The sequence below is a fragment of the Polaribacter sp. ALD11 genome (assembly GCF_002831685.1).
Lineage (GTDB): Bacteria > Bacteroidota > Bacteroidia > Flavobacteriales > Flavobacteriaceae > Polaribacter.
Genome location: NZ_CP025119.1, coordinates 2,281,371 through 2,396,713, shown reverse-complemented (window position 1 = coordinate 2,396,713; position 115,343 = coordinate 2,281,371). Strand labels below are relative to the sequence as shown.

Below are 115,343 nucleotides of genomic sequence, written 5' to 3'. Positions count from 1 at the left end.
ACAAATCATTAATTTCAATAATTGCAGATAAAAAATTATGCTTTGACTGAGAAAAATTTTCAATATTAGCTCTAATTATTAGTTCATCATTTTCAGATTTCACTCCATAATTAAGAAGTATAGAATCTAACAACTCCCTTCTTTTTTTTGATCCTTGAATTTGTAATCCTTGTAGTTCTAAATTAGACATGGTTTCACCATTGTCACTTAAAATCAAATTAGAACCTTTTTTTTTGGCATATATCTCAATAGTATCGTTAAAGGCCCCTATAAATGGTGTGTTTATTAGAAACCAATCCGTATGATCATCCTTTTGGATAAAAGTTTTCTCTTTTAACCAATTATAGTATTCATTTACATGTGTATTAACCCAATTCAAAGTATTGCCTGTTGTATGTTTAGTAAAGATTTTAAATTTATTTTTCGCGCAAAGTTAATTATTAATTCGGATAAGTCAGAGGGCTCGGTAATTTCTTTAATAGGAAAATCACTATCAATTAATGGAATAGCCCATGCCAAAGGTTTATACCCTTCAACATAAATATGCATATGAGATTCTGTTGGTTCAAACCACTTGTTAGCAAACGGTTCTAAGAAACTTGGTAAAGTGTTCTTAATCTCAGCAGGATTATGATGACCTCCTTTATAATCTATTCTTAGTAAACCGATAAAAGAATTACTCTCCATATGATGAATAGAAGTTTTTAGTATAATTTTTTGGTTAGTGGTTATTTCTAACCAAAACTCATAATCAGAATCTTGATGAGAAATTAATTCTATTCTATTTTTCTTTTTTGATAAATCTATTGTTTGATTTGGTTTACTTAAACTTTTTTCTAAATTCAACAGATATTGAGCTTCTTGATTTGATAGCATAATTATAATAAAAAGGATATAATCTATAAATATTACATTTTAGTGTACTGAAAATTAATATTGAATACAATTTTTTTTATAAATATAATAAAAATTAGATTAGCGAAAGAACTTATTAATAATTACGACCAACAAACCACAAAACAAAAGAGAGCAGTTAAAGACATTGTAAAATATTTCGTTAAAAAACCATACTGTATAACAAAATACCTATGCTATTTATTGGATTCAAGAAGAAAAAGGAATCTATAACATTGGTTTTGAATTAAATAAAAAAGGCAACACTATCTAAAATACATTATAGATAGTGTTGCCTTTTTTGTATGATAGTTTATAATAAAAACCCTAGTAAGTTACCTTTGCATTGTTCTTTAATTTATCTTTTATAATAGGGAATAGATTATAAGTTGGGTAAATTTCGGACTTAAAAGCTTTCCAAGCAGTTCTCTCAATTGCTAAATTTACAGCAGCTAATTTTGAAGCAGGAAGTTCTAGCACCACCATTTGACCAAGCCCCATAACCACAAACCAATTAACGACAGAAGTGCCTTCTGGTGGGAAGTTTTCATAAAAACCTTGATCTGTTCTTATCTTTTCAATCTCATGTAAATTCATGCTTTGATCATGTTTAAGAAAGATAGTTAATAACAACTTGTCATTACTTTTTTCAGAACTGAGTTTTACATCAGTAGATTGTGAATAACCAGTAAATTGTAATAAGAATAGCCCTAGTAATAATGCTTTTTTCATAATTTATAATTTTTAGATTTTATTCTACTCAAAGTTTCTTGTGAAATATTAATATAAGAAGCTACAATTTTGTTTGGTAAACGTTTCACAATGTTTGGGTTTACTTTAAATAACTGTTTATATCGTTCTGATGCATCTAACGTTGTAAATGATATTAATCTCTTAGAATTATTTACATATGCCTTTTCTAAATAGATGCTATAGAAATCTTTCCATTTAGGAACTATTGTCATAAGATGTCTAAAATCATCGTGAGTTATGTATAGAAGTTCACTGTTTTCAATAACTTGAATTGTTTCTTGTGCAGGTTCATTGGTTATAAAACTAACCAGCTCTGTAGCAAATTGATTTTCAAATGCAATATAACGTGTAACATCTTTCCCCTCTTCATTTATGTAATATAGTCTTAAACAACCTTTTTTTACAAAATAACTAACCTGACTATTTTTTCCACTGGAAAGTAAAATTTCATTTTTACTTTTTTTGATTGTTTTAAAATAAGACAACACTATTTTTAAATCTTCATCTTCAATATTAATATTCTTTTTTATGAAATTAATGAGTTCGATATTATTTGCCATTTATTTGTAGTCTCTTACAAATTTACGATAATGAATAATATCCTGTATAGATAGCACAATCAAATTATGCTCACTTGCAAATTGTGAAATCGTTTCAATTTTTGCCATTGTCCCATCTTCGTTCATTAATTCACACAGTACAGCTTCTGGCTTTAAACCCGCTAATTTCATTAAATCTATACTACCTTCAGTATGACCTTTTCTTTCCAAAACACCATTATCTTTGGCTCTTAAAGGAAAGATATGGCCAGGTTTTGCTAAATCGTTGCTTTTAGCATTTTCTTTACAAGCAGCTTTTATTGTTGTTAATCTATCTTTAGCAGAAACCCCTGTAGTAACGCCTTCTTTTGCTTCTATAGTAATTGTAAAAGGTGTTTGGTAGCTACTTGTATTTTCTTTTACCATATACGGTAATTCAAGGGCATCTGCTTTTTCATTCGGCAAACAAAGACAAACAATACCACTACATTTTCTAATCATTAGTGCCATCTGATTGTTTGTCATATTATGAGCAGAAAATATTAAATCTCCTTCATTTTCTCTATCCTCATCATCCATTAAGATAATTCCATTTCCATTTTGAAGATGTATAAATGCTTTTTCTAACCGTTCTTTACTATCATTACCAAACATTTTTAATGTATCTAATTCTGTAAGTACCATCTTAAATTATATTTAATTTTCGATAGCAAAACTAATGCTATCATAAGTCAAATAATTTGATGTAAGTCAATAAATTTGTTTTTTTAAAAATTGAATCAACTTTACATTTAGGTTTAATTTATGTAAATGATGTGCTATAGGTTTGGTCAATAGGGTTTAAAGAAGGGAAGGTTTGGTGAAAATCTAATTATCTTTGTTCTAACAAAAAAACTCTAAATTACATTTAGAAACAAAACGTAAAGTTCCCACCACTTTTTACGACCAACAAACTACAAAACAAAATATGGCAGTTCAAGACATCGTAAAATATTCTTTTAAGGAAACCTTTTCTGTAAGTACCGTTCAGTTTGAAAAAGCCTGTACCATAGACCATTCTGTGCAACAAAATACGTATTCTATTTATTGGATTCAAGAAGGAAAAGGAACGTATAATATCGATTTCGAACAATACACGTTTAATGATAATGTGCTATTTTTCTTGTCTCCAGGGCAAGTATTTACAGTAGATTCCGAGCAAATAAAAACCGCTTACAAATTAAGTTTTATAAAAGATTTTTACTGCATACAAACCCACGATCAAGAAGTGGCGTGTAACGGAATTCTATTCAACAATATCTACGAAACTCCGTTTGTAAAACCTTGCAAAAAAGACACGGCAAAACTCAACTTTATTTTAGATAGTTTAATCGAAGAATTTCAACAAAATGAAACGGCACAATACGATATGTTGCAATCGTATTTAAAGCAATTTATTATTTCTGCAGTTCGTGTAAAAAAGGAAAATCATGTGATTAAAGAAGATGTAGAAACCCGTCTTTTTAAAGATTTTAGTCTGTTGGTAGAACAGAATTTTAAAACCATGCACTCGGTAACGGACTATGCAAACAGATTAGGACTTTCGCCTAAATCTATTACCAAACACTTTCAGAAATTGGGGGCAAAAACGCCATCAGACTTTATTAAAAACCGCATTTTGTTAGAGGCTAAACGCCAATTGATTTACACAGATAAATCTGTAAAAGAAATCGCGTTCGAACTTGGTTTTAACGATCCTGCATATTTTACACGTTTCTTTACCAAGGCAATTTTAAAATCTCCGCTTCAGTTTAAAAAGGAATATTAGAAATCCGTTTAAATTAATAACTCTTCATTTATATTTTATTTGGGCGTGCCCTTATCAGGTCAGGCTTTCGCAACTCGCTTTTTAAAGTTTTATCAAACTTAAAAAGAGCTCAAACAATTTGCTCTATCCTTCACGCGTGCATTTTTGCCAACTATTTTTAGCTGTCCAAACAGAAGGAACTTTTGTCCAATTTTTAAGGTTGCTATCGGTTGCATCTTTGCAGCATCAAACAATAACAATTAAAAAAATAAGAATATGAAAACAATAGAAAACGTACAATGTCCGAACTGTTGGGGATATCAAACCTATGATGATCAAAACCCAGAGCAAGAACTTTGTGAATGCAAAGCATAAAATAAGAGTTAGAAATTAACAATAAAACAATTTAAAAATAGAACTTATGAGCACATTTAATGTTCCAACAAAAGAAGAAGTATCAGAAAATAACTAAGCAATTTTCACACAATTAGAAAAAGGATTGGGTTTTGTACCAAATTTATACGCAGCATTTGCACACAGTGAAACTGCATTGGGTAACTTTTTGGCTATCGGAAACGGTAAAACAAGTTTTTCAGCAAAAGAAAAAGAAGTTATCAATTTAGCAGTAAGTCAAGTAAACGAATGTGTGTATTGTTTGTCTGCACACACTGCAATTGGTAAAATGAACGGTTTTACAGAAGCGCAAATCTTAGAATTAAGAGCTGGTAACGCTTCTTTTGACTCAAAATTAAATGCACTAGCTAACTTCTCTAAAAGTGTAGCAGAAAATAGAGGTGCAGCAACACCAGAATCAGTAGAAAATTTATATGCAGTAGGTTATACAAAAGGAAACTTGGCAGATGCAATTATTTTAATAGGTGAAATTACAATTACCAATTACTTTCACAAAACAACAGATGTTGCAGTAGATTTTCCGGTAGCACAAGCAATATAAACAGCAACAACAATTTAATAAATAATCAATTTTTTAATAATTAGTAATACAGAGCAATCATGAAAAAAGTAATCGCAATTTTAGTAATCGTTTTAGGATTTGCATTTAACACAAATGCACAAGATGTAAAAACAGTTTCTTTAGAACAAACAAAAGGTGAATTTACTCAGAAACAAATTACGTTATCTGAAGGAACTTATATTTTTGAAATCGCAAACAACAATGTTGGTCATAATGTAGGTTTTGTTTTAGCACCAAAATCGGACGTAAAAGCACATCTTAAGAACGCCTACGTAACCGAACAAGTAAAGAACAACACAAAGCAGAACTCTAAAACAGTAACGCTTAAAAAAGGAGAATATGTTTATTTCTGTCCTTTAAACCCAACACCACAATACACTCTTATAGTAGAGTAGTTTTTTAAATTCAATTAATTAAAAAAGGCGAACATTACTGTTCGCCTTTTTTTATAAAATTATTTTTTTCGTTTGTAATTGTAAATTACTTCATCAATAGTAAACCAACAGAAATAGTAAATCCCTACAGAGAAAATAATGTCTCCAATCATTCTCATCCATTTTAAGGTTTGTATGGTTGGTGAGTATAAAAGATCAGATTCTCTTGCAAAAGAATACCCTTCTGTAATAGAAGTATACGCTTGTATAATTCCTATTGGTAATAAACTTAATACCACCATCGCTACCAAACCAATGTTTAGACACCAAAAGGCTCTTTTTAGTTTTTTACTATTCCAAACTCTATCAGAATAAAAACGCAAACAAATTATTATAAAGCCCATTCCTAGCATTCCGTACACGCCAAATAAAGCGGTATGTGCATGAACAGCAGTTGTGTTTAAACCTTGAATATAATACAATGCAATTGGTGGATTAATTAAGAAACCAAAAACTCCAGCTCCTAAAAAGTTCCAAAAAGAAACAGCAATAAAGAAGAATATTGGCCATTTATAATTCTGAATCCATTCTTTACTTTTTAAAAGGTTCCAATTTTCTCTAATTTCAAAACCCATTAAAGTTAATGGTACCACTTCTAAAGCACTAAAAGTTGCTCCCAAAGCAATTGCTTGAATTGGTGTGCCAGAATAATATAAATGATGTAAAGTACCTATAATTCCACCCGCTAAAAAGATAGAAGCTGATGCTACAGAAACTCTACCAGCAGTTTTTGGTGAAATTATTTCCATTCTAGAAAAAATAAATGCGATTACTACGGTTGCGAAAACTTCAAAAAATCCTTCTACCCATAAATGAACTAGCCACCATCTCCAATAATTAATTACAGGTAAACTACTGTTTTCGCCATACATTAATCCAGAAAAGAAAAACATACCAATTGCCATGACAGATATTAATAAGATGATTAACAAATGTTTCGATTCATCATTTTTACGAATCGCATAGATAATATGTCTACTTACCATTACCACCCATAAAACAAGTCCGATTCCTAAAAATATTTGCCAGAATCTACCTAAATCCATGTATTCATATCCTTGGTGGCCAAAGAAAAAGTTGGTTGTTAAATCTAAAAATTGATGAACGCCTAACCATTCACCCAACATAGAACCAAACACAATAACGATTAGTGCTACAAAAAGAAAGTTGATTCCAAAAAGTTGATATTTCATTTCTTTTTTAGAAATCATCGGTGCCAAAAATAATCCTGTTGCCAACCAAGTTGCAGCAATCCAGAAAACAGCTAATTGTGTATGCCAAGTTCTACTTACAGAATAAGGTAGATATTTTGATAAATCGAAGCCAAAGAAACTTTGCCCTTCAACGGTATAATGAACCGTTATAACGCCTAAAATTACTTGTAAACCAATTAGTAAAGAGATGACAAAAAAGTATTTTAAAACAGCTTTTTGAGATTTGAATAACTGCATGTTTGCCAAAGGATCTTTGTCTGGTTTTGTTAAAGCTTCTCCTTTTTCATGGTTTCTTAAATAGTAGAAAGTTAAGATTCCGATAAAAACAAGTAACAATACAATTGATAAACCAGACCAAATGATAGAACCATCTGTAATATTATTATCTATTAAAGGTTCGTGTGGCCAGTTAGAAGTATAGGTATAATCTTTTTCTGGTCTATTTGTACTGGCAGCCCAAGAAGTCCAAAAGAAAAAAGCGTTTAACTGCTTTAGTTTTGTTTCATCTTTTAAAGCGCCCTCTGGTATTGCGTATCGTTCATTTCCTTCAGAAAAAACCTTACTATAATGCTGAATATTATTATTTATTGCAGCAACCCTTTCTTTAGAAATAACGATTGTTTTTGTAGCAGAATTATAGGTGTTTGTTTTAATATCTTTTATTAAACGAGCCTTTATTGCTGCTTTTTGTTCTACATCTAATTGTTCATATTGCTTATTAAAATCTCTATTAGCCCAAAGTTCTAGCATAAAAACAGCTTCTCTATGAATCCAATCTGCAGACCAATCTGGTGCAACATAACTTCCATGGCCCCAAATTGAGCCAACTTCCATTCCTCCAATTGATTCCCATACATTTTGTCCGATCTGTATGTCTTCAATAGTATAGAACACTTCATTTGTATCTTTAACTAAAACCTTTTCAGGAATTGGTGGTTGTTTTTGATACACTTCTGTTCCCACCCAAATTAGTACTGCAAAAGAGAGTACGATTACGCTTATAAATGCGATCCAAATTTTTTTCATTTTATATTTATTTAAACATTAAGAAATAACATTATTTACCCTGTTTATTGAGTCTGCTTTTGCAATTGTAAGTCTAACAATTGCATCTTTTTCACAGAATAAGTTGTGCGGTACATTTGCGTCTAATGCAATTAAATCTCCTTTTTTTAATTGTAATTCTTTATTGTTAACACCAAAAAGGATTTCACCTTCAAAGATTTCTACAACAATTGGTTTTGGTGCAGAATGTTCTTTCATTTCTTGGCTTTTACGCATTACAATTCGTATTTCTTTTGTTGAGTTTGTTTCCATAAGCAGTGTAATTTCTGGCTTATCTTTCGTGTAATTTAAGTTTGCTGTTAATGAGGCTGTAATCATAATATTTGGTTTAAGTTATTTTAAATAAGAAAAAAGGGTCTTTTTATCCTTTATAAAGGTAATTTTTTTTTTAGTTCTTTAAGTAGTAGTCAGTTAGGTTTTTATCTGTTGAAAGCTCTAATAATGTAGTGTTTTCTAGCATTTTTTTTAGGTTTTCTCTAATTTCAATAAATTTGAAATGCAAAGGACAAGGTTTTTCTTCGTTGCATTGATGCAGTCCTAAGCCACAACCTGTGTAAATACTTTCTCCATCTAAAACCTGAACAATATTACTTAATGCAATTGTTTTTAAGTTTTCTTCTTCAATAAAAAAGCCGCCATAAGGACCTTTAATAGATTGTACTATTTTATTTTTTGTAAGCTGCTGTAAAATTTTTGCAGTAAAAGCTTGAGGCGAATCTATTGCTTCAGAAATAGCGCTAATACTTACTTTTTTATCTGTTTTGGCTTGTTGAGCAATAAAAATAACCGCTCTTAAACCATATTCACACGTTTTAGAAAACATACATTAATTTTAATAAAATGCAAAGTTACAATAAAAGATAAGTTTATCCTTTATAGATTTGGAAATATTTTTATTCAGTATAATTTTAATTTAGAAATCGTAAGTTTATTTATATAAAATAAGCAAGAAAGTTAAAGTTTTTAATGCTAAGTTTTAAATAGTTATTTTTGTTTGAAATTAAAATCGAAATAAGCTGTTAAATTACTATTCATATCCTCATGAAATTTCAAAAAAATGGGTAACTTTTGTTCACGGAGCAGGAGGAAGCAGCTCTATTTGGTTCAAACAAGTACGAGATTTTAAAAAGCATTTTAACGTTTTAATCTTAGATTTACGAGGTCATGGAAATAGCAAACCAAAGCTAAAAGATACCTTTAAAACAAAATACACGTTCGATTCTATTACTGCAGATATTGTTGAGGTTATTGATCATTTAAAAATTGAAAAGTCTCATTTTATTGGTATTTCTTTAGGAACAATACTAATTCGAAATCTTGCAGAAAAAAGACCAGAATTGGTACAAAGTATGATAATGGGTGGCGCAATTATAAAGATGAATTTTCGTTCTCAAGTTTTAATGAAAGTTGGTAACATCTTTAAGTCTGTGGTACCTTACATGATGCTTTACAAGCTCTTCGCATTTATTATAATGCCGAAGAAAAATCATAAAAATTCGAGACTGTTGTTTGTAAACGAAGCAAAGAAGTTATATCAAAAAGAATTTTTGCGTTGGTTTAAATTAACTTCAGAAATTAACCCACTTTTGCGTTTTTTTAGAACAAAAGAGATTGAGATTCCTACATTATATGTAATGGGTGCAGAAGATCATCTTTTTTTACCATCGATAAAAAATATTGTTTCGAAACATGTTACATCTTCACTTTACGTAATTGATAACTGTGGACATGTTGTAAACGTAGAGCAACCAGAAATTTTTAATAATCAAACCATTCGTTTTATTACATCTTTATAGGTTTAAGAAAATAATTCAATATAAAAATAACAAGAGGTTTTAAACTTTGGGGTATTTCTTTATATGAATGTAGAATTATATTTTGCAAACGCAAAAGTAAATATTAAAATTTCCGTGAGTAATTTTAAGTAAAGAATTGCAAGTAGTTTTATTGTGTAAAAATAATATATTACTAACCTTTGGTTGATTATAAATAACCGGAGGTTAGGTACATCAAAAAAAAAATAAGATATTTGCTTTGTGAAAACAGCAGCAATTTTTTTGTCTTTATTTTTGCTTTTAAAGCCTATCCTTCCATTATTGGAGTATGCTGCTTTTTATGATTTTATTAAAAATGAACTTTGTGAAAATATAGATAAGCCAGAATTAGAGTGTAACGGAAAATGCTACTTAGCAAAACAAATAGTTAAAGCAGGCGATTCTGAAAGCAGTAATAAAAAAGGCCAATCTTTTTCGTTAGAATATTCTGTTGTTTATTTTCAAGAGACTAATCTTAATTATGGTTTTCTTTTATCAAAAGAAGAAAATCTAAAAATAGAATCTTTATATAATAGAATTTACAAATTTCATTTTACAAGTTTTGTTTTCCACCCACCGCTCGTTTAATTTCTTTATCTCATAAGAGACTCTTAACTACAACTGTTGTTTAACTAAATAGATATATTTAGTTAGATGTTTAATATCCATTCTTTTGATTATAGATATTCAAAATAGAATAGAACAACATATTTTTTAAATAGTATTTAAAATACTATACACTTTTTAAGAGTTCCTTAATCTATTTCTTTTTAGTAGTAATGATGCAATTGTAACAATTGTATGTGCTAAATGATACCAGATGTTTTTTTAATCTCTGTTAGATCATTCATGCTACTATAATTTTAAACAATCAATAAATAATGAAACATTTACATTTAATTGTAATTGCAATTTTTATTGTGATTACTTCTTGTACCCTAGAAAAAACGGATTACGAAGCAGAATTAAACGTTGAAACTACCGAATATATAGAGTTCGAAGAAGTTACCTCAATAATTAGTGGAGATTATACCGTTAGTATAGAAGCTTTAAACGGTACTTTATATAAAGGTTATAACGAAGTGCGTCTAAAGATTAACAACACGCTAACTGATGTGTTTTTAGACAGTTCTAAAGTTACTTTTCTACCAATAATGACGGATGCCAACGGCAATAAAATTTCTTGTCCGCATGGGTATAATTTGTTCTATGATACAGCAGAAGCATATTATTTAGGATATGTTGTATTTACTAGTGAAAGTAGTTCTACAGTAGATTGGCAGTTATATATCGGTTTTACGGATAGCGATAAAACACATGCTGTAAATCAAATTATTTCTGTAGAAACACAAACAAATAAAAACCTGAACATGACTGCTTTTACAGGAAATGACAATGAACAATATTTTATTGCGCTTGTTGCTCCTCAAAGCCCAAGTGTTGCACAAAACGATTTGCTTGCAGGTATTTACAAGTACAATAAACCTACAGCTACGGCAGTTGTTTTTCCAGATGCTTCTCAGTTTTCGTATTCAATTGTAGATGCACATACGTTACTAATAGATCCTAGAATGCCAGAATCTTCTATGGGAAATCATTCATCTCTCAATAACCAAGATCTAGAACAACAAACCGATGGTTTATATCATGGTATTGTTAATTATACAATGACAGGAAATTGGACACTGAATTTCATCCTAAAAAATGAAAATAATGTAATCATAAAAGGAACTGAAGTTTCTAAAGAGTTTACTCCGGGGATTGAAGGTGAAAAAGGAGAACTTTTTATTGACATATTATTTTAAAGCGATGAAAAAAATAACAATACTATTACTCTTATTAGTAACATTTGTAAACGCGCAAACTGTACCCAAAAAAAGGGATAGTTTAGGAGGTGTCTTGGATGAAATTGTAATTATTGCTGCAAAAAAGAAGAAAATAGAAACAGATATGAAAATGGCTGTTTCTGTTGATGAGTTTTTGGCTTCTTCAGATAACATCAGTTTTATTAAACGTGGTGCTTATGCTTGGGAACCTTTGTTGAATAATATGAGTACGGAGCGTTCTATGGTTACCATAGATGGCATGCATGTTTTTGGTGCTTGTAGCGATAAAATGGATCCGATAACTTCTTATTTGGAAAGTAATAATATTTCTGAGGTTGATATAAAATCAGGTCAAGCAGGAAGTTTACATGGAGCAACTATAGCAGGAAGTATCGATTTGAAAAGAAAGAGTACTGCATTCGGTTTTGCAAGAAAATGGAGTGGTGCTTATCAAACAGGTTTTGAGTTTAATAATAGTCAGTTTTTTAACCTTGCCAATGTTTCTTATTCCAATGATAAATTGGTTGTGGATGGAAGTATTTCTAACCGAAAAGCAGAAAATTATAGCGACGGGAATAACCACGAAGTAAACCACTCTCAATACGAGAAATTAAATGCATCCTTAGGTGTTGCTTATAAAACAAGTGATTTATCCTCTGTAAGAGTAGATGCTATTTTTGATAGAGCAAAAGAGGTTGGTTTTCCTGCATTACCAATGGATTTATCTCTTTCTAGAGCTTTAATTACGTCTGTTGCCTACAAACAATTTTTTGAAAAAGGCATCATAAAAGTTTGGGATACCAAAGTCTATTTTAACGCTGTAGAGCATTACATGGATGATACCACACGTCCGGAAAACTTGGTGCACATGGACATGCCAGGTTGGAGCACCACCTATGGATTGGTTTCTAAAGTGAATCTAAACAGTGAAAATTATGCATCAGAAATACAGTTAAACGCCTACAATAATTTATCGATTGCAGAAATGCGAATGTATCCGCAAGACAGAAGCGAAAGAACCATGTTTGCCTATAGTTGGCCTTGGGTTACCACAACTTATGCTGGCCTTTCTATGAATAATTATTGGGATATTTCAGATAGCAGTCAATTGACTTTTGGAGGAACTTTAGGTGTCAATTACAATTATTCTAAATACGTAGAATTCAACTGGATTTTTCATCCAGGAACACCACAAGAAAAAACAAGGTTTCTACCAAGTTTACACGCGGGGTATAACGTAAATCTAGGTAATTTTAATCTTTCTGCTGGCGGAGGTTATGGGCACAGAGCTCCTTCTGTATCCGAAGGTTATGGGTATTATATCTACAATAGTTTCGATCGTTACGATTACATCGGAAATCCTGATTTAAGAAACGAGATTTCTTATGAAATGAATGCAAGCGCTGGTTTCGAAAACGAAAAAATAAGCATCAACACCAAAGTAAACTACTTCTATATTCAGAATTATATTATAGGAAGAATCTTAAGTTTAGGAAGCCCAATGAATTATCAATCTGTTGGTGTTAAAGGATATACATCGTTAGATTATGCAACACTTTTTAATTTCTCAATAAATACCAATTATACCATTTTACAGAATTTACATTGGAAAGGAACGATAACCTACGCGAGAGGTTTAGATGATAATCAAAAGAACTTACCATTTATCCGTCCGTTAAGTTATCAAACTTCATTGCATTTTTCTCATAAAAAATTCGGATTTAGAACTTCCTTAAATGGAGATTTAAAACAAAGTCATTACAGTCCGGAATACGGAGAAGATGAAACACCATCTTACAAAAATTGGAATGTTTCTGCAGATTACAATTTTAAAATTCAAGATTACAAAATGGTTTTTCAAGTGGGTGCAGAAAACCTATTTAACGAATATTATAGCACTTATGCAGATTGGGGAAATATCCCCAGAATGGGACGTAATATTTTTACATCCTTAAAAATAAATTTTTAAATATTAATAACTAAATAAAGTAATCATTATAACTAAATTAAAACAAATGAAAAATTTAAAAAAGTACCTTTTATTATCAGTAATCTCATTATCAATCGTCTCTTGTAATGAAGATAGTATCCCTGTTGCAAACAATGTAACATTAGAGTTTAACAACACGTTTAACGATACTACAATTATTGTGGGTGATGCTACTGCTGCAGATGCAACGGTAAATACTTCTACAGAGGGACAAGTTCATCATTTTTCTGAATTAAAATATGTAATTAGTAACATTCGTCTTATAAGAGCAGATGGAATAGAAATTCCTTACAATGTTAACAATTTAGATGAAGGTGCAACAGTAGTTGATCAATCTAAACCAGAAACATTACAATATGTTTTAAATGATATTCCTACGGCAAATTATACCCAAATAAAATTTGGATTAGGAGTGAAAACAGAATTAAACACTTTAAACCAAGAGAGTTTTCCTAATTTTTATGCAGCAGCTGGTGCAAATGACACAGAAATGCACTGGGAATGGGGAACTGGATACCGTTTTACAAAAATTGAAGGTTTTTACGGAAATGATAATGCAGCATTATCTTTCCATTCTGGTAGTACAATTGATGATAACCAAGGTGTAGATGCTTATAGAGATGTTACCTTAAATCTTACTACAAATGCTAAAGTAGGAAGCAACTCTCCTAAAATTACAATAAAAGTAGATTTCGATTATTTATTAAGTGGAGCAACAGACGTTGTATTAGGTGCTGATAATGCAACACCAAGTATGCATACTTCTAATAATATGATCGTTTTTGTCGAAAATATTAAAGAAATGTTTTCTGTTGAAAACGTAAACTAAATTTATAAACTTAAGTGCAGCTTCAATGAAACATTGCAAGCTGCATTTTTTTTAAGAGATAATTAAAATGAAAAAGTTATTAATGAGTATTTTAAGCTTATTTCTAATTTCATCTTGTACTAAAGAAGATGTTTATGAGCCTTTTATTTTCGATAATCCAGAAATTGAAGTAAATATACCTGTAGAGTTTCCAGAATTAAACAATTCATTTTACATCAATAAACCCACAAAATACGGAGTTGAATTAGGTAAAAAACTTTTTTTTGATAAAAAACTAAGTGCAAATAACACAATTTCTTGCGCTAGTTGCCACCTTCAAGAAAATGCGTTTACAGATAATACAACACAAGCCATCGGTATTTATGGAAGAGTTGGATTTAGAAATACGCCACCAATTCAAAACTTAGCATTTATGAAATTTTATAATTGGGATGGAAATAAACAAGTTTTAGAAAGTCAACCTCTAGTTCCTATTATTACACATGAAGAAATGGATTCTTCTATTTTAGAAGTAATTGGTAAGTTAGAAATTGAAGAAGATTATATCAATCTTTTTTACAATGCTTTTGGTGATGATAAAATAACAGGGGAAAGAATTTACAACAGTATTGCTCAATACGAATACACATTAATTTCTGCCAACAGTAAATATGATAAAGTACAACGAAATGAAGGTGAGTATTTTACAGATGATGAAGCAAGGGGTTATACCATTTTTAAAGAAAAATGTACAAGTTGTCATAGTTCAGAGTTGTTTACAGACCAGAGTTTTAGAAATATCGGATTTCCTATAAATCCTGATACAGAAGAAGGAGGAAGATCTAGAGTTACTGGAAAAATAGATGATTATATGCGTTTTCGCGTACCTTCATTAAGAAACATAGAGTATACTGCTCCTTATGGGAGTTTTGGGCAATTTACTAGCTTAAAAGAGGTTCTAGATTATTTAGACAATGGCGTTTTAGAAGCAAATAATTTAGATCCTTTTTTTAAAGATAATGAAAATAGAATTGCACTTACGGAAGAAGAGAAAAGTAACCTTATATCGTTTATGAAAACATTAAGTGATATTGAGTTTGTCGGTCAATAATTAAAATTTAGCACAAAAAAAAGCGAGTTTTTCAACTCGCTTTCAAAGATTTATTTCAAGATTTAACTATTCATTATATCTTCAATTTCATCTGCTTCAATAGGAATATTTCCCATTAAGTTAATCGGTTCTCCTTCTGCTTGCACAACTACATCATCTTCTAAACGAATTCCGAAACCTTCTTTAGGAATGTAAATTCCAGGTTCTACGGTAAATACATTATTTGCTTGCATTGGTTCATGTAAAAGTCCGTAATCATGTGTATCTAAACCAATATGATGCGAAGTTCCATGCATAAAATATTTCTTGTAAGCAGGCCAATTTTTATCTTCATTCTGAACATCAGCTTTGTCTAATAAACCTAATTTTAGTAATTCTGAAGTCATAATATTTCCAACCTCTACATGGTATTCTTTCCATAAAGTTCCTGGAACTAATAATTTTGTAGCTTCTTTTTTAACGTGATTTACTGCGTTGTAAACTGCTTTTTGTCTGTCAGAGAATTTACCAGAAACAGGTACTGTTCTAGATAAATCACTTTTATAATTTGCATATTCTGCGGCAACATCAAACAAAATTAAATCACCAGCTTTACATTGCTGATTATTCTCTATATAATGTAAAACATTTGCATTATTTCCAGAAGCAATAATTGGCGTGTATGCAAATCCTTTAGAACGGTTTCTTATAAACTCGTGTAATAATTCTGCTTCAATTTCATATTCCCAAACCCCTGGTTTTATAAAATCTAAAATTCTACGGAAACTTTTTTCTGTGATATTACAAGCATTTTGCATTAGATCTAACTCAATAGGATCTTTTACAGCACGTAATCTTTGTAAAATAGGATTACTTTTTGCTACAGAATGCGCAGGATATTTTGCTAATAACCATTTTGTAAAACGATCTTCACGTGTTTCTGTTGCGGTATTTGCTCTATAATGTTCGTTTGTGTTAATATAAAGAGTATCGCAATAAGAAGACATTTCGAACAATACTTTTTCTAAATCTTGTAACCAAAAAACAGTTTTTATTCCAGAAGTTTCTAAAGCTGCTTCTTTGGTTAATTTGGCTCCTTCCCAAACCGCAATATGGTCATTGGTTTCTGTTACAAATAAAACTTCACGTAAGTTTTCATTCGGACAATCTGGAAACAACATTAAAACACTTTCCTCTTGATCTACACCACTTAAATACAAAATATCTCTATGTTGCTCAAATGGCATCGTGCTATCTGCACTTATTGGGTAGGTATCATTAGAATTAAAAATTGCTAAACTATTTGGCTTCATTGCAGAAGCAAAGTTTTTACGATTTTTTATATATAATTGTGCGTCTATTTTATGGTATTTCATACTAAAAAATTTTGTTGAAATACAAAGGTATGAATAATTAAGAGGAACTTAGAATGAGATACAACTTAGCTAATAATTAAATACCCTTTTCTGTTTTTGAAAACAGAAAAGGGTATTTGTATAAAGTTAATTTTGTTTCTTATTTGTTAATAACGCTTCTTTTTAGGTGCGCTAGTTCTTCCTCTTCCAGAAGGCTCAGAAGGTTTGTTCCCTTTAAAATGAGGCTTGCTTTTTGGTTTGTTTCCTTGAGATTTAGTCTTCTTACCAAAAGAACCTTTACTTTGTGAAGCAGCTCTTTTAGGAGCATCTGTATCCGTAGGCTCAAAACCTTCTACAATAGTAGATTCTAATTTTTCTTTTAGTAATTTCTCAATTTCACTTTGGTATTCACTTTCTTCACTACAAACCAAAGAAATTGCCTCCCCAGCTGCACCAGCTCTTCCTGTTCTACCAATTCTGTGCACATAATCTTCTGGCACATTTGGCAATTCGAAATTAACTACATGAGGTAATAAAGGAATGTCTAAACCACGGGCAGCAATATCTGTTGCTACCAAAATTTTAATAGAATTGTCTTTAAAATTCTTTAAAGCTTTTGTTCTAGCACCTTGACTTTTATTTCCATGAATTGCTGCAGCAGAAATTCCAGATTTTATTAATTTTTCAGTCAATTTATTAGCACCGTGTTTTGTTCTTGTAAAGATTAAAACCTGGTTCCAATTATTGTCTTTAATTAATTTTATTGTAAACTCAGTTTTTTTGTTTTTATCAACCTTATAAACTTTGTGAGTTACTTTTTTTGCTGTTGAATTTTGCGGAGCCGTTTCAACAGAAACAGGATTTCTTAAAATTCCTGAAGCTAATTTTTTAATATCATTAGAAAACGTTGCAGAAAACATTAAATTCTGACGCTTTGTAGGCATAAAACTAATAATTTTGTTAATATCTCTAACAAAACCCATGTCTAGCATTCTGTCTGCTTCATCAAGAATTAAAATATCAACCCTTTTAAAAGAAACTGCTTTTCTATCGTGTAAGTCTAATAATCTACCAGGGGTTGCTACCAAAATATCCACACCGCTTCTTAGAGTCGCAATTTGTGGTTTTGCGTTCACTCCACCAAAAACTACAGCAGATTTTATGTCTACATATTTACTGTATTCTCTAACGTTGTCATGAACCTGTGCAGCCAATTCTCTGGTTGGTGTTAAAACCAATGCACGTAAAGGTCTGTATTTTGGGTGTTTTGTTTCTACTAAATGTTGTAAAACAGGCAATGTAAAACCGGCAGTTTTTCCTGTACCAGTTTGTGCCGAAGCTAAAATATCTTTTCCTTCTAATATATGTGGAATTGCCTTTTCTTGTATTGGTGATGGTTTGGTATATCCTTTCTCTTCAACTGCTTTTACCAATGCCGGAGATAAACCTAAATCTTTAAATGTCATAAATAATATTTATGAAAGCAACTTTATGTAGTTGTTTCAGCCTGCAAAGATACATTCTTTAAAATTGAAGAAGAATAGTTCTTAAAAATCCTTTTTATGTTAATTTTTTTGATATTGATTTTACAAGTAGTAATTTCATCGTTTCTTAATCAAATATTATTTCTTATGAAATCCATTTTCAAGTTTTTATTACTATGCTTTTCGGTAACATTAGTTGCTCAAAACCCTACAAGTTCAGAAATTATTCAACAATCTATACAGAAGAAATCTCAAATGATGAAATCTTCACTGGTAAAAAATGTAGCCTTTACTAGTATTGGACCAACAGTAATGAGTGGTCGTGTGGTAGATGTAGATGTAAACCCCAAGAATACCACAGAATTTTATGTTGGGTATGCTTCTGGTGGTTTATGGTATACAAATAATAATGGAACCACTTTTACGCCAGTTTTAGACAATGCGCCAACACAAAATATTGGTGATATTGCTGTAGATTGGAACTCAGAAACAATTTGGGTGGGTACAGGAGAAAATAATTCTTCTCGCTCTAGTTATGCCGGAATCGGTATTTTAAAATCTACAGATAAAGGGAAGACTTGGGTAAATGTTGGCTTGCCAGATTCGCATCATATTGGTAGAATTTTAATGAATCCAAATAATCCGGATGAAGTAGTTATTGGTGCAATTGGTCATTTATATTCTTCAAACGCAACTCGTGGTGTTTTTAAAACAACTGATGGTGGAAAATCATGGAATAAAACATTGTTTATTAATAATGATACCGGAATTATAGACGTGCAACATGCACCAAATAATTTTAATGTTATGTATGCTGCTGCTTGGGAAAGAGAACGTAAAGCGTGGGATTTTGTTGGAAACGGAAGTAACTCTGGAATTTACAAAAGTACAGATGCAGGAAGTTCTTGGACAAAAATTGCAGACAATAGTGGTTTTCCTACAGGAAGTGGTGTTGGTAGAATTGGTTTAGCTGTTTTTAATGAAAATACAGTATATGCTTTACATGATAGTCAATATAGAAGAGCGCCAGAAAGTGATAAAGCTGCGTTTAACTTTACAAAAGAACAATTTAAGAACCTTACTTCTGCAGATGTTTTAGCACTTAGAAATAAAACATTAGACAGCTATTTGAAAGCACATGGTTTTCAGGAGAAATTTAGAGCAGAAAATGCAAAACAACTTTTAAGACCAGGTGGTGTAAAACCAAAAGAATTAATGGCTTTTTTAGAAGATGAAATGGCTGTAGTTTTTGAAGAGCCAGTTATTGGCGCAGAGATTTTTAAAACCACCAACGGTGGTAAGAATTGGCAAAAAACACATACCAATTATTTAGATGGTATTTACAGTTCTTATGGATATTTTTTCGGAGAAATTAGAGTTGATTTACAAGATGAGAATGGTATTTATGTTTTAGGTGTTTCTATTATAAAATCGAAAGATGGTGGTAAATCATTTACGTCTATCAGTAAAGAAAATGTACATTCAGATCATCAAGCATTGTGGGTAAACCCTAAAAAAAGCGGTCATTTATTAGATGGTAATGATGGTGGTTTAAATATTTCTTATGATGATGGTGAAAGCTGGGTGAAATTAAATAACGCGGCTGTTGGGCAATTTTATTCTGTGTACGCAGACAATCAGAAAGACTATAATGTGTATGGTGGTATGCAAGATAATGGTGTTTGGTTTGGTTCACACAATGCAAAAATGGATAAAAGATGGCATCAATCTGGTCAAAACCCTTACAAGTCTATTATGGGCGGAGACGGAATGCAGGTGCAAGTAGATGACAGAAATCCTAATATTGTATATACAGGGTATCAATTTGGGAATTATTCTCGTTTAAATTTAGAAACTGAAAAAAGTACCTACATACAACCAGCACCAAAAAAAGACGAAAAACCTTACAGATTTAACTGGCAAACTCCAATTCATTTATCTAAACACAATCAAGATATTTTATATTTAGGAAGTAATAAATTACACAGATCTTTAAACAAAGGAGATGACTGGGAAGAAATTTCAGGAGATCTAACAACTGGCGGAAAGAAAGGAAATGTTGCGTACGGAACGTTAACTTCAATTTCTGAAAGTCCGTTTCAATTCGGTTTAATTTATGCGGGTTCAGATGATGGATATATCAATATAACTAAAAATGGTGGCGGAAGTTGGACGAGAGTTTCAGATAACTTGCCACAAGACTTATGGGTTTCTAGAGTTATTGCTTCAAAATTTAAAAAAGAACGTGTCTACGCAACTTTAAACGGTTATAGATATGATGATTTTATGCCTTATGTGTATGTTTCCGAGAATTACGGACAAACCTGGACTAGTATTAGCAATAATCTTCCTATTTCGGCAGTAAACGTAATTAAAGAAGATTCTGAAAATGAGCATATTTTATATTTAGGAACTGATAATGGTTTATTTATTTCTTTCAACAACGGAGAATCTTGGGAAGCATTTAGTAAGAATTTACCAAACGTTGCGGTACATGATTTGGTAATTCAACCAACGGCAAAAGATTTAATTATCGGTACGCATGGTAGAAGTTTATACAAAACAAATGTTGCGGCACTTCAAGAAATTACAACAGAAATTTTAGAAAAGGCTACACATATTTTTAAGGTTGATGATGTTAAAAAAAGTAAAGGTTGGGGACGTTCTTGGAGCCAATGGAGAACAGCGTATACACCAGAAGTTACAATTCCTTTTTATGTAAACTCTAATAGCGAAGTAACTGTAGCTATTTATGCGGGTAAAGTAAAGGTAAACGCAGTTTCTGTAACAGCAACAAAAGGTTTTAATGAAGCAATTTTTGATGTTTCTTTTTCTGATAAAGGGAAAAAAGCTTACAAAAGAGCCAATAAGAAAGTCGAGTTAATTGCTGCTAAAAACGGTGTTTTTTATCTTCCAAAAGGAAAATATACAATTAAAGTTGGTGACTCTGAAAGTGAGTTTGAAGTAAAATAAATAAGAGTCTAAAATAAACCTCACAGGTTTTTAAAATTTGTGAGGTTTTTATATTTGAAAATGAGGAAAACACTAATTCTTATATTCTTTTCTTTCTCAATTTCTGTGAGTGGACAGTCTGATTTTAAAAATTTTTTAAAATTATCTGGTCCCATAAAAAGATGGGTTTTGTTGCATCCTTTTAAAGCAAAATTGTCTTTAAAAATTTCTAATGAAACCAATAGCGTAGCAGATTCTGTTCGTAAATCGCACTTATTAGATAAAGATGCTGCGGGCGGGCAAGTAGATGCATTTAGACATGCATATTGGATGGCAAGATTGCGCCAAGAAATTGGTAAAAGAGCCGCTCGTTCTTTAGGAAAAGCACATGAGAAAGATAACTATCTTACGTATAAAAAATTAAAGTTAGAAGATGGTGTTGTGCCAGATGAAATTTCATCTGAAATGGACTTGCATAATAACGATGAGGGTTTAAAGTTAATTACAAAAGGAAGTGAGGTATCTAAAAATGGATTGATTTATAGAGTTATAAACGCTATTCATCAAGGAAAAATGAAAATTATTAAAAAAAATGAAAAAGGAAATTTCTTAACTTGTGAAGGTAAAATCATTTCCGCAAAAAAATTAAAAGGGAAGTGGAAGAATGAAAAATGTTTGGTTTCTTCTAATCAATCTATGAAGTAATTATTTAAAATAGTTCTAAATACGTATTAAAATAATCTAATTGCCTTGTAGCGCAACCACTTTAGCCGTATTTTTGTAGTATAATTTTAACTAACTTATACAATGAGCGGATTTTTTAAATCTTCAATTGGAAGAAAAGTAGCAATGGCGCTATCAGCGTTTTTCTTAATGTTCTTCTTACTTCAGCATTTAGCAATTAATATTTTATCGGTTTTTAGCCCAGATACTTTTAACGAAGTTTCGCATTTTATGGGCACAAATCCTTTGGTTCAATTTGCATTACAACCTGTTTTAATTTTTGCAGTTGTTTTTCATTTTGTAATGGGTTTTATCTTAGAATTAAAAAACTCTAGAGCTAGAAATGTTTCTTATGCAAAAAATAATGGTGCTGCAAATTCATCTTGGATGAGCAGAAATATGATTTGGAGCGGAATAACAATTCTTGCTTTTATTATTTTACACTTTATCGATTTTTGGTTTCCAGAAATCAACACAAAATTTATTCAAGGAGATTGGTCTGGTACTTTAGAAGGATTAGAAGGTTTCCGTTACCACGAAGAATTGGTGCATAAATTTGCAAACCCACTTAGAGTTGGCGCTTATGTAGTTGCTTTTGTTCTTTTAGGATTGCATTTAGCACACGGGTTTACATCTGCATTTCAATCTATGGGATCGAATGCAAGTAGAAGAAAAACATTACAAACAATTGGTAAAGCGTATTCAATTATAATTCCATTAGGTTTTATTTTTATTGCACTTTATCATCATTTTAATCCTAACCATTAATCTTAATAAACTATGGCTTTAGATTCAAAAGTACCAAAAGGTCCAATTAAAGATAAATGGACAGATTATAAAAATCATATAAACTTAGTAAATCCTGCAAACAAACGTCATATAGATGTTATTGTTGTAGGTACAGGTTTAGCAGGTGGTTCTGCAGCTGCAACTTTAGCAGAATTAGGTTACAATGTAAAAGCATTTGCTTATCAAGATTCTCCAAGAAGAGCGCATTCAATTGCAGCGCAAGGAGGAATTAATGCAGCAAAAAATTATCAAGGAGATGGAGATTCTACCTTCAGATTATTTTATGATACAGTAAAAGGAGGAGATTACCGTTCTCGTGAAGCAAACGTATACCGTTTAGCAGAGGTTTCTGCAAACATAATCGATCAATGTGTGGCACAAGGAGTTCCTTTTGCACGTGATTATGGTGGTTTGTTAGATAATCGTTCTTTTGGTGGAGTTTTAGTATCTAGAACTTTTTACGCAAAAGGACAAACAGGTCAGCAATTATTATTAGGAGCGTATTCTGCAATGAACAGACAAATTGCTCGTGGTAAAATAGAAATGTTTAACAGACATGAAATGTTAGATGTTGTTATTGTTGATGGTAAAGCAAGAGGAATTATTGCAAGAAATTTAATTACAGGAGAAATTGAGCGTCATTCTGCACATGCTGTAGTGATTGCTTCTGGTGGTTATGGAAATGTATATTTCTTATCTACCAATGCAATGGGGTCTAATGCAACTGCTGCTTGGAAAATTCATAAAAAAGGAGCGCACTTTGCAAACCCTTGTTACACACAAATTCACCCAACTTGTATTCCAAGATCTGGTGATTATCAATCGAAATTAACATTGATGTCAGAATCATTGAGAAACGATGGTAGAATTTGGGTTCCTAAAAGTATTGATGATGTAATGGCAATTAGAGAGGGTCGTAAAAAACCAACTGATTTGTCGGAAGAACAAAGAGATTATTATTTAGAAAGACGTTACCCAGCTTTTGGAAATTTAGTTCCAAGAGATGTTGCATCTAGAGCAGCAAAAGAACGTTGTGATGCTGGTTATGGAGTAAATGCTACAGGTGAAGCTGTATATTTAGATTTTAAATCTGCATTTACAAGATATGGTACAGAACAAGCAAAGATTCATAATATTAAAAACCCTTCAGAGGAAAAAATATACGAATTAGGACAAGCAATTGTTGAAGCAAAATATGGAAACTTATTTCAGATGTACGAGAAAATCGTAGATGAAAACCCGTATAAAACGCCAATGATGATTTATCCTGCAGTACACTATACAATGGGTGGTGTTTGGGTAGATTATAACTTAATGACAACTATTCCTGGATGTTATTGTATTGGAGAAGCAAATTTTTCTGATCACGGAGCAAACAGATTAGGAGCTTCTGCATTAATGCAAGGTTTAGCAGATGGTTATTTTGTGTTGCCTTATACTATTGGAGATTATTTATCTGATGATATTAGAACAGGAAAAATTTCAACTGAAAGTCCAGAATTTGAAGCCGCGGAAAAAGAAGTTACAGATAGAGTAAATTTCTTTGTAAATAATAAAGGAACAAAATCTGTAGATTATTTTCACAAGAAGCTTGGAAAAGTAATGTGGGACAAAGCAGGAATGTCTAGAAACGCGGAAGGTTTAACAGAAGCAATGGCAGAAATTAAAGCAATTCGTGAAGAATTTTGGAAAGAAGTTTCCGTTCCTGGAACAGCAAATGAAATGAATCCTGAATTAGAAAAAGCAGGAAGAGTTGCAGATTTCTTAGAGTTAGGAGAGTTATTTGCTAAAGATGCTCTAATGAGAGCAGAATCTTGTGGAGGTCACTTTAGAGAAGAGTCTGCAGAGCTAGATGGCCCTCAGAAAGGAGAAGCAAAAAGAAACGATGTAGATTTTGCTTTTGCAGCAGCTTGGGAATATAAAGGAGAACCTGCAGATGCAGTTTTACACAAAGAAGAATTAGAGTTTAACGATATTGAATTGAAACAACGTTCATACAAATAAAAGACAAAAATGAATTTAACACTTAAAATTTGGAGACAAAAAGACTCAAGTAGTAAGGGTCAAATGGTTGATTATAAAGTGACTGAGATTTCAGAACACATGTCTTTTTTAGAAATGATGGATGTTTTAAATGAACAGTTAATAAACTCTGGTGATGAACCAGTTGCTTTCGATCATGATTGTAGAGAAGGAATCTGCGGAATGTGTTCTATGTATATTAATGGTGAAGCACATGGCCCAGATAGAGGTGTAACAACTTGTCAATTGCACATGCGTATGTTTAAAGATGGAGATACGATTACAATAGAACCATTTAGAGCAGCAGCATTTCCTGTATTGAAAGATTTAGTTGTAGATAGAACTTCTTTTGAAAGAATACAACATGCTGGTGGATACATTTCTGTAAACACTTCAGGAAACACACAAGATGCAAACTCAATTCCTATTTCTAAGCACGCAGCAGACGAAGCGATGGATGCGGCAACTTGTATTGGTTGTGGTGCTTGTGTAGCTACGTGTAAAAACAGTTCTGCAATGTTATTTGTAGGAGCAAAAGTATCTCAGTATGCTTTATTACCACAAGGACAAGTAGAAGCAGCAGATAGAGTTAGAAACATGGTTGCTCAAATGGATTTAGAAGGTTTTGGAAACTGTACAAATACAGGCGCTTGTGAAGTAGAATGCCCAAAAGGAATTTCTTTAGACAACATTGCAAGAATGAATAGAGAGTTAATGAAAGCTTCTATATAATTCTCATCATTTCGAGGAGGAACAACGAAGCAATCTCAGACGGATTCTTTTATTTTTTTGAAATAAAAACATAAAAACATAAAAACCCAAAACTATTTTAGTTTTGGGTTTTTACTTTATATATAATTTTAACTGTGCTATTTAATACCTTTAAAAAATTCTTCTGGGCTTATTTCTAAGTATTCTAAAATTTCAAACAACCTTTTTAAGTCTAATTTACTTCTTCCTTTTTCTAGTTTGAAATAACCACCTTCACCCAATTTAAGGTGATCTGCAATATTCATTTGAGTAATTCCATACTCAACTCTTGTGGCAATAATTTTTTCTAATACTGCAAAATACTTAGAATTTGCATTTGATTTTTCTTTCATTTTTCTTTTTTTTATCAAAAGTAATAAAATAATAATACGTCGACCCGTCCATTTTGGACTAGCTGAAAACAGTATGTTTCGGGTATCCCTGAATTCAGCTAGTCCAAATCGGATGGGTTGTTTTTTAGGTTATTAGAAAAAAGTTTCTCAAATTTGGAAGGAGAAAAAGAAAAAATAAAAAAGAAAAAGGTATTTTGAAAAATCAATTAACAGAGATTATTAGCAAATTATTAAGTCTTAATAAGATTTCATTTGATAGAAAAGAGCTGTTCTTCCAAGTTCAAAGTCATCCTTCTTATCCTAGTTTACACGCAATAACAGGAGTTCTAGATCATTTTAACATAGAAAATGTAGCTGCAGATGTTCCTGTTAGCATAGAAACATTAAAGCAATTGCCAGATTGCTTTATTGCACAGATTATTGATGATAATGGTAAAGAAATAGTTACCGTAGAAAAAGGCAAAAGTAATTACACAGTTATTAAAGGAGCGCGAAAAAAAGAAAAATTAAGTACCAGTCAATTTATTAAGAAATTTACAGGTATAATAGTTGCCGTTGAGAAACCAGAGCATAAAGAGGTTACAACTCACTTAAACTTATTAAATAATAATTTTTTATTAATAGGGCTTGCAATTGCCCTTGTTTTATTTCTCTTCAATTTAGAGGTATCTCTTCCAAACATTTTTTATTTTTTATTATCATTAATAGGTATATTTATTAGCATCGCAATAATAAAGCAAGAATTAGGTTTGGAAACTGCGATAGGAAATGCTTTTTGTTCTGGAGGTACAGAAAAAAAAGATTGTGACGCTGTTTTAACTTCTAAAGGGGCAGAACTTCTAAAAGGTTATAAGCTAAGTGACTTTAGTTTATTATACTTTATAATTTTATCCTTTTTAACCCTTGTCCAAATTCAAAACCCAAACACTTCATTTATTATAAGTGTTATAGCGCTTCCAATAACAATTTATTCTATTTATTACCAATATTTCATTTTAAAAAAATGGTGTTTGCTTTGCTTAACTATTGTGGGTGTTTTGTGGATTCAATCATTCTTTATTTTATTGGAAAGCAATAATTTTTATAAAATTGGATTGAATGAAGTTTTTACTTTTTTAATAATAGCCACCTTAACTTTTCTTTTTTGGAGTTTCCTTAAACCAATATTGTTTGAAGTAAACACTTTGAGAAAAGATAAAATTAAGGCTTTTAAATTTCAAAGAAATTTTGATGTTTTTCATACGATGCTAAATAAATCTAAACCTTTAGAAACAGCCATTGAAGTTACCAACGAAGTAGTATTTGGTAATTTGAATGCTAATCTTGAAATCGTCGTAATTACAAATCCGTTTTGTGGACATTGTAGACCAGTGCATGAGGTCATAGAAAACATACTTTTAAAATATGAGAATGAAGTTAAAATAATTATACGCTTTTATATGAATACTGAAAACATAGAAAATGATGGAGTTACAGTAACAACCAGAATTTTAGAAATTTATAAAAATGAAGGAAAGCAGGTTTGCTTAAAAGCAATGAAGGATATTTATAAAGGAATGGAAACAAATCTATGGTTAAAAAAATGGGAAAAGTGCAATGAGAAAGAGGTTCAAATAGAAATTTTAAAAAGGGGGTGGAATTGGTGTATTGAAAATAACATCAATTTTACTCCTGAACTTTTAATTAATGGAAAAGCATACCCTAAGCAATATGAAAAATCTGAATTATTATTTTTTATTGAAGATTTGATAGAAACTAATTAAAAAATAAAAACCCAAAGCAAAAAAAGCTTTGGGTCTTAAACAAAATTCTCTCGCGAAGAATAGACACATACTGTGAGTGTCTCTAAATGTTCACGGCAAATATATTTTTTTTTAATTTATTTATTATGAAAAAACAAATTTTAAACATTGGTAAGGCTTTAAGTAAGGTTGAGCAAAAACAAGTCTTTGGAGGTTTATCTCAAGGAGGTACTTGTGCAGTGAGAATCAATGGAGCAGTATGGACTGGTTTGTCTAGAGGTAGAATTGATAGAGTAAAATTAGCTATGGAAACTGGAGATAGTGTACAATGGTGTTGCGAGGGTTGCTCTACTGCTAGCTGGCTAAATTAATATTTATTACAACTACTAAATGAAACAATTTTTTATAACACTAGTATTTCTGTCTACTATATTATTTATCTCTTGTGAAAAAAATCTTAAGAAAAAAATTAAAAGTGAAGACGTTGTATTAATTTTTGAAGAAAGAACTTTTGAAAAAGATACACTTAAAATTAATGGTATTATGGCATCTTATAACGTTAATCCAGCTTTGACTTATATTGAAGAAGGTAACTTTCAAGAGAAAAAAATTTTTCCGAAAAATTTTTTAAAAATGGATACAATAATATTAAAAACAAAAAATAATATTATAATCAATCATAAATATCATTATTATTACAACTCTTCATATTATTTAAAAACAGGTGATACTATCATATTCAAATATAACGATGATGCCCCTTTTGTAGAGATAAACAGTGAAAACACACAAAATATTGAAACACAATATAATTTAAAAAACAAAGTGCTTCAAAGTTCAATGGATTTTTTTTTAAGAAATGACCACTTTAGAAATGAAGATGAAGAAATGAAATATAAGCTTTCATTGAATAATAATTTAGAAAAAAAAATAAATTTTTTAAATAATAATAAAAACAGTCTCGATAGTAAATATTACTATTATTTGAAAAATAAACTTGTTTTCGAAAAAAAAATAATCAATAATGATAATGTCCTAATCAATAATGATTCGCTTTTAGTATTAAATACTTACAGAGATAATATTGAAAAATATTACAAAGAAAAATATGGTACAAAAACAGTAAAAACAAGCAATGGATGGAGAGTTGATAACAGAGCAATTTACGATTCATTAGCAAGAAAAAAAACTATAATTAGTTTGACAGATAAATATATACTTTACCATAATTTAAAAGAAATCGCTGAAAATTTTCCATCTCAAGATTTAGAAAAATATTTATTTAAATTTCAAAAAATAACGAATGATTCTATTTTAATTAATGAAATGAAATCTGATTATCTGCTTGATTATATTAATCTAAAAAAAGATATAAAAAGTGTACATTTTATGGATGTTAATGGTGAAATAATATCTTTAAGTGAAGTTCTTAGAAAAAATAAAGGAAAATTACTTTACATTGATTTTTGGGCTAGTTGGTGTGCTCCTTGCAGATTAGAAATGCCGAGTTCAAAAATATTACAAAATCGATTAAAAGATGAAAATATAGAATTTATTTATATTTCAATTGATACAGATAAAAACAAATGGCTCAAGGCAAATAAAGATGAAAATTTATTATCTAAAAACAATTACCTAGCTCTCAATTACCCACAAGCAAGTTTTTATGGTGAATTAAAATTGAAAACAATTCCAAGATATATATTATTTGATAAGAACGGTATTTTAATATCTGACAATGCACCAAAACCTTCTGATAAAAAGTTTGAGGCTAAAATAAAATATATTACTAACAATTAACTTACATTCTCTCGCGAAGAATAGACACATACTGTGAGTGTCTCTAAATGTTCACGGCAAATATATTTTTTTTAATTTATTATTATAAAAAAACAAATTTTAAACATTGGTAAAGCCTTAAGTAGAGCTGAACAAAAAGAAGTTTTTGGTGGAGCGATGGCTGGTCCATGTAGAGATGCAGGAGTTGGAGATCTACCACTAGGTTGTTATTGTAACAAAAACACTCAATGTGCATCTGATAAATGTTCAGGGACTGCATCTGGGAGTCAATGGTTTCACAAATGTATAGCAGCTACTAACCCATAACTAAATTTCGAAGTCCAATAATTCATTATTGGGCTTTTTCAAATACCATTTTATTATGAAGAAAATATTTATTTTATTAGTTTTTATAGTTTTTATTTCGTGTAATAAAAATAATAATCGTTTTATTATTAATGCAGAAATCAATGGATTAAAAGATAGCCTCGAAGTTTATTTATTTAATTATGACACAAAAAAAGTACTTGATACTACTTTTGTATTTAATAATAAATTTTCATTTACTGGTAAATTAAATTACCCTGCTGAAGCTGCTATTGCTATAGAAAATAGTGAAATTTTTATAATGCTTTGGTTAGAAAAAGGCGTTATTAATTTAAAGTCAGATACTTTAAGTATAATAAAATACGGTAGAGAACAAAATAAAAATATTAAAGGACGATTAATAAATAAAATTGCGATTGAATATGATGAAGAAATGGAATTTTATTATAGTGAAAGAAGAAATGCTTATAACAAACTAAATGATAGTGTTATTAACCAAATTGAATATGAAAAGTATGTAAGTAAAGTTTATGATAAATCTTATGATTTTTTGATAAAAAAACCTAATAACTATTTTTCACTGTCCAAAATTTTTGAGTTAAAATCTGTTTTATCTAAAAAACAATTAAAAGAATATTACAAATTCTTAGACAGAGACTTAATACAATCACCCAGAGGTAAGGCACTTAAAAAGTTTCTAGCTAGAAAAAGTCTTAAACTAAGAGATAAATACATAAACATCACTGGAAGATCTCTTAATGATGAAATAGTTAATTTATCTGACTATGACAAAAAAATTATTTTATTAGATTTTTGGGCAGGATGGTGTGCGCCTTGCATAGAGAAAATTAAAAAAAACTACCATGTAATTAGAGAAAAATATAAAAATAAAAATTTTGAAATTGTAAGTTTTTCTCTAGATCATCAAAAATCCGTGTGGAAAAAAATGAGTCAAGAATTGGAAATTGGTTGGCCTAATTTTAGTAATTTGAAAGGTTTTGGAAATAATCCGGTACAAATTGATTACGAAATATATGAAATACCTACAAGTTTTATTATAAATGAAGATGGTATTATTATCCGCAAATTAGAATATGGTGATAATATACAAGTTGAACTAGAAAAAATATTCTCTCGCGAAGAATAGACACATACTGTGAGTGTCTCTAAATGTTCACGGCAAATATAATTTTTTAATTTATTTATTATGAAAAAATAAATTTTAAACATTGGTAAGGCTCTTAATAGGGCAGAACAAAAACAAGTTTTTGGTGGCTTTCATCAATTAGAAGATGCAGCTGATCAGGGAGGTTGTCTGAGTGCAGGTGCTTATTGTCGAACAGATGTTACGAATGAAGACCTAAAATGTTGTGGGTCTTGCAAAACGAGATCAGATGATGGTCGAGACGGACTTTGTGAATAAATGATAATAGTTAACTATGGTTCAAAATTAGAAAGCTATAGTTTTTCTTATATTACATCTCTAATTTAGATTTAAAGTTTAAAAGTAATGCGAAATTTCAAAAAATATTTTTTATTAATCCTAATTTGCTCTTCATGTGTTTCAAATAAAAAAGAGGACTCAAAGAATATTTCTATTTTAGGATATGTAAGAGGGCTAAAGGATAGTACCTTAGTTATTTTAAAAAAATCAGGAAATAAACAAAATATCGATTCAACTTATTCTTTAAAGGAAAAGTTTATTTTAAATTATAGAAAACTTGTTATACAAGAGGGGTTATTTTATCTTACTTTTTACACTAAAGCAGGAGCTGAATTGTATAGTTTTAATTTTTGGGGAGGTCAACCAAAAAATATAGTAATAAATGGGAATTTTGAAACAAAAAAAAATATAAAAGTTATAGACAGTAGAGTAAATAATGTTTTGAAAAAGTATAGAGTTGTACCAAATAAATATTCCAATAAAATTGATGAATTATTTGATTCCAATAAAAATCAAAAAGAGAAAAATTTAATATTTAAAAAATACATGGATACAATAAAAAAGGATCAAATAAATTTCCTTTTTAAAAACCCTAATACTGCTTTCACTCTAGACGAGTTTTTTAGGTTTAATGAAAAAATATCTAAGGATAGTATTTTAATTTTTTATAATAGTTTAGATGATAACTTAAAAGCATCAAACAATGGAGAATTATTAAAAAAGCAAATTTTAAGTAAAAGAATTAAAATAGGAGAAATGTTTCGTGATTTTAAAGCGAAAGATTTAAATGGGAATTATAAGAAGTTATCTGATTATAAAGGTGAAATTATCGTTTTAGATTTTTGGGCATATTGGTGCAAATGGTGTCACGTTCAAAACAAAGAAGAATTTTCTTATTTAAATGAAAAGTATAAAGATGATTTAGTAATTATAAGTTATTCTTTAGACGAGGAGAAAGATGTTTGGAAAAAATCTACGGAAAAACATAGTTACAAATGGGAAAATATTTCTAATTTATTAGGCGTAAAAGATCCTGTAGCTTTTCAATATGGAGTAAAACTATTGCCACATAGCTTTCTAATCGATAAAAATGGTGTTTTACAAAAAGAATTTATTGGTTATAAGAAAGATAGCTTGATTGAAAAAGAGCTTGAAAAATTACTAAATATAAACTAACAAATTAAAATTAATTTGATAAAAATATTCTCTCGCGAAGAATAGCCACATACTGTGAGTGTCTCTAAATGTTCACGGCAAATATATATTTTTTAATTTATTTATTATGAAAAAACAAATTTTAAACATTGGTAAAGCCTTAAGTAGAGCTGAACAAAAATAAGTTTTTGGAGGAAATGTAATTATTGATGATGGCTGTTATGTTAGGGGAGAAATGGACAATAACTGTGGTTGTAATTATAACAGTGATTGTAAGTCTGGAAATTGCGAAGGTCGTATTATTGGACTTTGTAAAGATAAACCAGCTTAATTATTAAATATGCATTTGCCTTTTTAAAAAGGCAAATGCTTTAAAAAAAAATACATGCGCTATTTAACACTATTACTTCTCATTACCTTAATAAATTGCAATACAAAAAAAAATAAAAATAATTATATAATAAGTGGTAAAGTATCAAATGTAAAGGATGGTGCCAAACTTTTTGTTTTTAATATTAATAAACAAAAAATTACAGATACTACAACTGTAAAGAATGGAAGATTTATTATTAGTGGTTATACTAAAAACCCTGAGCCTGCTATACTGTTTTTTGAAGAAAAATTTCCTTACCCTACAATAAATATTTGGTTAGATAATTTTGAAAGAACTGAGATTGATTTAGATATTATGGATTTTAAAAATAAAAAATCAATTTCATTACCAGCATTAGCTATAAAAAAGTCCAAAACTAACAAAGTTTTTTCTATGTTTGAAAGAGAAATAGAAGCTATAAACCATAAACAAAATCAAGAAATTACTTATGGTCAATTGAATGTTAAAAAATCTATTATTTATGAAAAATATAGCATTATAAGGAAAAGAAAATATTTAGATTTAATTTTCAACAATCCAAATAACCCAGTTTCACTCAATAAAATTTTAAATTACACAAATTCTGTTTCAAAAGATAGCCTTAAATATTATTACGGGCTGTTAGATCAATCCATTAAAAATTTAGAAGACGGAAAATTATTAAAAAATATTATTTATAATAATAAGCTAGAAGTAGGAGATTTTGCTATTAATTTTACAGTAAAAGATATTTCCGGAAAGACAGTAAGTTTAAATAATTTTAAAAATAAGAATATTTTATTAAATTTTTGGAGTAGTAACTGCGCTCCCTGTAGAAAAGAGAATAAAAAAGATTTTCCAGTACTTAAGGAAAATTTTAAAGATCTTATTATCATAAGTTTTTCTTTAGATTCTAATGAAAATTTATGGAAAATAGCTTCTAAAAAAGATGGTATTAACTGGTTTAATGTTTCTGATTTAAAAGGAAATGATAGTGAAATTGTTAATAATTATGATGTAAAAAAGCTACCCACATCTTTTCTAATAAATAAAAAAGGAAAGATAATCAGTAAAATAGAAGGAAATGTAAATATGCTAAAAAAAGATTTATATGATAAAGTTAGTTTTTAAAAATTTAGGTATTAAAGTAATAGATATCATCAAGTTTTAAAACAAAAAACATTAGCAATTTTGAACTTAGCAAATAGGTTTCCAACCTATAAACAAACAGAAGCCAAAGATTGCGGCCCTACTTGTATAAAAATATTAGCCAAACATTATGGTAAGCTAATTAATACACAAGAGTTACGTACATTAAGTGAAACTACCAGAGAAGGAAGTAGCCTATTAGGTTTAAGCGATGCTGTAGAATCTGTTGGTTTTAAATCTTTAGGAGTTAAATTAAGTTTTAATAAACTCTTAGAAGCACCATTGCCTTGCATTGTCCATTGGAATAAAAACCATTATGTAGTACTCTATAAAATAAAAAAAGATGTTGTTTATATTTCAGATCCAGCACATGGGCTAATTACATATAGTATAAAAGATTTTATTAAATTCTGGATAGGTAATAATGCAGACGAAACTACAGAAGAAGGAGTCGTTTTACTTATAGAACCTACACCTAAGTTTTATCAATCTGAATTTGACAAAGACGAGAAATTCGGATTTAGATTTATTTTTAAATATTTATTTAAGTACAAAAAGTTTATCATTCAGCTTATAATTGGTTTATTGGCGGGTAGTTTGTTACAGCTAATTCTTCCATTTCTCACGCAGAGTATTGTAGATGTTGGAATTAAAAATCAAGATATAAATTTTATATATTTAATCCTTTTTGCTCAATTATTCCTGTTTATTGGTAAAGCTGCTTTAGAAATTATAAGAAGTTGGATCTTACTTCATTTGAGCGCAAGAATTAATATCTCTTTAATTTCAGATTTTTTCATAAAACTAATGAAGTTACCAATCTCTTACTTCGATGTTAGAATGACAGGAGATTTGTTACAAAGAATAAATGACCATAAAAGAATAGAGCGAATATTGACGACTTCTTCTTTAACGGTTCTTTTTTCCTTTTTCAATCTAATTATATTTAGTTTGGTATTGGGATATTATAGCATGCAAATTTTTGCAGTTTTTGCTATTGGAAGTTTATTATATTTTACTTGGGTATTATTTTTCTTTAAAAAACGAAAGGAATTAGACTATAAACGTTTTTCAGAGGTAAGTACAGAACAAAGTAAAGTAATAGAACTAATTAATGGAATGCAAGAAATAAAACTGCACAATGCAGAAAAGAGAATGCGTTGGAACTGGGAATATGTTCAAGCCAGATTATTTAAAGTTGCTACAAAAAGCTTAGCTTTAGAACAGACACAAAGCGTTGGTTCTAATTTTATCAATGAAATTAAAAATATGCTGATAACTATATTATCTGCTAAATTGGTAATTGATGGCGAAATTACACTTGGTATGATGATGGCTATAAGTTACATCGTTGGGCAATTAAATGGCCCAATTGTTCAACTAATTGGTTTTATGAGAGATGTGCAAGACGCACAAATTTCACTGGATAGATTAGGGGAAATACACAATATGGAAGATGAAGAAAAACCTGGTGAAAATAAAATATCAGATGTTCCTGAAGATGCAGTGATTCGTTTAAAAAATATTTCTTTTAGATATACTGGGGGGCTAGAGCCTGTAATAAAAGACCTTTCTTTAGAAATACCACCCAATAAAACTACCGCCATAGTGGGTGTTAGCGGAAGTGGAAAAACTACATTAATGAAACTACTTTTAGGTTTTTACAATATTGATAAAGGGGGGATTTATGTGAATCAGTTTAATTTAAAAGATATTTCTGTAAAAGCATGGAGAAAAAATTGCGGGGTAGTAATGCAAGAGGGGTATATTTTTAATGACACTATCGCTAAAAATATAGCAGTTGGAGAAGATTATGTAGACAAAGATAAATTAAACTATGCCATAAAAGTTGCTAATATAAATGACTACATAGATAATTTACCTCTAGGCTTTAATACTAAAATTGGTGCAGAAGGTTCTGGTTTAAGTACTGGTCAAAAACAACGCTTATTAATAGCCAGATCTGTATATAAAGATCCGAAAATTTTATTTTTTGACGAAGCAACTTCTGCCTTAGATGCAAATAATGAGAAGGTAATTATGGAGAATTTAGATAATTTCTTTAAAAATAAAACCGCAGTTGTTATTGCACATAGACTAAGCACTGTTAAAAATGCGCATCAAATTGTAGTATTAGAAAAAGGGAAAATTATAGAAAAAGGAAACCATAATGATTTAATAAATCTAAAAGGTAGTTATTATCATTTGGTGAAAAATCAATTAAATTTAGGGAAGTAAGATGCCAGAAAATAATGAGATAGAAGTTAGAAGTGAAGAGGTGCAAGAAATACTATCTTATGTACCTAATTGGATGGTTCGTTGGGGAAATACATTATTTTTTTTACTGATACTTATGTTATTTTTCATTTCATGGTTTATTAAATATCCAGACATTATTAATGCCGAAGTTATATTAACTACTAAAATACCACCTCAAAAAGAGTACGCTAGAGTTAGTGGTAAAATAGATACAATTCTTGTTAGAGATGCTCAGAATGTTATAAAAAATCAACCTTTAGCTATAATAGAAAATACAGCCGATTATTCAGATGTTTTTCTGTTGAAATCAATTATTGACACCATTAAAGTTCAAAAAGAATCATTTTTATTTCCTATTAATGACTTGCCAATTTTGTTTATAGGTGATATAGAAGCAAGTTATGATTCATTTGAAGATAATTATATTAAATATGTTTTGAATAAAGATTTAGACCCATTTTCTCATGAAGTAAATGCTAATAGAATTTCAACCTCAGAGCTTAAAAGAAGGTTGTCTAACATGCAATCTCAAAAAAGGCTAAATGAAAAGGAGTTAAAGTTTAAAAAGAAAGATTTAGAGAGAAGCAAATCTCTTTTTGGGAAAGGAGTAATTTCAGAGAAAGAGTATGAATTGAAGCAGTTAGATTTTTTACAGTCTGAGAGAAGTTATAAAAACATGAATACCTCTATATCTCAATTAAGAGAATCCATTTCAAATAATAAAAGAACTTCTAAAGGAACTGAAATTGCCAAAGTTAGAGAGGAAATGACGTTGTTAAAGAATGTAATTCAATCTTTTAATCAGCTAAGAAAAAGTGTGAAAGATTGGGAAATGAAGTATTTGTTAATTTCAGAGATAAATGGCAAGGTTTCTTTTTTAAATTATTGGAGTAAAAATCAAACAGTGAGTCAGGGAGATTTAGTTTTTACAATTATACCAAGAAATAATTCTGCATTTATAGCAAAACTGAAAACCCCATCACAAAACTTAGGTAAGGTTAAAGTTGGTCAAGTAGTTCATATAAAATTAGATAACTACCCAGATTATGAATTTGGTGTTTTAAAAGGTATCGTGAATAATATTTCTGAAATTTCAAATAAAGAAGGGTTCTATACTATAGATGTTTCGTTACCTAAAAATTTAGTAACTTCATACAATAAGGATATTATTTTCAAACAAGAAATGAGAGGTGCAGCTGAAATTATAACAGAAGATTTACGTTTGATTCAACGTTTGTTTTATCAATTAACTAAAATATTTAATAGATAACTTCACTTTAAACTTATAAAAAACTAATTTTTTTAAAGTCATTTGCTTTACTCAATAAACTTGTTTAGAAACTCTAAGATAACCTAAAGTCAAATTATGTTTATTTTTTCCTATTTTGGAATAATCACCAAGATAATGTCTAGATTTTATGTTAAACTAGTTTAAGTTAGCTCATATTTATTCTTCTACAAACATTTCTTAAAACTATATTTATACAGAAATAAGCGTTTGTTTGTATAACTACTTTTTTAGCGATTATATTTTCATAAAAAAGAAGAACAGCACAAATTATTACCAATCAACTGTCCATTTTGGACTCCCTGAAAACAGTATGTTTCGGGTATCCCTGAATTCAGCTAGTCCAAATCGGATGGGTCTTTTTTTAGGTTATTAGAAAAAAGTTTCTCAAATTTGGAAGGAGAAAAAGCTATAAAAAAGAAAAAGTTATCCTATTTGTCATTTTGAAATGAGCCTTTGAGGGTATTTCGGCTTCGCTCAATATAAACTTATGAGAAATCTCATTTGCTTATCATTCCTGTAAATATTAGGAATCTATAAGAAATATAAAAACCGTGTAAATAAATGTATCACTTAAACAAAACAAACAGAGGAAGTGTTGCAAAAGTAAACTTTTTTCTATTAATTTTTTAGAAAATTTAGGCTTGTTTACTCATGAAAATCTCTAATAAAATAATTAATAATTTAATAAAATGAAAAAAATAATTTTAAGTTTAGTTTTATTTTCAACTTTTGTATGCTTTTCACAAGGAAGAATTACTTACAGTGTAAGTTTTAATGGACCAGATTTTTCTAAATTAGAAAAGAAGAAAGTTCCTAAAGAACGAATTGATAGAATTAAAAAAGCTATAAGAGATAGTAAAGATGTAGAGGCTTTATTATTATTTAACAATAAAGAGAGTTTATACTATGTAAAAGAAGACATGAAGAATGATTCTAAAAAAGCAATAAATTACACAAAATTATTTGCAGGAAATAATGAAAAATTTTATCAGAATTATAACGATAAAGACTTTTTTTATCAAACAGGTGTTTTGGGAGATTTAATGTTAGTAGAAATGCCACCAATTAAATGGAAATTAACGCAAGAAACAAAAAAAGTTGGAAATTACATCTGTTATAAAGCTATAAATTTAGACTCAAAAGATCAAAAAACAATAGCTTGGTACACTCAAGAAATTCCTGTTAGATATGGGCCAAAAAAATATTTTGGTTTACCAGGATTAATTTTGGAATTACAAGAATCTAGTAATTTTACTTTTACAGCTATTAAAATTGAATTAAATATTAAAGATATTGAAATAGAAAAGCCCAAAGGTTTAAAAAAACTTACAGCTGAAGAGTATAAAGAATTAATAAAAAAGAACTCACCATTTAAAAATTAATTTTAAGTTTCTTTAATTACAGATGGTCTTATTAATTATTTTAGGATTTTCTAAGTATGAGTTTTATCAATGTAAAAACATAAACACTCTTTAATTTAAAACCTTTCTTATTATAGTTTGTTTCTTATAAATAAAATTACTGATGAACACTTTTATGAAACCTATTTTAACCATTTTAATTTTTTGCATTTCAATTTCGCTTTTTTCACAAAAGATAAGTGGCAAGGTTACTTACAAGTTCTCTGCAGAACCGCTTAATGAAAAAAAGTTTGATTCTGCTTACACAGCAAGAACAAAAAAGAAGATGGATACTTGGATGAAAGGTATTTTTAAAAATACAAAAGATGTACATACATTTTTAACATTTGCTAATGGAGAATCTCTTTACGTAGTAGAAGATAAAATGCAAAATGATGGCAAAACCATTTTTAACCTTAATAGAACTTATGCTGGTGGAGACAATATATATTATAAAAATACAAACACAAAAGAATATTTTTTTCAAAATGATACAGGAGAACTTTTATTAACAGATCTAGCACCCATAAAATGGAAAATAACTCAAGAAACAAAGAAAATAGGAAAATATTTGTGTTATAAAGCAATAGATATTGAGTCTAAAAACAAAAAAATGAAACCTATTGCTTGGTTTACTCCTTTAATACCAGTAAGCTTTGGCCCAAAAGAATACAATGGTTTACCAGGTTTAGTGCTTTTAGTAGAAATGTCTAAAAGAAGTATAACTGCTATAAAAATAGTTTTGAATCCTTCAGAAGATATTGTAATAGAAAAACCAACAAAAGGTAAAAAAGAAACTGTTGAAGAATACAAGAAAAGAGTAGCATCATTTATGAAATTTTTACAAAAAAAATCATAAGCCTAATTTATGAAAAAGAAAAGTCTATTTGCCTTGTTTATTATTATTTCTACCTCTCTTTTTGCTCAAAAAGTAAGTTTAACAGGTTCGGTAAAAGATAGTTTACAAAACCCAATGCCTTATGCAAATGTAATTGCAAAACCCAAAGATGTCTCTAAAAATTTGCAATTTGCCATTACAGACAACGAGGGTTTTTATCGTTTGCAATTGGCAAAAGGAGACACGATTAACATAAGTATTTCTTATTTGGGGTACAAGCCCATAGATTATCAATTTATTACGCTTAAAAACACCAAAAAAGATTTTGTATTGCAACAATCTTCAGAAAGTTTAGATGAAATTGTAATAGAAATGCCTGTAACGGTTAGAGGCGATACCACTACTTATAAAACCGATAAATTTATTGATGGTTCTGAGCGAAAATTAAAAAATGTGTTAAAAAAATTACCAGGTGTTGAGGTAGATAAAAATGGTAGAGTTACTGTACAAGGTAAAAAAGTAACCCAAATGCTGGTAGATGGTAAAAAGTTTTTTGGTGGAAATTCGAAACTTGCCGTAGAAAACATTCCTGCAGATGCCGTTGGGAATGTAGAAGTAATAGACAATTACAACGAAGTTTCATTTTTAAAGGGATTAACAGATTCTGATGAAATGGCAATGAACATCAAATTAAAAGAAGATAAAAAACGCTTTGTTTTTGGTGATGTTGAAGTAGGGAAAGGTAACGAAGATTTTTACAAAACGAGTACAAATTTATTCTATTATGCACCTAAAATAAACGTGAATTTTATTGGGAATATTAATAATATTGGCGAAAAGACATTTACATTTCGAGATTACATGAGTTTCTCTGGTGGTGTTAATGCCATTTTTAGTGGTAATTTTGATTGGAAAGGTGGTGCTTTTTCACAGTTTATGGAAAGCAATGATGTTCTTAGTAAGCAAACAAAAGTTTGGCGCTTTGAACATTACCAAAACAGCGACTTCTAAATTAGATATTGCTGGTTTTGCTATTTTCTCGAACACAAATACAAGCTCTTTTGTAGAAGATTTTAACGAATACAATACATTTACAGAAGAAAGAACCAATAAAACAATTACAGATAATTTATTAGGTATTGGTAATTTGAATATAGAATACACACCAAATTCTCAAGAAAAATGGTATGTAAGAACACAAGTAAAAAGAACAAATAATGCAAATGACAATCGTTTAACTTCTTTGGTAAACACTAACTCTAATACAATTACTACAGATAGAGATCTAACAGCAACATACATCAACCAAAATATAGAATGGCATAAAAGACAAAATGATAAGCATACGTTTTCTTCAATTGTAAATTATATTTATGATAAAAACAACAACAACTCTTTTTGGGAAACGAAAAACCCAATTTTACAAGGTTTAATTCCTGCGGATAATAATCAGAATTTATTAAGAATTTTACAAGAAAAAAACACCAAAGAACAAAATATAGATGCTGTTTTTAAGTATTTTTGGGAGTTAAATAATAGCAACCATATTTATACTACAGCTGGTAATAAGTTTTTAAATGAAGATTTTTTTACAAACGATTTTCAGCAATTAGACAATGGCGATAACAATAATTTTTCTTCAGGTGGTTTTGGCAACGATGTAAATTTTAAATTGAATGATTTGTTTGCAGGAATTCATTATAAATTCAGGACTGGTATTTTCACTTTTAAACAAGGCGCTTTTTTACACAATTACAATTGGAAAGTAAATCAGCAAACACAAACTACAAAAAACAAATGGGTGGTTTTACCAGATTTTTCAGCAAAAATTGAGTTTAATAAATCTAAGAAAATTACTATAAATTACAATTTAAAAACTTCTTTTTCTGATGCTAGTAGATTTGCAAACAGGTTTTATTTACAGTCTTACAACTCTGTTTTTAAAGGAAATGAAGATTTAGAAAATAGCTTATACCACAATGCAAGAATTTATTATAGCAGATTTAGTTTATACAGAGGTTTAATGCTATTTGTGAACTTAAATTACAACAAACAAATACAAGGTGTTAGAAATACAGTTGCTTTTGATGTTAATAATACAGATGCATCTCAAAGAATTAATCAATTTTTAACAGCGAAATTATTTAGCAATCCGTCGGAAGATTTAAGAGGAACTGTGCATTTAGAAAAAAGTATAAAAAGCATAAAATATAAATTTGATGTTGGTTTTAATAACGCTAGTTACATACAAGAAATAGATAGTAACATTCAAACCAATAAAAATAATAGTTATAATTATGAAGTTGGTTTCGAAACGATGTTCGATAATTTTCCAACAATAGAACTTGGAGTAAGTAGAGATATTGGACGTTTTATTTCTAGTAACAATACTTCTAAATTTATAACCACAGAACCTTTTGTAACGATAGATTATGATTTTTTAGAGGGCTTTATTTTCAATTTTGATTACAAAAAGAGTATTTACGAAAATAAAGATTTAGGTCAGAAAAACACCTATGAAATAGCAAATGCAACCTTGTCTTATAAAAAAGAAGATAGTGCTTGGTCTTATAAAATTTCCGCACAAAATATGTTTAATACACAGTTTAAACAAAGCAATCGGTTTTCAGATTACGTAATTTCCGATAGTAAGACGTTTATTTTACCAAGAATACTTATGTTTAGTATTGGGTATAATTTGTAAGAGTAATATTGCTGCAAAATTAATCTTTTAGATAACTATTTAATAACATATAAAACCCCAAAATAGACAGTGTTTTGGGGTTTTATGATTTAAACAAACTATAAAGCCTTCTTTTTTATTTTAAAAAATAGTTTATCTCTACATCTAAAACTTCAGAAATTTCTAGCATGCGTCTAAAATCTAGTTTTGTTTTTCCTTTTTCTATTTTGTAATAACCACTTAAGGTAATGTCTAGTTTTTCAGCCAAATCAGTTTGAGTAAGCCCTAATCTTTTCCTTCGATAAACAATTTGTTTTAAAACATTATTAATTTGATAATCTACACTTTGAACGTTAATACTTTCTTTCATTATTTTTCTTTTAGCAATTAAATTTTTCTCAAAGTAAAAGTAACATAAATTATTCTTATATAACTGTCCATTTTGGACTAGCTGAAAACAGTATGTTTTTGATATCCCTGAATTCAGCTAGTCCAAAATGGATGGGTATTTTTTTAAATATTACTAAAAAATATATTACATCTTTGAAAAGAGAAAAGCTATGGAAAAGAAAAATTTCTCCTATTTGTTATTTTAAAATGAGCCTTTTAGGGTATTTCAGCTTTGCTAAAAAAAAACTTATGAGAAATCTCATACAAGAATATACTGGTATAGTTTTATCAAATAAAGTAAGAATGCCATTCCGAAAAGAGGAATGATTGAGGAATATCATCTATCTATAATTCGTGTAAAAATGAGGAATCTATGTTATTAGATTGTTTCGAAATGGTAAATAATTTGGCAAATGAATATGAAGAAACTCATCCAAATGCAAGTCATATTAGTGTTTATAACGAGTTCGCACGTATTTATGATGATTGTCATAGTAATAAGAATGTAACTAATTTAAACCTTAGCTCCTAAATTTTATTTAGGAGCTATTAAAAAAAAATGAAATTTCAAAAAAACTTACAAAGCAGGTTTTTATTAAGAGTAGATTTTGATGAGATTTATTATTCAAATAAAAATGAAACAATACAACAAATAAATGTTTATGGCGAAGATTTTATAATTAGTTATCCGCTTTTTAATTGGAGAATAACGCAAGAAAAAAGAATGATTGGCAAATATATGTGTTTTAAAGCAAAGGTAATAAAAGAAGTACAGAATCTAAAGGTATTCATAAAACTCCTGTAACTGCATGGTTTTCTAAAAGTTTCCCTTTCAATTATGGTCCAGAAGAATATTGTGGTTTGCCTGGTTTAATTATAGAATTACAAGAAAGAGGCATAAAATATCAATTAAAAAAAAATGAGAACGTAAAAAACATCAATTTTAAAAAAAAATAAAGGTAGAAAAATAACTTTAAAAGAACTTAAATATTTAGATAAAGAGGTGTATTTGAAAAGAAAAAAAATGTAGTATTCAATTTTCAGTTAACAGTTTTTACAAGAGTGAGTAACTAAAAACCTGCTACCGAAAATTGCCAACTATTTCACTTCCTTCCAAAATCTGCAGGAATTTCTCCCCAAGCTTTGGTTTCCCATTTCAAAATTGGGTTTTTAAAAGTGTTTTCTTTAAGCCAATTTTCTGCTCTTTTTATAAGTTCTAAAAGATCTTTATTGGAAGCATCGAAATGCATGTTGGTTTTACATCTTTTTTGTTTTATCCAGCTCATGGCAATTCTAGAATCCGAATAAATAGGTATGTTTTCTTTGTTTTTACTTTTTAATAGGGCAATACCATGTACCAAAGCTAAAAACTCACCGATATTATTAGTGCCTTTTTTATAAGGACCTTTTCTAAAAATTTCTTGCTTGTTGTGTGTTAAAACCCCTCTATATTCCATTTTACCAGGATTACCAGCACACGCAGCATCCACAGAAATACTTTCTAAATTTGGTTGCCCACATTTTGCTTTTTCAGAAGAAGATAATGTTGGTTTTTTAGTATTCTTTCCTATATAATCTTCATATTTTTTGGTAGCCGCAGTTTCAGCTTCATTTAAATCTGCAAAAGACTTGTATTGCGCACCTTCAAAACCATCAATTTGTTTCTTGCAGACTTTCCAAGAAGTAAAAACCCCTTTTTTTCGTCCGTTCCAAACTACATAAAACTTTTTTTTACTCATTTGTACTTAAAATTACTTCTTCTATTACCTTCGGAAAGTAGTGTTGTTCTAATAAATGGATCTTTTCTGCGATTGTTTCTGGAGTATCTTGGTCGTTTAATTCCGTTTTTGATTGAAAAATGATGGCTCCTTCGTCATAATTTTCATTTACGTAGTGAATTGTTATGCCGGTTTCTGTCTCATTATTTTCTTTTACAGCTTTATGCACGTGCATTCCATACATTCCTTTTCCGCCATATTTTGGTAATAATGCAGGATGAATATTAATGATTTTATTTGGAAAAGCAGCTATAATTTTCTGCGGAATTCGCCATAAAAAACCAGCTAGAACGATATAATCTGCTTCGTTTTTTAAGATGTTTAAAATTTTATCTGTGGTAGAAAAATCATCTTTATTAAAGAGCAAACAGTTTATTTCTAGATTCTTACACCTATCAAACACTTTGGCATGTTCATTGTTACATAATACATTAGTAACCTTAGCGGTTTTAGTGTGATTAAAAAACTTAATAATATTCTCTGCGTTCGAACCAGAACCAGATGCAAAAATAACAATACGCTTCATATCTATCTTTCTAAGCTACAAAAAAAGGAATAATTATTAACAAACTGATTATTTTAAGTAAAGATTAAATTATTTTATTTACTTTTAGTAATCATTTTAGGGACAAAAATTAGTTATAATTAATAAGAATTGTATTTTTGCCCAGATTTAAAATTTAAAATAAAAAATTATGTCAGACATTGCATCAAGAGTAAAAGCGATTATCGTAGACAAATTAGGCGTTGACGATAACGAAGTAACAACAGAAGCTAGCTTCACAAATGATTTAGGAGCAGATTCTTTAGATACTGTTGAGTTAATCATGGAATTCGAAAAAGAATTTGATATCCAAATTCCAGACGATCAAGCAGAAAACATCGGAACTGTTGGACAAGCAGTTAGTTATATAGAAGAAGCTAAAAAGTAATATTTATATTATATGCAATTAAAACGAGTTGTAGTCACTGGACTTGGAGCATTAACGCCCATAGGAAATAATATTGAAGAATATTGGAACGCTTTAGTTAACGGAGTTAGCGGAGCTGCGCCTATAACGCATTTTGATGCCTCCAAGTTCAAAACTCGTTTCGCATGTGAGTTGAAGAACTTTAACCCTACAGATTTTATAAATCGAAAGGATGCTCGTAAGATGGATCGATTTACGCAATATGCAATGGTTGCTTCAGATGAAGCAATTGCAGATTCTAAATTAGATTTAGATACTATAAACAAATTGCGAGTTGGTGTTATTTGGGGAGCTGGAATTGGTGGTTTAGAAACTTTTCAAAATGAAGTTTTAAATTATGCCGCTGGTGATGGAAGTCCGAGATTTAACCCTTTCTTCATTCCAAAAATGATTGCAGACATTGCACCGGGTCATATTTCTATTAAAAACGGATTTATGGGACCAAACTATACAACTGTTTCTGCTTGTGCATCATCGGCAAACGCGATGATAGATGCTTTAAATTATATTCGTTTAGGATATTGTGACGTTATTGTTACAGGAGGTTCTGAAGCTGCAATTACTATTGCAGGAGTTGGAGGTTTTAGCTCTATGCAAGCTTTATCACCTAGAAACGATAGTCCAGAAACTGCTTCAAGACCATTCGATGCAAATAGAGATGGTTTTGTCTTAGGAGAAGGCGCAGGAGCACTCGTTTTAGAAGAATACGAATACGCCAAAGCAAGAGGCGCAAAAATCTACGCAGAGGTAATTGGAGGAGGAATGTCTTCTGATGCATATCACATTACTGCACCACATCCAGAAGGAATTGGAGTAATAGCTGTGATGAAAAACTGTTTAGAAAATTCAGGTATTAAACCTGAAGATGTAGATCATATTAATACACACGGTACTTCTACACCACTTGGTGATGTTGCAGAATTAAAAGCAATTTCAGCTGTTTTTGGAGATCATGCTAAGAATATTAATATCAATTCTACAAAATCTATGACTGGCCACCTATTAGGTGCAGCTGGTGCTATAGAATCTATTGCTTCTATATTAGCAATGGAACATGGTATTGTACCACCAACAATTAATCATCAAACAATTGATGAGAACATTAATCCAGAGTTAAACTTAACCTTAAACAAGCCTCAGAAAAGAGATATTAAGGTTGCTATGAGTAATACTTTTGGTTTTGGAGGGCATAACGCATGTGTAGCTTTTAAGAAAATAGATGAGTAGTTTATGAATTTTATTCGTAAAATAGTTCAATCTCATTCTAAAGAGGATGCAGAATTTCACAACGAATTAAAAAAATTACTCAATTTTTCTCCAAGAAGAATTAATAAATATAAAAAGGCATTTACCCACAGATCTATTCAAATGATAGATAAAAAGGGAATTCCTATAAATTATGAGCGCCTAGAATTTTTAGGAGATTCTATTTTAGGTTCTGTAATTGCCGCATATTTATATAAAAAAGTACCTACAGGTTCAGAAGGTTACTTAACACAAATGCGTTCTAAAATTGTAAGTAGAGAGCATTTAAATGAATTAGGAAAAGACCTAAACCTAATTAAATTTGTAAAAAGTAATATTGACCAAGGAAGTGTTGGAGACAATATTCATGGGAATATTTTTGAAGCCCTAATTGGTGCTATTTACTTAGATAAAGGATATAATTTCTGTCAGAAGTTTATTTACCACAACGTAATTGTTCCATACGTAGACATAGAGAAACTAGAGGGTAAAATTACAAGTTACAAAGGTTTAATTATAGAATGGTGTCAAAAACAAAAGAAAAAATATAGTTTTGATACGTACGAAGACTCAGGTAATGACCCTATAAAACACTTTAGTGTTAAGATAAGTATAGATGGCGAGCAGATTGCCAAAGGAAGAGCTACTTCTAAGAAAAAAGCAGAAGAACAAGCTTCAAAAAGAGTGTATTTCGCTTTCCAAGATCAGATTTCTTTAGATTAAAGCGATAACGTTTTCGTTAAAATAACTTAGAATACTCGCAAACTATTAGTAATTTAGCAAGATTAAACACCGATTGTAAATTCACAATGTATGCAAATTCATGCTTTAGGTTTAGAAGATTTTTGTGAAGAAGAATACTCTTTAATAGGTATTCATACAGCTTTAGAAGACTACAAGCTTGCGTATTTACTAAATAAAAATTTGAATACGCGTTTTTCTAAATCTCAAAAAAATTTAGAATTTGAGAACGATAAAAATATAGCATCATTTTCTATCTATAATTTCTCTAGTAAAAAATATGACTTTGATTGGTTTTTAATAGCCAATAGTTTTAAAAGAGAAAATCAAACAGAATCAAACGAATTACTGTTAACAACAGAAACAAGGGCATACTTAATTCCAGAAAAGAAAAAAGTAGATTTTTTTATTAAAATTTCTGGTGAAGTAGATGTAGATTATGTTGAAAGTGCAGTAAGTAAAATTAAAAATATTGAACAAGTTATAACCTCTTATTCAATAGATAAAAACACATTAAAGTCTAAAGACTTTTTAATATTTTAATATGACAGATTATAAAAAAACTAAAATAGTTGCAACCTTAGGACCAGCAACAGATTCGAAAGAAATTTTAACAAAATTAGCAAAAGAAGGTGTAAATGTTTTTAGAATTAATTTCTCGCATGCAGAATATGAAAATGTTAAGAAGACTGTAAAGACAATTAGAGAAATTAACGAAGAAAATGGGTATAATGTTGCCATTTTAGCAGATTTACAAGGACCAAAATTACGTGTTGGTGTAATGGAAGAAGGTGTTGTTTTAAATGACGGAGATCTCTTTACCTTTACAACAGAAAAATGTATTGGTACTAATAAAAAAGCATTTATGACGTATCAGCGTTTTCCTAAAGACGTAAAAGTTGGAGAGAAAATTATGGTAGATGATGGAAAATTACTTTTTGAAGTAGTTTCTACAGACAAAGACAAAGAAGTAGTCGTAAAAACAATTGTTGGAGGACCTTTAAACTCTAAAAAAGGAGTAAACTTACCTAATACAGCAATTTCTTTACCAGCATTAACTACAAAAGACAAAGAAGATGCAATTTTTGCATTAAGCTTAAATGTAGATTGGATGGCACTTTCTTTTGTAAGAACGCCAGAAGATTTAAGAATGTTGCGTGATCTTATAGATGAACATTCAGACTATAGAGTTCCTGTAATTGCAAAAATAGAAAAACCAGAAGCTGTTGAGAATATAGATTCTTTAATTCCTTATTGTGATGGTTTAATGGTTGCTCGTGGAGATTTAGGTGTTGAGATTCCGATGCAAGATGTTCCATTAATTCAGAAGAAATTAGTAAGACGTGCAAAGAGAGCAAGAATTCCTGTAATTATTGCAACTCAAATGATGGAAACAATGATCGAGAACGCTGTTCCAACAAGAGCAGAGGTTAATGATGTTGCCAATTCTATTATGGACGGGGCAGATGCAGTAATGCTTTCTGGTGAAACTTCTGTAGGAAAACACCCAATTAGAGTAATTCAAAAAATGGCAGAAATAATTAAAGCTGTAGAAAACTCTAGAATGATTAAAGTGCCTTTAGATGCGCCACATATTAGAACAAGTAGGTTTATAACAAAAGCTGTTTGTCATCATGCCGCTTTAATGGCAAATGATATCGATGCAACTGCAATATCAACCTTAACAAACAGTGGTTATACAGCGTTTCAAATATCTGCTTGGAGACCACAATCTAAAATATTAGCATTCTCATCTGAAAGAAGAATTTTAGGAAAACTAAACTTACTTTGGGGTGTAACAGCATTTTATTACGATAAGAATTTAAGCACAGATGATACGGTTGTAGACATTAACAGACTTTCTAAGGAAAAAGGATACGTTAAAGAAGGAGATTTAATGATTAATCTTACCTCTATGCCAGTTGAAGCGAAAGGTATGGTAAATACACTAAGAGTCTCAGAAATAGACTAAAACACTACTTAATATAAGTTTAAAAAGCATTCTAGTTTTATAGAATGCTTTTTTATGCTTTAAACTTAATGGTAATACTTTCTATTTTTAGAAGCTATTTCCTGCTTTCCACTATATCTTTTTACCGAAAAAGGTAAAAAGGATGCCGTTTCAATCAGGGCTAGACTAGTTAACAAGCTTTTGTTATTGGCAGCTACCATGTAATTTTTTTATTAAATTATTACAATTTCAGCTTTTTAGAAATCATAATGGCATCATTTGTAACAAAAGGCATTGGCATCATTTCTTCTGATCTTGGTTTTAGATGAAAGTTTTTATTAGAAAGTAGATCGTAAGAAATTTCATTTAAAACAATTTCTAATTTTTGCCCAACATCCACAATAAAAGAAAGTGTTACCTCTTTGTCATTATTTCCTAAATGATACACTAAAAAAGTGCCGTTTTCTAAACGATATTTTTTCCCATCGTTTACCAAGACATCATTTACTTTAAACTGTTGTAAAGTCAGCTCATTTTTTGTGATAAACTCTAACTTATTAATTTTCCTCTTAGGAGAAACAGTCAACTCTAAAAAACGTTTTTCACCAATTAAAGTATCTAATTCGATATTAATTTCCGACGTTGGTATGTTCTTAAAAGCTGTTTTTTTAGAATACTTAAAACGAGTATTGTATTTACTCTTTGTTTCTGCATTTTCAATACCACCTTTTGTAAAATCACCATTAAAAATTTGTACTGTATAACTATCTAATGTTGTATTGTACGTTCCAAAATAAGCTGTCTTATCATCAAAATTTTCAATATAAACAATACTGTTTGGTTTTTTATTGTCGATTGAAAATCCGCTATTATAGGTTGCAATTCCAAAAAAGACGATGGTTAAAAATCCTGCCCATTTTTGTGTCCAAAAAGATTTTTTTTGATGAAAGGAGAGGATCATCAACCCGAAAACCAATACAATAAAAATAGCACTAACAAATAGAATTTTTAACCCCAAACCAACTGGGAACATTTTTACCAATGGCGCAAAAATATAAATGGTTGGTATCGATAAAAAAGTGAATAAAATTCGTTTTGATTTGTCTTCTAAATTTAAGAAAACTGCCACCGCTAAAATTAAAAGCGCACAAATAACCGGAATTATAAAAAAGCCAGCACCTTTTAAAGAACCACTAATTATAAAATTAATAACTAGCCAAAAGAAGATTGGTGCAATTAATAAGTTGGTTGTTTTCTCTTCTTTTGATGTGCGTCTGTAAATGGTAAAAAGCAACCATAAATTCAAAAATACAAATGCAGCAATGTATTGATAGCCATTGTATGTAAAACCATGTAAAATGTCATTGTACTGCGGATGAATTATTAATAATAACTGCCACAATCCGAAAGAAATACCGCCACACAAAATTAAAGAAACTAAAAATGGAACAAAACTTCTTAAAATTCCCTTTGCATCAATTTTATTTAAAGTAAATCCGTAAAATAATAAGATGATAAAAACGATTCCACAAATGATTACCATCGGTAAAACCCAAGAAAAAGGATAAGTTATTAATTTTACAAACGGAAAATTTACATACACAAAATCTTCCTCAGAATTTAAGTTTGTTAAATCTGAATTTGAAAAATAATTTAAAGAAGTTGTAAAATAATCTGCCTGCTGTAAAAGTGTTTCTCTGTCTAAACGTTCATAAGAGTCTTGTGCTGTATGATAATCGAAATGATCGCCAATAAAAGCAAAATTAAAGCCATTAATATCAGATTTTTCTCTAAAAACAGTTAAATCTGTGTCATTTGGTAATTTTTTATAGATAGAATACATCAACGAATTTGCTGCAGGAAAGTTGGGTTTAGTTGCTAAAAATTCCGAAAGTAATTTGCTGTTTTTTCCATTGGTTTCCATTAACATATAACTTGGACCACCGCTTCCACGAGCTTCAAAATTTAAAACCAAACCAATATCTTTGGCCCAAGGATGGTTGTCTACAAATGCCTGTGCACCTAACAAACCTAATTCTTCAGCATCTGAGATTAGAATAATAATATCGTTTTTTGGTGTAATTTTTTTTGCTAAATAAGCTCTTAAACCTTCTAAAATAGTAACAACACCAGAACCAGCATCACTTGCGCCCAAAGAAGAATGCGGATTCGAATCATAATGTGTTAAAAGCATTAATGCTTTCTCAGAACCAGCACCTTTTAACTTTGCTATTATATTTTCTGCGGTAGTTGCAGCAAACCATTTTTTATTAATAGCTGTTTGTGTTTGAATTTCTGTTTCAAACCCCATTTTTTGTAATTCAGCAACAATATAATTTTGAACTTTTTTATGTTCTTCAGAACCTACAAAATGCGCTTCTTTACTAATATTCTTTAAATGACTTAGTGCGTTGTCTATAGAAAATTCTGTTTCTAAAATTGATTTATTAGTAGGTAAAGACGGTTTTAAATCGGCAAAACTCCAATAAATTACTCCTAGAATAATGAGTATAGAAATAATGGTAGAGAATCTTTTCATTCGAAAAATTTATTTTTATAAATGTATGAAATAAAAAAAACTTTGGTCAAAAGTAATAAGTATCAGAAAATTTGCTAACTTTCATTCGAACTAAACTACTATTATTATGGCAATTAAGAGCTTTCAAGGAAAAAGAGAAACCAATCCTGAAAAGGAAGAAGTACAGATTTTAGTGTCAGATTATATGACTACAAACTTAATTACTTTTAAAGCAGAAGATTCTTTAGATCATGTAATAGAACAATTAATTACCCATAAAATTTCTGGAGGACCTGTTGTTAATGACAAAAATGAATTGATAGGTATTATTTCTGAAACAGATTGTATTAAACATATTTCTGAAAGTAAATACTACAACATGCCTTCGGATACAAATAATACAGTTGGTAAATATATGGTTAGAGGTGTAGATACCATTGATAAAAACATGAATATTTTTGATGCTGCATTTAAGTTTATTTCATCTCATAGAAGAAGATTTCCTGTTGTAGAAAACGGAAAATTAATAGGACAATTAAGTCAGAAAGATGTTTTAAAAGCTGCGATGAAAGTAGAGGGAAATACCTGGAAGTAATTATTTCTCTTTCCGAATTAATAAAAAAGTATCATTTTCTAAAGCCAAATAACCTTCATTATAAATGTAAAAATAGGTGTTGCCCGTTTTTGTTTTATAGATGGATGTAAAGAACTGAAAATCGAAACCTTTGTCATATAACTTAGTTCTTGTTACTTTAGTTTTACCAGAAACGTTTAATTCAGATAAAATTTTATAATTTTTTCGAAGTCGATTATTAATATTTCTAATGAGGTTTTTACTGTCTTTATTTACGCTATTATTATGTGCGTTTCTACAATAATCTGAACAGAATTTCTTATCTACTCTACCTTTTACTGGTTCTTTACATTCTAAACATTCTCTCGTTTCCATTTTGTAAAGATACATTAAATTACCCGTTTACAAACGACTACAAGTAATTACAACCGAAAGTAATTGCTTAGTAACCGAATAAAACGAGGCTTGTGTCGCAACTTTGCAATGTCAAACAAATTGACAAAAACAAATTATAAATTACACTTGAAATAAAAGTGTTTAAAAACTTATCTTATGAGTACGTTAAGAAACAAAGTACAGTTAATTGGTAGATTAGGTCAAGAACCAGAAATAATTACCTTTAAAGATGGTAACAAAATGGCTAAATTTTCTATGGCAACAGATGACAGTTACAAAGACAAAGATGGCAACAAAGTAGAGCGTGCTTATTGGCACAACATTGTCATAAAAGGCGGCTTGGTTACTGTAGTAGAAAACTATGTAAATAAAGGACAAGAAATTGCAGTAGAAGGCAAACTAACCAATAGGTCTTATGATACTAAGGAAGGTGAAAAAAGATATGTTACAGAAATTTTAGTAAATGAATTGTTGTTACTAGGAAGTAAACAATAAGAGAAATTTTGATTTGAAAAAGAATAAAATCTACTCAGTTGAGTGGATTTTATTTTATCTTGGCATAGCATTTGAAATAATTTATAGAAACATCAGAGAATGAAAATCATGAAAATTTTATCAATCTTAACTATTATAGTAAGTTTTTCTCACTGTGGAAGTAATAAGTTTGTTAAAAATCCGTCATTTAAAGTAGAGAAAGCAGTGTATAATAATTGGGTTGGTGGCCAACAAGGAGTTAGCGGTACCAAGTTAGAAATTCATTTAATAAATGCAGCATCAATTAATTTCGATTCTTTATATTTTCAAAATAAAATCACCAAAGTAGAAGTGATAAAATTAGATGATAAATTACAATTAATTGGTCATTTCTCAACTTCAAAAAGACAAAATAGAGATTTAATATTAGATGTAGATCCTAAGAAAGAATTACAAAATACGCTTCCAAATTTAGAAAAATTTCCTTTTGAATTAAAAGAGAACGAAGCAATTCTTAGCTATAAAAAAGGACAAAAAAGAATGTATTTTAAGATTGAAAACATAAAAGAAATACAATTTGTAGCTTTTCCGTCTGCAAATAGAAAGTAGTTAAACTATTAATTATCAATACATAATTCGCTAAATTATTAACAACTTTATTTTTGGCACGTAATTTGAATATTACATAGTTGTAACCTTAAAACTACAGCGTATGAAATCTTTAAAACTACTTTTTACATTTATAATCACAGGAGCATTACTAGGCTCATGTAACACAGTTTTTGAAGACGACTTTAGAGACAACGAAATCTCTTTAGAAGAAGTTGTTTCTGGTTACGATTTGTGGTACGTAGATTATCACAGAACCATTGGTAATGGAGAAATTCCTTTTGTAACCAAAGCATTTACAATGTCTTTTTTAAACGGAACATTATATGCAAATAACAACATCGCAGATATTGGTGTTACTGGAAACGGATTAGGAATTGATGTTGGAAGCTATAATACTTTTTCTGGTGTTCTAGAAACGAATCACGATTTAGATGGCAGAAACGATTTTGAAGTAACAGTTACTTCTAACAACGAAATTAGATTGTATAATTACCGACAAAATGTTACCTATTTTTTAATAGGATATCAAACAAATACATTCGATTATGATAAGTTGTTTTATGAAAACATAGAATACTTTTTACAAGAATATGCAGCTTGGGAAAAATTGAGCACAACAGGTGGCGTTCCAAATGCTTTTGATGATGAGAATTACCTACAATTTACGCCAGAAAATATAACAACATTTTATAGTTCTCAAGACAACTTTGGCACACAAATTGCAAATATAAATTGGAGCTACGTTGGCGGATATGAAGTGTTTGATGTAGCGGGTTATAAAGACCTAAAAATATTAACACTTAATTATGATGGCGGAGATATTGAAGAGTTTGAATTAAGCGTTATAAATGATGGAAAAATTCATCTATACAACGTAGATTCAGAAACAACCTACGATTTTAAAGGAAGAGGTTTCGTTCAATATTTAAAGAGTGAAAAAACTAAAAAAAGTGCCAAATCTACTGTAAGGAATTCAGACAGAAAACGTACTAAAATAGAAAGAAAGACAAAAGTTAGAAGAAATTTAAAATAAAGTTTGGTTAGTTGATTTTTGGTTGGTTATTTAATAACCAATTGAAAGAGGAACCGTCCTGAGGAGGACGGTTTTTTCTTGTTCATAATTTATGAAAAATATCTTCTTTTAGAAGCCTTTGTCATTTTTTGTTTTCATAATTTTAGGTCAGGTTTGGTGCAGTCGAAACCTAATTGTTAAATCTATTTTTCTCTTAACTAAGTATTTAAAAAAAAGCGTATGAAACCTACAGCATTTATAACAGGCGCAACATCTGGAATAGGAAAAGCAACAGCAGAAATTTTTGCAAAAAATAATATTCGCTTAATTCTCTGCGGACGAAGAGCAGATCGCTTAGAAAGTATTCAGAAAGAATTAAGTGAATTTACAGAAGTTACTACTTTACAATTCGATGTTTCTAAGAGAACCGAGGTCGAAAATGCGATAAAATCGCTTCCAGAAAATTTTAAGAGAATAGATATTTTAATCAATAATGCTGGAAATGCACACGGATTATCTTCTATACAAGATGGAGATATTGATGATTGGGACGCTATGCTAGACATCAATGTAAAAGGATTGCTATATGTTTCTAAAGCGATTTTTCCTCAAATGATTGCAAGAAATAATGGTTTTATTTTAAATATTGGCTCCATTGCAGGTAAAGAAGTCTACCTGAATGGAAATGTATACTGTGCTTCTAAACATGCCGTAAACGCCTTAAATAAGGCAATGAGAATCGATTTAAATAAGCATAATATTCGTGTTTCGGCAATTCATCCAGGAGCTGTAGAAACAGAATTTTCAGAAGTTCGTTTTAAAGGCGATTCAGAAAAAGCTAAAAATGTGTATGCTGGCTACAAGGCTTTACAAACAGAAGACATTGCAGACATTATTCATTTTGTAGTTACAAGACCATATCATGTAAATATTGAAGATTTAGTAGTATACCCAACAGCACAAGCAAGTGCAACAATTATGAATAAAAATTAAGCTCTTGTGATAAACAAACGCCTTTTAATTAAAAACCTACTTTCTCATAACGATGAGAATAGTTTTTACGATAAAAAGCAAAAGTTGTCTTTCGATTCTAAAGATGGAAAAGCGAAGTTCTTAAAACATGTTTGTGCCCTTTCCAATTCTAATCCGTTAAATAATTCTTACATTATTATTGGTGTTGAAGACGAAGAAAATAAGATTCTTGGAGTCGATTTTTTTGACGACAGTAAAATACAAAACTTGGTAAATGCGTATTTAAAAAATCCACCAAAGATTGAATATGAAAATGTACGTTTTCCTAGTTTGCCTCGTCATAAAGTAATAGGTTTGGTTACTATCTATCCGAATAACAAAATTACGTCTTTACTTAAAAATGCTTGGAAATATAGAAAAGACACTGTTTTTTCTAGAAGAGGCAGTAATTCTATGCCTTTTTTAGGAGACAATTTTGAACTTAAAAATACCAATAGAGAAATAGTTGCAGCCATTGAAAAGAATGCTAGCAATAATATCGAATTGACATTAGATGGTGTTTTCGATTTTATTAAGAATCACGAACCAGCATACAACCCACAATACAAGGTTTTTAACGAGCAATTTGTGTTGTGTTGGGCAGGAGAACAAAAGATTGTTAATGGCGAAGTTTACTTCTCTAGGGTTGATATAGAGTTGATAAATGAGCAAGTTCAGCTCTTTTTTTCTGCTTTAGATGATGTGCAAATCACCTATAATAAGAACTCTTTTATTATTACCGAATATATTTATCTAGGTTTAGAAAAACAAGAGGAATACTTTCCTTTAGAGAAAACAATTATTCATTTTAAAGAAAATGGAAAACATGATATTGTAAGAGAATTTCTTTTTCAGCCTCCGGTTTTTAACAATGAACTTATGGTGCACATCTACAATAATTGCAATTTGATTGTTAGAAAAATAGAACAAAACAAATTACTATCATTAACAGAACAAGAAGAGGTTTTACGTTTACCAACAAATTATTTAATTTGCTATTTACATGGTTTTTTAGATGCTGAAGAAGAACTTAAAATGGCGAAGAGTTATATAAAAACTTTAGCAAAAAAATCAACTTATGTAAAGTATAAAGAAACGTTGCGTATTATTCGAAAAGTGAAGTACCATTAAATAAAAAAGGCTGTAAATCTAGATTTACAGCCTTTTTGCTAAGTTTATTACAAAGAATTACACTCTAGATTTGCGTTTCTTCATTTTTTTATCTTCTAATTTCTTTAGAATTTTTTCTTGCTTTTTGTCGTTTAATTCTGCTTTTGTAAGCTTTTTTCTTAATACAGCCATGATATTGTTATTTTAAGTTTATGTAAAAAAGAACATCTTCGTAAACTCTAAATTAATACACTATTCGATATGCGAGTAGAGGTGTTCAATATGTTTTTTTGAATACCTTCTGTAAGAAATAATGTAGTAGAGTTGTTCAGGCACACTCGAAATGCCTGACTAATGCACAAAGATAATTTTACGTTTTCTATACATTGCAAAGTAAAAAGAAGCACAAAATAAACTACGGACTAGCGTCTCATAAAAACCTTGTGGATATTTTCTTTTTATTGTATTCATTGTAATGTTACTTGCAAAAAATAATAATTAAACATAAAGATAACCATAAGGTTTTAACTTACCTAATTTTAATGTGGCGTTTAATTTTTTTTTACTAACTATCATGTTTTCATTATAAATAGCCGTATGTTTTTAAAAACATTCCTTTAAGCTAAGTGGTGTATGGCTTTTGGAAACAGTAATTTTAGAGTCACTTATATTTCATTGTAAACGGATACAACTTTGTAGACTTATTTTAAGAATAATAAGTAGCTTTAATATTTATAATCGATTTTTTGTAACTTACCTCAATAATTTAAAACCACTTTTATGCCAAATTACACTTTAAACGTTAATGGAAAACAAGTTGCTGTTTCGGCAGATGAAGATACGCCGTTACTTTGGGTTTTGCGAGATGAACTAAACTTAGTAGGTACAAAATTTGGCTGTGGTATTGCACAATGTGGTGCTTGTACTGTTCATATAGATGGGGTTGCAACAAGAAGTTGCCAAATGCAAGTTTCTATTTTAGATGATGTAAAAATTACAACAATAGAAGGGCTTTCTAAAGATGGAAAACACCCAGTACAAGAGGCTTGGAAAGAAATTGACGTGCCACAATGTGGGTATTGTCAAGCAGGTCAAATTATGACAGCTTCTGCGTTCTTAGCAGAAAATAAGCGTCCGTCTGAAGAAGAGATACGAAACGCAATGCATGGTAATATTTGCAGATGCGCTTCTTATAATAGAATAGAGAAGGCAGTGAAAGTTGCTTCAGAAAAAATGTAATAATCACTAAAATTAAGAAAAATGAAACTACACAATAAAGATAATTTTAGTCGAAGAAACTTTTTAAAAACAGCTGTTTTAGCAGGAGGAGGAATGTTAATTGGTTTTAATTTACTAACAGCCTGTAAGCCAGAAGCAAAAATGCCCGTAGATATTGCAAATTTAAACTTTAACGATTTTAACGCATTTATAAAAATTTCTGACGAAGGGTATGTTACTATTTTTTCTCCAAATCCAGAAATTGGGCAAGGTGTAAAAACCTCTATGCCAATGATAATTGCAGAAGAGCTAGATGTAGATTGGAAAAACGTAACAGTTGCACAAGGGATTTTAGATACAAATAAGTATACAAGACAAGTTGCTGGTGGTAGCCAATCGATACGTTTTAGTTGGGGTGCTCTAAGACAAACAGGCGCAACTGCGAAACAGATGTTGGTAAATGCTGCGGCGATAAAATGGAATGTTGCTGCGTCAACTTTAAAAGCTTCTAAAGGTATTATTACAAATACAAACGGAGAAACATTAGGGTATGGAGATGTTGTAAAAGAAGCCGCATTATTAGAGGTCCCGGAAGGTGTTCAGTTGAAAGATGCTAAAGATTTTACAATTATCGGACAAGAAATTGTAAATGTAGATATAGATAAAATTATCACAGGAGCATCATTATTTGGTTTAGATTATAAAGCAGAAGGAATGGTAATTGCATCCGTTTTAAGACCTCCCGCTTTTGGGCAAAAATTAAAAAGCTTTAATGCTTCGGAAGCAAAAAAAGTAAACGGAGTTATCGATGTAATCACCATAGGAGATAAAGTGAGAAAATACGTTGCAGCTGGTAAAGGAAACTGGACCTTTAAATTATCTGAAACAGATAAGATTGTTGTAATTGCAGAAAATACTTGGGCAGCAATAAAAGGTAAGAAAGCACTTTCTGCCGTTTGGGAAACTGCTTCTAAAGCAGAAACAACAGAAGCACATGACACAGTTTTAACCGGCATTTTAGATGGAAAAAACCTAAGTACAAAAAGAGAAGATGGTAATTTAAAAGAAGCTTTTGCTACGGCAGATAAAGTTGTTGAAAAAACCTATCATTCACCATTTTTACCACACAATTGTATGGAACCAATGAATTTTTATGCAAATGTAACTGCAGAAAAAGTTCATTTGGTTGGGCCTGTTCAAACACCAGAATTTGCAGCCTCTGTTGTTGCAGAAATGTTAGAGTGCGATTTAGAAAAGGTTCATTTAGAAATGACAAGAATGGGTGGTGGCTTTGGTAGAAGATTGTATGGCGATTTTGTTTATGAAGCAGCAGAAATAGCTGCTGTAATTAAAAGGCCAGTAAAAGTTGTTTCTACAAGAGAAGATGATATGACCACAGGTATTTACAAACCTTCTGTAAAATATAGAATAAAAGCTGCTTTAAAAGACGGAAAAGTAACAGGATACCATTTAAAAGAAGCTGCTATAAATGGCAATATGTATGGTTTAATTCCTAACTTTTTTCCTGCGGGATGTATACCTAATTATAAAGTGGAGACAGGTAGTTATAATAGTAATATTACAACAGGAGCTTGGAGAGCACCGTATACCAATTTTTTAGCATTTGCAGAACAAAGTTTCTTTGATGAGTTGGCTACAGAATTAAATATAGATCCTATTCAATTACGTTTAGATTTATTGCAAAATGTAAAAGGATCCAAAGATAAAAGAATAGAATATTCTGGACAGAGAATGGAAGACACTATTAAATTAGTGAGAGAAAAAGCCAATTGGGGTAAAACTTCAAACGGAGTTTACCAAGGTTTTTCAGCATATTATAGTCACAATACACATGTTGCAGAGGTTGCAGACATTGAGTTGAAAGATGGCTTTCCTGTTATAAAAAAAGTAACAGTTGCTGTAGATTGTGGTGTTGTTGTAAACCCAACTGGTGCAAGAAACCAAGTTGAAGGTGGTGTTATAGATGGAATTGGACATGCGATGTATTCGGACTTCTCATTTAAAGATGGCAAACCAGAATACAAGAATTTTGATACATTTAGACTGATAAGAATGAACGAAACACCAAAAGTAGAGGTTCATTTTGTAGAAAATAATTTGTCGCCAACAGGTTTAGGAGAACCAGGTTTACCGCCTGCAGGTGGTGCTGTTGCGAATGCAATTAATGCAGCTTTAGGTAAAAGAATTTATAGCCAGCCTTTTATAAAAGAATTGAATAAAAGTAATGTTTTAGGATAATTATTTTTAGGATGCATTTTCTTCAAATGAAAGAGCCTCAAGATATTATTTATCTTGAGGCTCTTAAATATTAGTCAACTAGTGAATGAAGTATTATGCCGATATAGCCAATCTACTTTTCTTCTTATAGTCTCTTGGTGAGCAGTTGTATTTTTCTCTAAACCTTTTAGAAAAATAACTACGGCTAGAAAAACCTAAACTATAAACAATTTCTGAAATGCTTAAATCTGTATTTATAATTAATTCTTCCGACTTGTATAAACGAACAGATCTAATATACTCACACACAGTTAACCCATGCATTAATTTAAAGCCTTCTTGTACTTTGGCTGCAGTAAGACCTATTTTTCGAGTTAGCGTATTAATTTTATGATCCATATCTGGATAATTATTTACATACTCCGTTAAATCTTTAATCAATTCCATTTCACTTTTTGTTAGTGAAGTAGTAGGCGTTTCAGTAGTACTTATATCTTTACCATGTTGCTCGATCTCTAAACCTAAAATAAGGTTTACAATTCCTTTAGTTAATAAAGCCTTTACAACACCTTCGTTTTTAATAGCTTTTAATTGCTTAATGTTTTCTGCAATTTTAAGATTGTACGAACCTAAGTAGATATAATCTTCTTTCTTATTAGAAATAAATGCTGTCTTTAATGCTTTATTTATCTCGGATGTTGCTCCTTTCTTAGTCTCTGTGTTCACAGAAATTATAGTAGTATTTGTTTCGATACCTTTAAATACCGTAACCGTATTTTTCTTTGAAACGATATTAGATATAATACTCGTTTGAAAAGTTTCTATGGTATTTGTAGTTGTGTTATTTTGAAACGATTGAGAAATTTTACCTTTAGAACAGTATATAAAATTTACATGTGAACCTGCGTTAGAATCTATGTCTATTTGAAGATCTTGGTTTACTGTAATATTAAATTCTAATACACTAATATCATCTTCTAGGCTAATAGAACGTATGGTTCCCGTACCTATTTTATTGTCAATTTCAAGAAATTGTTCTTTAGGGGTAACGTTTAACGTTCCACCAATTTCTTTTTGTAATTTATTAAAAAAAATATTTAAGCCGTTTAATTTAGAGTTTACAGTAATCATGATCGGTTGGATTTTTTGATTATTACTAATTATTGATCTTAAAAGTTATTTATTCTACATTTAAAATGATACTGCAAAGAAAATAAAGTATTCAAATTCTCCTGTTACAGAATTTTAATTTTTTGTTACAAGATTTCTAATATGATCTTGTTTTTATGCTGTTTTATTATTTAAGTGGCTGTTAGTTAGTTTTTTAATTTATGTGCTTTTATAATTGTGTAAAGTTTTTAGAAAATTATATAATTCAAGTATCGGAAATAGGCCTTAATTTTGAAGTAAGAATAGTTCACTAAAATATCTAAGTCATGAAAAACTTAATCTTAATTTATACTTTTTTGTCAGTTACATTAGTAACAGGTATTAAAATGATAGATTCTAATTTTAAAGAATTTAATCATACCTGTGAAGAGAATAAAATAATAGCAACCTTTGATGGTGCAGAAGGAAATTATTTTTTCTTCACAGACTTACAAGGCAATGCTGTTCAATTTGAAAGTATAGAACCTAATGTGCAAAAGAAATATGATTTAGCTACCGGAAATCATGTTGGTGAAGTTTTTGATATTACTTACAATCAAACAAAAATTTTAAGCATAAAAGACGTTAATAAATAAGTTTTTTAGTTCTTAATATTCTCTGCAGAAAGCAATATGATACAAGTTAGAATCTATAATCATATAGAATTATAATTTATATTAAACTTCTATAGCTATAGTAATTTTAGTCTTCGTAATAATAAAAGGAGTTGTAAGTATTCTCGAGAAATACTATATTATTTTTTAGAGTAAACCTTTATTTAAATACTATTCTTTATTTTATAACCAAGAATTCCTAAAATTATTGCTAGAATAAGAAGTAAGTGAATTAGTATCGAGCCTAGAGCTAAAACAAAGTAACCTAGTGCCCAGATTATTACTGTTAGTATCGTTATAGAGTATAAGATAGTTTTCATTCTATATTTAATTATATATGATTATGCTTTTTTATATTTACTTACAGAAAGTCTTTAGATATTGTTAAGAAAACATTCACAAGCATATTACTATGTTATCGTGAAACTATCTATAGCCTTAAAAATAGAAAAACCCTAGAAGGAGCAAATTGCTAACATCTTTCCTAAATGTTTATACTATTTCTATTTATTTAATACCGTAAAGGTCTTAAACATAATGTTTTTTATGTTATAAAATTTATAAGAGAACTTATAGAATTCCCACTATTTTAAGAAAAGGAAGATAAAAAAAAGTAAATTGTAAGGAGAGTTTATTTTAGAGGAATAAACACTTCAAAAATTGCGCCTATATTTAATTTACCTTCAGCATATATATAACCTTGATGATTTTCGACAATCTTTTTACAAATAGACAACCCTATTCCTGTTCCAGAATACTCGTTTTTATTGTGTAAGCGACTAAAGAGAATAAAAATATTTTCTGCATATTCTTGGTTGAAACCAATGCCATTGTCTGAAAAAGTTATTCTGTGATAGTAATTATACTTTGGTTTTTTTAATTTAGTAATGTCATCTGCATTCACTTTCGAATAAGATATGTCAATTTTTAGAACTGTGTCTGTTCTACTGTATTTAAGAGAATTTCCAATTAAATTTATAAATAATTGTTGAATTTGAAAAGGAATAACTGTCATAACAGGTATGGTGTCAGAAGTTATTTTCGCACCTTTTTCTGAAATGATTTCTGCTAGTTCTTGCTTTGCATTTTCTAGTAAAATATTCATGTTTGTAACCTCTAAAACTTCTTCAGATTTGTTCGTTCTAGAAAACTGTAATAAATCGTCAATCAACAAACGCATTCTAGTAGATGAGATTTTTATTCTCTCTAAATATAAATTTCCTCTTTCAGATAAATTTATAGCTTCCTTATCTTCTAGTCTAGATATAAATGTTTGAATTTTGCGAAGAGGCTCCTGCAAATCGTGACTTGCAACATGGTTAAAAGAAGATAACTCTTTGTTGTTGCGTTCTAATTCTAGATTTCTTTCTTCAAGTAGTTTGTAATTTTCTATTTCTTCTGTAATATCTGCAGTTGTTCCTAAAAGTCTTTTTTTACCATCATCATTAATTAGAATTTTTCCATAAGCTTTAAAATGTCTAATATTTCCATTTTTCTGAACAATTCTATAATAGATGAAAGGAAGGTTTTCCTTCTCCATCATTTTTTGAACTTGTTTTTTAAGTTTACCTACATCTTCTGGGTGCACAAAAGCAATGTAGTTCTCTAAAGTAGCTTCGAAAGATTGTGGTTGTTCTCCTAATAAACGATATAAATTGTCTGAATACTCAAACTTCCCTTCATCAATAAGCCAAGTCCAATTACCATGTTTACTAACTATTTCAGATTGATTTGTAGATTCTTTAAATATTTCTAATTGTTCATTCTTAAACTTAAGAATCTTTAAGTTTTTACTAATTCTAGAATAAGTTAGTAAAAGAAGTAATAATGCAATTATTAAAACAGAATAGATAAATAGGGGTGTATTTGTAAGGCTTTCATTACTTAATACTTTGCGTTGTTGCAATAATTTATTTTGATGCCCCATCATTTCGCTAATTTCAAAACGAATTTTATCCATGGTATTTTTACCATCAACTAAAAGCAAATTAAACTGCTTAGAAGCTAGTTGGTCTTCTTTCGAGTATTTAAAAGTTTCATTGAAAATAGTTAGATTCTTATCAATTAGAAGGTTTAAATACTTTAAATTATTTTGCTGTATAATGTCTTCTTTTGTTAATTCTCTTAGTTTAACAAAACTATTGCTAGTATTTTCTTTACCAGAAAAAAAAGGTTTTAGAAAGAGCGTATCTTTAGAAATTAGATAACCTCTTTGACCCGTTTCACCATCTTTAAGATAAGAAAGTATTCGCTCAAGCTCTATATTTACTTCATACGTATGCGCTACTTGATCAAAAGAATTAATAAGTTTTTGTATGTGTTTGTAAGCAAAACCACCCATACAGAGTATTATAAAAAGACTCACACCAAAAGTAATCTTTAAAATACGCTCAGATTTTATGATTGATTTTAACATGGCTATAGACGTAATAAAAAGTTATCTTTATTTAAACCATTCGTGTGATATTGCCAGTTGATTGTAACTACATTAGACAGTATTTTTTTTAATTGTTTGAAATCATTTGGTTTTTTTATATAGACATTTGCTCCCATAACAAATGTATTCTCAATATCTTCTTCAGAGGCAGAAGTAGAATAAATTGCAATTGCAATATCTTTAAAACGGTTGTTGTTTTTAATTTCTAACAAACATTCTACTCCAGACTTTTTAGGCATGTTTAAATCTAAGAAAAGAATACTTGGCAATATATTAGTTACTTTATTCAAATAGTTCATCAATTGAACACCATCATCAAAAGTTAGAACTTTGGTATTTATTTTCAATTCTTCGAAAGCTTCTTCAAAGAACAATCTATCATCTTCATCATCATCTGCCAAAACTATAAAAACATCATTTTCTTGCATTTACTAGCTATTTTTAGTGTTACTTAAAGCTCTTCTTTTAGTAATTATTCTTTGAAATGTAGAAGGTGTAATACCCGTTGTATTTTTAAATTGTGTGCTTAAATGAGCAACACTAGAATAATTTAATTTAAAAGCGATGTCTGTAAGCGTTAATTCGTTATTTGTAATAAGTTGTTTGGTGTATTCTATTTTTTGAAGAATTATAAAATTTTCTACAGAAGTAAAAGTAACTTCAGAAAATAAATTAGATAAATAACCATAACTATGTGCTAGTTTTTCTGATAAATAAACAGAACTTTTCACATTAATCTTTCCATCCTCGTTAAATACCATATCTGTAATAGCATCTTTAATTTTTTGGACTAAAATACTTTTTTGATTTTCAATAACTTCAGACCCATATTCTTTTAAAGTATCATTTAGTCTCGTTAATTTTTCTTCTGTAACTTTTTCTAAAAACTCAATTTCACCAAATGCTAAAATTTTATACTTAATTTCTAGTTCACTCAGTTTTTCTTCTATAATTTTGTTACAGATAGCTGTAAAATCAAATTTAATAAATATTTTCATTTATGATATATTACGTTGCTAAGATAGTAGATATTTACAAATATTTAATTTAACCATTGGCAAAAAAAAAACAACAAATTGTTATGATAGATAATGTGAGTTTCTATAATAATTTAAACTCTCATGACCTGTGTTACGAGAACTTTTAAAAGGCGAATTTTTTTTAATGCTGTGCCTAATGACTGGTTTGTTATTGTAACCGACATTGTCGATTTTACAAGTGCTATAAAAAAAGGACTTCATAATAATATAAATTTAGTGACAACAGGAAGCATTATTACTGTCTTAAATAAAATAAAAACAATTGACAGCGCTCTTAATACCTAATTTTTTTGGAGGAGATGGGGCAACTTTTTATTGTATCAGAGAAAATAGTAGAAGCTATTTTTTATGCTTTATAAGATTACAGTAAACATGTTTTTTAAGAATTTTAATCTTATTCTAAAAGGTCTTTAAAATGAACTTTTCTGATGTTTATAAAAGTGGTAAAGATTATTTACATAAAGTACCTCAATTGTCGGATACAATTATGTTAGTTGGTTTTATAGATACTGTTTTTTCTGGGACCGAAAGACATGTTAACAAGTTAAAATTACTGTTAGATTCTTTGGAATTAGGTAGAGCAATAATTTACGGGATGCATGCAACTTATGCCTCTATTATGTCTTGTTATATTGAAGATCGAGAAGAAAAACACATTCATTTTGTTGATGGAACAGAAGGTGGTTATACAACAGCAGCAGGAGAATTAAAGAAGAAAATAAATATTTTTGGCAATAATTTCTATTAATAAATGCTTTAGTTATAAAATGACTTAAAGTTGAGTAGTCTATTATATTAACTTATAATAGCAGATGTTAACCCTAAACAGAATTATTGAAACAGAAAAAAGCCGCTAGAAGCGGCTTTTTTCTTATTAAAATGTAGTTTAAAACAGTATTACTGCCCAACTTCTTGTTTTGCTTGCTCTACCATTTTATCATTTGGTACAATAGCAACATTTACTCTTCTGTTTTTCGTTCTTCCTTCTGCAGTAGAATTATCATATTTTGGCTGTGTTTCACCATACCAATGTGTTGTAAACCTTGTACTTTGTAAACCTTTGTTTACTAAGTAATCTGTAACAGAAGTTGCTCTTTTTTCAGACAAAGTCATGTTATATTCATCTCTACCAGAACTATCTGTGTGCCCAACAACTAAGATATTAGTATCTGGAAATTCTGCAAAAACACTAGAAAGTTTATTTAATGTTACTTGAGATTTACTGTTAATATTTGCTTTGTTTGTATCAAAATAAACACCACTATTTTCATCAAAAGTTACTACAATACCATTGTCTACTCTTTCTACTTTTGCTCCAGGAATTTCAGTTTCAATTTTCTTGGCTTGGTCGTCCATCTTTTTACCAATTAAAACACCAGCGCCACCACCAACTACACCACCAATTAAAGCGCCTAATTTGCTGTTTTTTCCGCTACCAACATTGTTTCCAATTATAGCACCAAGTAATGCACCTGCAGTTGTACCAATTGCAGCACCTTTTTGTTTATTATTTGCGTTTTTTGTTGCTTCACAGCTAGTAAAACTTACTGCTAACGTTAATGCTATTGCAAAAACGGATACTTTTTTAAATACTCTTTTCATAATAATTATTGTTTTATAAAGTCCATATTAATAATAAATGGAGTTCCGTTTACGGTTAAATTTTGTTTCCATTTCATGGTAGATTCAGATAGGTTAGATAATTCCACTCTAAATCCGATGTTACTTTCGCTGTTTTTGGGTTTCAATAAAAAATCATAATAACCAGAAATTTCATCTATTTCTTGAATAACAAAAATAAAATCTCTTTCACCAGCCTCACAATTTATTCCGTTTACAGTATATACACCAGAATTATTGTTTGGTACAAATTTCCAATTACTACCTTCTAAGCACTCTTTTGTAGTGTCATTAAACATTGTTACATTATAGTCTCCTGTTTTGCTATAGGTAATTTTGTTTAAAACCCAATTCCCTTTAATTGTTTTTTCTTTAGTTCTCACATTTTTTGAAGCACCGCAAGAAAACAAGGTAGCTACAAACATTAACATAATTAATTTTTTCATAAAATAGGTTTTTTTAATATTACAAAGTAACGATTAAAAACAATGATAAATTGACGCTATTGAGATTAAAAATAGTTCATTTGATCTTTTTTAATATCTATGATAAATAAAAAAAGAAGAGCTGCCTTTTTTAATGAACAGAAGTTTTTTATAAATAATATGTAAAAAACCACCTAAATAATATAGGTGGTTATAAATTTTAAACAAAGATTTTAGGGGTTTGAATCTTCTGTTTTTTTCATTCAAAAATTTTTTTAGAGGACGTCTTTGAACACTACAAAAATAGGTTAAGAAAAGCTTCTAAAAAGTAATAATAAGTTGAAACGGTTTATTTAAAAGGTGAATGAATCGTTTTTGTGGTTAAAAGGTAGGTTTCTTGTGTTAATCTAAACGTATTGGCAGTGCAGTAATAACTCTATTTATATTTGGGGAGTGACCGCCTCCCATAGAATATATTACAAGGGTTTTCAAATCGAAACATGTTTACAAAACAAATCGGTCTCGCTCTATACTGCCTTCTATAGTAAGCCCCAGTTTTCCTACATTTGTCACTTTTAAGAACATCTAAACCACATAAATAATGGATAAAATCTGGTTTTTCTTGGTTGATGAGTTTTGGTAGCGTTTCTTTTAATATAAATACTGCGCATCATTTGTGTCGTTTTCCAACCCAATGTCTAGATTACTTTTTCCGTGCATAGAAAAGGTAAAAACAGAAGCATCATTTTTAAAAATTTCTACAGTTCCGTTTCCTTGGTGCTCATCTAAACCTACAATTAGTATTTTCTTTGCTAAACCTTTTTTTGTAGATACTAATCATTTCACGTTCAATTAAAACTTCAGAAAGAGGAAAGCCTATTTTTCTTGCTACTTTTTGAGAAAGTGTAATATTTAGTAAGTCAAAAAAATATTCCGAATCATGAACTGTAAAGAAATGTTTGCTATTGGGTATTTCTGATTCGAAAAAAGATTCTTCTACACAAGTTCCTTCGTATAATAATTGCTGTGATAAAAGGTCATATTTTTCCATAGGAAAACGATGACCTTTTGGTAACTCATGTTAGTATATAGGGTGATATGCTATTTTTAGCATTAACTAACTGCTTGCCCGTTTTTAACTGCTTTTGTAGGTGCTACGAAGGCTAACTTTCCATCGGGCGTGTCTGTCATTAAAATCATTCCTTGGCTTTCTACACCGCGTATTTTTCTTGGTGCTAAATTAACCAAAACAGAAACCTGCTGTCCAATAATTTCTTCTGGTGAAAAGCTTTCTGCAATACCAGAAACAATGGTTCTTGTATCTATACCAACATCTACCTTTAATTTTAAAAGTTTTTTGGTTTTAGCTACTTTTTCAGCTTCTAAGATGGTACCAACTCTAATGTCTAGTTTGGTGAAATCTTCAAACTCAATGGTTTCTTTTTGAGTTTCTAAAACTTTGTTTTCTTGTTCGTTAGCAATTTTTGTTGCTTCTAGTTTTTCAACTTGAGTTTCAATAGTTTTATCTTCAATTTTAGAAAATAACAGTTCAGCCTTGTTTATTTGATTAGCTGCTGGTAATAAAATAGTTTTTTCTGTTACATCTTCCCAAGACAACGTTTCATCAATATTCAAAATACCTTTTAATTTGATTGAAGTAAAAGGTAAAAAAGGCTCAGAAACTACAGCTAAAGCTGCAGAAATTTGCATAGCAACATACATAATTGTTTGTACACGTTCTGCATCTACTTTTATCACCTTCCAAGGTTCTTCATCTGCTAAATACTTGTTACCAAGTCTTGCTAAGTTCATTAATTCTTGACTAGCTTCTCTAAAACGGTATCTTTCAATAGACTTACCAATTGTATTCGGAAACTCTTTTACAGCAGCTAAAACATCTTCATCTATTTCAGAGAAATCATTTGGCGAAGGCACAATTCCTTCATAATATTTATTAGTTAAAACCACAACTCTATTAATAAAGTTACCAAAAATAGCAACCAATTCGTTGTTGTTTTTTGCCTGAAAATCTTTCCAAGTAAAATCGTTGTCTTTACTTTCTGGTGCGTTTGCCGTTAAAGTATAACGTAAAACATCTTGCTGATTTGGGAATTCTTCTAAATATTCATGCAACCAAACTGCCCAATTTTTAGAAGTCGATAATTTATTTCCTTCTAAATTTAAAAATTCATTTGCAGGTACATTGTCTGGTAAAATATAGTCTCCATGTGCTTTTAACATCGCTGGAAAAATAATACAGTGAAAAACAATGTTGTCTTTCCCTATAAAATGAACCAATTTTGTGTCATCTTTTTTCCAATAATCTTCCCAATTTTTTCCTTCTCTTGCTGCCCATTCTTTGGTCGCTGAAATGTAGCCAATTGGCGCATCGAACCAAACATATAAAACTTTTCCTTCTCCATCTTTTAAAGGAACCGGAATTCCCCAATCTAAATCTCTAGTTACTGCTCTTGGTCTTAATCCGTCTTCTATCCAACTTTTTACTTGTCCGTAAACATTAGGCTTCCAATCTTTTTTATGACCTTTTAGAATCCACTCACGTAAAAAATCTTCGTGTTTATCTAAAGGTAAAAACCAGTGTTTTGTTTCTTTTACGGTGGGTACGTTTCCTGTAATTGCAGATTTAGGGTTGATTAAATCTGTTGCATTATGAGAAGTTCCACAGTTTTCACATTGATCTCCATAACTTTCTTCGAAACCACATTTAGGGCAAGTTCCTACCACAAACCTGTCTGCTAAAAACTGATTTGCTTCTGCGTCATACAATTGTGCAGATACTTCTTCAATAAATTCGCCATCATTGTACATTTTTGTAAAAAATTCTGATGCTGTTTCATGGTGAATTTTAGAAGACGTTCTCGAATAATTATCAAAAGAAATTCCGAAGTCTTCAAAAGATTTTTTAATGATTCCGTGGTATTTATCAATAATAACTTGTGGAGAAACCCCTTCTTTTTTTGCTCTCATTGGTATGGCAGCACCATGTTCATCAGAACCAGAGATATAGGCAACATCATTACCAGTTAAACGTAAATAACGTGCATAAATATCTGCGGGAACGTAAACACCTGCTAAATGCCCAATATGAATTGGACCATTTGTATAAGGTAAAGCTGCTGTAATTGTATATCTTTTTGGAGCACTCATGTGTTCTATGTATTAATTTTGGACTGATTTTTGAAGTGCAAAAGTACAAAAAACCGAGTTTTAAAAGTCAATCAAAATCGATACATTTACCATTACAAGATTATTAGACGATTAGAAGCAAAAAACAAGACCTATTTTGAAGAATATTATACTATTTGCCACATTTTTATTGATAACTTTCTCATCAATAAGTGCACAAGAGAAACAAGACTCTTTGAAAGTAAAAGAGAATTCAATTATATTTGGAGATATGTTTTTCGGTTATAGCAATACAGGTAAAAGTGCAGGAACAATTGGTCTAAATATTAATTATCAATCAAAAAATAACTTATTCACTTTTAGAACTTCGCAAACTACAAGTATTGATAAAATTGAATGGATTTACATTTTTCCTGTTACAACTAAAAGTAATACCACAAGTGAATATGCCGCACTTTATGGTAAAAGATATATTGAAGACGGAGTAGCATACCATTTTTCTGGAGGAATTTCCTACAATACAAATGAAGATGTGAATGGAGAGGTTAATATAAGAGATTCTTTTATTGGTTTTCCGTTAGAAATAGGAGTCAATTGGTTCAAGTCTAAAAAGAAAAGATTTAAAGTTTTTTATGGATTAATTCCCGTTGGAAAACCAACCAGTTTTGGAAGGTCTATAGGTTTTAAATTATACGCAAATATAGCTAAAAGGTCTTATGTTGGTTTAGGATTAACTTTTGGTTTAGGTTGGCACAAAATATATACAGATGAAAAATAACATAACATTTTTATTATTATTGATGATTTTCTCATCAATAAACGCACAAGAAGAAACAGATAAACTATTAACGCCACCTTATTTAAAGAAAGGAGACACGATTGCAATTGTTGCGCCTGCAGGAATTTTAAAAAATAGAAGAGAAACGATCTATCGAGCAAAAGAACTTGTAGAAAGTTGGGGGTTAAAAGTGGTTTTAGGAAAACATATTTTTAATCAGAACAGTCATTTTTCTGGTACTGACGCCGAAAGAGCAGAAGATTTTCAAAAAGCATTAGACAACCCTAATATAAAAGCAATTTGGTCTGGTCGTGGTGGCTATGGTTCTGTTCGGGTTTTAGATTTATTAGATTATTCGGCATTTTTAGAACAGCCAAAATGGATTATTGGTTATTCTGATGTTACCGCATTTCACAGCCACATTCATAATTTAGGTGTAGAAACAATACATGCAATGATGGGTACAAGTATAGATGACAAACCAGAATTAATTGTAGAAACATTGGCTACTTTTAAGAAAGCCATTTTTGGAGATCAATTAAAATATACCATTCCTTCTTCTAAATATAATAAAAAAGGGATTACTGAAGGACAGCTTGTTGGTGGGAATTTAGCATTATTATCGTCTATGCTGGGTTCTAGAAGTCAAACTGATACCAATGATAAGATAATTTTTATTGAAGAAATTGGTGAATATAAATATAGTATCGATAGAATGTTGCAAAGTTTAAAAAGAGCAGGTTATTTTGATAATTGTGTAGGATTAATTATTGGCGATATTTCTAAAATTAAATTAAACTCTACAAAATGGGGCAGTTCAATTGAACAGCTTGTTTTAGATGTTGTAAAAGGGTATGATTTTCCTGTTTTATTCAATTTCCCAGCAGGACATAAAGAAGATAATAGAGCAATAATTTTTGGAAGAAATATTCAATTAGAAGTTTCTAATGAGAGGTCTTCTGTGATTTTTGACAAGTAAAAATTTAAATTATTTTATAAAAGGAAGCAATAATTTTATAAATTAAAATATTGGTAATTGCATATTATTTTTTAGATTCTTACGTGCTGAAAAATGTAAACTAAAATTATGGCAGAACATAATGAGCTTGGTGAGAAAGGAGAAAAAATAGCAATCGATTTTTTACTTAAAAACGACTATAAAATTCTAGAGAAAAACTACCGTTATTTAAAAGCGGAAGTAGATATTATTGCTCAGAAAGGAGAAATTCTAGCAGTTGTGGAAGTTAAAACACGTTCTACCGATTATTTTGGAAATCCACAAGACTTTGTAAATCCGAAGAAAATAAAACTATTACTTTCTGCCATCGATTATTATGTGGTTGAAAAAGATTTAGATGTAGAAGTAAGGTTCGATATTATTGCCATTATTCACCAAAATAATAAAACTAAAATAGAGCACTTAGAAGATGCTTTCCTTTATTTTTAGTAGGTTTAAAATTATAATAAAAAAGATGAATATTTAGCTTACAGTTCTTCTACAAACGTTTTTAAATCTTCTAAAGTTTGTGGTTTTGCAATAATTTTCTTGTTAGCATCTAAAACAAAATAAGTTGGTGTAGCATTTATGTTATATGTTCTTGCTGTTTTATTCTCCCATTTTTTCAAACCTAAAACATGATGCCAGTTTGGTAGTGTAACTTTCAGATTGTTCCAATCAAAATCACTTCTTTCTAAAGAAAATGCAACTACCTTAACATCCTTTTTATTTTTTAGAAATGTATGTAATTGAGGTATTTCTTGCAAACAATGAGAACAACTGGTACTCCAGAAAACCAACACATAATTTTTAGCATCTCTTAACGTAGATAGTTGCAGGTTTTTTCCATTTTCTTTCCAAGAAAAATCGGGTGCAATTCTTCCAATCTCTGTAGCTAATAAAGTTAGTTTTTCACTTTTAAAAGTATCACTTTGTAAAGATTTTGGTAGTTTATCGTAATAGTTTTCAAATAGAAAATCTATCATTCCTAAGTTTTTGGTTTCTTCGAATTGTCCAATTAAAAACTCAATTACATTTTTCTTAAAAACCAGATTTTCAATTTTTGAAACTGAGGTTTCAATAGAACTTTTATAAAGTTTTTGTTGGGTCTCTATATTATCTGAATAGTTAATATAAAATACAAAATCTGTAATTCTATCTACTAAAAAAGCTGAATTTATAAGGGTTTCATCAGAAAAATCCATATTATTAAAAAAGGAACCAGTCATATTAGACATGTATTCTTTTGCGGTGGTTTTTATTTCAGGTGGATTTGCTCTTAAACTAGCTTCAATAAAAGGTTGCACATACATTTTATTTGTACTTGCTATATATTTCTGATGAATGGTATTTATTTTTGTTAACGTATTTTTATAGTTCGTGTTTAAATCTACTTCGGGGTTTCTAATAGCAGTAATTTGTAACGAATCTAATTTTTGTTGTTGCTTAAAAATTTCATTCAAGTATTCTTTATAAACTATATTTTCTTCAGATTCAGAAAACAACGTAGTTTGCTCAGGGTAATCTGGGTGAAATGCAAAACTCACATTTTCTTTATTAAATATAAAATCTACAAAACTTGCGCCGCTTGTTCTGTAACTAATTCTGTAAGAACCCACTTTTGTGTCTATAGGTAATTGAAACTGAAAGGTACCAATTACTTGTTTTTCGTCATCAATTGAAACAGTGTCTTTTTTAATGGTTGTATTTTGAACAAATTTCTGTCTAGAACCTTCAATTCGATATAAAATAACCCAATCTGTTTCTAAATTATTGGTTAATGTTCCGTTTACAGAAAATTGTGCTTGCGCAAATGATGTTATTAATAATAAAAGAGCGACTATCTTTTTCATTTTTTATGTTGATTTTAATTCTAGAAAAACTATTTTCAAGAAGTGTACCAAAAATACTATTTCTTCATCAAAATAGGTATATTGTAACTCACAAAAAAAATGTAATATGTATTTTTCTAATAAAGTAATTTGGGTAACTGGTGCTTCTTCTGGAATTGGAAAAGCTTTGGCTATTGAGCTTTCTAAGCAAAATGCCAAAATTATTTTATCTTCTAGGAATACAGCATCTTTAGAGCTGGTTAAAATGGAATGTGAAAATTCGAAGGACATTAAAATTATTCCGTTAGATCTAGAAAATTATTCGAATTTTAAAGAAAAAACAGCAGCAGCAATTAAGACTTTTGGTAGAATTGATATTTTAATAAATAATGGTGGTATTAGTCAGCGCTCTTTAGTTGAAAACACTCAGATAGAAGTAGATAAACGAATTATGGATATTAATTATCTAGGAACTGTTGCGTTAACGAAAACTATTTTACCACATTTTATTCAAAATAAAGCAGGTCAGTTTGCTGTAACCACAAGTATTGTTGGTAAAATAGGCACTCCTTTACGTTCTAGTTATGCTGCAAGTAAACACGCTTTGCATGGTTTTTTCGATAGTTTACGTGCAGAAAATTATAAAAATAACATTGCAGTGACTTTAATTTGTCCGGGTTTTATAAATACTAATGTTTCAAAAAATGCTTTAACAGGTAATGGCAGTCCGCAAGGAAAAATGGACAAAGCAACGAATAACGGAATGTTGCCAGAAAGTTGTGCAAAACAAATGTTAAAAGCTATTGAAAAGAGAAAAGAAGAAGTTTATATTGCCGGCACAAAAGAAAAACTGGGCGTCTATGTAAAGCGATTTTTTCCGAATTTTTTTTCAATATTAATTAGAAAAATGAGTGTTACTTAATCTTCAAAATATTTTAAAACATCAAAATAATTAATAATTGCTTCCTTCATTAAAACGGTTTGTTCTCCTGGTTTTAAGTTAGGTAATTCAGTAATTATTTTATAATGCGGCCAGCTATCATCATCATAATAATCAAATTCATAATAACCATATGGCTCTAACAATTTGCAAATAGCTATATGCATTAAATTTACTTTTTCATCTTTCTTAAAAGGAGTATTTCCTTTTCCTAATTCTTGAACACCGATTAAATAGATAATTCCATCCATATTTAACTCATCTCCATCCGCAAATTGATCTGCTAGTTTTGTAACTAATAAATCCCACTTCTCTTTTAAGTTAATCACTTTCTGCATTGCATTCGATTTTAAGTTTACAAAGATACAATGCACATTTTTAAATATTAAAAAAAAGATGTACGTTTGAAAAAATTATTTTAATGAATATTTTTGATGTAATTATTGTAGCACTATTATTATTTGGCTTTGTTAGAGGAATAATGAAAGGGCTTTTTGTTGAAGTAGCCTCATTAATTGCGTTAATAGGAGGCGTATATGGAGCGATACATTTCTCTTATTTTATTGGAGATTTTTTAATAAAACAGGTCTCTTGGAGTAAAGAATACATTTCTTTAGCAGCATTTGCAGTAACTTTTATTGTAATTGTTATTATTATAGCATTGCTAGGAAAGATGCTTACCAGATTAGCAGATTTTGCCTCTCTAGGTATCATAAATAAAATACTAGGTGGTGTTTTTGGTGCTTTAAAAATTGGGCTAATTTTAAGTGTTGTTTTTATTTTCTTCGGAAGAATGAATGATACAATTCCGTTTATAAAAAAGGAAACGTTAGATAAATCTTTATTGTATGAGCATGTAAAGAAAATTGCTCCTACAATTTTTCCTTCGATCATTAAAAGTGAAGAAGAGGAAAACCCCCTATTTTAAATGTATGAAGAACAAATTTTTTATTGTAAATTATTGTAAAACTGAATTGTGAAAAAATTATATCTTTTAATAGCACTCGTAGGCCTGGGAATATTATGTTCTTTTACAGTAAAAGATTGTTCATATTTAAAAAATAATTCATTTAAATATAAAGTTGGAAGTAAAGATGTATTGATTATTTTTGGTGATGAAGAATATATCGAATACCATGAAAATAAAAGATATTACATAAAATCTGATATTGAATGGCTTACAGATTGTGAGTACAATTTAATTATACAAGAATCTACTTTACCTAGCTTCCCCTTTAAATCTGGTACTACAATGAATATTAAGGTAGATAGGATAAAAGGCAAAAAAGTGTATTATACAGCAACTCTAGGAGGAAGATCTTGGGAATGGAAAATGACAAAAGTAAGTAAATGATAAAAAAAAACCGAGATTCTCATCTCGGTTTTTTTAGTTTTATAATAAATTAGAGCATCATTACTTTTCCGCTACTAATATGATAAACACCACCAACAATTTTAATTTCTCCGCTTTTTTCCATTTCATTTAAAATAGGACTTTTCTCTCTAATTCTTTGAATGGTTAATTTTACGTTGTTTTCAATGGTTTTATTTACAAAATCTGTATTAGAAGAATTATGTTTTCCTTTAACCTCCTCTTCAGATTTTTTAACTGCTGGCTGAATATTACCTAACATCGATGTAATATTTCCTAATTCTACATGATCGCAAGCAGCTTTAATAGCGCCACAGCTTTCATGACCTAAAACAAAAACCAACTTACTTCCTGCAACCTTACAAGAATACTCCATGCTTCCTAAGATATCTGTGTTTTCGAAATTTCCAGCAACTCTAGCAACAAAAATATCACCAATAGTTTGATCAAAAATTAATTCTACAGGAACTCTAGAATCGATGCATGAAAGTACAATAGCTTTTGGGTGTTGAGCATCTGTAGTTTGTGTAATTAATGCTTTATGGTCTATAGTATGAACTTCGTCTCTAATAAAACGAGAATTTCCTTCAATAAAATCTTGTAACACTATTAATGGTGTTAGCTTATCTTGAACATCTTTTGTTATTGCTTTATTTCTATGTGGCATATTTTTTAGTTTTTAAATTCGTCTTTTACATTTTGTTTTATCCATTGTACACAAGTTTTAAAACTTTTAAAAATGTGTTCTTTAGGTATAAAATCTGGAATGATATCAATTCTTTCCATCATATACCTTGGTTGTTGCAATAAGTTTACAAAAAGCACTTCAATATTTTTTTTCTTTAAATCTAAAAGCATGTCTTCCATGGCATATAAACCAGACTGATCCATATATTGCATTCTACCTAAACGCATAATTACGGTTTTTGCAGATTCTGGAATTTGTTGCGAAAGCGCTTGAAACTCACTTGTAGAACCAAAAAATAAAGGACCTTTAACGTGTTTAATAAATACTTCTTCTTTTAAGTTTGTTGGAAAATTTATTTCATCTTCCCATGCTTCTTCTTTTAATGATTTTACATCAGACCTTTCTGCAGTTAAATCGCCAATTTTTTTCATAAACATTAAAGAAGCAATTACCAATCCAATACCTACTGCGTACACTAAGTTCCAAAAGGTTGATAGTAATAAAACAATAATCATAATTAAAACCTCAGAACTTAATTTAATCGGTCCTATCTTAATGTCTTTTGGCAAATAAGGTATTGCTTTCAATCCTTTATAATCCATTACACCAATACCAACTGTAATTAAAATACCTGCTAAAACTCCGGCTGGAATTTTTGAAGCAATCGGTCCTAAACCTAACATTATTACCAGTAACATAATTCCTGCAATCATTCCAGAAAGTTTTGTTTTTCCACCAGCATTAATATTTACTACAGTTCTAATAGTTGCACCTGCTCCAGGAAGACCACCGAATAATGCTGCGATACTGTTTCCTATTCCTTGACCAACTAATTCTTTGTTTGGCTTGTGTTTTGTTTTGGTCATATTATCTGCTACAACACTTGTTAGTAGCGAATCTATTGCACCTAACAGTGCTAATGTTAAAGCAGTAAAAATATATGGTGTAATGCTAGAGAGACTAAAACCTGTAAATATTTCCCATTTCGGAATCGGAATTCCACTTGGTATCTCTTGTATAGTTCTATAGTCTAAACCAAAGCCAACAGCAACTCCAGACATTACAATTAATGCTACAAGCGTACTTGGTACTTTGGTGGTAATCCGTTTAAACCCATAGATTATAATTATTGTACCTAGTGCTAGTAAGAACTCTAACCAGTTAATGTTTTGTATTGCTTTAGGAAAAGCTTTTATAGCACCTAAAGCACCAGAAGTCTCTTTTGCAGCTAGTGTTTGTGATTCTTTTAAAATATCTTCAGCTGTAATTAACTGGCCTCTTCTATTTGTTTCTTCAAAATCCTCTAAAACTAAAATACCTTCACCAGCCTCTTCTTTTAAAATGTTTTCTAAAATTACTTCTTGAGCTTGTGTTTTAAATGTGTTTACAAATTGTACATCTTCTTTTGGATAATAGCCAACTGAAGGTAATACTTGAGTAAGTAAAATTATTAGACCGATTGCAGTCATAAAACCAGAAACAACAGGGTAGGGGATGTACCGAATGTACTTTCCTAGACCAATAACACCTAGTATAATTTGAAACAATCCTGCTAAAAGAAAAACAGTTAAAATAGCAGGCAAAGCTTTCGTAATATCGCCATCATTTGCAGCAACAATACCAGCTATAACTACCATACTTACAGCAGTCATTGGAGCAGTTGGCCCTGAAATTTGTGTATTTGTTCCGCCAAAAAGAGCGGCAAAGAAACTAATAAAAATTGCACCATATAAACCAGCACTCGGCCCTAAGCCAGAAGAAACACCAAAGGCTAAAGCTAGGGGTAGTGCAACAATACCTGCAGTAATACCACCAAAAGCGTCACCTTTTATGTTTGAAAATAATTTTTTCATAAATAAATAATTTAACCTATCGCTCTGTAAACGATAGGTTTAAAGTTAAAGTTAAAATTTGATATTTCTAAAAATATTTTACACTAATTCTGGTGGAGGAGAAGTATTTTCCTGAGAAATGTCTGTGTAATGTTTTAAATAGTAGTCGAGTAAGTCCTTTTTATCTAGAGAGTTAAAAAGGGATAAGCATGTTTTAGTTTCAGAAAACTTTACATCAAAACTTTTAGAAACTTCTTTTTGATTATTTTCTTCTTCACTTACCTTAAGAAGAATAGAAATATCGAAACTTTCTTGTACAACAGAAAGTATTGTGGGAGTCACAATAAAAAGTGTAAAAATAAAAGTTAAGATAATAGCTATTCTATGCATTATTAATTATAATTCTTTAATTTCTTCGGCGATTATCCAACCTAATTTTCCATCCGCTAATTTAATCTTTTTCCAATTATCTACAACATCTAAAACTATAACTTTTGCACCTTCATGTAATGTGAAAACTTCTTCAGCATTTAAAGTTGGTGCATTTCTAACCTCTGTTTTTGTAGCAAAAACGATAGCTTCTTTGTTCTTTTTTGATTGATTATACTGATTATAAGTAATAAAAAGGGTGAAAAATAAAAGAATAAAACAGATACTACTTGTTGTAAAATAGATTCTTTTTTTAATAGATGTATGTGAAAAGTGAAAAAGTAAAAATAAAATTGATGCTATAAATGAAAACATTACAGCTATTATTGCCCATGTGTTATAAGAAAATTTTTGAATATAGTTTTTATTAAACCTTTGAAAAATAGTTTTTGGTACTTCCTCTATATTATCTAGAGCCAAACGTTTTGCAAATATCAAGTTGTTTTTAACATCGGTATTTAAAGGGTTTAGTTTTAAAGCTTTTTCGTAATAGAATATTGTTGGTCCAACTTTGTTTAGCTTGTAATAAGAGTTCCCTAAATTTAAATACAATTCAGCTGAAACGGCATCTTGAGCTTCAATTTCTTTATATTTTTCAATCGCTTTTTCAAACGCACCATTTTTGTACAATTCGTTTGCAGAGGTAAATAAACTATCTGCATTCTGAGCCGTTACCGAGTAGGCAATCATCAATAATAAAAATAAAATCTTTTTCATCATCTTATAATTGTTTGTCTAATTGAACAATAACTTCTTTAGCTCTCTCAAATTCTTCTTTCATTTGAGTGGCTGTATAAGGTGTGTAACGTGCGAAATCAGAACTTTTTAAAACTTCAATAAATTGATTAATTGTTGTTGTTTTAATTTTTTTATCTTCTAGTATCTCAGTAATTCTTTCTTTACTGATGTCCGCCGTCTCTATTCCTAATTTCGCTTTTAAATAATTATGTAAAGCGCGCTCTAAAGCTTCATAAAAAGCTTCTTTTTTACCCAATTGTCTTTGAGCTTTAGAAAGATATTTCTTTGCTAATCTTTCTGCTTTTCTAGTTTTATTACCAAGAACATCATTGCTTCTTTCTTCATTTCTTTTTGCGACAAATATTCCGATAGGAATTGCAACTAATGGCAATAAAAGTAAAATATAAAACAGATTAGATTTAAAGAAGTTTGATTTTTTTGTGGTTACAAAATTTGTTTTTGTAGCAATATATCTAAAGTTTTTGCCAGTTGAAACGACTTCTTTTTTTCTAACGGAAGTTGTATCTACAGTTACCAATTCTTTACCTTCTTGCACATCTACAAAGAAATCTTCTGTAGCAATTGTTTTGTATTTTTTTTCATTCGGGTTAAAGTAAGAAAATGAGACACTTGGTATTTTATACTTCCCCTTATATTGTGGCACAACAGTATATGTATCTGTTACAGTGCCAGTAACACCACTTGCGCTTATACGAACGTTTTCTTTTCTTTCTGGTTGATACATTTCTAATTCTGCAGGTGTTTCTACAGTTGGCAATTCAAAAAGTTTTAAATTTCCGTTTCCAGAAACCGCAACTTTTACTTGGCTTGTTTCATTTGCTTTTAAAATATCTTTGCTTAGCGAAACATCAAAATTAAAATCACCTACAGCACCCGTAAAGTTTGCTGGTTTTCCTGCTAAAGGAAGGCTTAAAGGACTAATTATTTTTTTAGCGGATGCAAATTCTCTTCTAACATTTCTTGTGATTGCATTTCCGAAAAAATCTGATCTTCCAGAAGGAACGCCAATTACAATATCCATTTTCATTGGATCTATAGAAAGTTTTCCTGTTTTTGTAGGAATTAAAAGAGCTTTCTGAAGTACGATATACCTGTAATTTTCACCATTATATTTCCCCATTTTAACAGGGAACCCATTTATTTTAATAGCTTGATTCCAAAAACCGTTATATTTCGGAGGCTCTGTAACACTTGTATCATAAACACTTACATTCTCGCTTACATACAATCTGTATTCTACATAAATTCCTTCGCCAACATAAGGTCTAGATTTAGAAATTTCTGCAACTAAATGGATATTTTGTTGTGCAATATAATTAGGGTCATTTGGGTTTTTAGGAATATCTACGGCATCTAAAACGATGATCTTTACAGGTTCAGATTGTATGAGTCTTCCTCCAATTTTTATGGAGGCTCTTCCAATAGAAAGTTCTCCTTTTCTTTTTGGTTGAATAATGTAGGTATAAGATTGTGAAAAACTTACTTTCCCGTTAACCCAAGATTGGCTAACCGACTGACTTGGCCCGCCAACAACTTTAAAGTTATTAAAATTTGGAGGCGAAAAGTTATCTCCTCCTTGTTTATCGATAGAAAACTCTACTCGTAAACGCTGGTTTACACCCAATTTGTTTTTACTAACTTTTGTTTTTAGAGTTGCTTCTTGTGCAACTAAAGAAACACTTAGCAAACAAATAAATAGAGATATGTAAAATTTCAACTTCATCAACTTTTTCTAAAATGGTAAATCTACCAATCTTTTTCTTGTTTTACTTTTTTACCCTTTGCTTTTTTAGCATTCATTTTCTTTTGGGTCTTTTTCTCCTCATTATTCAAGCTTTCTAATAGTTGCTTTACTTGCTGAGGTGTCATTTTTCCCTGTTGTGGTTTAGGCTTTTCTTGCTCCTTCTTGTCATCTTTTTTAGGATCTTGCTTCTTGTCTTTATCCTTGTCGCCTTTACCGTCTTTGTCTTCGTCTTTTTTGTCCTTGTCCTTTTGGTCTTTATTGTCTTCGTCCTTATTTTTATTCTTGTCGTCTTTGTCTTTCTTATCTTTATCTTTTTTGTCCTTATCTTTATCTTTATCCTTGTCTTTGTTGTCTTTGTTGTCTTTTTTATCTTGTTTTTCTTTGTCCAATAATTTTTGAGCTACGGCTAAATTATAGCGAGTTTCATCGTCAGTAGGATTGTTTCTTAACGCATTTTTATACCCATCTACAGCACCTTGATAGTTCTTAGACTCCATCATTGCGTTTCCTATGTTATGATATGCTTCTGCCTTTGTTAACTTGTTTGTTGCTGTTTTTGCTGTTAATTCATATTGTGGAATTGCCTCTTTAAAGTTTTTATTTTGATAGAAAGCATTTCCTAAGTTATAAGTTGCTTTGTCATAATTAGAATTGCTTCCTAATGCTTTTTGATAGGAAACAGAAGCATCTGTAAATTGCTTTTTTTGATATAACTCATTTCCTTGACGTAGCATCTTTCTAGCAGTTCTTTGCTGTGCTATGGTGTCTTTCTGTGCTGTTATTTCTTTTGAGGAAAACAGCAGTAAGAAAATGACAAGTATATACTTCAATTTTTTCATTTTATTTTTTTGTTTTCTCTTCGTTAAATAAATCAACTTTTCTTAACCATCTTGTTTTCTTATCAAACAAGAAAATATCTATTACTAAGAATAGCAAACCTAGTGCCAAAAACCACTGAAACTGATCTTTATAATCTGAAAATTGTTTCGTTTCAAATTCGCTTTTTTCTGCATTTGCAATAATTTCTGCTATTTCGTTTACAGGAGTGTCAGTTACGTTTCCATTAATATACTTTCCGTCGGCAGCATCTGCAATTCCTTGCAAAATATCTGGTTTTAATTTTGTGATGACAGTTTCTCCTTTTCTATCTTTTTTGTAACCAATCATAGAACCGTTTAAACGCATAGGAATTGGGCCACCTTTTTCTGTACCAACACCAACCGTGTAAATTTTTACACCTTCGTTTGCAAGATTCTGTGCAACTTGTTTTGTGTCTTCTTGATGATCTTCACCATCAGAAATAATAATTAAAAAACGATTTGTTTGTTCATCATTATTATAATATGTTTTTGCCAATTCCAAGGCTCCATTAATATCTGTTCCTTGGCTAGAAACCATATCTGGATTTGCATTTTGTAAGAACATATTAGCAGCTCCATGATCTGTTGTTATTGGTAGTAATGGATACGAGTTACCTGCATAAACAATAATACCAACTCTGTCGGAACCTAGTTTGTCTATAATTTTAGATATAATTTGTTTTGCTTTTTCTAATCGATTAGGCGCAATATCTTCTGCCAACATACTTTTAGAAATATCTAAAGCAAAAACGATATCTACACCTTCTCTTTTTACTGTTTTTAATTTGGTTCCCATTTTAGGATTCGTCAAAGAAATTATTAAAAAGGCAACCCCTAAAAGTAAAAATATTAGCTTTAAACTTCCTTTAAAAGTAGAAGAATTTGGTGCTAATTTCTTTAATAAAGAGACATCAGAAAATTTACGTTGCGTTCTTTTTTTCCACCATAAAACCAACAAGAAAATAACAATCATTATTGGAATGATTATTAGCAAGGAAAAATAAATTGGTTCTTCTATTTTATACATTTTCTATTCGTGTGTAATCGTGTAATTATTTAATTGTATCGAGATGTTTTTAAACTTCTCAATATTTACACTTTATTTAAATAAATGATTTGAATAAAGTATTTCTCAAGATAAATTCTAACAACAAGAATCCTAGTCCTAAAAAGACAAAAACTCTAAATTTTTCTTGATAATTATAATATTTAAACTCTTCTATTTTTGTTTTTTCTAGTTTGTCAATTTCATCATAAATCTCTTTTAAAGACTCATTATCGGTTGCTCTAAAATATTTTCCTTCTGTTTCAAATGCAATTTCTTGCAATAGTTTTTCGTCTATTTCTACTTGTTGCTTCCTAAAGTTTAATTTACCTGTTCTAGGGTCTCTACTCCAAGGAAAATCTGCCATTCCGTTGGTTCCAATTCCTATAGTATACACTTTAATATTTAATTCTTTTGCCAAGTCTGTAGCAGTTTTTGGGTCGATATTTCCAGAATTATTTACACCATCCGTCAATAAAATAATAACTTTACTTTTTGCTTTGCTATCTTTTAGTCGATTTACACCAGAACCTAAACCCATTCCTATCGCAGTTCCGCCTTCTAATTGTCCCCATTTCAATTCAGAAATTGTTCTTTTTATAATGCTTTTATCACTTGTAATAGGCGTTTGTGTAAAACTCTCACCTGCATAAACTACAATACCAATTCTGTCATTTGGTCTTCTATCAACAAAATTTACAGCCACTTTTTTAAGCGCTTCTAGTCTATTTGGTTTTAGATCTCTAGCCAACATACTTGCAGAAACATCAATTGCCATAACAATATCAATTCCTTTATTTGTTTTTGTCTTTTTACTTACAGAGACATTTCTTGGTCTTGCTAAAGCAACTATAATTGCTGCCAAAGCCAACAATCTTAATAGATATAATATTGGTTTTAATTTAGATAAAATAGAAGCTTCTACTTTAAAACCTTTTATACTTGGCATGGTTAAAACAGCTGTATCTTTCTTTCGCATAAAAAAATGCCAGATTGCTAATAATGGTATTAATAGTAGCAACCAGAGAAACTCAGGGTTATAAAATTCGAAATTACTCCAGTTCATCTTCTTTTTCTATTATTGGTTTAGGCTTTAAATTGCCTATAATAAATTCTGCATCTTTTCTATCGTCTTCAATTTCTAACGCCAATGGTTTTGATTTTGCAAACTTTACCAAATCTGCTTCACGCAATAAATCTTTTAATTTATCGATGGTTTCTTTTGAAGTTTCTATAGTATCTGTTTTTTTGAAATCTTTTATCATTTCTAAAACTTCATCTGTTGTGTTTTCTAATGCAGGTACTTTTAATTCACGTTCTATATAACCACGAACAATTTCTGTTAATTCAGAATAATATTCTTTTACTTTATTGTTTTGCCACAATAATTTATCATCTAATTCAGTCAACCTTAAAATTGCTTCCTCATAAGGAGGTAAAGTTCTGTAGGTTGGTGCTTCCTCTTCTTCTTTTCTTTTTCTGATAACAAACCAATAAATCCAAAAACCAATAATGGCTAAAATTGCTAAAGCGATATAAATGTATATTTTAAAATCATCGAAAGTAAAAGGTTCTTTTTTGATTGATTTTATCGGAAATTTCTTCACCTTCGTTGTATCGATAGCAACGGTAGCTACATTTACTAAAAGAGAATCTGTTAAAAAAGCCTGATTTTTTACAAATATTTGTTGTTGCGGAATGTAAAATGCGCCACTATCAAAACCGGTTAAAATATATCTTCTAATTAAACTATTTTTAATCGTATCAATCCTTGTAGAATCTATTACTTCTAAGCCCTTTAATCTTATTTTAGGAATGATTACGTTGGCTGTTTCATCCACAGAAATTTTTAATTGAAACTGTTCACCAATTCGAATATTTGTGGTGTCTATTTCTGCTTTTACCATTGGTTTTTGTGCAAAACTTAGAGTAGCAGTAAATAGTAGTATGTAGAATATTTGTTTTTTCATTTTTAAAAGTAACTATCTTCCTTTGTGTTTAAAATAACCCAATAATTTCTTTACATAATTTTCGTCAACTCTGGTGTTAACAGTTCCTGCGCCACTTCTCTTAAACATGTTTGTGTAATAATCTGTTAAGCGCAAAGCATTTGCTTTGTAACTTGTTCTTACAGATTTAGACGCTGTGTTTATCAACTGAACAGCGCCAGTTTCTGAATCTAACATGGGCACCATTCCTAAATTAGGAATTTCTTCATCATGTTTGTCAAAAATTCTAATTCCTGTTAAGTCGTGTTTTTTTGCGGCAATTTTTAATGTTTTTTCGTAGTCATCATCCATAAAATCAGACAACATAAAAACAATGGCTCTTTTTTTCATCACACTAGATAAAAACTTTAAAGCGGCAGCAATATTTGTTTTTTTACTCTTTGGTTTGAACTCAATTAACTCTCTAATGATTCTTAAAACATGACTTTTTCCTTTTTTAGGAGGAATAAAAAGTTCGATATCATCAGAAAATAAAATTAAACCTACTTTATCGTTGTTTTGGGTGGCAGAGAATGCCAATGTTGCGGCAATTTCAGTAACTGTATCTTTTTTAAATTGTGTTGCTGTTCCGAATAATTCAGAACCAGAAACATCAACCAAAAGCATCATTGTTAATTCGCGTTCTTCTTCAAAAACTTTAATATAAGGCTCATTGTAACGCGCGGTAACATTCCAATCTATGGCTCTTACATCATCACCAAACTGGTATTGCCTTACTTCAGAAAAAGTCATACCACGTCCTTTGAAAGATGAATGGTATTCACCGCCAAAAATATCATTAGACAAGCGTTTTGTCTTAATTTCTATTTTCCGAACTTTTTTAAGTATTTCCTTTGTATCCATCTTTTTAGTAAACAGTATTCAGTCGCAGTTTTCAGTTATAAGCAGACTGTTAATTTTTAAATTAGTATTCAGTATGAGTAAGCAACTGCCAACTGCTACTGATTTTACTGCCAACTTATTTATGGCACTTCAACTTCATTAATAATCTGGTTTATAATGTCTACAGACGTTATGTTTTCTGCTTCCGCTTCATAGGTAATTCCTATTCTGTGACGTAAAACATCAAAAACAACAGCTCTAACATCTTCTGGTATAACGTAGCCTCTTCGTTTAATGAAAGCATAACATTTAGCTGCTTTTGCTAAGTTGATGCTTCCACGAGGTGAAGCTCCAAAACTAATTAAATCTTTTAATTTTGGTAAGTTATATTTTTCTGGATAACGCGTTGCAAAAATAATGTCAAGAATATATTTTTCAATTTTCTCGTCCATATAAACTTCATTCGCAACTTCTCTAGCTTTAATAATTTGTGCTACAGAAATTACAGGATTTACTTTTGCAAATCCGCCAGATAAATTCTGACGCATAATAATTTGCTCATCTTGTAACTTCGGATAATCGATAACCACTTTTAGCATGAATCTATCTACTTGTGCTTCTGGTAAAGGATACGTTCCTTCTTGCTCAACTGGGTTCTGAGTTGCCATTACTAAGAAAGGTTCATCTAGCTTAAAAGTAGTATCTCCAATAGTAATTTGACGCTCTTGCATTGCTTCTAGTAAAGCAGATTGCACTTTTGCAGGCGCTCTGTTAATCTCATCGGCTAATACAAAATTCGCAAAAATGGGTCCTTTTTTAATCATGAAGTCATTTTCCTTCATGTTATAAATCATGGTTCCAACAACATCTGCTGGTAATAAATCTGGCGTAAATTGTACTCTACTAAAACTAGCTTGTACCGCTTTAGATAAGGTATTAATTGCCAAAGTTTTTGCCAAACCAGGAACTCCTTCTAATAAAATGTGTCCATTTCCAAGAAGCCCAATCAACAAACTTTCGATCATTTGTTTTTGGCCCACAATTACTTTATTCATTTCTAAAGTAAGAATATCTATAAAGGCACTTTCTCTTTCGATTTTCTCGTTAATAGCTCTTACATCTACATCCATTATATATTGTATTAGGTGTTATATTTTTTTTATTGATAACAAAGCTACAATTTTAACAAATTTATTCTTGTTAAAAGTAGGTTAAAGATGATTTGTTATTTTTTATTACATTTATAAAAATTATAGACCACAAAATTTTACATGGAAAAGCTGACGGATAAGTTTTTATGGAAATCATTAAAGGAAGGAGACTTGAATGCATTTTCTGTACTTTTTGAAACTTATTACCCAGAATTACATAGTTATGGCTTAAAAATATCGAAAAACACGGCTCTTACAGAAGATACTTTACAAGACTTTTTTATGTACGTTTATGAGCATCGAGAAAATTTAAGCGACTTAGAAACCATTGCACCTTACCTTTTTACATCTTACAAACGCTTTTTATTAAAAGTGATGAAAAAGAATGAAAAAGTAAAACATACAGACTTTTCCAATGAAAACTTTGTAGATATTCAATTTACAGCAGAAGAGTTGATGACAAACCAAGAAACACAACGGTTTAAAAATAAAAATCTTTCAACTTTATTAAATAAATTACCAAAAAGACAAAAAGAAGCCATTTATTTAAAATATTATAGTGGTTTAAAAGCCAAAGAGATATCAGAAATAATGGGTATTAATTATCAAAGTGTAGTAAATACACTTCACAAAGCAATAAATAGTTTGAAAGAAGAAATTTCTATTATTAAATTATTTAAGCTTTAACATAAAATTAAGAGTATAGAAAAAGGGAAATTGCCTTATCTATATACATTCGATACATTTATTAAATGATTAAGAAGAAGTATAATACCATAAACGATTTTTTAGAAGATGCTTCTTTTAAAAATTGGGCACTACAAAATAATGGCACAGACATTAATTTTTGGGAATTTTGGATTGAAAAGAACCCTGATAAAGCCGTATTGGTAAACAAAGCAAAAGACCTTGTTTTAGGTATTTCTTTTGACAAGGCTTTAGTAAGCAAAGAAAAAGTGGCTTTCGAATGGGGTAAATTAGAGGCTAAAATTCAAGCTAAAAAAACAAAACCTAAAAGAAAAGTAAGATTTCTAAAACAATTTAGTGCAGCTGCATCTATACTTTTATTAATTTCTATTGGTTTTTATTTTATAAATAGTAATTCTAAAATTACACATAGAACAAATTATGGAGAAATTCTAACCATAAAACTACAAGATGGTAGCGATGTTACTTTAAACTCAAATTCTAGTTTATCTTATTATAAAAATGAAAGTAGAAAAGTTTGGTTGTCTGGTGAAGCTTTTTTTCAGGTTGATAAAAAAGTAGCTACAAATGCAAAATTTTGGGTCTTAACAGATGATTTGTCTGTAGAAGTTTACGGCACCTCTTTTAATGTAAATACAAAAAAGAAAAAAACAGGTGTTTTCTTAGAGGAAGGAAATATATGGTTAAAATTGAAAAATGGAGCAGATAAAAAAATGATTCCTGGTAATTATATTTCTTATTCCGCAGAAAAAAATAAAATATTAGAAGATAAAAACATATTTAATGCGACCATAAAAACTTCTTGGAAAAATGGTTCTTTACTTTTTGAAAACCTATCTTTGGAAGAAGCGATGGAAAAAATAGAAGAAGCTTACGGCTTTTCTATAATTTTTAAAGACGAAAAAAGTAAGAATACTTTAATTACAGGAGCCGTTCCTATTACAAATATTGACATCTGTATAAAAGCAATTGAAAAATCTGTTGATGTGCTTATTATCAAAAAAGATAGTAGCTTAATTATCAGTAAGAAATAAGTGTAACTTTAAATCGGTAAATGGTTCAAAAACTAGTATTCATAAAACTTATATTACTTGTTTCTGTAGCTTTTACTTCTCAAAAAATAGTTGCTCAAGAGCATAAACAAAAGTCAATTCCGTTGGCTACTTTACTAGATAAAATTAGTAATGAGCATAAGATTTTCTTTACTTACAATGCCAACTTGCTTTCTGGTAAAAAAATTCAAGAAAAAGGGTTTGCAAATTTATCTTTAAGTGAATCTATCTCTTTATTAGAAAAAATTACACCTTTTCTTTTTGATGATCTAGGAAATAGTTACTATGTTATTTACGCCAAACAAAAATACGGTAAACGGAAAATTCATTCTAAAGGAAACACCGTTTTCTCAAAGAGTGTTCTTATCGATAGTACTTTTAATAAGAAAAGAGTAATTGTTAGGGGTATTGTTTTAAGTTCAGATAATATACCTCTTAGTGGTGCAACTTTGCAAGAAAAAGAATCTTTAGCAGGAACAACCACAAATAGCGACGGAACTTTTGAGTTTGAAATTCAGCATAAAAATAATATTACCGTTAGTTTTTTAGGGCACAACTCTAAAACGCTTCAACTTCAACCTAAAATATTTCATACAATTGTTTTATTATCCGGTGAAGAATTAGATGAAGTACAAGTTGTAGGTTCTAGAAATAAAAACAGAGTTGCAAATGACACACCGGTTGCTATTGATTTTATAGATATTGAAAAGACATCTTCTAAAAGCAGTCAAGTAGAAATTAATCAATTTTTGCAATATGCAATCCCTTCATTTAATGCAAGCAAACAATCCGGAGCAGATGGGGCAGACCATATAGATCCTGCAACTATTAGAGGTTTAGGACCAGATCAGACGTTGGTTCTAATTAATGGAAAAAGGAGGCACCAAGCATCTTTAATAAATTTATATGGCACCAGAGGAAGAGGGAATTCTGGAACCGATTTAAATGCCATACCTATTTCTGCAATAAAAAGGATAGAATTATTAAGAGATGGTGCATCTGCACAATATGGTTCAGATGCCATTGCTGGTGTAATAAATATTGTTTTAAGAGATGCTGATAATGAGCTAAATGTAAGTTCTACTTTAGGTTTTCATAATGGTGATAGTAATAGTGTTTTTCCTAATAAAGTTGATGGTTTTACTTATAAATTAGGATTAAATTATGGTACAAAAATTAGCCAAGGAGGTTTTATTAATATTTCTGCCGAAGCAGTATCAACAGACAATACGTTAAGACCAGCAACTACAGCAAGAGAAAAATACGGACAAGCAGCAGTAAAGAATGTAAGTCTTTTTTTAAATTCTGAAATTCCGATTTATAGAAATACAAAATTGTATGTTAATGGTGGTTTTAATTATAAAAACACAGCATCTTTTGCTTTTACACGAGTAGCAGATAGTGAAAGGAATGTACTCGATATTTATCCAAATGGATTTAACCCATTAATCACATCAAATATTCTAGATAATTCATTATCAGTAGGGTTGTTTACAAACTTTAAAGAATGGAATATAGATGTAAATAATACTTTTGGAAGAAATAATTTCCAATATTTTATTAAAAATACGCTAAATGCTACCTTAGAAGAAAATTCGCCAACAGAGTTTGATGCAGGTGGGCATCAATTAATTCAAAATACTACAAGTATCGATTTTTCTAGATATTTTATGGCAAAATCTTATGGATTTAACATTGCTTTGGGGCTAGAGTCTCGGTTAGATAAGTATAAAATATTTTCTGGAGAAGAAGCTTCGTATGGTTCCTATGATGTTAACGGAGATTTGGTAAGCTCAAAAACACCAGTTTCAGATTATAAAACGTATAACGGTATGGTGAGACCAGGAGGTTCACAAGGGTTTCCTGGGTATTCTCCAGAAAATGAGGTAGATAGAAATAGATCTAATTTTGGTCTTTATTTAGATACAGAGATAGATTTTACTAAAAAATTTATGATTGGCGCTGCTTTACGTTATGAATATTATAGTGATTTTGGAAGCACATTAAATTATAAACTAGCATCGAGATATAAAATTACAAATAAATTCAATCTAAGAAGTTCTTTTAGTACTGGTTTTAGAGCACCTTCTTTAGCTCAAATTTATTACAACCTAACATTCACAAATTTTATAGGAAGTAAACCAACGGAATCACTTTTAGTAGCAAATAATAGTCCTATTGCAAGAAAATTTAACATAGATAATTTAAAAGAAGAAAAAGCTATAAATTTTAGTTTAGGATTTACTGCAAAACTAAGCACAACATTTAATGCAGCACTCGATGCTTATTATGTTTCAGTTAAAGATAGGATTATACTAAGTGGTAATTTTGATGCTTCAAACTTAGGTTTAGGAATAGATAATGTTCAGTTTTTTGCAAATGGTGTAAATACAGAAACTACAGGTGTAGATTTAGTTTTAAGTTGGAGAAAAAAAATGGAGAACACTGAGTTATCTATAGACTTATCTGGAAACATTAATTATATGAGAATTACAGAAATAAATAATAAACAGTTAGATAAAGAAACTTTTTTCGGAGAGCGAGATCAACAGTTTTTATTAGCTTCTGCTCCAAAAAGTAAATTTAATCTAGGAGTTAACTATCAATATAAAAAACTGAAGACATCTTTGGGATTAACAAGGTTTAGTAGCGTTCAATTAATTGATTGGCAAATAACCCAGGATGTATCAAACTTTAATAATTCAGAAAAAGAAAGATTAGAGGCTTCTATAGATACGTATCAACCAAAAATAACAACAGATTTACACTTCAGTTATCAATTAAGTAATATAATTAATCTCCAGTTAGGTGCCAGCAACTTGTTTAATATCTACCCAACCAAACAAAGTAGTTATACTGATAGTGGAGGATTGTGGGATGCTACACAAATGGGGACAAATGGCTCTTTTTACTACACAAAATTGAATATAAAGCTGTAGTTATTAAATAATTTATATCTTTTTTGCATTTTTTTTAAAAATAAATGAATTTTTAAGGGTATGCTTTTTCTTTTTCTGTCTTATATAATAAATCGGTTACTGCATCTTTGAAGAAAGCAGCAACTAGTTAAACAGATTTATTAACTAAATAATTTATTTATGAGACAAAAGTATTTATCAAAATTATGTGCATTTGCTATTCTATTTATGCTTCCTCTAGGATTCATGGCGCAGACAATAAAAGGGAAAGTAACAGACAAATCAGGAAGTGCATTACCTTACATGAATGTTCTAGTAAAAGGAACTTCTACAGGAACTACAACTAGTGATTCTGGTGAGTTTAGCCTAAACGTTAAGGGTTTACCAGTAACTATAGTTGTATCTTCTATCGGTTTTAAGACTAAACAAGTAAAAGTAACAAGTAACTCTTTCTTAAACATTACAATAGAAGATGGGGACGAAGCTTTAGATGAAATTGTAATTACAGGGTCAAGAACTCCTGCAAGAAGTAATACAAAAAGTCCTTTACCAATAGATATTGTGTCTGCAAAAGATTTAGTTTCTACAGGACAAACCAGTTTTGATAAAGCTTTACAATACAAGATTCCATCTTTTAGTACGGTACAAACACCAGTTAATGATGCAACTTCTTTACTAGATCCGTATGAAATTAGAAATATGGGACCAAGTAGAACATTAATTCTTATTAACGGTAAGCGTAAAAACTTAAGTGCTTTATTATACACACAGACTTCTCCGGGTAGAGGTGAAACGGGTTCAGATATTTCTGGAATTCCAATTGATGCAATTAAAGATATACAAGTATTAAGAGACGGTGCTTCTGCACAATATGGTTCTGATGCAATTGCAGGTGTAATTAATATTATTTTAAAAGATAGCCCAGATGCTGGTTCTGCTACATTAAGAACAGGATTAACTTCTGAAGGTGATGGGGAAATGTTTGGTGTTTCTGTGAACAATGGTTCTTCTATTGGAGACGATAAAGGATTTATCAATTATACCGTAGATTTTTCTAAAACGAATGTTTCTAACAGACCAGGAACAGTTGATGCTGCTGGTGAAGCTGCAGATTTCGGAGCAAACATTGCAGATGTAAACGAATTTTTAAGTAGAAATCCAGATGCTAATAATATAAATGGAGCACCAGAAACTGCTGCTGCTAAATTTTTAGTAAATGGTTCTTATAAATTAAGTGAAGAATCTAATTTATATTTTAATGGTGCTTTTATTAACAAGAAAGTAAATTCTTTTGCAAATTATAGAACTCCTTATTGGAGAACTCTTGCAGATGATCCATATTTAGCAGGTTTTTTCCCGGGAGACCACCCAACAAATGCTGGTGGTTATGATGGTTATGTACCAACATTCGAAGGAGATTTAAATGATTATAATGCTACTATTGGTTTTAAATCTGTAATTAACGATTGGAATGTGGATGCTAGTTTTACAACTGGTGGAAACTCTCAAACTTATAAAGTAAGTGATTCTCATAATAGAAACGTTGTATATTCTCCATCTACTTGGGTAGATGCAAATAATAACGGAACTATAGATCAAGGTGAGGTTACTGAAGGTTCTCAATTATACAGAGAAAATTCTAAGAGATCTTTCGATCCAGGAGGAACAGGGTTTTATCATAATGTTGGAAATTTAGATATTTCTAAAATTCTTACAGATAACTTAAGTGTTGCTTTTGGTACAGAATTTAGATATGAAACTTTTGAAATTATTGAAGGAGAATTAGGTTCTTATGATGGTGGTGGTGCAGATTCATTTGCAGGAAATAGCCCAGAAAATTCAGGGAAGTTTACACGTTATAACTTTGGTGGTTATGCATCTTTAAATTGGAACCCAACAGAAAACTTAACTTTAGACGGAACAATTAGAAGTGAAAATTATTCAGATTTTGGTAATGCTTTTGTTTGGAAAGCAAGTGGAGCTTATACATTTAATGACAAGTATACTTTAAGAAGTTCTGTATCTACAGGGTTTAGAGCACCAACATTACACCAAATTTATACACAGAAAGCACAATATAGTTTTGTTCCGGGTCAAGGAATTCAAGTAGGTGGTTTGGTAAACAATGTGTCTTCACAAGCTGGTCTTTTAGGAATTGATAAGTTAGATGCTGAAACTTCAACAAACTTTACATTAGGTTTAGGAGGTAAAGTAAATAGAAACTTAAGTTTTACTTTAGATTACTATAGCATTAATGTTAAAGATAGAGTTGTTTTAAGTACAGAGATTGGAGCTACAGCAGCAGGAAATACTGCTTTAGATCAAGTTTTAACAAACAACAATTTAAGTGATTTAAGTTTCTTTACAAATGCTATAGATACAAAAACTTCTGGTATCGATGTTGTTATAGGTTATAACAAAATTGAAGTAGGAGAAGGTAAATTAGGTTTTAATTTATCTGGAAACTATGTAATAGAAAATGCAAGAGATGGAGCCGTTAAGAACCCAACAATAGTTGCTGATGCAGGACAATCTGTAGTTAATGAAACTCAAGAAGCTTTATTCTTTACTTCTAGACCAAAAACTAAATGGATTTTAGGAACTACTTATGATATTGGTAAATTCGGTTTTTCTCTAAATAACACATATTTTGGTAAAACTAAATTTGCACAACAAGGATTGCAAAATTTAGAAAGTATTTTTGTGAATGCTGCAGATATACCAGCAGGAGCAGTACAAGATGGTGGTTCTGATTTAAGAACAGAATTTACACCAAAAGTAGTTACAGATTTAGGTATTAACTTTAATGCTACTGAAAAGTTAACATTATCTTTAAATGTGAATAACTTATTTAATATATTACCAGAGTGGAGTTTTACAAATGCAACTGCAACAGGGCAGGCAATTATTGACGGTGCTGCTGTTACAAATTCTCCATCTAACTTAATTACTTTTAACCAGCGTTATTCTCAAATGACATATGATGGTTATCACTTTAGCCAATTAGGTACAATGTTTAATTTATCTTTAAACTACCAGTTTTAAAGAATAATTATATTTGATTAATTAGAAAATGCTACCCGAAAGGGTAGTGTTTTTTTGTATAATAAGTGAAAACGAATCTAGTAGCATTTCTTGTAATAAAAAAAGAAGCTATTATTTAAAGGTAATTTATACGGAGATAAATATGTCTTAAGTATTTATTAAGTGCTCAAGCTATTACTAAGAAATAAAAAAATAGTATCTAGTTTTATTTAAAAGCAATCTCTAAAAAAAATGATTTATGATAATATTCATTGCCTTTGTAAATTAAAACGTTAATTTTAGTTAAATATTAATTCAAAATAAATAATTATGAAACAAAAAAACACACACAAATTTTTAATGTTTACCTTTTTGTTTTTGTTGCCTCTAGCAATGGTTGCTCAAACTATTAAAGGGAAAGTAACAGATGCTTCTGGCCAAACGTTACCTTATATGAATGTTCTTATTAAAGGAACGTTAAACGGAACCACTACAGATGATAATGGTGAGTTTAGTATTAAGGTAAAAAGTTTACCAATAACACTAGTTGTATCTTCAATTGGTTATGAAACAAAAACGGTAAATGTAACTAGCAGTTCTTATCTAACAATTGTTGTTAATGAAGACAATGTCTCTTTAGGAGAAATTGTTGTTATTGGATCAAGAAACCCAAATAGATCTGCTATAGATTCTCCTGTGCCAATTGATATTGTTGATATAAAAGAATTAGCAGCATCATCACCACAAGTTAATTTAAATCAAATTTTAAATTTTGTAGCACCTTCATTTACGTCAAACACACAAACTATTTCAGATGGTACAGATCACGTAGATCCTGCTTCATTAAGAGGTTTAGGTCCAGATCAAGTATTGGTATTAATTAACGGAAAAAGAAGACACACTTCTTCTTTAATAAACGTAAATGGTACTTTTGGTAGAGGTTCTGTAGGTACAGATTTAAATGCAATACCAGCAGCAGCAATTAAGAGATTAGAAGTTTTAAGAGATGGTGCAGCAGCACAATATGGTTCTGATGCTATTGCAGGAGTTATAAATATTGTTTTAAATGAAACGGTAAACGAGTTGTCTCTAGCAGTAACTACTGGAGCCAATTTTAGTAAAAATGCAAATGCACAAACAGGTGGTGTAGATGGCGAAACTACAAACATTAGTGCAAGCTACGGACTGCCTTTAGGTGAGAATGGTGGTTTTATTACTTTTTCTGGAGATTTTGATGTTCGTGAACCTTACAACAGAATGAAAGAATGGGAAGGAGATATTTTTAATGGATATAATGTTGTTGAAAGATTAGCAAATGCAGCTAATTATGATACCACAAGATTCTTGTCTTTAGCAAATGGATTAGACCCAGCATCTAATGAATACAATACTATTTTGAATGATTTAAAAGGTTTTTCAAATACGGCTGGTTACCCTACAACAGCAGGAGATGATTTAGCTGCGCTACAAACAATATTAGGTGCCGATGCAACTACGTCTGAATTGGCAGCAAGAAATTTGAATAGAACAGACTTTAACATGAGAGTTGGGCAATCTAAAGTTCGTGGAGGTAGATTTTTTGCCAATTTTAAATTACCGTTAGATGACAATGGTACAGAAATCTATTCTTTTGCAGGAATGAGTTCTAGAGATGGTAGCTCTGCAGGTTTTTACAGATTACCAAATCAAAGTAGAACGTATACGCCTGCTTATAATAATGGTTTTTTACCAGAAATTAATTCAACAATTTCAGATAAATCGATAGCTGTTGGTGTTAAAGGTAAGATTGGAGAATGGAATGTAGATTTTTCAAATACTTACGGTAGAAATGCATTCGATTATAGAATAGGGAATACCTACAATGCTTCTCAAGGAAAAGCATCTCCAACAACTTTTGATGCTGGTGGGTTTGCATTTTCACAAAATACTACCAATTTAGATGTATCTAAATTTTATGAAGATACTTTTGAAGGATTTGGCCTTGCTTTTGGAGCAGAACATAGAATTGAAAACTATGAAATTATTTCGGGTGAAGAGTCTTCTTATACACAATACCAAGCAGATGGGCAACCATTTAGTGGTGTAGCTGGTACTACTCCGTTAAAAGATTTCTTTGGAAGTTCTAGACCAGGTGGATCTCAAGTATTTCCTGGGTTTGGTCCAAAAAACGAATTATCAAGAGGACGTAATAGTGTTGCAGGATACATAGACTTAGATGCAAAATTTTCTGAAGTATTCTCAACTACTTTCGCAACGCGTTATGAAAACTATTCAGATTTTGGTGCTACCGTTAACTTTAAGTTAGCGTCTATTTATAAAGCATCAGACAATTTTAGGATTAGAGCTTCATTTAACACTGGTTTTAGAGCACCTTCTTTACATCAATTAAACTATAACTCTACATCTACTATTTTTCAAGATGGTGTTCCTGTAGAAGTAGGTACGTTTGCAAATGATAGTAAAGCAGCACAATTATTAGGAATTCCTCAATTAAAAGAAGAAACTTCTAATAGTTTTAGTGCAGGTTTTACAGCAAAATTACCAGAGTCTAATATTACATTTACTGTAGATGGTTATATTGTAAATATTGATGATAGAGTAGTGTATACAGGTCAGTTTAAACCTACACTTATTGCTGATGGTCTACCAAATGCAGGTGAGCCAATTGATGCCGCTAACCTAGAGCTTTCTAACTTATTAGTTCAAGCAAATGCAACGGCAGCATCTTTCTTTGCAAATGCAATAGATACAAAATCTACAGGTGTAGATGTTGTAATTTCACACAAAGCAAATTTTGGAAAAAATACAAGATTAAAAACGGATTTATCAGGAACTTTTTCTCAAACAAGACAAGTAGGAGGAATTAATTCTTCGCAAATTTTAAAAGATGCAGGGCAAGAAAGCACTTATTTTCCAGAAGATAGTAGAATCTATTTAGAAGAGGCAGTACCAACAACTAAAGTGAACTTAACAAATAGTTTAACTTCAGGAAAGTTTAATGTTTTCTTTAGAAATGTTTACTTTGGAAAAGTGTCTGAGGCAACAAACTCGATTGCTAATCAGCAAAACTTCAATTCTAAAATAGTTACAGATTTATCTCTTGGTTATAAGGCTACAGAAGACTTAACATTAACTATAGGTGCTAATAATTTATTAGACGTATACCCAGATAGAGCTATTGAAGCGAACCGAAGTGGTGGTCGTTTCGACTGGTCTAGAAGATCTCAACAATTTGGTGTTAGTGGTCGTTTCTTATTTGCAAGAGTAAGTTTCAACTTAAAATAAACCAATGTATTTTATTAGAAAAAAGCGGCAATTTGCCGCTTTTTTTGTTTTAATTATATTTTTGATATAAATACTATTCGTTTTTAAGTAAGTTAAAAGTGTTCTCTGAAAAGGCACCATACGTATAATATTGTATCCAATCGCCAAGATTAATATACATACTATTCTTTTGTAACTTTATTTCTAAAGGAAGATGTCGGTGTCCAAAAACAAAGTAATCATAGTGTTTTTCTGTCAGTTTCTTTTTACAATATTGCACCAACCATTCGTTTTCTTCTCCTAAAAATTTAGCATCTTCATCACCAGAAATCATTTTATTTTTTACCGACATGTATTGGCCAAGTCTTACGCCAATATCTGGGTGAAGCCATCTAAACATCCATTTAAATAAAGGAAAGGTAAATACTTTTTTCATGCGTTTATAGCCTTTGTCTCCAGGGCCTAAACCATCTCCATGTCCAATTAAAAACTTTTTATTATTGATGAGAAATTCTTGAGGAGCGTGATATACAGGAATATTTAACTCTTTTTCAAAATAATCATGCATCCATAAATCATGATTACCGACAAAGAAGTAAATAGGAATTCCTGCATCTTTAATTTCGGCTAATTTTCCTAAAACTCGAACAAAGCCTTTAGGAACTACCGTTTTATATTCAAACCAAAAATCGAATAGATCACCTAAAATAAAAATGGCATCAGCATCTTTTTTAATGGTATCTAACCAAGCAACAAACTTTTTTTCTCTAGGAAAACTAGCTTCAGCAGTTGGCGCACCTAAATGTTGATCTGAAGCAAAATATACTTTTTTGTTTTCTGAGGTGGTTATTTTTATCATTGCTACAAAGAAAAGCTATTCGTTAGTACTTTCCAACTCCAAAACTTTTTGCAGCATTTTGTCTTCTTGATGAATAATTCTATAAAAACCAACATCACCAAAAAGGGCATTTGCAATAGAGGCTTTTAAATATTTTTGGATGTTCTGTTTTGCTCTAAAAGAAGGTTTTGTTTTGTCTTTAATATCAGCTAAATAGCTATTAAAAATGGCTTCATCTTTATCAAAATCATCAATATATGTAGTTATAGACCATTTTCTTAACTCCTTTCTATGTGTGTCTACATAATCGAAAGCAAAATTATTAATGGTATTAAAATAAAAGTTAGTCATATAGGAAGTTGTATCTATACCTACAAAAACATCAGGAATTATACCACCACCGCCATAAACAGTTTTTCCTTTAGGAGTTGTAAATTTTAAAGAATCTATCACTTTTATACTATCTCTACTTAACAACTCTCCGTTAGAAAATCTTTGTTGAAAATTTTTGTAATAATTTTTATTTCCGTGACCAGCATACGGTTTTTGTATAGATCTACCTGTTGGTGTATAGTAACGAGCTGTTGTTAAGCGAACCGCAGAACCATCGCCTAGATCCATTTCTATTTGCACTAAACCTTTCCCAAAAGAACGTCTTCCAATAATAGTTCCTTTGTCGTTGTCTTGTAAAGCGCCCGCAACAATTTCTGAAGCAGAGGCAGAGTTTTCATCAATTAAAACATACAAACCACCTTTTTCAAAATCTCCTTTAGAAGTTGCAAAAGATTCATCAATTTCACCCTTGTTATTTTTTGTAAATACAATTAGTTTGTCATCTTCTAGAAATTCATCAACAATACTATTTGCAATGTCTATAAAACCACCACCATTTCCCCGAAGGTCTAGAACAAGAGCTGTCATTCCCTCATCAATCAAGGTATTTAGAGAAGATTTAAATTCTGTATAGGTATTTCTTGCAAAACGATCTAGTTTAATATACCCAATAGAATCATTAATCATATAAGCTAAATCGACACTTTTAATATTTACTTTTCCACGAGCAATTATAACATTAAAAAGAGAATCTGTGCTTTTTCTATAAATTTGAAGATTTACTTCTGTATTTGGTTTTCCTTTTAAGAATTTAGGAATTGCATCGGCTATTAACTTTTTTCCAAAAAGGGTGTCTTTATTAGCCATTAAAATTCTATCACCAGCTTTTATTCCCGCCTTAATACTTGGTCCTCCTTTTATAGGTTGAACAACAGTAATCGAGTCTGAAATCATTCTAAATTGAACGCCAATTCCTACAAAATTACCTTGCATGTTTTCTTTAACTGCTTGTAGGTTTTCTTTCGGAATATAGACAGAATGCGGATCTAACTCGCCCAACATTTGTGTAATTGCACCGTCTAATAAACTGTCTGTACTCACTTTATCTACGTAATCGTTTTCAATAAAGTTAATTAGTTTTCTTATTTTATTTTCTTGGGAAGAACTTTTTGAGAAAGATAACAAGTTGCTAGAGCTTCCGCTAAAAGACATGCCTATTAAGATTCCAAAAACAACTGCGATTGCAAGAAATAATGGAAGGTTTTTTTTATTCATAAGGTAAATGTGTGATTTTTACACCTGCTTTTTCTAAAAATTCTATTCCAGAAGTATCTCTGTAGGAGTTTGCATATACAACTCTTTTTATACCTGCTTGATGAATTAGTTTACTACATTGTGTGCAAGGTGATAGGGTAATATATAAAGTTGCGTTTTTTGCAGATTGTGTAGAGCTTGCAACTTTTAAAATTGCGTTGGCTTCTGCATGTAAAACTTCCCATTTGGTGATGCCTTCTTCATCTTCGCAGCAATTATTAAAACCTGTTGGTGTTCCGTTAAAGCCATCAGAAATAATCATTCTGTCTTTTACAATTAAAGCGCCAACTTGTTTCCGTTTACAGTGAGAAAGTTTCCCCCATTCTAAAGCCATTTTTAAGTAAGCTTTGTCATATTTTAACTGTTTTGTTTCTGTCATAAAACGAAAGTAAAAAGATTCATAAGAATGTTGCGTTAATAAATTACCAAAATACTCTGTCTAACATCATTTGAATAGAGAAACCAATTACAATAGATGAGCAAACTAAGATCCAATCTCTTCTAGTAACTCTTAAAAAATTCTGAAGAATAGTACCAATAATTAAGATTCCTAAAACAATAATTATTTGTGCAGCTTCTATACCTAAAGCGAATTCTAACAACGGAAAAAGTTTGTCATCCTCTTTACCAATCATCATTTTAAAATAATTAGAGAAGCCTAACCCGTGAATTAAACCAAAAAACAAGGCAAAAATTAAATTGGTATTTTCTTTTCCTGTGGATGATTTTTTGGCTGTAAAAACATTAATAACACCGGTAATAAAAATGGTTACTGGAATTAGAAATTCAATCAATTTCATGTTAACACTTAGAATTCCGTAAGCAGATAATGCTAATGTTATCGAATGCCCAAGCGTAAAAAGTGTAACCAACCATAAAACTTTTTTAAATTGATTAAAGCTGAAAACAACAGCTAAAACTATTAAAAATAAAATATGATCATAAGCATTAAAGTCTAAAACATGGTTTAGACCCATTTTAAAGTAAAGAATAAAATCGTTCATCGTTATAATTTTCAGAGGAATTTCAAAGATATGAAAAGAATGAATTACTTAGTTAATTTCTAACAACAAGATAATTTTAAGAAGCATTTTTCTTTAATACTTCTCGAAATTGAAAGTAAAAATAGATGTATTTTTTATTTTTTGTTTCTTTTGGTTGTCGTATAGATGGTGTGTATGTTGCTTATTGTTATGGTATTATGTGTTGTTTTTGTTGTTTTGAAACCTTAATAACACACCAGTGCGTACTAGTTGTTTTTGTATGTAAAATGAGCTACTTTTGTTTTATGGGGATAGTATCACTAGAAAAGAAATCTAAAACACCTAAATACAAGCAAATAGTTGCTTCTATTGAGAAGGCAATTATAAATGGTGTCTTAAAAAAAGGGGATAAATTACCTTCTTTAAATACAATTAAAGAGCAACATTCTCTTTCTAGAGATACTGTTTTAATCGCTTTTAATGAATTAAAAAATCGCGGAATTATCAACTCTGTGGTTGGTAAAGGTTATTATGTAAACAGTGAACATATAAAAGTTGCAAAAAAAATATTTTTACTTTTTGATGAACTTAATTCTTTTAAAGAAGATTTATATAATTCTTTTTTAGAAAATTTAGGAGAAGACAATCAGGTAGATATCTTTTTTCATCACTTTAATAATGATGTTTTTAGCAAGCTTATAAATGATAATATTGGTAATTACAGCCACTATGTAATTATGCCTGCAAACTTAGTTGGTACAGAAGCCGTTATTCAGAATTTAGCTAAAGAAAAAGTATATATTTTAGATCAGGTTCATGAAGAAATTTCTCAATATCCTGCCGTTTATCAAAATTTTGAAAAAGATATTTACAACGGACTTACAGACGGACTTTCAGTATTAAAAAAATACAATAAACTCATTTTATTATTTTCTGATGACAGGCAACCCAAAGGAATTTTAAAAGGTTTTCAGAGTTTTTGTATAGAAAATAAAATTCCGAATGAAGTTGTTTCTTCATTAAATAGCCGAACACCAAAGAAAGGAGAAGTCTATTTTGTGTTAGATGATAAAAACTTGATTGTAATTATTAAAAAAATAAAACAAGAAAAATTAATTATAGCAGACGACATTGGTATCATTTCTTTTAATGACTCCATTTTAAAAGAAGTGGTAGCAAACGGTATTACAACTATTTCTACCGATTTTAATTTGATGGGGAAGAAATTAGCCCAAATGATATTGAATAATGAAGACGAACGAATAGCAAACCCTAGTAGTTTCATCAAAAGAAAATCTTTATAATATGTTTAAAGTTGATAAAATAAACCAAAACGGTTTCAGTTTTTTAGAGTTAAAAAATACAGACGAAAATAGTATTGCAAGAATTTGTTTAAACGAAGGCGGAAGGTTGCTAGAATTTACTTTTAACACGATTGCAATTGTAAAAGACGTACCTAGTTTTGAATATAGAAACTCGTATGCTTCTGCAATATTATTCCCTTTTGCAAATAGAATTGAAAACGGAAAATATACTTTTAATGATAAAAATTATCAATTTAACTGTAATGAAGATGGTGGTAGAAATGCGTTACATGGTTTGGTATACAATAAAGAATTTCAATTTAAAGAAGAAGAAATTAGTGCTAATAAATGTGCTGTAACGCTCTGTTATCAAGAAGATAAAAAGACGAAAGGTTTTCCTTTTACTTACAAAATATACGCAACATATACTTTAACTAAAGAAGGGTTGAGTCTTTCTATAAGAGTGAAAAATACCGACACCTATTCATTTCCGTTTACTTTGGGCTGGCATCCTTATTTTTTCTGTGAAGATTTACAAAACAGCTCTTTAAGTTTTACAAGTGATAAAAAAATAGCGTTTGATAAAAACCTAATCACAAAGGGAATTGAAGGATACAAAGGGGATTCCGTTTTTAAGATTGAAGACAAACAATTAGACGATTGTTTTATTCTAGATAATAATAAAATCGATTTTAAAACGGTTAAGTATCAATTAGAAATAACATCAAACTTAAAAGAAAACTTTTTGCAGATGTATACTCCAAAAGGATTGCCTTTAATTGCAATTGAACCAATGACTGGGGTTTCTAACAGTTTTAATAATAAAATTGGGCTACAAGTTTTAGAGCCAAATACGTCTTATTCCTTAACATGGAATGTGAAAATAAATAACAATTAAACTTTTTACAATGAGTAAGAAATTAATACAAGAAGTGAAAACAAAGTTTATAGCTGTTTTTGCAAAAGAGCCTTTACTTGTTTTTTCTCCTGGAAGAATAAATATAATTGGAGAACATACAGATTATAACGGTGGTTTTGTTTTTCCTGCTGCTGTAGACAAAGGAATAGCAGCCGCAATTCAAAAAAGTGATGCTGGTAATTGTACTGCAATTGCGTTAGATTTAGATAGTGAAATTAGGTTTACGCTAGATACTTTAAAACCATCTAAAGAAGGAAGTTGGGGAAATTATGTTTTGGGTGTTGTTGCTGAAATTCAGAATCGTAATAAAATTATTGGAAATTTTAATATTGTATTTAAAGGAAATATTCCTAGTGGTGCAGGTATGTCTTCTTCTGCGGCTTTAGAAAATAGTGTTGTTTTTGGTTTGAATGAATTGTTTGAGTTGGGTTTAACAAAAACAGAAATGATTCTAATTTCACAAAAAGCAGAACACAATTATGTAGGTGTTAAATGCGGAATTATGGACCAATACGCAAGTATGTTTGGTATTAAAAACAATGCGTTATTGTTAGACTGTAGAGCCATAGAATCTGAATCTTTTGAAATAGATTTTAAAGATCATGAGTTAATGCTGATGAACACCAACGTAAAACATAGTTTGTCTGATAGTGCTTATAATGATAGAAGGTCTGCCTGCGAAAGTATTGCAGAACTGTTAAATATTAAAACGTTAAGAGAAGCAACTGAAGAAGATTTAGAAAGAATAAAAGATAAAGTTACGCCAGAAAATTATCAAAAAGCGTTGTATGTAATTCAAGAAATTGAAAGAACTCAACAAGCTGCAAAAGCAATTAAAGAGAATGATTTAGAAAAACTAGGTGCTTTAATTTATGGGTCCCACGATGGTTTACAACATCAATATAAGGTAAGTTGTGTAGAGTTAGATTTCTTGGTAGATCAAGCGAAGAAAAATAAACATGTTTTAGGAGCGAGAATGATGGGCGGAGGTTTTGGCGGTTGTACCATTAATCTAATTGCAAAAAGTGAGTCAAAAGTATTTGCAGAAGCTGCAGCTAAAGCATACAAAAATAAATTTAACAAAGAATGTTCTGTCTATTTTGTATCACTTTCAGAAGGAACACATTTAGTAAAATAAAGAACTAAAAAATATTAAAATGGAAAATAAAAATTTACAAGACTATTCTCATAAGAGGTTTAATATTTTAACGGGAGAATGGGTTTTAGTTTCTCCTCATAGAGCAAAACGTCCGTGGCAAGGTCAAAATGAAGAGATTTCTACAGAAAAGAGACCTTCTCATGATAAAAGCTGTTATTTGTGCGCTACAAATACACGTATAAACGGAGAGGTAAATCCTGATTATAAAGATGTTTTTGTATTTACAAACGATTTTGCAGCACTTCAAAAAGATTCTCCTTCTTTTTCTGTGGATGAAGGTTTGTTAAAAGCTAAAAGTGAAAGCGGTATTTGTAAAGTAATTTGTTTCAGTCCAGATCACTCTAAAAGTTTGGCAGAAATGGAAGTTGAGGATATTAAAAAAGTGGTGCATGCGTGGCAAAAAGAATTTACTACTTTAGGAGAAAATGAAGGGATTAACTATGTACAAATTTTTGAAAACAAAGGTGCAGTAATGGGTTGTAGTAATCCGCACCCTCACGGACAAATATGGAGTCAGTCTACGTTGCCAAATGAAGTTGAGAAAAAAGATATTCATCAGAAAAAATACTATCTAGAGAACAACACTAGTCTTTTAGGAGATTACTTACAGCAAGAATTAAAAGCAAAAGAACGCATTATCTTTGAAAATGAAGATTTTGTTGTGTTAACCCCTTTTTGGGCAATTTGGCCTTTCGAAGTGATGATTGCACCTAAAAAAGCACAGAAAAATATCTTAGAACTTTCAGATGCTGAAGCTAAGAATTATGCCCAAGCAATTTCTGTAATTACAAAAGCGTATGATAAATTGTTTCATACTTCTTTTCCGTATTCAAGCGGAATTCATCAAGCACCAACAAACGGAGTAGATAATGCTCACTGGCATTGGCACATGAGTTTTTATCCGCCACTTTTAAGAAGTGCTACTGTAAAGAAATTTATGGTAGGTTATGAGATGTTTGGTTCTCCGCAGAGAGATATTACTGCAGAAATAGCCGCAAACAGATTAAAAGAATTAATTTAATAAAGTTAAACTTTATAGCCTTTTTAGAAACAAATTAAAAAAAGGGAGTAACTTAAAAGTTGCTCCCTTTTTTTGTTTATGCAAAATAAATATACACACCAATTACAATCACACAAATAGCAATACCTACTTGTTTTGTGTATGCCCAAGGTGTAATATCTACTTGTTTTGTATATTCTTGTACAAATGGTTCTTTCCTCGGAGCTATTTTACCAATGACTAACATAATAATTACGTTCAAAGCAAACAATATAGCCATTACATCTAAAAAGTGAGGATATGCTTGTGCTTCAATTAAAGCGAGTTCTGCAACATCTGTAATATTGGCCTCTGCAGCAGTATTCATTGCTTTTTGCACAAAATAAGGTTGTAAAATAAACTGACTCAATATATACAACAAACAACCAGAAACTAGTCCGATTTTTGCTGCAATTGCAGGAACCCATTTTGTTAAATAACCTACAATAATAATGGTTAAAATAGGGATGCTATAAATTCCGTTAATTTCTTGTAAATAATCGAATAAACTACCTGCATTCGCAATTAAAGGAGCAATAAACATCGCAGCAATTGCTAAAATTACTCCAAATGTTTTTCCATATTTAACAACTGTTTTTTCACTAGCCTCTTTGTTGATGTGTTGTTTGTAAATATCAATACCAAATAAAGTAACAGAACTATTTAAAACACTATTAAAAGAACTTAAAATTGCGCCAAATAAAACGGCTGCAAAGAAACCAACCCAAGCACTTGGCAGTACTTTCTTAACCAACATTGGGTAGGCACTATCTGCCGATTCTAAATTTCCTTGAAATAAATGAAATGCAATTAAACCAGGTAAAACCACAATAATTGGACCTAATATTTTAATAAAAGACGCTAATAATAATCCTTTCTGACCTTCTTTTAAATTTTTTGCACCTAAGGCTCTTTGTATAATTTGCTGATTTGTTCCCCAATAAAATAACTGTACCAACATCATACCTGTAAAAATGGTATAAAAAGGAACAGGGTCTGTTGGGCCACCCATCGATTTAAACTTATCTGGATGTTCTGCTGTTAAGGTTGATAAACCATCTAAGATATTACCATCACCAATCATCATTAATCCAAAAATAGGAATTAAAATTCCACCAATTAAAAGTCCGATTGCGTTTATAGAATCTGAAACGGCAACAGCTTTTAATCCACCAAAAACGGCGTAAATAGAACCGATAATTCCAATTCCCCAAACACATATCCAAATAGATTGTGTGTGTGTAACACCTAGTAATGTTGGTATATCGAACATACCACTAATAGCTAAAGAACCAGAATATAAAATTACAGGAAGTAGCACAACAACATAACCAGAAAGAAATAAAACGGATGTTAATGTCTTTGTAGTAACATCAAATCTTTTTGCTAAAAAACCAGGGACGGTAGTTAAACCACCTTTTAAATATCTTGGCAATAAAAACATTGCGGTTACAACCATTGCAATTGCAGCTAAGGTTTCCCAAACCATTACAGACAATCCGCTTTGATAAGCAGCGCCATTTAAACCAACAATCTGCTCTGTAGATAGGTTGGTTAATAGTAATGATCCAGCAATTACACCTGCGGTTAAACTTCTTCCTCCTAAAAAATACCCGTCTGACGAAGATTCTTCTGTTTTACGTGTTTTTAAATACGCTATAATAGCTACTAAAGCTGTAAATCCTATAAATGTTAAAAATTGCATACTTGGTTTTTGTAATTATAAAAAGCTTTAAATATACGTTAGAATTACCAAATAAGAGATTACTAATTAAAATAAAATTTAAAGTCCTTCAAAGGACTTGTAGTTGCTTAGAAAATTAAAAAACCTATTAATTATTAAATTAATAGGTTTTTTTGTACTCAAGGCGGGAATCGAACCCGCACTTCCGAAAAAACTGGATTTTGAATCCAGCGCGTCTACCAATTCCGCCACTTGAGCATTTATTTAATAGGACTGCAAATGTATTAAATTATTTTATTTTAAAGTCTATAAATTAATTCGAAACTAAATAAATAATTTCTACTTTTGTTTCCTCACAACAACACAATATAAATTATATCTAAATGCCTACAAATCAATTAGCACCAAAACTTTTTGCCTGCAGACAAAGCACCGTTTTGGCAGAAAAAATTGCAAAAGAATACAACACAACTTTAGGAAAAGTGAAAACAACCTATTTTAGTGATGGAGAATTTCAGCCAGCTTTTGAAGAATCTGTTAGAGGAAGACGCGTTTTTATTATAGGGTCTACATTTCCAAATGCAGATAATTTAATGGAAATGCTTTTAATGTTAGATGCTGCAAAAAGAGCATCAGCAAGACATATTACAGCAGTTATGCCGTATTTTGGTTGGGCAAGACAAGATAGAAAAGATAAACCTAGAGTTGCTATTGGTGCAAAATTAGTTGCAAATCTATTGCAATCTGCTGGCGCAACTAGAATTATGACAATGGATTTGCATGCAGATCAAATTCAAGGATTCTTCGAGAAACCAGTAGATCATTTATTTGCTTCAACTATTTTTATGCCATACATCAATAGCTTAAAATTAGATAACTTAACAATTGCATCTCCAGATATGGGAGGTTCTAAAAGAGCATATGCATACTCTAAGCATTTACATTCAGATGTTGTAATCTGTTACAAGCAACGTAAAAAAGCCAACGTAATTTCTCATATGGAATTAATTGGAGACGTTAAAGGAAAGAATGTAATTCTTGTAGATGATATGATTGATACAGGAGGAACTTTAGCGCATGCAGCAAATTTAATGATGGAAAGAGGTGCTTTAAGTGTTCGTGCAATTTGTACACATCCAATATTATCGGGTGGGGCTTATGATAAGATAGAAAATTCTGCTTTAACCGAGTTAATTGTTTCAGACACAATTCCTTTAAAGAAAGAGACTTCTAAAATAAAAGTTGTATCTTGCGCGCCATTATTTGCTGATGTTATGCATAAGGTGCAAGACAATACTTCAATTAGTGGACAATTTTTAATGTAAATAAATAATAAGAAAAGTAATGAAATCAATTACAATTAAAGGATCAAAAAGAGAAAGCGTAGGTAAAGTAGCAACTAAAGCCTTACGTAATGCTGGTATGGTTCCTTGCGTTATATACGGAGGAGATAAGCCTATGCATTTTTCAGCGGAAGAATTAGCATTTAGAAATTTGGTGTACACTCCAAACGTTTATACTGCAATAATTAATGTTGATGGAGAAAAAACAACTGCAATCTTAAAAGATATTCAGTTTCACCCAGTAACAGATAGAATCATACATGCAGATTTTTATCAGTTATTTGATGATAAAGAAATTACAATGAGAATTCCAGTTAAATTAACAGGTACATCACCAGGGGTATTAAATGGAGGTTCTTTACGTTTTACAAATCGTAAATTAAGTGTAAAAGCTTTACCATCTAATTTACCAGATTTTGTAACTGCAGATATTTCAAAATTAAAAATTGGGGCTAAGTTAGTTGTAACGTCATTATTTAATGATAACTATACTTTTATGCACCCAGATAATACTGTTGTTGTACAAGTAAGAACTTCTCGTAATGCTACTGTTTCTGAAGAAGATGAAGAAGAAACTACAGAAGCTGCTACACCAGCTGCAGAATAAGTTTTTTAAAAATAGAATTTATAAAAAGCGTTACATTTTGTAACGCTTTTTTTATTTTTGTAAGATAAGTTTTGAGCTTCTATTTTAAATGATTAAAATTAAAGTTGAAACTAAAGAAAAAGTAATGAAGAAGTTTTTAATTATTGGTTTAGGAAATATTGGTGTTACATACACGAATACACGTCATAATATTGGTTTTAAGATTATAGATGAGGTTGCAGAAGAACATAACGCAACTTTTGAAACAGAAAAATTAGGAGATGTAGCTACTTTTAGGTTAAAAGGAAGAACTTTTATCCTTTTAAAACCAAGTACATTTATGAATTTAAGCGGTAAAGCTGTAAAATATTGGATGGATAAAGAAAATATATCCGTAGAAAATATTTTAGTGGTTACAGATGATGTGCATATAGACTTTGGCACAATACGCGTAAAAGCCAAAGGTTCTGCTGGCGGACACAATGGCTTGAAAGATATTCAAGAGAAATTAAACACGCAAGAATACGCTCGTTTTAGATTTGGTGTTGGTGCAAATTATCCAAAAGGAAGACAAGCAGATTTTGTTCTTGGAGAATGGAGTAAAGAAGAAACTAGCGAGTTAATTGAGCGCTTACCATTTTCATCAAAAATTATTACCTCATTTGGTACTGCAGGTTTGCCAAATACCATGAATGAATTTAATGGTAAATAATTACTTTATACCAAGAACTTTCTTAAAATTTTTTAAATTTTAGTAGGAGTGTTTTTATTTTAGTATTTACTTATTAATAGGCAAATGTTTAAAGATGTTACAAAATTAGTTTTCACTAGCATACCATTCTGCAAAACTAGAGTCTGTTTCTTGTAGTTTCATCGAATGTAATTTAATGTTATTTGGCAATCTACTTATAATTTTCTGTGCAAAATCAATCACCATCATTTCACTAGTTGGCTGGTAATCTACCAATAATACATGATGATCTCTATCCATCAATTCTTTAGCTAGCTCAACATGTGGTGTGTTTTTATTGAAAACCGTTGCGTGATCGAAAATATCTACAATTTCTTCGTTAACAATCTTCTTTAAGTCACTAAAATCTATCACCATTCCAAACTTTACATTGGTATTGTCTGTAATAGGTTTTCCAGAAACTGTTACAGAAAGTTTATAAGAATGCCCATGAACATTTTTACATTTTCCATCATAACCGTATAAAGCATGACCCGTTTCAAAATTGAATTGTTTTGTGATTCTAATTGTACTCATTTGTGTTTTATTGATGTTTCAAATCACTTTAAAAATGTATTTTTTAAAATGATTATGCGTATTATTTTTGATTAAAATATTAACGACGTTTGTTTCTATATTTGTTGTAAAAGTAAACAATAACCAATCCTATTGCTAAAACTAAAAATAAATAATCTCCCATTTTATGTGTATTTTATTATTCTTCAATTAAAAAGTTATCTAAAACATCTGCAATTTTTCTATTATCAGACAATTGCGGAATTTTATTTTGTCCACCAAACTTACCAATAGATTTCATATATTCATGAAAGCCTCCTTTTTTTACTTTTCTAATCACTAAAGGGCGCAGTATTTTCCCTTCAATTAAATCGAAATAATAAATATTCTGTTCTTGCATAGAAGCATCTACTTTCTGTGCAAATTCTTCCATGTTTTTAGGTTCATTTTCAAATTCTATAAACCATTCATGATAAGGCAAACTATCAGTTGCATTTACTTGTGGTGCAACTGTAAACTCACTAATATTAATGGGCGTTCCTTTTATAGCATCATTTAATGCTTTTTCTACTTCTTTACCAATAACGTGTTCGCCAAAGGCGGAAATAAAATGTTTAATTCTTCCTGTAACCTTTATTCTATAAGGTTTTGTAGAAGTGAATTCTACAGTGTCACCAATATTATACCCCCAAAGCCCCGCAGTTGTGTTTAAAATAATCACGTAATTCACGCCAATTTCTACGTCTCTTAGAGATATTCTTGTTGGGTTTTCTTCAAAAAATTCACTTGCAGGAATAAATTCATAGAAAATACCAGAATCTAATTGCAGCAACATTCCTTTTTCGGTTTGTGAGTCTTGATAGGCAATAAACCCTTCTGAAGCAGGATATAGTTCGATATAATCTATCTTTTTACCAATTAAACTCTCGAACTTGTTTTTATAAGGTTCAAAATTTACACCACCGTAGATAAAGAAATTAAAATTTGGGAATAACTCTGAAACCGATTTTCCAGTTTTTTCAATCAACTTTTCAAAATACATTTGTACCCAAGAAGGTATTCCGCTAATTACAGACATGTCTTCGTTTACGGTCTCTTCTACAACAGCATTTACTTTTGTATCCCAATCTTCAATACAATTGGTTTCCCAGCTTGGTAATCTGTTTTTTAATAAATAATTAGGAACATAATGCGCAGCGATGCCACTTAATCTACCCAATTTAACACCATTTTTGTCACTTAAAACAGGGCTTCCTTGAAGAAATATCATTTTTCCATCAACAAAACTTGCGTCATTTTTTTCAACAATATAAAACAACATGGCATTTCTTGCTGCTTTAATATGCGTTGGCATAGAATCTTTAGTAATCGGTATGTATTTTGCACCAGAAGTTGTACCAGAAGTTTTCGCAAAATACAGTGGTTTTCCTGTCCAAAGAACATCAGCTTCTCCAGCCACAATTCTATCTACGTACTTCCTTAAACCTTCGTAATCTGTTACTTTTACTTGTTTCTTAAAATCTTCATAAGTAGAAATGCTTTCAAAATTATGATCTTTTCCAAAAGCTGTTTTACTTCCTTTAGCTATTAAGTTTTTAAAAACTTTCTCTTGTGTTTTATGTGGATTATTAGCCCATTTAAAGACTTTTCTAGTCGCAATTTTAGCAAACGGAATGGCAAAAAAAGATTTGATACTCATTATTTAAAGTCTATAAAATTTATTGGATTTATGGCATAACCACCTTTCCATAGTTCGAAATGTAAATGCGGCCCCGTAGAAAGTTCTCCTGTAGAACCTACGCTAGCTATTACTTCGCCAGATTTTACAAAGTCTCCTTGTTGCTTTAATAAGTTTCCATTGTGTTTATACACGGAAATATAATCTTTATTGTGTTTTAAAATGATTGTGTAGCCAGTGTCTGCGCTCCAACCAGAAAAAATAACGGTTCCGTCTGCAGCAGCTTTAATAGGCGTGCCTGTTTTTGCAACAATATCTACAGCAAAGTGCTTAGAACTTGCATCGAAATCTTGAGAGATATTACCAGTAAGAGGTGCAAAAAAGACAATTTTCACATTGCTCTTTGAGTTGTTTAAAATAGCAAAACGGGTTTCTGTATCTACCTTTTCTCTAAATAAAGAATCTTCTCTAGTGGCATCTAACTCGCTTTCATTTATTACAGCTTGTCTTGCTTCCACTTGAAGAGAATCTATGTCTTCTGAAGTTATTTCGCCAGTTAAAACAGGTCTTAATGCTTTTGTATAATTTTCTAAGATTGCTAGCTTTTGTTTTAAAGAATCTGCTTCAAATGTTAATTTTACTGCAGTTGCTTTTAATTTAGAAGAAGAATAACCTGGAATGTATTCTTTAATTGGTGTAAACGCGATTAAAACGGTGGTTAAAGCAATTAATAGAATAGAGAAAACACCCCCTAAAACAAATACGTTTAATCTAGATAGTTTTAATGAAAAACGTTCCTCGAACGTATCTTCGTTTAAAACAACCAACCTATATTTATCGGTTAGTTTTTGTTTAAATTTACCTTTTATTTTATCCTTTTTTGCCAAAATAATTGTTTGAAGATTTACAAATATACAACGAATTTTAAGCGGAATTATTTTCTGTAAAAATTCATTTCATCTATATAATTCCAAACTTCTTTGGTTAACATAGGTTTTACGTTTTTACCATCCTTAATTCCGTTTCTTATCATGGTAGAAGATATTTGTACAATGGGTGCTTCAACCCTATGAATTTTAAGATGGTTGTCAAATTTAGTTTCTATATGCCCTTCAGAAATCCGTGGATATACATAAATAGAATGATGTTCTAAAATGGTCTCAAAGTTTTTCCATTTATGAAAACTCTTCAAGTTGTCTTCCCCCATAATTAAACAAAATTCTTTTTCTTTATAAAGGTCTGAAATATGTGCTAATGTGTAAACAGTATAGTTTGGTTGTGGTAATTTAAACTCAATATCAGAAGGCTTTATCTTCGGATACTCTTCGGTTGCTTTATAAACCAACTCTAAACGATGATGATTGTCTAGTAAAGAGCTTTTCTTCTTAAACGGATTATGAGGTGTTACAACCATCCAGATTTCATCTAAATCTGAATTTTCTACCATATGATTCGCAATGATTAAATGCCCAATATGAATTGGGTTAAACGTACCAAAATATAAACCAATTTTACTCATATTTTCTATAGATGAGAGGAAGTAGAAGATAGAGAAAAAATATTTCTCTGTTTCTTATTTCTTTATTTTTTATGCGTATTCAATTCTAAAAAGTCACTCATTAGATCTTCTGCTTCTTTTAGAGCAACATCTAAATCGTAATTTTTAATAATTTTATCAAACTGAGGTGCTGTTGCTAATTCTACAGAAGCTTTTGCAATGCGCATATTTATTTTTTCTTCACTTTCTGTTTTACGCTTTTTTAAACGGATTTTTAACTCGTCTACACTTGGTGGTTTCACAAAAACAGATAAGGTTTCGTTTGGAAATTTCTTTTTAATTCTTAGACCACCAACAACATCAATATCAAAAATAACGTGTTTTTTTAAAGCCCAAATACGTTCTACCTCACTTTTTAAAGTGCCGTAGAAATTATCTCTGTAAACTTCTTCCCATTCTAGAAACTCATCTCCTTTAATTTTATTTTT

107 protein-coding genes, 1 tRNA gene and 2 pseudogenes (2 of these 110 cut by a window edge) are annotated in these 115,343 nt (G+C 30.2%); 62 read left to right on the top strand and 48 right to left on the bottom strand.

All coding sequences use genetic code 11. The features are described 5' to 3' along the window. From CW731_RS10575 to ribB, 5 genes are all read right to left on the bottom strand, one after another. Positions 1-379, bottom strand: partial view of a DUF1828 domain-containing protein gene (locus tag CW731_RS10575; RefSeq protein ID WP_100946692.1) — the 5' portion only. It extends 404 nt beyond the left edge of the window; 379 of the gene's 783 nt are visible here — the first part of the coding sequence; the start codon lies at positions 377-379; its stop codon lies beyond the left edge, outside the window. Beyond that, positions 376-876, bottom strand: a complete 501-nt coding sequence (locus tag CW731_RS10570; protein ID WP_100946691.1) for a hypothetical protein — start codon at positions 874-876, stop codon at positions 376-378. Before CW731_RS10570 ends, CW731_RS10575 begins: the two co-directional genes overlap by 4 nt. 345 nt (positions 877-1,221) lie before the next feature. Then, positions 1,222-1,626: a hypothetical protein gene (locus CW731_RS10565; RefSeq protein WP_100946690.1), complete on the bottom strand. Its 405-nt coding sequence runs from the start codon at positions 1,624-1,626 to the stop codon at positions 1,222-1,224. Beyond that, complete coding sequence (locus tag CW731_RS10560) at positions 1,623-2,207, bottom strand: Crp/Fnr family transcriptional regulator (RefSeq protein WP_100946689.1); 585 nt, start codon at positions 2,205-2,207, stop codon at positions 1,623-1,625. The genes CW731_RS10565 and CW731_RS10560 overlap by 4 nt, the downstream gene beginning before the upstream one ends. Next, positions 2,208-2,870, bottom strand: coding sequence for a 3,4-dihydroxy-2-butanone-4-phosphate synthase (gene ribB / locus CW731_RS10555; RefSeq protein WP_100946688.1), 663 nt, complete (start codon positions 2,868-2,870; stop codon positions 2,208-2,210). Between the two features lie 283 nt (positions 2,871-3,153). Between ribB and CW731_RS10550 the strand changes: the two genes are divergently transcribed. From CW731_RS10550 to CW731_RS10540, 3 genes are all read left to right on the top strand, one after another. Continuing rightward, positions 3,154-3,993 carry a helix-turn-helix domain-containing protein gene (locus CW731_RS10550; RefSeq protein ID WP_100946687.1) on the top strand — a complete coding sequence of 280 codons (840 nt, stop codon included), beginning with the start codon at positions 3,154-3,156 and terminating at the stop codon, positions 3,991-3,993. A 454-nt stretch (positions 3,994-4,447) separates the two neighbouring features. Further along, entirely contained in the window at positions 4,448-4,927 is a 480-nt protein-coding gene (locus tag CW731_RS10545) for a carboxymuconolactone decarboxylase family protein (RefSeq protein WP_232734755.1), read from the top strand. 59 nt (positions 4,928-4,986) lie between these two features. Continuing rightward, positions 4,987-5,343, top strand: a complete 357-nt coding sequence (locus CW731_RS10540; protein WP_100946686.1) for a cupredoxin domain-containing protein — start codon at positions 4,987-4,989, stop codon at positions 5,341-5,343. Between the two features lie 59 nt (positions 5,344-5,402). Here the strand turns inward: CW731_RS10540 and CW731_RS10535 are convergent, their stop codons facing one another. From CW731_RS10535 to CW731_RS10525, 3 genes are all read right to left on the bottom strand, one after another. Continuing rightward, the gene (locus CW731_RS10535) at positions 5,403-7,622 is read right to left on the bottom strand and encodes a nitric-oxide reductase large subunit (RefSeq protein ID WP_100946685.1); all 2,220 of its coding nucleotides are present in this window, start codon (positions 7,620-7,622) and stop codon (positions 5,403-5,405) included. An 18-nt stretch (positions 7,623-7,640) separates the two neighbouring features. Continuing rightward, positions 7,641-7,979, bottom strand: a complete 339-nt coding sequence (locus CW731_RS10530; RefSeq protein ID WP_100946684.1) for a cupin domain-containing protein — start codon at positions 7,977-7,979, stop codon at positions 7,641-7,643. Positions 7,980-8,049: 70 nt separating this feature from the next. After that, positions 8,050-8,484, bottom strand: a complete 435-nt coding sequence (locus tag CW731_RS10525; RefSeq protein WP_100946683.1) for an Rrf2 family transcriptional regulator — start codon at positions 8,482-8,484, stop codon at positions 8,050-8,052. A 193-nt stretch (positions 8,485-8,677) separates the two neighbouring features. Here CW731_RS10525 and CW731_RS10520 point away from each other — a divergent pair, with 193 nt between their 5' ends. The 6 genes from CW731_RS10520 (at position 8,678) to CW731_RS10495 (ending at position 15,210) form a co-directional block, all read left to right on the top strand. After that, a complete protein-coding gene (locus CW731_RS10520) occupies positions 8,678-9,457 on the top strand; it encodes an alpha/beta fold hydrolase (protein WP_100946682.1) in 780 nt (259 codons plus the stop codon). Between the two features lie 240 nt (positions 9,458-9,697). After that, positions 9,698-10,063, top strand: a complete 366-nt coding sequence (locus CW731_RS10515; protein ID WP_100946681.1) for a hypothetical protein — start codon at positions 9,698-9,700, stop codon at positions 10,061-10,063. A gap of 293 nt (positions 10,064-10,356) precedes the next feature. Beyond that, on the top strand, positions 10,357-11,280 hold the full coding sequence (locus CW731_RS10510) for a hypothetical protein (protein WP_100946680.1): 924 nt from the start codon (positions 10,357-10,359) through the stop codon (positions 11,278-11,280). Positions 11,281-11,284: 4 nt separating this feature from the next. Continuing rightward, positions 11,285-13,270, top strand: a complete 1,986-nt coding sequence (locus CW731_RS10505) for a TonB-dependent siderophore receptor (RefSeq protein WP_100947685.1) — start codon at positions 11,285-11,287, stop codon at positions 13,268-13,270. 46 nt (positions 13,271-13,316) lie between these two features. Then, entirely contained in the window at positions 13,317-14,120 is an 804-nt protein-coding gene (locus tag CW731_RS10500; RefSeq protein ID WP_100946679.1) for an MbnP family protein, read from the top strand. Positions 14,121-14,187: 67 nt separating this feature from the next. Further along, complete coding sequence (locus CW731_RS10495) at positions 14,188-15,210, top strand: cytochrome-c peroxidase (protein ID WP_100946678.1); 1,023 nt, start codon at positions 14,188-14,190, stop codon at positions 15,208-15,210. Between the two features lie 62 nt (positions 15,211-15,272). Here the strand turns inward: CW731_RS10495 and CW731_RS10490 are convergent, their stop codons facing one another. Both CW731_RS10490 and CW731_RS10485 read right to left on the bottom strand, forming a co-directional pair. Next, a complete protein-coding gene (locus CW731_RS10490) occupies positions 15,273-16,565 on the bottom strand; it encodes an aminopeptidase P family protein (RefSeq protein ID WP_100946677.1) in 1,293 nt (430 codons plus the stop codon). Between the two features lie 146 nt (positions 16,566-16,711). Continuing rightward, positions 16,712-18,010 carry a DEAD/DEAH box helicase gene (locus CW731_RS10485; RefSeq protein WP_100946676.1) on the bottom strand — a complete coding sequence of 433 codons (1,299 nt, stop codon included), beginning with the start codon at positions 18,008-18,010 and terminating at the stop codon, positions 16,712-16,714. Between the two features lie 165 nt (positions 18,011-18,175). Here CW731_RS10485 and CW731_RS10480 point away from each other — a divergent pair, with 165 nt between their 5' ends. The 5 genes from CW731_RS10480 (at position 18,176) to CW731_RS10460 (ending at position 25,246) form a co-directional block, all read left to right on the top strand. Next, a complete protein-coding gene (locus CW731_RS10480; RefSeq protein WP_100946675.1) occupies positions 18,176-21,001 on the top strand; it encodes a glycosyl hydrolase in 2,826 nt (941 codons plus the stop codon). Positions 21,002-21,061: 60 nt separating this feature from the next. Next, positions 21,062-21,685, top strand: coding sequence for a hypothetical protein (locus CW731_RS10475; RefSeq protein ID WP_100946674.1), 624 nt, complete (start codon positions 21,062-21,064; stop codon positions 21,683-21,685). A gap of 102 nt (positions 21,686-21,787) precedes the next feature. Continuing rightward, on the top strand, positions 21,788-22,471 hold the full coding sequence (locus tag CW731_RS10470; protein ID WP_100946673.1) for a succinate dehydrogenase cytochrome b subunit: 684 nt from the start codon (positions 21,788-21,790) through the stop codon (positions 22,469-22,471). A gap of 12 nt (positions 22,472-22,483) precedes the next feature. Then, entirely contained in the window at positions 22,484-24,496 is a 2,013-nt protein-coding gene (locus CW731_RS10465) for a fumarate reductase/succinate dehydrogenase flavoprotein subunit (RefSeq protein ID WP_100946672.1), read from the top strand. A gap of 9 nt (positions 24,497-24,505) precedes the next feature. Then, a complete protein-coding gene (locus tag CW731_RS10460; RefSeq protein ID WP_100946671.1) occupies positions 24,506-25,246 on the top strand; it encodes a succinate dehydrogenase/fumarate reductase iron-sulfur subunit in 741 nt (246 codons plus the stop codon). A 137-nt stretch (positions 25,247-25,383) separates the two neighbouring features. Here the strand turns inward: CW731_RS10460 and CW731_RS10455 are convergent, their stop codons facing one another. Beyond that, a complete protein-coding gene (locus tag CW731_RS10455; RefSeq protein WP_198519810.1) occupies positions 25,384-25,617 on the bottom strand; it encodes a helix-turn-helix domain-containing protein in 234 nt (77 codons plus the stop codon). 194 nt (positions 25,618-25,811) lie between these two features. On the opposite strand from CW731_RS10455, the gene CW731_RS10450 reads away from it, so the two are divergent. The 12 genes from CW731_RS10450 (at position 25,812) to CW731_RS15825 (ending at position 42,057) form a co-directional block, all read left to right on the top strand. Beyond that, a complete protein-coding gene (locus CW731_RS10450) occupies positions 25,812-27,380 on the top strand; it encodes a vitamin K epoxide reductase family protein (protein WP_100946670.1) in 1,569 nt (522 codons plus the stop codon). 125 nt (positions 27,381-27,505) lie between these two features. Further along, entirely contained in the window at positions 27,506-27,730 is a 225-nt protein-coding gene (locus tag CW731_RS10445; RefSeq protein ID WP_100946669.1) for a hypothetical protein, read from the top strand. Positions 27,731-27,749: 19 nt separating this feature from the next. Beyond that, the gene (locus CW731_RS10440) at positions 27,750-29,159 is read left to right on the top strand and encodes a TlpA disulfide reductase family protein (RefSeq protein WP_100946668.1); all 1,410 of its coding nucleotides are present in this window, start codon (positions 27,750-27,752) and stop codon (positions 29,157-29,159) included. A 361-nt stretch (positions 29,160-29,520) separates the two neighbouring features. Next, on the top strand, positions 29,521-30,612 hold the full coding sequence (locus CW731_RS10435; RefSeq protein WP_100946667.1) for a TlpA disulfide reductase family protein: 1,092 nt from the start codon (positions 29,521-29,523) through the stop codon (positions 30,610-30,612). Positions 30,613-30,975: 363 nt separating this feature from the next. Beyond that, a complete protein-coding gene (locus CW731_RS10430; protein WP_100946666.1) occupies positions 30,976-32,085 on the top strand; it encodes a TlpA disulfide reductase family protein in 1,110 nt (369 codons plus the stop codon). A gap of 364 nt (positions 32,086-32,449) precedes the next feature. Further along, entirely contained in the window at positions 32,450-33,547 is a 1,098-nt protein-coding gene (locus CW731_RS10425) for a TlpA disulfide reductase family protein (RefSeq protein ID WP_100946665.1), read from the top strand. A 57-nt stretch (positions 33,548-33,604) separates the two neighbouring features. Then, on the top strand, positions 33,605-35,803 hold the full coding sequence (locus CW731_RS10420) for a peptidase domain-containing ABC transporter (RefSeq protein ID WP_100946664.1): 2,199 nt from the start codon (positions 33,605-33,607) through the stop codon (positions 35,801-35,803). Position 35,804: 1 nt separating this feature from the next. Next, positions 35,805-37,094, top strand: a complete 1,290-nt coding sequence (locus tag CW731_RS10415; protein WP_100946663.1) for an HlyD family secretion protein — start codon at positions 35,805-35,807, stop codon at positions 37,092-37,094. 710 nt (positions 37,095-37,804) lie between these two features. Continuing rightward, entirely contained in the window at positions 37,805-38,497 is a 693-nt protein-coding gene (locus tag CW731_RS10410; protein WP_100946662.1) for a GLPGLI family protein, read from the top strand. Positions 38,498-38,651: 154 nt separating this feature from the next. Next, positions 38,652-39,374: a GLPGLI family protein gene (locus CW731_RS10405; RefSeq protein ID WP_100947684.1), complete on the top strand. Its 723-nt coding sequence runs from the start codon at positions 38,652-38,654 to the stop codon at positions 39,372-39,374. A 9-nt stretch (positions 39,375-39,383) separates the two neighbouring features. Next, positions 39,384-40,364 carry a carboxypeptidase-like regulatory domain-containing protein gene (locus CW731_RS15830; RefSeq protein WP_232734663.1) on the top strand — a complete coding sequence of 327 codons (981 nt, stop codon included), beginning with the start codon at positions 39,384-39,386 and terminating at the stop codon, positions 40,362-40,364. Beyond that, the gene (locus CW731_RS15825; RefSeq protein WP_232734662.1) at positions 40,336-42,057 is read left to right on the top strand and encodes a hypothetical protein; all 1,722 of its coding nucleotides are present in this window, start codon (positions 40,336-40,338) and stop codon (positions 42,055-42,057) included. Before CW731_RS15830 ends, CW731_RS15825 begins: the two co-directional genes overlap by 29 nt. 115 nt (positions 42,058-42,172) lie before the next feature. Here CW731_RS15825 and CW731_RS10395 read toward each other — a convergent pair whose 3' ends face one another. Further along, entirely contained in the window at positions 42,173-42,406 is a 234-nt protein-coding gene (locus CW731_RS10395) for a helix-turn-helix domain-containing protein (protein WP_100946661.1), read from the bottom strand. Positions 42,407-42,799: 393 nt separating this feature from the next. Here CW731_RS10395 and CW731_RS15595 point away from each other — a divergent pair, with 393 nt between their 5' ends. Together CW731_RS15595 and CW731_RS15975 are read left to right on the top strand one after the other, a co-directional pair. Further along, positions 42,800-42,958, top strand: a complete 159-nt coding sequence (locus CW731_RS15595) for a hypothetical protein (RefSeq protein ID WP_157812219.1) — start codon at positions 42,800-42,802, stop codon at positions 42,956-42,958. A 27-nt stretch (positions 42,959-42,985) separates the two neighbouring features. Beyond that, positions 42,986-43,383: pseudogene (locus tag CW731_RS15975) on the top strand (GLPGLI family protein). 146 nt (positions 43,384-43,529) lie between these two features. Here the strand turns inward: CW731_RS15975 and CW731_RS10375 are convergent. Together CW731_RS10375 and CW731_RS10370 are read right to left on the bottom strand one after the other, a co-directional pair. Continuing rightward, positions 43,530-44,165: a viroplasmin family protein gene (locus CW731_RS10375; protein ID WP_100946657.1), complete on the bottom strand. Its 636-nt coding sequence runs from the start codon at positions 44,163-44,165 to the stop codon at positions 43,530-43,532. Next, positions 44,158-44,730: a phosphoribosylglycinamide formyltransferase gene (locus CW731_RS10370; RefSeq protein ID WP_100946656.1), complete on the bottom strand. Its 573-nt coding sequence runs from the start codon at positions 44,728-44,730 to the stop codon at positions 44,158-44,160. The genes CW731_RS10375 and CW731_RS10370 overlap by 8 nt, the downstream gene beginning before the upstream one ends. 169 nt (positions 44,731-44,899) lie before the next feature. Between CW731_RS10370 and CW731_RS10365 the strand changes: the two genes are divergently transcribed. The 5 genes from CW731_RS10365 to pyk all read left to right on the top strand — a co-directional run bounded on the left by CW731_RS10365 (position 44,900) and on the right by pyk (position 49,133). Beyond that, on the top strand, positions 44,900-45,136 hold the full coding sequence (locus CW731_RS10365) for an acyl carrier protein (protein ID WP_004569249.1): 237 nt from the start codon (positions 44,900-44,902) through the stop codon (positions 45,134-45,136). Between the two features lie 12 nt (positions 45,137-45,148). Beyond that, a complete protein-coding gene (gene fabF / locus CW731_RS10360) occupies positions 45,149-46,402 on the top strand; it encodes a beta-ketoacyl-ACP synthase II (RefSeq protein WP_100946655.1) in 1,254 nt (417 codons plus the stop codon). A 3-nt stretch (positions 46,403-46,405) separates the two neighbouring features. Further along, positions 46,406-47,143, top strand: a complete 738-nt coding sequence (gene rnc / locus CW731_RS10355; RefSeq protein WP_100946654.1) for a ribonuclease III — start codon at positions 46,406-46,408, stop codon at positions 47,141-47,143. Positions 47,144-47,233: 90 nt separating this feature from the next. Further along, on the top strand, positions 47,234-47,704 hold the full coding sequence (locus tag CW731_RS10350) for an IPExxxVDY family protein (protein WP_100946653.1): 471 nt from the start codon (positions 47,234-47,236) through the stop codon (positions 47,702-47,704). Position 47,705: 1 nt separating this feature from the next. After that, positions 47,706-49,133, top strand: a complete 1,428-nt coding sequence (pyk, locus tag CW731_RS10345; protein ID WP_100946652.1) for a pyruvate kinase — start codon at positions 47,706-47,708, stop codon at positions 49,131-49,133. 220 nt (positions 49,134-49,353) lie between these two features. On the opposite strand, the gene CW731_RS10340 is transcribed toward pyk, so the two are convergent. Next, on the bottom strand, positions 49,354-51,651 hold the full coding sequence (locus CW731_RS10340) for a M28 family peptidase (protein WP_100946651.1): 2,298 nt from the start codon (positions 51,649-51,651) through the stop codon (positions 49,354-49,356). A 106-nt stretch (positions 51,652-51,757) separates the two neighbouring features. Between CW731_RS10340 and CW731_RS10335 the strand changes: the two genes are divergently transcribed. Then, the gene (locus tag CW731_RS10335; protein WP_100946650.1) at positions 51,758-52,225 is read left to right on the top strand and encodes a CBS domain-containing protein; all 468 of its coding nucleotides are present in this window, start codon (positions 51,758-51,760) and stop codon (positions 52,223-52,225) included. On the opposite strand, the gene CW731_RS10330 is transcribed toward CW731_RS10335, so the two are convergent. Then, positions 52,226-52,579, bottom strand: coding sequence for a hypothetical protein (locus tag CW731_RS10330; RefSeq protein ID WP_100946649.1), 354 nt, complete (start codon positions 52,577-52,579; stop codon positions 52,226-52,228). Between the two features lie 177 nt (positions 52,580-52,756). Between CW731_RS10330 and CW731_RS10325 the strand changes: the two genes are divergently transcribed. From CW731_RS10325 to CW731_RS10295, 7 genes are all read left to right on the top strand, one after another. Then, a complete protein-coding gene (locus tag CW731_RS10325) occupies positions 52,757-53,095 on the top strand; it encodes a single-stranded DNA-binding protein (protein WP_100946648.1) in 339 nt (112 codons plus the stop codon). Between the two features lie 99 nt (positions 53,096-53,194). Beyond that, entirely contained in the window at positions 53,195-53,683 is a 489-nt protein-coding gene (locus tag CW731_RS10320; RefSeq protein ID WP_100946647.1) for a hypothetical protein, read from the top strand. 103 nt (positions 53,684-53,786) lie between these two features. Then, positions 53,787-54,719, top strand: a complete 933-nt coding sequence (locus CW731_RS10315; protein WP_100946646.1) for a hypothetical protein — start codon at positions 53,787-53,789, stop codon at positions 54,717-54,719. A 219-nt stretch (positions 54,720-54,938) separates the two neighbouring features. After that, the gene (locus CW731_RS10310) at positions 54,939-55,691 is read left to right on the top strand and encodes an SDR family NAD(P)-dependent oxidoreductase (RefSeq protein WP_100946645.1); all 753 of its coding nucleotides are present in this window, start codon (positions 54,939-54,941) and stop codon (positions 55,689-55,691) included. A 6-nt stretch (positions 55,692-55,697) separates the two neighbouring features. After that, positions 55,698-56,840: an ATP-binding protein gene (locus tag CW731_RS10305; RefSeq protein ID WP_100946644.1), complete on the top strand. Its 1,143-nt coding sequence runs from the start codon at positions 55,698-55,700 to the stop codon at positions 56,838-56,840. A gap of 759 nt (positions 56,841-57,599) precedes the next feature. After that, the gene (locus tag CW731_RS10300) at positions 57,600-58,058 is read left to right on the top strand and encodes a (2Fe-2S)-binding protein (RefSeq protein WP_100946643.1); all 459 of its coding nucleotides are present in this window, start codon (positions 57,600-57,602) and stop codon (positions 58,056-58,058) included. 21 nt (positions 58,059-58,079) lie between these two features. Continuing rightward, the gene (locus CW731_RS10295) at positions 58,080-60,296 is read left to right on the top strand and encodes a xanthine dehydrogenase family protein molybdopterin-binding subunit (RefSeq protein ID WP_100946642.1); all 2,217 of its coding nucleotides are present in this window, start codon (positions 58,080-58,082) and stop codon (positions 60,294-60,296) included. Positions 60,297-60,389: 93 nt separating this feature from the next. Here the strand turns inward: CW731_RS10295 and CW731_RS10290 are convergent, their stop codons facing one another. Beyond that, on the bottom strand, positions 60,390-61,406 hold the full coding sequence (locus tag CW731_RS10290; RefSeq protein WP_100946641.1) for an AraC family transcriptional regulator: 1,017 nt from the start codon (positions 61,404-61,406) through the stop codon (positions 60,390-60,392). A 305-nt stretch (positions 61,407-61,711) separates the two neighbouring features. On the opposite strand from CW731_RS10290, the gene CW731_RS10285 reads away from it, so the two are divergent. Continuing rightward, a complete protein-coding gene (locus CW731_RS10285) occupies positions 61,712-62,020 on the top strand; it encodes a hypothetical protein (RefSeq protein ID WP_100946640.1) in 309 nt (102 codons plus the stop codon). Between the two features lie 649 nt (positions 62,021-62,669). Here the strand turns inward: CW731_RS10285 and CW731_RS10280 are convergent. From CW731_RS10280 to CW731_RS10270, 3 genes are read right to left on the bottom strand one after another with little or no spacing between them, the layout of a single operon-like run. Beyond that, positions 62,670-64,454 carry a CHASE3 domain-containing protein gene (locus CW731_RS10280; protein WP_100946639.1) on the bottom strand — a complete coding sequence of 595 codons (1,785 nt, stop codon included), beginning with the start codon at positions 64,452-64,454 and terminating at the stop codon, positions 62,670-62,672. A gap of 2 nt (positions 64,455-64,456) precedes the next feature. Continuing rightward, positions 64,457-64,903: a response regulator gene (locus CW731_RS10275; RefSeq protein ID WP_100946638.1), complete on the bottom strand. Its 447-nt coding sequence runs from the start codon at positions 64,901-64,903 to the stop codon at positions 64,457-64,459. Between the two features lie 3 nt (positions 64,904-64,906). Further along, a complete protein-coding gene (locus CW731_RS10270) occupies positions 64,907-65,473 on the bottom strand; it encodes an AraC family transcriptional regulator (RefSeq protein ID WP_100946637.1) in 567 nt (188 codons plus the stop codon). Between the two features lie 123 nt (positions 65,474-65,596). Here CW731_RS10270 and CW731_RS15970 point away from each other — a divergent pair, with 123 nt between their 5' ends. Together CW731_RS15970 and CW731_RS10260 are read left to right on the top strand one after the other, a co-directional pair. After that, the gene (locus CW731_RS15970; RefSeq protein ID WP_100946636.1) at positions 65,597-65,800 is read left to right on the top strand and encodes a DUF3095 family protein; all 204 of its coding nucleotides are present in this window, start codon (positions 65,597-65,599) and stop codon (positions 65,798-65,800) included. 130 nt (positions 65,801-65,930) lie between these two features. Continuing rightward, positions 65,931-66,263, top strand: a complete 333-nt coding sequence (locus CW731_RS10260; RefSeq protein ID WP_100946635.1) for a DUF3095 family protein — start codon at positions 65,931-65,933, stop codon at positions 66,261-66,263. Positions 66,264-66,412: 149 nt separating this feature from the next. On the opposite strand, the gene CW731_RS10255 is transcribed toward CW731_RS10260, so the two are convergent. The 4 genes and pseudogenes from CW731_RS10255 to metG form a co-directional block, all read right to left on the bottom strand. Further along, a complete protein-coding gene (locus CW731_RS10255) occupies positions 66,413-67,117 on the bottom strand; it encodes an OmpA family protein (RefSeq protein WP_100946634.1) in 705 nt (234 codons plus the stop codon). Between the two features lie 5 nt (positions 67,118-67,122). Further along, positions 67,123-67,581, bottom strand: a complete 459-nt coding sequence (locus CW731_RS10250) for a lipocalin family protein (RefSeq protein WP_100946633.1) — start codon at positions 67,579-67,581, stop codon at positions 67,123-67,125. A 328-nt stretch (positions 67,582-67,909) separates the two neighbouring features. Then, positions 67,910-68,674 (bottom strand): annotated as a pseudogene (locus CW731_RS10245) (histone deacetylase). Next, positions 68,674-70,728, bottom strand: a complete 2,055-nt coding sequence (gene metG / locus CW731_RS10240) for a methionine--tRNA ligase (RefSeq protein ID WP_100946632.1) — start codon at positions 70,726-70,728, stop codon at positions 68,674-68,676. Before metG ends, CW731_RS10245 begins: the two are co-directional and overlap by 1 nt. A gap of 136 nt (positions 70,729-70,864) precedes the next feature. Between metG and CW731_RS10235 the strand changes: the two genes are divergently transcribed. The 3 genes from CW731_RS10235 to CW731_RS10225 all read left to right on the top strand — a co-directional run bounded on the left by CW731_RS10235 (position 70,865) and on the right by CW731_RS10225 (position 72,932). Then, positions 70,865-71,485 (top strand): hypothetical protein, encoded by a 621-nt coding sequence (locus CW731_RS10235; protein WP_232734660.1) that lies wholly within the window; start codon positions 70,865-70,867, stop codon positions 71,483-71,485. After that, positions 71,475-72,464 carry an LD-carboxypeptidase gene (locus CW731_RS10230; RefSeq protein WP_232734659.1) on the top strand — a complete coding sequence of 330 codons (990 nt, stop codon included), beginning with the start codon at positions 71,475-71,477 and terminating at the stop codon, positions 72,462-72,464. The genes CW731_RS10235 and CW731_RS10230 overlap by 11 nt, the downstream gene beginning before the upstream one ends. Positions 72,465-72,572: 108 nt before the next feature. Further along, positions 72,573-72,932 (top strand): YraN family protein, encoded by a 360-nt coding sequence (locus CW731_RS10225; protein ID WP_100946631.1) that lies wholly within the window; start codon positions 72,573-72,575, stop codon positions 72,930-72,932. A 38-nt stretch (positions 72,933-72,970) separates the two neighbouring features. On the opposite strand, the gene CW731_RS10220 is transcribed toward CW731_RS10225, so the two are convergent. After that, a complete protein-coding gene (locus CW731_RS10220) occupies positions 72,971-74,335 on the bottom strand; it encodes a TlpA disulfide reductase family protein (RefSeq protein WP_100946630.1) in 1,365 nt (454 codons plus the stop codon). 106 nt (positions 74,336-74,441) lie between these two features. Between CW731_RS10220 and CW731_RS10215 the strand changes: the two genes are divergently transcribed. Continuing rightward, the gene (locus tag CW731_RS10215; RefSeq protein WP_100946629.1) at positions 74,442-75,236 is read left to right on the top strand and encodes an SDR family oxidoreductase; all 795 of its coding nucleotides are present in this window, start codon (positions 74,442-74,444) and stop codon (positions 75,234-75,236) included. Here the strand turns inward: CW731_RS10215 and CW731_RS10210 are convergent. Continuing rightward, on the bottom strand, positions 75,233-75,592 hold the full coding sequence (locus CW731_RS10210) for a hypothetical protein (protein ID WP_100946628.1): 360 nt from the start codon (positions 75,590-75,592) through the stop codon (positions 75,233-75,235). The genes CW731_RS10215 and CW731_RS10210 overlap by 4 nt on opposite strands. Before the next feature lie 83 nt (positions 75,593-75,675). On the opposite strand from CW731_RS10210, the gene CW731_RS10205 reads away from it, so the two are divergent. Continuing rightward, on the top strand, positions 75,676-76,182 hold the full coding sequence (locus tag CW731_RS10205) for a CvpA family protein (protein WP_100946627.1): 507 nt from the start codon (positions 75,676-75,678) through the stop codon (positions 76,180-76,182). A 48-nt stretch (positions 76,183-76,230) separates the two neighbouring features. Continuing rightward, positions 76,231-76,608: a hypothetical protein gene (locus CW731_RS10200; RefSeq protein ID WP_100946626.1), complete on the top strand. Its 378-nt coding sequence runs from the start codon at positions 76,231-76,233 to the stop codon at positions 76,606-76,608. A 49-nt stretch (positions 76,609-76,657) separates the two neighbouring features. Here CW731_RS10200 and CW731_RS10195 read toward each other — a convergent pair whose 3' ends face one another. The 11 genes from CW731_RS10195 to CW731_RS10145 form a co-directional block, all read right to left on the bottom strand. Further along, a complete protein-coding gene (locus CW731_RS10195) occupies positions 76,658-77,293 on the bottom strand; it encodes a carbonic anhydrase family protein (protein ID WP_100946625.1) in 636 nt (211 codons plus the stop codon). Positions 77,294-77,298: 5 nt separating this feature from the next. Beyond that, the gene (locus CW731_RS10190) at positions 77,299-79,167 is read right to left on the bottom strand and encodes a SulP family inorganic anion transporter (RefSeq protein ID WP_100946624.1); all 1,869 of its coding nucleotides are present in this window, start codon (positions 79,165-79,167) and stop codon (positions 77,299-77,301) included. Positions 79,168-79,245: 78 nt separating this feature from the next. Next, positions 79,246-79,536, bottom strand: a complete 291-nt coding sequence (locus CW731_RS10185) for a hypothetical protein (RefSeq protein ID WP_100946623.1) — start codon at positions 79,534-79,536, stop codon at positions 79,246-79,248. Positions 79,537-79,542: 6 nt separating this feature from the next. Further along, complete coding sequence (locus tag CW731_RS10180; RefSeq protein WP_232734658.1) at positions 79,543-80,295, bottom strand: SH3 domain-containing protein; 753 nt, start codon at positions 80,293-80,295, stop codon at positions 79,543-79,545. 1 nt (position 80,296) lies between these two features. Then, positions 80,297-82,057, bottom strand: a complete 1,761-nt coding sequence (locus tag CW731_RS10175; protein WP_100946622.1) for a BatD family protein — start codon at positions 82,055-82,057, stop codon at positions 80,297-80,299. A 23-nt stretch (positions 82,058-82,080) separates the two neighbouring features. After that, entirely contained in the window at positions 82,081-82,917 is an 837-nt protein-coding gene (locus CW731_RS10170; protein ID WP_100947680.1) for a tetratricopeptide repeat protein, read from the bottom strand. Position 82,918: 1 nt separating this feature from the next. Then, complete coding sequence (locus CW731_RS10165; protein ID WP_100946621.1) at positions 82,919-83,965, bottom strand: VWA domain-containing protein; 1,047 nt, start codon at positions 83,963-83,965, stop codon at positions 82,919-82,921. A gap of 76 nt (positions 83,966-84,041) precedes the next feature. Next, complete coding sequence (locus tag CW731_RS10160) at positions 84,042-85,049, bottom strand: VWA domain-containing protein (protein ID WP_100946620.1); 1,008 nt, start codon at positions 85,047-85,049, stop codon at positions 84,042-84,044. Next, the gene (locus CW731_RS10155; RefSeq protein ID WP_100946619.1) at positions 85,036-85,953 is read right to left on the bottom strand and encodes a BatD family protein; all 918 of its coding nucleotides are present in this window, start codon (positions 85,951-85,953) and stop codon (positions 85,036-85,038) included. Before CW731_RS10155 ends, CW731_RS10160 begins: the two co-directional genes overlap by 14 nt. 12 nt (positions 85,954-85,965) lie before the next feature. Continuing rightward, positions 85,966-86,835 carry a DUF58 domain-containing protein gene (locus CW731_RS10150; protein WP_100946618.1) on the bottom strand — a complete coding sequence of 290 codons (870 nt, stop codon included), beginning with the start codon at positions 86,833-86,835 and terminating at the stop codon, positions 85,966-85,968. A 119-nt stretch (positions 86,836-86,954) separates the two neighbouring features. Then, a complete protein-coding gene (locus tag CW731_RS10145) occupies positions 86,955-87,944 on the bottom strand; it encodes a MoxR family ATPase (protein ID WP_100946617.1) in 990 nt (329 codons plus the stop codon). A gap of 141 nt (positions 87,945-88,085) precedes the next feature. Here CW731_RS10145 and CW731_RS10140 point away from each other — a divergent pair, with 141 nt between their 5' ends. From CW731_RS10140 to CW731_RS10120, 5 genes are all read left to right on the top strand, one after another. Beyond that, complete coding sequence (locus CW731_RS10140) at positions 88,086-88,652, top strand: RNA polymerase sigma factor (RefSeq protein WP_100946616.1); 567 nt, start codon at positions 88,086-88,088, stop codon at positions 88,650-88,652. A gap of 65 nt (positions 88,653-88,717) precedes the next feature. Continuing rightward, the gene (locus tag CW731_RS10135; protein WP_100946615.1) at positions 88,718-89,707 is read left to right on the top strand and encodes a FecR family protein; all 990 of its coding nucleotides are present in this window, start codon (positions 88,718-88,720) and stop codon (positions 89,705-89,707) included. A 20-nt stretch (positions 89,708-89,727) separates the two neighbouring features. Continuing rightward, the gene (locus CW731_RS10130; RefSeq protein WP_100946614.1) at positions 89,728-92,664 is read left to right on the top strand and encodes a TonB-dependent receptor; all 2,937 of its coding nucleotides are present in this window, start codon (positions 89,728-89,730) and stop codon (positions 92,662-92,664) included. 159 nt (positions 92,665-92,823) lie between these two features. Next, positions 92,824-95,688, top strand: a complete 2,865-nt coding sequence (locus tag CW731_RS10125) for a TonB-dependent receptor (RefSeq protein WP_100946613.1) — start codon at positions 92,824-92,826, stop codon at positions 95,686-95,688. 309 nt (positions 95,689-95,997) lie between these two features. After that, a complete protein-coding gene (locus tag CW731_RS10120; protein ID WP_100946612.1) occupies positions 95,998-98,952 on the top strand; it encodes a TonB-dependent receptor in 2,955 nt (984 codons plus the stop codon). A gap of 73 nt (positions 98,953-99,025) precedes the next feature. On the opposite strand, the gene CW731_RS10115 is transcribed toward CW731_RS10120, so the two are convergent. From CW731_RS10115 to CW731_RS10100, 4 genes are read right to left on the bottom strand one after another with little or no spacing between them, the layout of a single operon-like run. Next, entirely contained in the window at positions 99,026-99,790 is a 765-nt protein-coding gene (locus CW731_RS10115; protein WP_198519809.1) for a UDP-2,3-diacylglucosamine diphosphatase, read from the bottom strand. 15 nt (positions 99,791-99,805) lie between these two features. Further along, a complete protein-coding gene (locus CW731_RS10110; RefSeq protein ID WP_100946611.1) occupies positions 99,806-101,377 on the bottom strand; it encodes a S41 family peptidase in 1,572 nt (523 codons plus the stop codon). Next, on the bottom strand, positions 101,370-101,795 hold the full coding sequence (locus tag CW731_RS10105) for a dCMP deaminase family protein (protein WP_100946610.1): 426 nt from the start codon (positions 101,793-101,795) through the stop codon (positions 101,370-101,372). The genes CW731_RS10110 and CW731_RS10105 overlap by 8 nt, the downstream gene beginning before the upstream one ends. Before the next feature lie 43 nt (positions 101,796-101,838). Further along, positions 101,839-102,420 (bottom strand): HupE/UreJ family protein, encoded by a 582-nt coding sequence (locus tag CW731_RS10100; protein WP_100946609.1) that lies wholly within the window; start codon positions 102,418-102,420, stop codon positions 101,839-101,841. A 284-nt stretch (positions 102,421-102,704) separates the two neighbouring features. On the opposite strand from CW731_RS10100, the gene CW731_RS10095 reads away from it, so the two are divergent. From CW731_RS10095 to CW731_RS10080, 4 genes are read left to right on the top strand one after another with little or no spacing between them, the layout of a single operon-like run. Continuing rightward, complete coding sequence (locus CW731_RS10095; protein WP_100946608.1) at positions 102,705-103,703, top strand: GntR family transcriptional regulator; 999 nt, start codon at positions 102,705-102,707, stop codon at positions 103,701-103,703. A gap of 1 nt (position 103,704) precedes the next feature. Further along, the gene (locus CW731_RS10090) at positions 103,705-104,601 is read left to right on the top strand and encodes an aldose 1-epimerase (RefSeq protein ID WP_100946607.1); all 897 of its coding nucleotides are present in this window, start codon (positions 103,705-103,707) and stop codon (positions 104,599-104,601) included. Between the two features lie 10 nt (positions 104,602-104,611). After that, a complete protein-coding gene (galK, locus tag CW731_RS10085; protein WP_100946606.1) occupies positions 104,612-105,760 on the top strand; it encodes a galactokinase in 1,149 nt (382 codons plus the stop codon). Positions 105,761-105,779: 19 nt separating this feature from the next. Beyond that, a complete protein-coding gene (locus CW731_RS10080) occupies positions 105,780-106,802 on the top strand; it encodes a UDP-glucose--hexose-1-phosphate uridylyltransferase (RefSeq protein ID WP_100946605.1) in 1,023 nt (340 codons plus the stop codon). Positions 106,803-106,878: 76 nt separating this feature from the next. Here CW731_RS10080 and CW731_RS10075 read toward each other — a convergent pair whose 3' ends face one another. Beyond that, a complete protein-coding gene (locus CW731_RS10075; protein WP_100946604.1) occupies positions 106,879-108,525 on the bottom strand; it encodes a solute:sodium symporter family transporter in 1,647 nt (548 codons plus the stop codon). Positions 108,526-108,680: 155 nt separating this feature from the next. Further along, positions 108,681-108,762: transfer RNA gene (locus tag CW731_RS10070), tRNA-Leu, on the bottom strand. A 125-nt stretch (positions 108,763-108,887) separates the two neighbouring features. Here CW731_RS10070 and CW731_RS10065 point away from each other — a divergent pair. The 3 genes from CW731_RS10065 (at position 108,888) to pth (ending at position 111,145) form a co-directional block, all read left to right on the top strand. Then, positions 108,888-109,829, top strand: coding sequence for a ribose-phosphate pyrophosphokinase (locus CW731_RS10065; RefSeq protein ID WP_100946603.1), 942 nt, complete (start codon positions 108,888-108,890; stop codon positions 109,827-109,829). A 19-nt stretch (positions 109,830-109,848) separates the two neighbouring features. After that, on the top strand, positions 109,849-110,454 hold the full coding sequence (locus CW731_RS10060; RefSeq protein ID WP_100946602.1) for a 50S ribosomal protein L25/general stress protein Ctc: 606 nt from the start codon (positions 109,849-109,851) through the stop codon (positions 110,452-110,454). 88 nt (positions 110,455-110,542) lie between these two features. Continuing rightward, positions 110,543-111,145: an aminoacyl-tRNA hydrolase gene (gene pth, locus CW731_RS10055; protein ID WP_100946601.1), complete on the top strand. Its 603-nt coding sequence runs from the start codon at positions 110,543-110,545 to the stop codon at positions 111,143-111,145. Positions 111,146-111,250: 105 nt separating this feature from the next. On the opposite strand, the gene CW731_RS10050 is transcribed toward pth, so the two are convergent. The 5 genes from CW731_RS10050 to gmk all read right to left on the bottom strand — a co-directional run. Further along, positions 111,251-111,700: a 6-carboxytetrahydropterin synthase gene (locus CW731_RS10050; RefSeq protein ID WP_100946600.1), complete on the bottom strand. Its 450-nt coding sequence runs from the start codon at positions 111,698-111,700 to the stop codon at positions 111,251-111,253. Between the two features lie 178 nt (positions 111,701-111,878). Next, on the bottom strand, positions 111,879-113,378 hold the full coding sequence (locus tag CW731_RS10045; protein WP_100946599.1) for a GH3 auxin-responsive promoter family protein: 1,500 nt from the start codon (positions 113,376-113,378) through the stop codon (positions 111,879-111,881). Then, positions 113,378-114,244, bottom strand: a complete 867-nt coding sequence (locus tag CW731_RS10040; RefSeq protein WP_100946598.1) for a M23 family metallopeptidase — start codon at positions 114,242-114,244, stop codon at positions 113,378-113,380. The genes CW731_RS10045 and CW731_RS10040 overlap by 1 nt, the downstream gene beginning before the upstream one ends. Before the next feature lie 47 nt (positions 114,245-114,291). Further along, positions 114,292-114,876, bottom strand: coding sequence for a nicotinate (nicotinamide) nucleotide adenylyltransferase (gene nadD, locus CW731_RS10035; RefSeq protein ID WP_100946597.1), 585 nt, complete (start codon positions 114,874-114,876; stop codon positions 114,292-114,294). A gap of 62 nt (positions 114,877-114,938) precedes the next feature. Beyond that, positions 114,939-115,343 carry the 3' portion of a guanylate kinase gene (gmk, locus tag CW731_RS10030; RefSeq protein WP_100946596.1) on the bottom strand. 189 nt of this gene lie beyond the right edge of the window, so 405 of the gene's 594 nt are visible here — the last part of the coding sequence; its start codon lies off the right edge, out of view; the stop codon is at positions 114,939-114,941.

Coding starts and splice junctions, on each gene's coding strand:
- CW731_RS10225 (WP_100946631.1), top strand. CDS start 72,573: ATGGCAGAACATAATGAGCTTGGTGAGAAAGGAGAAAAAATAGCAATC.
- CW731_RS10165 (WP_100946621.1), bottom strand. CDS start 83,965: ATGTATAAAATAGAAGAACCAATTTATTTTTCCTTGCTAATAATCATT.
- CW731_RS10125 (WP_100946613.1), top strand. CDS start 92,824: ATGAGACAAAAGTATTTATCAAAATTATGTGCATTTGCTATTCTATTT.
- CW731_RS10295 (WP_100946642.1), top strand. CDS start 58,080: ATGAAACTACACAATAAAGATAATTTTAGTCGAAGAAACTTTTTAAAA.
- CW731_RS10300 (WP_100946643.1), top strand. CDS start 57,600: ATGCCAAATTACACTTTAAACGTTAATGGAAAACAAGTTGCTGTTTCG.
- nadD (WP_100946597.1), bottom strand. CDS start 114,876: ATGAGTAAAATTGGTTTATATTTTGGTACGTTTAACCCAATTCATATT.
- ribB (WP_100946688.1), bottom strand. CDS start 2,870: ATGGTACTTACAGAATTAGATACATTAAAAATGTTTGGTAATGATAGT.
- CW731_RS10130 (WP_100946614.1), top strand. CDS start 89,728: ATGGTTCAAAAACTAGTATTCATAAAACTTATATTACTTGTTTCTGTA.
- CW731_RS10155 (WP_100946619.1), bottom strand. CDS start 85,953: ATGAAAAAACAAATATTCTACATACTACTATTTACTGCTACTCTAAGT.
- CW731_RS10340 (WP_100946651.1), bottom strand. CDS start 51,651: ATGAAAAGATTCTCTACCATTATTTCTATACTCATTATTCTAGGAGTA.
- CW731_RS10470 (WP_100946673.1), top strand. CDS start 21,788: ATGAGCGGATTTTTTAAATCTTCAATTGGAAGAAAAGTAGCAATGGCG.
- CW731_RS10480 (WP_100946675.1), top strand. CDS start 18,176: ATGAAATCCATTTTCAAGTTTTTATTACTATGCTTTTCGGTAACATTA.
- CW731_RS10280 (WP_100946639.1), bottom strand. CDS start 64,454: ATGTTAAAATCAATCATAAAATCTGAGCGTATTTTAAAGATTACTTTT.
- CW731_RS10110 (WP_100946611.1), bottom strand. CDS start 101,377: ATGAATAAAAAAAACCTTCCATTATTTCTTGCAATCGCAGTTGTTTTT.
- CW731_RS10425 (WP_100946665.1), top strand. CDS start 32,450: ATGCGCTATTTAACACTATTACTTCTCATTACCTTAATAAATTGCAAT.
- CW731_RS10230 (WP_232734659.1), top strand. CDS start 71,475: ATGAAAAATAACATAACATTTTTATTATTATTGATGATTTTCTCATCA.
- CW731_RS10525 (WP_100946683.1), bottom strand. CDS start 8,484: ATGTTTTCTAAAACGTGTGAATATGGTTTAAGAGCGGTTATTTTTATT.
- CW731_RS10270 (WP_100946637.1), bottom strand. CDS start 65,473: ATGAAAATATTTATTAAATTTGATTTTACAGCTATCTGTAACAAAATT.
- CW731_RS10145 (WP_100946617.1), bottom strand. CDS start 87,944: ATGGATGTAGATGTAAGAGCTATTAACGAGAAAATCGAAAGAGAAAGT.
- CW731_RS10170 (WP_100947680.1), bottom strand. CDS start 82,917: ATGAAAAAATTGAAGTATATACTTGTCATTTTCTTACTGCTGTTTTCC.
- CW731_RS10075 (WP_100946604.1), bottom strand. CDS start 108,525: ATGCAATTTTTAACATTTATAGGATTTACAGCTTTAGTAGCTATTATA.
- CW731_RS10565 (WP_100946690.1), bottom strand. CDS start 1,626: ATGAAAAAAGCATTATTACTAGGGCTATTCTTATTACAATTTACTGGT.
- CW731_RS10330 (WP_100946649.1), bottom strand. CDS start 52,579: ATGGAAACGAGAGAATGTTTAGAATGTAAAGAACCAGTAAAAGGTAGA.
- CW731_RS10440 (WP_100946668.1), top strand. CDS start 27,750: ATGAAACAATTTTTTATAACACTAGTATTTCTGTCTACTATATTATTT.
- galK (WP_100946606.1), top strand. CDS start 104,612: ATGAGTAAGAAATTAATACAAGAAGTGAAAACAAAGTTTATAGCTGTT.
- CW731_RS10455 (WP_198519810.1), bottom strand. CDS start 25,617: ATGAAAGAAAAATCAAATGCAAATTCTAAGTATTTTGCAGTATTAGAA.
- CW731_RS10195 (WP_100946625.1), bottom strand. CDS start 77,293: ATGCCACATAGAAATAAAGCAATAACAAAAGATGTTCAAGATAAGCTA.
- CW731_RS10160 (WP_100946620.1), bottom strand. CDS start 85,049: ATGAACTGGAGTAATTTCGAATTTTATAACCCTGAGTTTCTCTGGTTG.
- CW731_RS10335 (WP_100946650.1), top strand. CDS start 51,758: ATGGCAATTAAGAGCTTTCAAGGAAAAAGAGAAACCAATCCTGAAAAG.
- metG (WP_100946632.1), bottom strand. CDS start 70,728: ATGAGTGCTCCAAAAAGATATACAATTACAGCAGCTTTACCTTATACA.
- CW731_RS10445 (WP_100946669.1), top strand. CDS start 27,506: ATGAAAAAACAAATTTTAAACATTGGTAAGGCTTTAAGTAAGGTTGAG.
- CW731_RS10430 (WP_100946666.1), top strand. CDS start 30,976: ATGCGAAATTTCAAAAAATATTTTTTATTAATCCTAATTTGCTCTTCA.
- CW731_RS10090 (WP_100946607.1), top strand. CDS start 103,705: ATGTTTAAAGTTGATAAAATAAACCAAAACGGTTTCAGTTTTTTAGAG.
- CW731_RS10140 (WP_100946616.1), top strand. CDS start 88,086: ATGGAAAAGCTGACGGATAAGTTTTTATGGAAATCATTAAAGGAAGGA.
- CW731_RS10065 (WP_100946603.1), top strand. CDS start 108,888: ATGCCTACAAATCAATTAGCACCAAAACTTTTTGCCTGCAGACAAAGC.
- CW731_RS10535 (WP_100946685.1), bottom strand. CDS start 7,622: ATGAAAAAAATTTGGATCGCATTTATAAGCGTAATCGTACTCTCTTTT.
- pth (WP_100946601.1), top strand. CDS start 110,543: ATGATTAAAATTAAAGTTGAAACTAAAGAAAAAGTAATGAAGAAGTTT.
- CW731_RS10350 (WP_100946653.1), top strand. CDS start 47,234: ATGCAAATTCATGCTTTAGGTTTAGAAGATTTTTGTGAAGAAGAATAC.
- CW731_RS10570 (WP_100946691.1), bottom strand. CDS start 876: ATGCTATCAAATCAAGAAGCTCAATATCTGTTGAATTTAGAAAAAAGT.
- CW731_RS10150 (WP_100946618.1), bottom strand. CDS start 86,835: ATGGATACAAAGGAAATACTTAAAAAAGTTCGGAAAATAGAAATTAAG.
- CW731_RS10415 (WP_100946663.1), top strand. CDS start 35,805: ATGCCAGAAAATAATGAGATAGAAGTTAGAAGTGAAGAGGTGCAAGAA.
- CW731_RS10250 (WP_100946633.1), bottom strand. CDS start 67,581: ATGAAAAAATTAATTATGTTAATGTTTGTAGCTACCTTGTTTTCTTGC.
- CW731_RS10500 (WP_100946679.1), top strand. CDS start 13,317: ATGAAAAATTTAAAAAAGTACCTTTTATTATCAGTAATCTCATTATCA.
- CW731_RS10180 (WP_232734658.1), bottom strand. CDS start 80,295: ATGATGAAAAAGATTTTATTTTTATTATTGATGATTGCCTACTCGGTA.
- CW731_RS10220 (WP_100946630.1), bottom strand. CDS start 74,335: ATGAAAAAGATAGTCGCTCTTTTATTATTAATAACATCATTTGCGCAA.
- CW731_RS10135 (WP_100946615.1), top strand. CDS start 88,718: ATGATTAAGAAGAAGTATAATACCATAAACGATTTTTTAGAAGATGCT.
- CW731_RS10475 (WP_100946674.1), top strand. CDS start 21,062: ATGAGGAAAACACTAATTCTTATATTCTTTTCTTTCTCAATTTCTGTG.
- CW731_RS10530 (WP_100946684.1), bottom strand. CDS start 7,979: ATGATTACAGCCTCATTAACAGCAAACTTAAATTACACGAAAGATAAG.
- CW731_RS10290 (WP_100946641.1), bottom strand. CDS start 61,406: ATGATTACTGTAAACTCTAAATTAAACGGCTTAAATATTTTTTTTAAT.
- CW731_RS10460 (WP_100946671.1), top strand. CDS start 24,506: ATGAATTTAACACTTAAAATTTGGAGACAAAAAGACTCAAGTAGTAAG.
- CW731_RS10215 (WP_100946629.1), top strand. CDS start 74,442: ATGTATTTTTCTAATAAAGTAATTTGGGTAACTGGTGCTTCTTCTGGA.
- CW731_RS10505 (WP_100947685.1), top strand. CDS start 11,285: ATGAAAAAAATAACAATACTATTACTCTTATTAGTAACATTTGTAAAC.
- CW731_RS10205 (WP_100946627.1), top strand. CDS start 75,676: ATGAATATTTTTGATGTAATTATTGTAGCACTATTATTATTTGGCTTT.
- CW731_RS10365 (WP_004569249.1), top strand. CDS start 44,900: ATGTCAGACATTGCATCAAGAGTAAAAGCGATTATCGTAGACAAATTA.
- CW731_RS10045 (WP_100946599.1), bottom strand. CDS start 113,378: ATGAGTATCAAATCTTTTTTTGCCATTCCGTTTGCTAAAATTGCGACT.
- CW731_RS10050 (WP_100946600.1), bottom strand. CDS start 111,700: ATGAGTACAATTAGAATCACAAAACAATTCAATTTTGAAACGGGTCAT.
- CW731_RS10210 (WP_100946628.1), bottom strand. CDS start 75,592: ATGCAGAAAGTGATTAACTTAAAAGAGAAGTGGGATTTATTAGTTACA.
- CW731_RS10105 (WP_100946610.1), bottom strand. CDS start 101,795: ATGACAGAAACAAAACAGTTAAAATATGACAAAGCTTACTTAAAAATG.
- CW731_RS10395 (WP_100946661.1), bottom strand. CDS start 42,406: ATGAAAGAAAGTATTAACGTTCAAAGTGTAGATTATCAAATTAATAAT.
- CW731_RS15830 (WP_232734663.1), top strand. CDS start 39,384: ATGAAAAAGAAAAGTCTATTTGCCTTGTTTATTATTATTTCTACCTCT.
- CW731_RS10060 (WP_100946602.1), top strand. CDS start 109,849: ATGAAATCAATTACAATTAAAGGATCAAAAAGAGAAAGCGTAGGTAAA.
- CW731_RS10410 (WP_100946662.1), top strand. CDS start 37,805: ATGAAAAAAATAATTTTAAGTTTAGTTTTATTTTCAACTTTTGTATGC.
- CW731_RS10190 (WP_100946624.1), bottom strand. CDS start 79,167: ATGAAAAAATTATTTTCAAACATAAAAGGTGACGCTTTTGGTGGTATT.
- CW731_RS10435 (WP_100946667.1), top strand. CDS start 29,521: ATGAAGAAAATATTTATTTTATTAGTTTTTATAGTTTTTATTTCGTGT.
- CW731_RS10095 (WP_100946608.1), top strand. CDS start 102,705: ATGGGGATAGTATCACTAGAAAAGAAATCTAAAACACCTAAATACAAG.
- CW731_RS15970 (WP_100946636.1), top strand. CDS start 65,597: ATGACCTGTGTTACGAGAACTTTTAAAAGGCGAATTTTTTTTAATGCT.
- CW731_RS10285 (WP_100946640.1), top strand. CDS start 61,712: ATGAAAAACTTAATCTTAATTTATACTTTTTTGTCAGTTACATTAGTA.
- CW731_RS10260 (WP_100946635.1), top strand. CDS start 65,931: ATGAACTTTTCTGATGTTTATAAAAGTGGTAAAGATTATTTACATAAA.
- CW731_RS10080 (WP_100946605.1), top strand. CDS start 105,780: ATGGAAAATAAAAATTTACAAGACTATTCTCATAAGAGGTTTAATATT.
- CW731_RS10490 (WP_100946677.1), bottom strand. CDS start 16,565: ATGAAATACCATAAAATAGACGCACAATTATATATAAAAAATCGTAAA.
- CW731_RS10275 (WP_100946638.1), bottom strand. CDS start 64,903: ATGCAAGAAAATGATGTTTTTATAGTTTTGGCAGATGATGATGAAGAT.
- CW731_RS10315 (WP_100946646.1), top strand. CDS start 53,787: ATGAAATCTTTAAAACTACTTTTTACATTTATAATCACAGGAGCATTA.
- CW731_RS10320 (WP_100946647.1), top strand. CDS start 53,195: ATGAAAATCATGAAAATTTTATCAATCTTAACTATTATAGTAAGTTTT.
- CW731_RS10540 (WP_100946686.1), top strand. CDS start 4,987: ATGAAAAAAGTAATCGCAATTTTAGTAATCGTTTTAGGATTTGCATTT.
- CW731_RS10405 (WP_100947684.1), top strand. CDS start 38,652: ATGAAACCTATTTTAACCATTTTAATTTTTTGCATTTCAATTTCGCTT.
- rnc (WP_100946654.1), top strand. CDS start 46,406: ATGAATTTTATTCGTAAAATAGTTCAATCTCATTCTAAAGAGGATGCA.
- CW731_RS10325 (WP_100946648.1), top strand. CDS start 52,757: ATGAGTACGTTAAGAAACAAAGTACAGTTAATTGGTAGATTAGGTCAA.
- pyk (WP_100946652.1), top strand. CDS start 47,706: ATGACAGATTATAAAAAAACTAAAATAGTTGCAACCTTAGGACCAGCA.
- CW731_RS10310 (WP_100946645.1), top strand. CDS start 54,939: ATGAAACCTACAGCATTTATAACAGGCGCAACATCTGGAATAGGAAAA.
- CW731_RS10185 (WP_100946623.1), bottom strand. CDS start 79,536: ATGCATAGAATAGCTATTATCTTAACTTTTATTTTTACACTTTTTATT.
- CW731_RS10485 (WP_100946676.1), bottom strand. CDS start 18,010: ATGACATTTAAAGATTTAGGTTTATCTCCGGCATTGGTAAAAGCAGTT.
- CW731_RS10370 (WP_100946656.1), bottom strand. CDS start 44,730: ATGAAGCGTATTGTTATTTTTGCATCTGGTTCTGGTTCGAACGCAGAG.
- CW731_RS10560 (WP_100946689.1), bottom strand. CDS start 2,207: ATGGCAAATAATATCGAACTCATTAATTTCATAAAAAAGAATATTAAT.
- CW731_RS10375 (WP_100946657.1), bottom strand. CDS start 44,165: ATGAGTAAAAAAAAGTTTTATGTAGTTTGGAACGGACGAAAAAAAGGG.
- CW731_RS10550 (WP_100946687.1), top strand. CDS start 3,154: ATGGCAGTTCAAGACATCGTAAAATATTCTTTTAAGGAAACCTTTTCT.
- CW731_RS10100 (WP_100946609.1), bottom strand. CDS start 102,420: ATGAACGATTTTATTCTTTACTTTAAAATGGGTCTAAACCATGTTTTA.
- CW731_RS10175 (WP_100946622.1), bottom strand. CDS start 82,057: ATGAAGTTGAAATTTTACATATCTCTATTTATTTGTTTGCTAAGTGTT.
- CW731_RS10510 (WP_100946680.1), top strand. CDS start 10,357: ATGAAACATTTACATTTAATTGTAATTGCAATTTTTATTGTGATTACT.
- CW731_RS10120 (WP_100946612.1), top strand. CDS start 95,998: ATGAAACAAAAAAACACACACAAATTTTTAATGTTTACCTTTTTGTTT.
- fabF (WP_100946655.1), top strand. CDS start 45,149: ATGCAATTAAAACGAGTTGTAGTCACTGGACTTGGAGCATTAACGCCC.
- CW731_RS15595 (WP_157812219.1), top strand. CDS start 42,800: ATGTTATTAGATTGTTTCGAAATGGTAAATAATTTGGCAAATGAATAT.
- CW731_RS10255 (WP_100946634.1), bottom strand. CDS start 67,117: ATGAAAAGAGTATTTAAAAAAGTATCCGTTTTTGCAATAGCATTAACG.
- CW731_RS10465 (WP_100946672.1), top strand. CDS start 22,484: ATGGCTTTAGATTCAAAAGTACCAAAAGGTCCAATTAAAGATAAATGG.
- CW731_RS10115 (WP_198519809.1), bottom strand. CDS start 99,790: ATGATAAAAATAACCACCTCAGAAAACAAAAAAGTATATTTTGCTTCA.
- CW731_RS10495 (WP_100946678.1), top strand. CDS start 14,188: ATGAAAAAGTTATTAATGAGTATTTTAAGCTTATTTCTAATTTCATCT.